The organism is Humiphilus diazotrophicus (genome assembly GCF_059726315.1).
On sequence record NZ_AP040870.1, the window covers coordinates 561,374 to 676,716 of the forward strand.

Annotated in this window: 71 protein-coding genes and 1 pseudogene (1 of these 72 cut by a window edge); 30 read left to right on the forward strand and 42 right to left on the reverse strand. The window is 49.9% G+C overall.

All coding sequences use genetic code 11. The annotated features are described in order from the left end of the window. The first annotated feature begins 547 nt into the window (after nucleotides 1-547). Both AC6I7T_RS04045 and AC6I7T_RS04050 read left to right on the forward strand, forming a co-directional pair. Entirely contained in the window at nucleotides 548-3,952 is a 3,405-nt protein-coding gene (locus AC6I7T_RS04045; RefSeq protein WP_497792025.1) for an outer membrane beta-barrel protein, read from the forward strand. A 174-nt stretch (nucleotides 3,953-4,126) separates the two neighbouring features. After that, entirely contained in the window at nucleotides 4,127-7,465 is a 3,339-nt protein-coding gene (locus AC6I7T_RS04050; RefSeq protein ID WP_497792026.1) for a family 78 glycoside hydrolase catalytic domain, read from the forward strand. A 210-nt stretch (nucleotides 7,466-7,675) separates the two neighbouring features. Here the strand turns inward: AC6I7T_RS04050 and AC6I7T_RS04055 are convergent, their stop codons facing one another. Continuing rightward, nucleotides 7,676-8,056: a DinB family protein gene (locus AC6I7T_RS04055; RefSeq protein WP_497792027.1), complete on the reverse strand. Its 381-nt coding sequence runs from the start codon at nucleotides 8,054-8,056 to the stop codon at nucleotides 7,676-7,678. 54 nt (nucleotides 8,057-8,110) lie between these two features. After that, nucleotides 8,111-8,407 carry a hypothetical protein gene (locus tag AC6I7T_RS04060; RefSeq protein ID WP_497792028.1) on the reverse strand — a complete coding sequence of 99 codons (297 nt, stop codon included), beginning with the start codon at nucleotides 8,405-8,407 and terminating at the stop codon, nucleotides 8,111-8,113. Nucleotides 8,408-8,742: 335 nt separating this feature from the next. Between AC6I7T_RS04060 and AC6I7T_RS04065 the strand changes: the two genes are divergently transcribed. From AC6I7T_RS04065 to recR, 5 genes are all read left to right on the forward strand, one after another. Continuing rightward, the gene (locus AC6I7T_RS04065) at nucleotides 8,743-8,988 is read left to right on the forward strand and encodes a FeoA family protein (RefSeq protein ID WP_497792029.1); all 246 of its coding nucleotides are present in this window, start codon (nucleotides 8,743-8,745) and stop codon (nucleotides 8,986-8,988) included. A 3-nt stretch (nucleotides 8,989-8,991) separates the two neighbouring features. Next, nucleotides 8,992-10,884, forward strand: a complete 1,893-nt coding sequence (gene feoB, locus AC6I7T_RS04070; protein WP_497792030.1) for a ferrous iron transport protein B — start codon at nucleotides 8,992-8,994, stop codon at nucleotides 10,882-10,884. Between the two features lie 168 nt (nucleotides 10,885-11,052). Then, the gene (gene dnaX, locus AC6I7T_RS04075) at nucleotides 11,053-13,131 is read left to right on the forward strand and encodes a DNA polymerase III subunit gamma/tau (RefSeq protein ID WP_497792031.1); all 2,079 of its coding nucleotides are present in this window, start codon (nucleotides 11,053-11,055) and stop codon (nucleotides 13,129-13,131) included. A gap of 27 nt (nucleotides 13,132-13,158) precedes the next feature. Beyond that, nucleotides 13,159-13,485: a YbaB/EbfC family nucleoid-associated protein gene (locus AC6I7T_RS04080; RefSeq protein WP_497792032.1), complete on the forward strand. Its 327-nt coding sequence runs from the start codon at nucleotides 13,159-13,161 to the stop codon at nucleotides 13,483-13,485. Nucleotides 13,486-13,516: 31 nt separating this feature from the next. Then, nucleotides 13,517-14,116 (forward strand): recombination mediator RecR, encoded by a 600-nt coding sequence (gene recR, locus AC6I7T_RS04085; RefSeq protein WP_497792033.1) that lies wholly within the window; start codon nucleotides 13,517-13,519, stop codon nucleotides 14,114-14,116. Nucleotides 14,117-14,233: 117 nt separating this feature from the next. On the opposite strand, the gene pdxR is transcribed toward recR, so the two are convergent. Continuing rightward, nucleotides 14,234-15,673: a MocR-like pyridoxine biosynthesis transcription factor PdxR gene (gene pdxR, locus AC6I7T_RS04090; RefSeq protein WP_497792034.1), complete on the reverse strand. Its 1,440-nt coding sequence runs from the start codon at nucleotides 15,671-15,673 to the stop codon at nucleotides 14,234-14,236. A 65-nt stretch (nucleotides 15,674-15,738) separates the two neighbouring features. Here pdxR and AC6I7T_RS04095 point away from each other — a divergent pair, with 65 nt between their 5' ends. Further along, complete coding sequence (locus AC6I7T_RS04095) at nucleotides 15,739-16,377, forward strand: pyridoxamine 5'-phosphate oxidase family protein (protein ID WP_497792035.1); 639 nt, start codon at nucleotides 15,739-15,741, stop codon at nucleotides 16,375-16,377. Between the two features lie 27 nt (nucleotides 16,378-16,404). After that, entirely contained in the window at nucleotides 16,405-17,262 is an 858-nt protein-coding gene (locus AC6I7T_RS04100) for a hypothetical protein (protein WP_497792036.1), read from the forward strand. Nucleotides 17,263-17,274: 12 nt separating this feature from the next. Here AC6I7T_RS04100 and AC6I7T_RS04105 read toward each other — a convergent pair whose 3' ends face one another. The 5 genes and pseudogenes from AC6I7T_RS04105 to AC6I7T_RS04125 form a co-directional block, all read right to left on the reverse strand. After that, the gene (locus AC6I7T_RS04105; protein WP_497792037.1) at nucleotides 17,275-19,731 is read right to left on the reverse strand and encodes a TonB-dependent receptor; all 2,457 of its coding nucleotides are present in this window, start codon (nucleotides 19,729-19,731) and stop codon (nucleotides 17,275-17,277) included. 118 nt (nucleotides 19,732-19,849) lie between these two features. Continuing rightward, nucleotides 19,850-20,176 carry a hypothetical protein gene (locus AC6I7T_RS04110; protein WP_497792038.1) on the reverse strand — a complete coding sequence of 109 codons (327 nt, stop codon included), beginning with the start codon at nucleotides 20,174-20,176 and terminating at the stop codon, nucleotides 19,850-19,852. A 14-nt stretch (nucleotides 20,177-20,190) separates the two neighbouring features. Then, nucleotides 20,191-21,573 (reverse strand): annotated as a pseudogene (locus AC6I7T_RS04115) (efflux RND transporter permease subunit); the annotation flags it as partial. Between the two features lie 11 nt (nucleotides 21,574-21,584). Continuing rightward, nucleotides 21,585-22,463, reverse strand: a complete 879-nt coding sequence (locus AC6I7T_RS04120) for a TolC family protein (protein ID WP_497792039.1) — start codon at nucleotides 22,461-22,463, stop codon at nucleotides 21,585-21,587. 95 nt (nucleotides 22,464-22,558) lie between these two features. Beyond that, nucleotides 22,559-22,972, reverse strand: coding sequence for a hypothetical protein (locus AC6I7T_RS04125; RefSeq protein WP_497792040.1), 414 nt, complete (start codon nucleotides 22,970-22,972; stop codon nucleotides 22,559-22,561). A 266-nt stretch (nucleotides 22,973-23,238) separates the two neighbouring features. Between AC6I7T_RS04125 and AC6I7T_RS04130 the strand changes: the two genes are divergently transcribed. Next, complete coding sequence (locus AC6I7T_RS04130; protein WP_497792041.1) at nucleotides 23,239-23,808, forward strand: hypothetical protein; 570 nt, start codon at nucleotides 23,239-23,241, stop codon at nucleotides 23,806-23,808. Here the strand turns inward: AC6I7T_RS04130 and AC6I7T_RS04135 are convergent. From AC6I7T_RS04135 to tssG, 5 genes are all read right to left on the reverse strand, one after another. After that, nucleotides 23,768-24,286, reverse strand: coding sequence for an SPOR domain-containing protein (locus AC6I7T_RS04135; protein WP_497792042.1), 519 nt, complete (start codon nucleotides 24,284-24,286; stop codon nucleotides 23,768-23,770). The two genes, AC6I7T_RS04130 and AC6I7T_RS04135, sit on opposite strands and share 41 nt — an antisense overlap. A 117-nt stretch (nucleotides 24,287-24,403) precedes the next feature. Next, nucleotides 24,404-24,793 (reverse strand): DUF4280 domain-containing protein, encoded by a 390-nt coding sequence (locus tag AC6I7T_RS04140; RefSeq protein ID WP_497792043.1) that lies wholly within the window; start codon nucleotides 24,791-24,793, stop codon nucleotides 24,404-24,406. Then, nucleotides 24,790-25,362 carry a toxin-antitoxin system YwqK family antitoxin gene (locus tag AC6I7T_RS04145; RefSeq protein WP_497792044.1) on the reverse strand — a complete coding sequence of 191 codons (573 nt, stop codon included), beginning with the start codon at nucleotides 25,360-25,362 and terminating at the stop codon, nucleotides 24,790-24,792. Before AC6I7T_RS04145 ends, AC6I7T_RS04140 begins: the two co-directional genes overlap by 4 nt. Nucleotides 25,363-25,380: 18 nt before the next feature. Next, the gene (locus AC6I7T_RS04150) at nucleotides 25,381-27,198 is read right to left on the reverse strand and encodes a type VI secretion system Vgr family protein (RefSeq protein ID WP_497792045.1); all 1,818 of its coding nucleotides are present in this window, start codon (nucleotides 27,196-27,198) and stop codon (nucleotides 25,381-25,383) included. Between the two features lie 107 nt (nucleotides 27,199-27,305). Further along, nucleotides 27,306-28,358, reverse strand: a complete 1,053-nt coding sequence (tssG, locus tag AC6I7T_RS04155) for a type VI secretion system baseplate subunit TssG (protein ID WP_497792046.1) — start codon at nucleotides 28,356-28,358, stop codon at nucleotides 27,306-27,308. Nucleotides 28,359-28,490: 132 nt separating this feature from the next. Between tssG and AC6I7T_RS04160 the strand changes: the two genes are divergently transcribed. Then, a complete protein-coding gene (locus AC6I7T_RS04160; protein WP_497792047.1) occupies nucleotides 28,491-29,027 on the forward strand; it encodes an eCIS core domain-containing protein in 537 nt (178 codons plus the stop codon). A 4-nt stretch (nucleotides 29,028-29,031) separates the two neighbouring features. Here AC6I7T_RS04160 and AC6I7T_RS04165 read toward each other — a convergent pair whose 3' ends face one another. From AC6I7T_RS04165 to AC6I7T_RS04230, 14 genes are all read right to left on the reverse strand, one after another. Continuing rightward, on the reverse strand, nucleotides 29,032-29,562 hold the full coding sequence (locus AC6I7T_RS04165; protein WP_497792048.1) for a hypothetical protein: 531 nt from the start codon (nucleotides 29,560-29,562) through the stop codon (nucleotides 29,032-29,034). Nucleotides 29,563-29,610: 48 nt separating this feature from the next. After that, nucleotides 29,611-31,416, reverse strand: a complete 1,806-nt coding sequence (gene tssF, locus AC6I7T_RS04170; protein ID WP_497792049.1) for a type VI secretion system baseplate subunit TssF — start codon at nucleotides 31,414-31,416, stop codon at nucleotides 29,611-29,613. A gap of 3 nt (nucleotides 31,417-31,419) precedes the next feature. Next, nucleotides 31,420-31,911, reverse strand: coding sequence for a type VI secretion system baseplate subunit TssE (gene tssE / locus AC6I7T_RS04175; protein ID WP_497792050.1), 492 nt, complete (start codon nucleotides 31,909-31,911; stop codon nucleotides 31,420-31,422). 2 nt (nucleotides 31,912-31,913) lie between these two features. Next, a complete protein-coding gene (locus AC6I7T_RS04180; RefSeq protein ID WP_497792051.1) occupies nucleotides 31,914-32,399 on the reverse strand; it encodes an Hcp family type VI secretion system effector in 486 nt (161 codons plus the stop codon). A gap of 44 nt (nucleotides 32,400-32,443) precedes the next feature. Beyond that, on the reverse strand, nucleotides 32,444-33,952 hold the full coding sequence (gene tssC, locus AC6I7T_RS04185; protein WP_497792052.1) for a type VI secretion system contractile sheath large subunit: 1,509 nt from the start codon (nucleotides 33,950-33,952) through the stop codon (nucleotides 32,444-32,446). Continuing rightward, a complete protein-coding gene (tssB, locus tag AC6I7T_RS04190; protein ID WP_497792054.1) occupies nucleotides 33,945-34,460 on the reverse strand; it encodes a type VI secretion system contractile sheath small subunit in 516 nt (171 codons plus the stop codon). Before tssB ends, tssC begins: the two co-directional genes overlap by 8 nt. A gap of 30 nt (nucleotides 34,461-34,490) precedes the next feature. Next, nucleotides 34,491-35,564, reverse strand: coding sequence for a type VI secretion system protein TssA (gene tssA / locus AC6I7T_RS04195; protein ID WP_497792055.1), 1,074 nt, complete (start codon nucleotides 35,562-35,564; stop codon nucleotides 34,491-34,493). Further along, entirely contained in the window at nucleotides 35,561-39,655 is a 4,095-nt protein-coding gene (locus AC6I7T_RS04200; RefSeq protein WP_497792057.1) for a type VI secretion protein IcmF/TssM N-terminal domain-containing protein, read from the reverse strand. Before AC6I7T_RS04200 ends, tssA begins: the two co-directional genes overlap by 4 nt. Beyond that, entirely contained in the window at nucleotides 39,652-40,464 is an 813-nt protein-coding gene (locus AC6I7T_RS04205) for a DotU family type IV/VI secretion system protein (protein ID WP_497792058.1), read from the reverse strand. Before AC6I7T_RS04205 ends, AC6I7T_RS04200 begins: the two co-directional genes overlap by 4 nt. A 78-nt stretch (nucleotides 40,465-40,542) precedes the next feature. Then, on the reverse strand, nucleotides 40,543-41,874 hold the full coding sequence (gene tssK / locus AC6I7T_RS04210) for a type VI secretion system baseplate subunit TssK (protein ID WP_497792059.1): 1,332 nt from the start codon (nucleotides 41,872-41,874) through the stop codon (nucleotides 40,543-40,545). A gap of 26 nt (nucleotides 41,875-41,900) precedes the next feature. Then, the gene (locus AC6I7T_RS04215) at nucleotides 41,901-42,257 is read right to left on the reverse strand and encodes a hypothetical protein (RefSeq protein ID WP_497792060.1); all 357 of its coding nucleotides are present in this window, start codon (nucleotides 42,255-42,257) and stop codon (nucleotides 41,901-41,903) included. 508 nt (nucleotides 42,258-42,765) lie between these two features. Then, nucleotides 42,766-46,287, reverse strand: coding sequence for a carboxypeptidase-like regulatory domain-containing protein (locus tag AC6I7T_RS04220; RefSeq protein WP_497792061.1), 3,522 nt, complete (start codon nucleotides 46,285-46,287; stop codon nucleotides 42,766-42,768). A gap of 239 nt (nucleotides 46,288-46,526) precedes the next feature. After that, nucleotides 46,527-47,837, reverse strand: a complete 1,311-nt coding sequence (locus AC6I7T_RS04225; RefSeq protein WP_497792062.1) for an anti-sigma factor — start codon at nucleotides 47,835-47,837, stop codon at nucleotides 46,527-46,529. Then, nucleotides 47,830-48,465 carry an RNA polymerase sigma factor gene (locus AC6I7T_RS04230; protein WP_497792063.1) on the reverse strand — a complete coding sequence of 212 codons (636 nt, stop codon included), beginning with the start codon at nucleotides 48,463-48,465 and terminating at the stop codon, nucleotides 47,830-47,832. Before AC6I7T_RS04230 ends, AC6I7T_RS04225 begins: the two co-directional genes overlap by 8 nt. A 368-nt stretch (nucleotides 48,466-48,833) precedes the next feature. On the opposite strand from AC6I7T_RS04230, the gene AC6I7T_RS04235 reads away from it, so the two are divergent. From AC6I7T_RS04235 to AC6I7T_RS04260, 6 genes are all read left to right on the forward strand, one after another. After that, nucleotides 48,834-52,394: a carboxypeptidase-like regulatory domain-containing protein gene (locus tag AC6I7T_RS04235; protein WP_497792064.1), complete on the forward strand. Its 3,561-nt coding sequence runs from the start codon at nucleotides 48,834-48,836 to the stop codon at nucleotides 52,392-52,394. A gap of 111 nt (nucleotides 52,395-52,505) precedes the next feature. After that, the gene (locus AC6I7T_RS04240; protein WP_497794555.1) at nucleotides 52,506-53,243 is read left to right on the forward strand and encodes an ABC transporter ATP-binding protein; all 738 of its coding nucleotides are present in this window, start codon (nucleotides 52,506-52,508) and stop codon (nucleotides 53,241-53,243) included. Between the two features lies 1 nt (nucleotide 53,244). Beyond that, nucleotides 53,245-55,761, forward strand: a complete 2,517-nt coding sequence (locus AC6I7T_RS04245) for an ABC transporter permease (protein ID WP_497792065.1) — start codon at nucleotides 53,245-53,247, stop codon at nucleotides 55,759-55,761. Next, nucleotides 55,751-56,842 (forward strand): lipocalin-like domain-containing protein, encoded by a 1,092-nt coding sequence (locus AC6I7T_RS04250; protein ID WP_497792066.1) that lies wholly within the window; start codon nucleotides 55,751-55,753, stop codon nucleotides 56,840-56,842. Before AC6I7T_RS04245 ends, AC6I7T_RS04250 begins: the two co-directional genes overlap by 11 nt. Nucleotides 56,843-57,274: 432 nt before the next feature. Further along, nucleotides 57,275-60,721 carry a carboxypeptidase-like regulatory domain-containing protein gene (locus AC6I7T_RS04255; RefSeq protein WP_497792067.1) on the forward strand — a complete coding sequence of 1,149 codons (3,447 nt, stop codon included), beginning with the start codon at nucleotides 57,275-57,277 and terminating at the stop codon, nucleotides 60,719-60,721. 75 nt (nucleotides 60,722-60,796) lie between these two features. Beyond that, entirely contained in the window at nucleotides 60,797-64,405 is a 3,609-nt protein-coding gene (locus AC6I7T_RS04260) for an alpha-mannosidase (RefSeq protein ID WP_497792068.1), read from the forward strand. Nucleotides 64,406-64,626: 221 nt separating this feature from the next. Here AC6I7T_RS04260 and AC6I7T_RS04265 read toward each other — a convergent pair whose 3' ends face one another. From AC6I7T_RS04265 to AC6I7T_RS04280, 4 genes are all read right to left on the reverse strand, one after another. After that, nucleotides 64,627-65,610 (reverse strand): hypothetical protein, encoded by a 984-nt coding sequence (locus AC6I7T_RS04265; protein ID WP_497792069.1) that lies wholly within the window; start codon nucleotides 65,608-65,610, stop codon nucleotides 64,627-64,629. Next, complete coding sequence (locus AC6I7T_RS04270) at nucleotides 65,607-66,269, reverse strand: hypothetical protein (RefSeq protein ID WP_497792070.1); 663 nt, start codon at nucleotides 66,267-66,269, stop codon at nucleotides 65,607-65,609. The genes AC6I7T_RS04265 and AC6I7T_RS04270 overlap by 4 nt, the downstream gene beginning before the upstream one ends. 20 nt (nucleotides 66,270-66,289) lie before the next feature. Further along, nucleotides 66,290-66,949 carry an RNA polymerase sigma factor gene (locus AC6I7T_RS04275; RefSeq protein WP_497792071.1) on the reverse strand — a complete coding sequence of 220 codons (660 nt, stop codon included), beginning with the start codon at nucleotides 66,947-66,949 and terminating at the stop codon, nucleotides 66,290-66,292. Nucleotides 66,950-67,349: 400 nt separating this feature from the next. Continuing rightward, entirely contained in the window at nucleotides 67,350-68,594 is a 1,245-nt protein-coding gene (locus tag AC6I7T_RS04280; RefSeq protein WP_497792072.1) for an exo-beta-N-acetylmuramidase NamZ family protein, read from the reverse strand. Nucleotides 68,595-69,176: 582 nt separating this feature from the next. On the opposite strand from AC6I7T_RS04280, the gene AC6I7T_RS04285 reads away from it, so the two are divergent. Beyond that, entirely contained in the window at nucleotides 69,177-69,911 is a 735-nt protein-coding gene (locus AC6I7T_RS04285; RefSeq protein WP_497792074.1) for a GntR family transcriptional regulator, read from the forward strand. A gap of 17 nt (nucleotides 69,912-69,928) precedes the next feature. Next, entirely contained in the window at nucleotides 69,929-71,446 is a 1,518-nt protein-coding gene (locus AC6I7T_RS04290; RefSeq protein ID WP_497792075.1) for a sodium:solute symporter, read from the forward strand. A 543-nt stretch (nucleotides 71,447-71,989) separates the two neighbouring features. Here AC6I7T_RS04290 and AC6I7T_RS04295 read toward each other — a convergent pair. After that, a complete protein-coding gene (locus AC6I7T_RS04295; RefSeq protein WP_497792076.1) occupies nucleotides 71,990-75,391 on the reverse strand; it encodes a TonB-dependent receptor in 3,402 nt (1,133 codons plus the stop codon). Between the two features lie 574 nt (nucleotides 75,392-75,965). On the opposite strand from AC6I7T_RS04295, the gene AC6I7T_RS04300 reads away from it, so the two are divergent. Beyond that, nucleotides 75,966-77,141: an exo-beta-N-acetylmuramidase NamZ family protein gene (locus tag AC6I7T_RS04300; RefSeq protein WP_497792077.1), complete on the forward strand. Its 1,176-nt coding sequence runs from the start codon at nucleotides 75,966-75,968 to the stop codon at nucleotides 77,139-77,141. A gap of 63 nt (nucleotides 77,142-77,204) precedes the next feature. Here AC6I7T_RS04300 and AC6I7T_RS04305 read toward each other — a convergent pair whose 3' ends face one another. Both AC6I7T_RS04305 and AC6I7T_RS04310 read right to left on the reverse strand, forming a co-directional pair. Continuing rightward, nucleotides 77,205-80,213: a diguanylate cyclase gene (locus AC6I7T_RS04305; RefSeq protein WP_497792078.1), complete on the reverse strand. Its 3,009-nt coding sequence runs from the start codon at nucleotides 80,211-80,213 to the stop codon at nucleotides 77,205-77,207. 514 nt (nucleotides 80,214-80,727) lie between these two features. Next, nucleotides 80,728-81,522, reverse strand: coding sequence for a PhzF family phenazine biosynthesis protein (locus tag AC6I7T_RS04310; RefSeq protein WP_497792079.1), 795 nt, complete (start codon nucleotides 81,520-81,522; stop codon nucleotides 80,728-80,730). 439 nt (nucleotides 81,523-81,961) lie between these two features. On the opposite strand from AC6I7T_RS04310, the gene AC6I7T_RS04315 reads away from it, so the two are divergent. Continuing rightward, a complete protein-coding gene (locus AC6I7T_RS04315; RefSeq protein ID WP_497792080.1) occupies nucleotides 81,962-84,946 on the forward strand; it encodes a BamA/OMP85 family outer membrane protein in 2,985 nt (994 codons plus the stop codon). 115 nt (nucleotides 84,947-85,061) lie between these two features. Further along, on the forward strand, nucleotides 85,062-89,114 hold the full coding sequence (locus AC6I7T_RS04320; protein ID WP_497792081.1) for a translocation/assembly module TamB domain-containing protein: 4,053 nt from the start codon (nucleotides 85,062-85,064) through the stop codon (nucleotides 89,112-89,114). A gap of 73 nt (nucleotides 89,115-89,187) precedes the next feature. Here the strand turns inward: AC6I7T_RS04320 and AC6I7T_RS04325 are convergent, their stop codons facing one another. Together AC6I7T_RS04325 and AC6I7T_RS04330 are read right to left on the reverse strand one after the other, a co-directional pair. Further along, on the reverse strand, nucleotides 89,188-90,552 hold the full coding sequence (locus AC6I7T_RS04325) for a glycoside hydrolase family 28 protein (RefSeq protein ID WP_497792082.1): 1,365 nt from the start codon (nucleotides 90,550-90,552) through the stop codon (nucleotides 89,188-89,190). A gap of 156 nt (nucleotides 90,553-90,708) precedes the next feature. After that, nucleotides 90,709-91,590, reverse strand: coding sequence for a phosphodiester glycosidase family protein (locus AC6I7T_RS04330; protein ID WP_497792083.1), 882 nt, complete (start codon nucleotides 91,588-91,590; stop codon nucleotides 90,709-90,711). 297 nt (nucleotides 91,591-91,887) lie between these two features. Here AC6I7T_RS04330 and AC6I7T_RS04335 point away from each other — a divergent pair, with 297 nt between their 5' ends. Genes AC6I7T_RS04335 through AC6I7T_RS04345 form a run of 3 tightly spaced genes read left to right on the forward strand, consistent with a single transcriptional unit; the run spans nucleotide 91,888 to nucleotide 94,374 of the window. Continuing rightward, nucleotides 91,888-93,168: an MFS transporter gene (locus AC6I7T_RS04335; RefSeq protein WP_497792084.1), complete on the forward strand. Its 1,281-nt coding sequence runs from the start codon at nucleotides 91,888-91,890 to the stop codon at nucleotides 93,166-93,168. A gap of 34 nt (nucleotides 93,169-93,202) precedes the next feature. Next, nucleotides 93,203-93,769, forward strand: coding sequence for a carboxymuconolactone decarboxylase family protein (locus AC6I7T_RS04340; protein WP_497792086.1), 567 nt, complete (start codon nucleotides 93,203-93,205; stop codon nucleotides 93,767-93,769). A gap of 32 nt (nucleotides 93,770-93,801) precedes the next feature. Then, nucleotides 93,802-94,374 (forward strand): carboxymuconolactone decarboxylase family protein, encoded by a 573-nt coding sequence (locus AC6I7T_RS04345; RefSeq protein WP_497792087.1) that lies wholly within the window; start codon nucleotides 93,802-93,804, stop codon nucleotides 94,372-94,374. Between the two features lie 60 nt (nucleotides 94,375-94,434). Here the strand turns inward: AC6I7T_RS04345 and AC6I7T_RS04350 are convergent, their stop codons facing one another. Beyond that, entirely contained in the window at nucleotides 94,435-95,220 is a 786-nt protein-coding gene (locus tag AC6I7T_RS04350; protein ID WP_497792088.1) for a GntR family transcriptional regulator, read from the reverse strand. 278 nt (nucleotides 95,221-95,498) lie between these two features. Between AC6I7T_RS04350 and AC6I7T_RS04355 the strand changes: the two genes are divergently transcribed. The 4 genes from AC6I7T_RS04355 to AC6I7T_RS04370 all read left to right on the forward strand — a co-directional run bounded on the left by AC6I7T_RS04355 (nucleotide 95,499) and on the right by AC6I7T_RS04370 (nucleotide 103,951). Continuing rightward, nucleotides 95,499-98,891 carry a TonB-dependent receptor gene (locus AC6I7T_RS04355; RefSeq protein ID WP_497792089.1) on the forward strand — a complete coding sequence of 1,131 codons (3,393 nt, stop codon included), beginning with the start codon at nucleotides 95,499-95,501 and terminating at the stop codon, nucleotides 98,889-98,891. A gap of 18 nt (nucleotides 98,892-98,909) precedes the next feature. Continuing rightward, nucleotides 98,910-100,640 carry a DUF4434 domain-containing protein gene (locus AC6I7T_RS04360; protein WP_497792090.1) on the forward strand — a complete coding sequence of 577 codons (1,731 nt, stop codon included), beginning with the start codon at nucleotides 98,910-98,912 and terminating at the stop codon, nucleotides 100,638-100,640. A gap of 166 nt (nucleotides 100,641-100,806) precedes the next feature. Next, a complete protein-coding gene (locus AC6I7T_RS04365) occupies nucleotides 100,807-102,429 on the forward strand; it encodes a rhamnogalacturonidase (RefSeq protein WP_497794556.1) in 1,623 nt (540 codons plus the stop codon). A gap of 463 nt (nucleotides 102,430-102,892) precedes the next feature. After that, on the forward strand, nucleotides 102,893-103,951 hold the full coding sequence (locus tag AC6I7T_RS04370) for a C45 family autoproteolytic acyltransferase/hydrolase (protein ID WP_497792092.1): 1,059 nt from the start codon (nucleotides 102,893-102,895) through the stop codon (nucleotides 103,949-103,951). A 78-nt stretch (nucleotides 103,952-104,029) separates the two neighbouring features. Here AC6I7T_RS04370 and AC6I7T_RS04375 read toward each other — a convergent pair whose 3' ends face one another. The 5 genes from AC6I7T_RS04375 to AC6I7T_RS04395 all read right to left on the reverse strand — a co-directional run bounded on the left by AC6I7T_RS04375 (nucleotide 104,030) and on the right by AC6I7T_RS04395 (nucleotide 114,900). Next, nucleotides 104,030-106,258, reverse strand: a complete 2,229-nt coding sequence (locus AC6I7T_RS04375) for a glycosyl hydrolase (RefSeq protein WP_497792093.1) — start codon at nucleotides 106,256-106,258, stop codon at nucleotides 104,030-104,032. Between the two features lie 20 nt (nucleotides 106,259-106,278). Then, entirely contained in the window at nucleotides 106,279-109,941 is a 3,663-nt protein-coding gene (locus AC6I7T_RS04380) for a DUF4450 domain-containing protein (protein WP_497792094.1), read from the reverse strand. Between the two features lie 310 nt (nucleotides 109,942-110,251). Beyond that, nucleotides 110,252-112,024, reverse strand: a complete 1,773-nt coding sequence (locus tag AC6I7T_RS04385; protein ID WP_497792095.1) for an L-fucose isomerase — start codon at nucleotides 112,022-112,024, stop codon at nucleotides 110,252-110,254. Nucleotides 112,025-112,134: 110 nt separating this feature from the next. Then, nucleotides 112,135-113,457, reverse strand: coding sequence for an L-fucose:H+ symporter permease (fucP, locus tag AC6I7T_RS04390; protein ID WP_497792096.1), 1,323 nt, complete (start codon nucleotides 113,455-113,457; stop codon nucleotides 112,135-112,137). A gap of 405 nt (nucleotides 113,458-113,862) precedes the next feature. Further along, the gene (locus AC6I7T_RS04395; RefSeq protein ID WP_497792097.1) at nucleotides 113,863-114,900 is read right to left on the reverse strand and encodes a LacI family DNA-binding transcriptional regulator; all 1,038 of its coding nucleotides are present in this window, start codon (nucleotides 114,898-114,900) and stop codon (nucleotides 113,863-113,865) included. Nucleotides 114,901-115,302: 402 nt separating this feature from the next. Here AC6I7T_RS04395 and AC6I7T_RS04400 point away from each other — a divergent pair, with 402 nt between their 5' ends. After that, on the forward strand, nucleotides 115,303-115,343 hold the 5' portion of the coding sequence (locus AC6I7T_RS04400; RefSeq protein WP_497792098.1) for an aldo/keto reductase. 1,003 nt of this gene lie beyond the right edge of the window; 41 of the gene's 1,044 nt are visible here — the first part of the coding sequence; its start codon is at nucleotides 115,303-115,305; its stop codon lies beyond the right edge, outside the window.

A 115,343-nucleotide genomic window follows, 5' to 3' on the forward strand; every position in this document is an offset into this window, starting at 1 on the left:
TCTGGATCTCTGGAAGTATATCCTGGTTGTTTATTGCATTCGGTGGTAGCACCAATCTGTGCTCTACATCGATATTACTTGAACCAGATTCGCCTCCCTCTATTCGTAAAGTTATCTTTTGAAAATATTTCTTGACAACAAGATTTCAAGCCGGGAATAATCCCATCCGTTGTGGGATCGTTATCAACAAAACTATTCCGATAGAGAAATCAAATAAGGAGTTCGATTCTTCACAATGCCACTGAATGCCGCATTTACAAACCGTGGCTTTGATTATGCAAAGAGGAGAACCCTCAAACATTTCCGCATAGATGTGGACTCGACAACGATACAGAAGTGCAGCGCCCCCCGGAGGAAAGCTGGGTAAGCTTCTGTACCTGCAGCAATACACGCTTATGGCAATGCATCTGATTTTGCTGATCGAGCCATAAAAAACAGAAAACGTTCCAAACCGCTGCTCATTCACAGGGCCACGCAACGACATTCTTGTCTCAACAGGACAACGTTGTCACAGATCCATCTATTCACAAGGGAGGGATTTTCGAATATGAAAATCACAGGACTTGTACGACATTATTTCCTGATGGCCACCCTATTAGCTCTTGCAAGCATAGGACTGGCGCAGAGTGCCGATACCGGAGCGATCTTCGGAACCATCTCCGATAAAAGTAGTGCAACTCTACCCAACACGAAAGTAGTTATTACCAATGACAGGACCTCTGTCAACAAAATTGTAATCACTAACTCATCCGGATTCTACTCAGTCGAGGCGTTGCAGAGCGGCGACTATTCCGTTTCCTTACAGCGAGAAGGTTTTCAATCCGCTACGGTACAGCACTTGCATCTTGAACCTGGCCAAAGAAGAGAAGTATCGATCCAACTGGCCGTCGGTAGTGTAAATACTTCAGTAACAGTCGAAGCGAGCGCACTTCAGGTCAAAACCGAAACATCTGAGAATTCATCAACCATTGACTCGAAAGAGATCTCAACTCTTTTGGTCAATGGACGTAACTTTGCGTCCTTAGCAACCCTGGTACCAGGAGTTAACAATACAAATGGGAACAATCAGTATCAAGGAGGAGGCCTGACTTCCACCACGACCTTAGCTATCGGAGGCTCAGGAAACGACAACACGACTTATGCCGTCGATGGTGTCTACAATATGAACACCGGGAATTATAACAATCTGAACATCACTCCCTCGATGGACGTGATTTCAGAGTTCTCCGTCCTCAAATCCAATTACAGTGCTCGTTACGGTACAGCCTCTTCCAGCATCATTCTTGTCGATACAAAGAGCGGAACCTCTTCCTACCATGGCACAGCCTGGGACTACCTGCGAAACGACGCGCTCGATGCCAGCAACTATTACAGTCAGGGCAAAAAGAACAAATTGCGCCAGAACATCTATGGATTTAGCCTTGGCGGTCCGTTACAAATCCCTCGTCTCTACAACTGGGATCGGAAAAAGCAGACCTTCTTTTTTGCTTCCGATGAGTGGTGGTCCAAAACAGTGGGGAGTACGCGCACAACGAATGTCCTCACGAAGCAAATGCGCAGCGGGAATCTCTCTGGAAGCCGGGGATTGCCATCCACAGGGCTTAGCCTGACTCCCGAGGGGCAAAGCCTGTTGTCGGCACAGGGAAAAGCGAATTGCATCTCTTCCCCAACGACTTTGAATGCAGCCTGCCTCGATGCCGGAGCACTCGCCATCCTCAATCAGTATCAGCCGACGGAAAATGCTTCGAACAGTAACTTCAACTACATTAACAATGAACCGGATACCTTTTCACAGATCGACCACGATTACCGCATCGATCACAACTTTGGACCGAAGCATACATTGACCGGAAGAATGATGTATGAGGAGGCTAACGACTTCTCCTCTGCTTCGACCTGGGGCGGCGGCAGCGTTCCTAACATTACAACGTCTATTTACACTTCGGGGCTGAATGCATTGCTTCGCCTCACCTCGGCTTTTACGCCCAATGTCGTAAACACAGTATCGATTGCGGAAACCTACGATAAGCCGCGGCTTCATAGCAGTAAAGCCGCTCTTCCCGGTGATGTAAACATCTCCTATTACTACCCAACCGCAAATCCAACGCGGCAAATACCAAACATCTATATCTCCAGCTACGACACGATGGGAGGGGGAGTACTCCCCATCAATGCCAGCGATGGAGAAGGAATCATTAACGATGACATCAGTGTGATTCGTGGAAGACACACGCTGCAGGCCGGTGGATTTTACATCTTTGGAATCAAGAACCAGATCACGGGCAATACTCCATGGGGGTCTTTGAGCTTCGACGGGACTTATACCGGTAGCGGAGCAGCCGACTACTTGTTGGGATTACATCATGGCTACAGCCAGGACAGTGCCAAGCCCCACTTCTCAGCCCACTATCGTTCAACCGAGTTCTATATACAGGATGACTGGAAGGCTACCTCCCGTTTAGCCATCAACGCAGGAATCAGATTCTTCTACTTCTCTTCTGATTGGCTCACCGGACCTGACCGGCTAACCTCCAACTTCGATATCTCTCGATATAACTCCGCAGCGGCTCCAGTCGTTTTGCCTGACGGGAGCTTTAGGACAAATGCAGCAGGAAATCCGGTAACAGCTTCCGGCACTCTGGCAAATCTCCAGAACGGATTGGTATTTAACACCAGCCCGGGAATACCCAGGGGGTTCTACAACAGCACACCTCCTTACGCGGCACCCCGTATTGGTTTCGCTTATGCCCTCACGAGCGACGGTCGCACTTCGTTGCACGGAGGCTATGGCATAGGCTATACACGCGTTCCTTTCCGCATCACAGATGCCTTTGGTTCCAACCCTCCAGGAGTACAGAACACTTCCTTCGTGTCGGGAACTCTTGAAAATCCGACAGCAGGAACACAACAGATCGATATACCACGCCCACAGGGGCTAAGCCTCGTTAATACAGATTTCAAACCGTCTCAGATTCAAAGTTTCAGCCTGATTGTGGAACGGGAGGTCATCCCCAATGGCATCTTTCAGGTCGGATATGCAGGCTCCCTCGGACGCTCTCTGCGCGTCGGTATTGATGCCAATCAACCTGCACCGACAACGACTCCCTACTCGACAAGTTGCCTGAAGACAGGACAAGCACTATCTTCGCGCTACGATTTCGATCCTTGCCTGAATACCGGAACCATCTCAACCGATTACGTAAGACCTTATACGGGATATAGAGATATGGGCGCGTGGGCTTATACAGGGAGTTCGAACTACAATTCTCTCCAATCTCAATTCCGGCTACGAAAGGGGAACCTGCAGACAACTCTGAACTATACCTACAGCAAGGCAATGGGGAACGCCACCAACCACGGCTTCGACTTTCGCACTTCCTATAGCGACACACAAAACAGCTACAACATACCGGCAGAATATGGCACATTGAACTTTGACAGGACTCACATTTTCACGGGCAATGTTATCTATACGCTGCCATTCTTCGCCCACAGTTCAAGCCGCCTCGCGAGCAGCATTTTGGGTGGATGGTCTGTTTCCGGTATCGCACTTTCACAGAGCGGTTTTGCACTCACACCTGGTTTGGCATCTCCCAATACCGGCTTAGCTAGCAGGCCCAATATGGTTGGCCCCCTCCATATCAGCAATGATCGCAATCACCGTTTCAATGCGGATGCCTTTCAGGTCCCGGTATATGGATTCTTCGGGAATGCACGTTCTGGTTCCATCCGTGGACCGAGAGAGGTTGCATTCAACACCGCACTGTACAAAACCTTCTCCTTTACGGAAAGAATGAACTTCCAGTTTCGAGCGGAAGCCTTCAATATAGCGAATCATCCAAGCTTCACGAATGTGAATACGGGAATTGGCCCAAATGAACCCAATCCCGGATTAGTGAATTCGCCCCGCGATCCCCGCATCCTCGAACTGGTAGGAAGATTCACCTTCTAGAAATTATTAATCTGCCGCAGCCAAGCCACGCCAAGGGGCTGCGGCATTTTCATACACTACTCAGCCATATAGCACAGTGCGTGAAATAATGATTCCGCTTTCAGAGCGGGAATGTAGTTCGTCTCAAAAAACCGGCAGGAGATTCGTCGGGGTACTTTCTGGAGATTCGTTCGAATGAAAAGAAACTCAATTCTCGGTCAACAAATACTATGGTCGTGTATCGCAATCGTTATGGCTATTCAATCACCTACGACACTCAATGCCGCACAAACTGCCTTGTCCAAGCCGATAGCACTACAGTGCAACTCTCTCACCACGCCTCTTGGAATTGACGAAGAGCACCCTGCCCTCTCCTGGAAGTTGCAAGACAACAGAATTGGGGCCCGGCAGATCGCGTATCAAATACTCGTCGCCAGCAAACCCAGTCTTGTCAAAGCTGGTATGGCAGACGTATGGGACAGTGGACGAATCGAATCCAATCGTTCGGTCCATGTCCCATACAACGGCCCGGCCATCAGCGCGGAGAAACGCTACTATTGGGCAGTACAGCTCTGGGACAAGGACGGACAACCCTATCCCCTAAGCGACACCAGCTGGTGGGAAACAGGACTGCTGACAACAAAGAACTGGCGGGGCAAGTGGATCGGTTACGAAGATGTGGAACATAGCGCCCTAAGAGCAGCCGAGGCTAGCTGGATTACCAATCCCGTCATCCCCGATTACAAAGCAGAAGGTAATACCAGACACGATTTTCGCCTGGGATTCGAACTTCCTAAAGAACTCAAAAGAGCAACTCTCTATGTGACAGGACAAGATACCGCAGCAGCATGGATAAACGGGAAGCAGGTGCTTGAAGCAAAGCCTCTTCCTCCGTGGGGGCGCCATCCTTGGAAAACCTATACGAAGAAGGATGTGACTACCGAGTTGCATGCGGGGAAAAACCTGCTTGCTGTTGAAGTCACCCTTTATGGGAAACACAACACCAGCCAGGCGCCGATGAACTCAATCCTGTATATCGAACTGATGGACGGAAGCCAAAAGGTTCTAAAAACAGGAATGCCGGAATGGAGAACAGCCTTCAATACTTCCGGCAACTGGAACGCCCCTGAATATGACGATTCATCGTGGGCTGCAGCTGTCCCCTATGCATCACAGAAGGATGCTTTCGGTGCAGCAGACCAGATGGGCAATCCTCTTCCTACGGATCCAGTGATAGCCTTGCGCCACAACTTCCAGATCTCGAAGCCGATCGCCAGCGCAAGACTTTACGCAACCGCATTAGGGATATATAGATTCAGCCTGAATGGCCATACGGTGGGAGATCAGGTCCTGTCTCCCGGCTGGACGGACTATCGCCAGCGCGTAACTTACCAGACATACGATGTAACACCCTTATTGAAAAGTGGCACCAATGCCATTGGCGCATATCTGGCTCCAGGCTGGTATTCCACACCTCTGGAGTGGGTTGGCCAGGGCAATAATTATGGCAACACACCTAATGCCTTGCGTTCGCAATTGCGAATCGAACATACCGACGGCTCTGTAGAGTGGGTCTTGAGTGATGAATCATGGAAGGCAGACCTGGCGCCAATTACCTTTGCAGAGATCTACGACGGAGAAACTTACGATGCCCGACGACTCCAGCAGGGTTGGGATACGGCATCTTTCTCTGACGCAAAGTGGCACCCGATCACGGTTATACATCCGCAGGAACCGGAGATCATTTGGCAATCCTTTCAACCAATCCGCGCAACTCATGTGCTCCCAGCGAAATCTATCAACCAGCCAAAACCAGGTATTAGCATTTACGACTTCGGACAGGAGATAGCCGGTGTCGTTAAAATTCGCATGCACGGGCAGGCTGGATCACACGTAACCCTTCGGTTCTCGGAAGTCCTCAATCCCGATGGAACACTCTACGTTGAGAACCTCAGAAATGCTAAAGCAACAGATCACTATATTCTGGCAGGCAAGGGAATCGAGGAGTATCAACCGTCCTTTACCTTTCATGGCTTCCGCTATCTTGAGGTCTCCGGACTCTCTACTCCTCCGAACCTAACGGAAGTAAAAGCAATTGCGTTGAATACAGATGCGCCAGTAACCGCTGAGTTAGAGACGGGTAGTTCCATGATCAATCAGCTGTGGAGCAATATTCTCTGGGGGCAACGATCTAACTTCCTTAGCGTACCGACAGATTGCCCACAACGGGATGAACGACTCGGATGGTCTGCCGATGCCCAGGTCTTCTGGCGTGCCGCCAGCTTCAACATGGATCTGGCAGCCTTTTCCCGGAAATACGCGACCGATCTGCGCGGGACTCAAACAGAAACTCCGATGTATGGCATCTACGCTCCAGGAACGGGGAAAGCGAATCCGGGCTATGGTACAGGCTGGAGCGATGCAGGAGTTATTGTTCCCTGGACCTCATGGATACAAAGCGGAGATACCAGCATTCTCGATCAGAACTGGGAGGCAATGGAAAAGTATCTCAGGGCTATACAGGAAGCGAACCCGGACTATCTCTGGAAACATGATTCCGGAATTGCCTTTGGAGATTGGCTCTCCCCTGAAGGAACTACGCCTCAGGATCTCATATCGACAGCATACTGGGCATACGACGTCACGCTCATGAAGCAGATGGCACATGCACTCGGGAAAAATGAAGATGAGCAGAAGTATGCGGATCTCTTCGAGAAGATCAAGATGGCATTCATTCGGAGCTATGTACATCCGAATGGATTAGTGGGTGCAATTCCCTCTTCCACTCGACCTGAAGGAAGCACCCAAGCAAAGCCCAGTACCGAGCCCATCGAAACACAAACAGGATACGTGCTTGCTTTACATATGGGCTTACTCCCGGAAGACTTGCGACCAGTGGCAGCAAAACGCCTCGTCGACAGGATTGCGGCAAACGGGTGGAAGCTGGGCACAGGTTTCCTGGGAACTCCGTACCTCCTGGAGGTATTAACCGATACTGGTCATGCTGACGTTGCCTATCGGCTCTTGCTAAACACCGAATATCCATCTTGGGGATACATGGTTGAGCATGGAGCCACTACCATGTGGGAACGCTGGAATGGAGACCAGATGCGCCATGATCCGGGAATGAACTCCTACAATCACTATGCGTATGGAGCCGTCGCAGAGTGGATCTATCGGTATGCAGCAGGAGTCGATGCTATTGCAACCGATGCTGGCTTTCACACCATCGCCTTACATCCGAACTTTGATTCCCGTTTGGAACATCTGCATTTCGCTTATGAATCTCCCTATGGAAAAGTTAAGTCGGAATGGGCAACAACTGCTGAAACCGTGACCTGGAATATTACAATTCCACCGAACACGCGCGCGCAACTACCATTGATCGCCGCACAGGCCGCGAACACATCGATCAACGGCGAGGCTCTTTCACAGAGTTCGCTGGTGAAGGTAACGGACCATCAGCAGAATCAAGATATCTATGAATTGCAGGCAGGAACTTATGCTTTCAAGATAAAGATGAATCAACAATAGCGTTACTCGGGCACAGAGCGATTTACGTAAAAGTTGCTCTGTGCCTCAGCAGTTAAGAACTGTGTCCGGAACATTTCAGGACACCTAAATAGGCGTTCCAAGGACCAACCTCTTCCCGGTACTGATAGGCCATGATCCTTGAAATCTGATGTAGATGGGTGAGATCGTGAACAGCCCAGGTCGCCAACAACTCGGTAAGCGTGACTGATCCTAGGGCAGGATGCCTTCCTCTTCGACAAAATCTTCTTCGGCTAAGGGGATGGACCGCAATTCCTTCAAACTCTCCGCTCGTAGATGCGCAAACTCATCCAACAGCTCCTTCAGCGATTTATTCGCGCCTTCCCGCATCTGAGCTAAACGGTCGAAGGGAGGGAAGGTCTGGTCTTCACCAAATTGAAGAATAATTTTCAATCTAGGAATCCAATCCGCACGTTCGCCATGAATCAAATGGCCAATAACATCAAAGACACTCCAGGTGCCTTCGCCCTCACCCCGCAATACCCACGCATCCGGCAAATCACGTAAAAGCGAATTCAGCGAGGATGGTGTCCGGGCAAGCAAGGAAATCGTCTGCGACAGATTATGTGTCATAGAACCTCTGCAATCTCAAATCCAAACGAAAGATTAAGGAGGGGCCGGGATCCGTCAGCTCTTTATCCCCAACAAGGCCTGAAGAATTGCCTGGCGCTCCTGATCGAAGGGCAATTGGCTAAAGGGTTTACCTGCGCGCCCGTACCAGTAAGAGGCATTCCACTCCACCCCCTCCTTGCGATGAAGGTAGGCATGTACCCACATTGATTCCGGATCTTCCTTATCGTCGACCTGAGAATGGGCGCGCTTCCAATCGTGTTTGCAATCCCACCAGAGAGCAGCCACCGCAGCACTTGCATCCTCTGGAGGACAATCTCCACCTAAAGAATTTTGAAATTCTTCCGAAGTCATTCTTAAAGCCCCATCTGAGTTTTCTGTTCCTAGCGCCTTAACCGAATCTGCTGACGTGAGCAAGGTCACAGTATTTCGGTTAAAGTCCTGTTATGAAAGTAGACAACAGAAAAGTAGTCAAAGGAACACAGAGGGAAGCCAGGACAAGAGAAAAATAGGCCTCCAGGGAAAGTTCTGCGACTAAAATAGCTGTATATTCTAGTTGCAACTGAGATGCAGCTTGAAACAAAGACCAATTTGGTCGTAGACTCAAACTACGACCATAAAAGTCGGAGTTTAAATCTACTGCTTTTCTGGAATGGCAATTTTAGAGAATGCGGGGAGCACGAAAGATCTTGAGCCCATTAAGCGAGTTGGCAACCGGAGAAAGCGGCATCCTGGAAGCACTTAACCTGCCTGAGTCCACACAGACTCACCTGATGCACATGGGATTTGTTCCTGAAGCAACGGTAAGGGCCGTACGTCGTGCCCCGGCGGGTGATCCTACGGTTTATGCGGTAGACGGCCTGGAAATCGCCCTACGGAAGGAAACTGCGGAACAGATCCTGGTACGTGCCAGCAAAAACCGGAGAGGACGTTAATTCATGAGCAGTTGCTGCAGCCCGGAGACGGTTGAGCTTCCAAAGGGTCCGCGTGCGCCGGGAAAGTTGCACACTGTAGCACTCATCGGTCCTCCGAATTGTGGTAAGTCCACTCTTTTCAATCGCCTTACGGGCCTGCGACAGAAGGTCGCCAACTACCCTGGCGTTACGGTCGAACAACGCATTGGACGGATGAGCGGAGTCGGACGCGACGATCTCACGCTAATCGACCTTCCTGGAATCTACAGTTTTAACTCTTATTCGGAAGATGCTCGTGTTGCTGTGGATGTGGTTCAGGGCAAGATGCCTGGAACCCCGGCCCCCGATGCCATTCTCCTGGTCCTCGATTCCCTGCACCTGACCAGACAGCTTATGCTGGCTGCCCCGATTCTGGCTCTGGGACTACCTACCCTCGTCCTGCTCAATATGAGCGATCTGATGGAATTACGTGGCGGCAAGGTAGACATCCTGAAGATGGCCGAGGAGTTGGGAACTCCGGTTGCCCAAATCAGCGCAATCAAAGGAACCGGACTGGACGCCATTTCGCTCTTCCTTAATCAGCACGATCTCCACGAAGCTACCCCCCTGCAATTACCCGTGATTGGCAATGCCGCCAGTGCCCGTCAATGGGCAGTTCAAATCAGCTCCAAAACCGGGTATAAGGCACCGCTTTCGGCCGAATCCAGCCGGAAGCTGGATAGGATTCTGCTGCACCGCGTCTGGGGTCCTCTACTATTCCTGATCGTCGTCATCGCAGTATTTCAGTCCGTCTTTTCGCTAGGGCAACCGCTCAGCGATGCGATGCAAACTTTGCTGACACACGGTGGAGAGTCGCTGCGCCCGTTACTCAAAGCAGAATGGTTGCAGTCTTTACTGTTGGACGGAATCTGGAAGGGCGTTACCTCAGTTCTAATCTTCTTACCTCAGATCCTGCTTTTATTCCTCTTTATCGGAGTCCTGGAAGACTCGGGCTATCTGGCCAGAGCGGCCCTTATCGCAGACCGGGTCATGCGAACAATCGGTCTCAATGGCAAGGCCTTCATCCCCTTACTTTCCGCCTATGCCTGCGCCGTTCCCGCGATCATGGCCACGCGCACAATTGAGAACAAGAGGGACCGGATTGCCACAATTCTCGTAGCACCATTCATGACCTGTTCGGCACGGTTGCCGATCTACATGCTCATCATTGCGGCCTTCATTCCTAACCGTCCGGTTCTGGGAAATTTCTTCGGACTGCAAGCCTGCGTGATGCTAGGCCTTTATCTGTTGGGATTCATCGCCGCCATGACCACAGCCAGGCTCCTGAAATCCTCCATACTGAAGACCTCTTCTGCCCCCTTCATTCTGGAAATGCCGCAGTATCGCTGGCCGAGTCTCCGATCCCTGGCACTTCGTTTGCTTGATCGGTCCAAAGTCTTCCTGCGGACAGCTGGGACCATCATTGTCTCGGTAACAATGGTTCTTTGGGTGCTTGCACACCTGCCATTTCACGGTGGCCATGCCCCGCAACTGGCTGAAAGCATCATCGGGAAGATGGGGCAGTTTATTGAACCTTTTATTCAACCTCTTGGCTTTAACTGGAAGATTGGTATTGGTTTGCTCTCCAGCGTGATGGCACGCGAGGTCATCGTGGGGACACTGGGCACCCTGTATGGTGCCGATCCCGATACCCAGGCCTATAGCCTCCAGACCGCCCTCAGGCACGATCTGCATCTTGGCGGGGCAATGGCTTTGATCGTTTTCTTTGCCTTTGCGATGCAATGCACCTCGACTCTCGCCGTTGTCCGCAGAGAGACCAACAGCTGGAAGTGGCCTGCTCTCCAATTTGCTTACATGTTTGTGCTGGCCTATTCAGCCGCTTTTTTCACCAACCAGATCGTTACCCGATTCTTCTAGACCAGTTTTTTCCAGATTCAAGGAAAACCGCCCTCTGACGGACGTGAACGGCTTGCTTCGGCGAAGCCGTTTCACGTCGAATTGTCCCTCTTCCCGAGAAGATTACTTTCGTCTTACCAATTGAGGAAAAAACTCCCCCCCGGAAGGCGATACAATCGCGATTAGTCAATGGGATATCAGGTTCTAGCACGCAAATATCGTCCTCAGAGTTTCGCTGACGTCGCCGGACAGGATCATGTAACCCGTACTCTGCTGAATGCATTAGCCCAAGGGCGCATTGCCCATGGATACATCTTCAGCGGACATCGGGGTATCGGTAAGACAACGATCGCCCGAATTGTGGCCATGGCCCTCAATTGTCGTACGGCGATCGGTTCGGAAAGTCGTCCAACACCGGAGCCATGTGGCACCTGCGAGTCCTGTACAGAGATTCGCGGCGGCAACGCTGTTGACGTAATCGAGATCGACGCCGCCACCAACCGCGGTATCGATGAGATCCGTGAACTGCGTGATGCAGCCCGCTACAGTCCGGCTCGCGACCGCTACAAGATCTACATCCTCGACGAGGCACACCAGATCACCGATGCAGCCTTCAATGCGTTGCTGAAAACGCTGGAAGAGCCGCCGGATCACGTCATCTTCATGATGGCAACGACAGAGCCGGAGAACATTCCGCAGACGATTCGCTCTCGCTGCCAGCATTTCAGCTTTCACGCCATCAAGTTCGATGACATCCTCACCCAGTTGCGTACCATCGCGCAGCAGGAAGACATTGTTGCCGATGACACCGCGCTGGCTTTGCTGGCCGAAGCTGGCGACGGATCGATGCGTGATGCACTCTCCATCATGGATCAGGCCATTGCCAGTGCTCCTTTGGAGAACGGGAAACCCAACCTTACAGCAGAGCAGATTCGTGAATTGATGGGGACGGTTCCCAATACCGTCTTTGAACATTTGCTGGAAGCGGTTGGCGAAAACAAAAGCGCTGCAGTTATCGAAGAGATCAATCATCTTCTGAATGCAGGGCATAGCCCGGTTTCTTTAGCACGCCAGATGGTTCGCTACCTTCGCAACGCCTTGATGGCCAAATTGGGTGGCGAACAGACAGAGTTGTTGCAGATCTCTACCGACGAACGCGCACGTGCCACGCGCACAGCCATACTCTTCACCGAAGAAGATCTGACTCGTTTCCTGCAGATCATGCTGCGCACCTTCGATGATCTGAACTATCGCCAGGAGCAGCGTTTTCACTTGGAACTCGGTCTGCTGAAACTGGTGCATGCTCAGCGTCTGTTACCACTTGAGCAGTTCCTGAGCCAGATCCCGACAACTACCGGCGCCTCCGGCTCAAGCGGCTCAGGCAGTTCCAATCGCGGTGGAGGCGGAATCGCTGCACGTCCGGCTCCGAGTTCAGCGCCGGGTAATCATACGCCGTCACCCTCGCGGCCAGCTGCACAACCGGCACCCGCTGCGCCGACTACCACGCATACGCAGCCGGCTTTCTCGCCTTTTGAAGCTGATCGGATGAGAAAGCAAAACGAGCGGATGGAAAACGCCACTCCCGCCGTAGAGCTAAAGCATTCTGCGTCGGCGGCACAAGCCGTTGCCATATCCGATACACCGCCACCGGCTCCAACTCCCGCACCTCGCGCGATAACTCCTGTTGAAGTTGTTGCCTCCGATACGGTACCGACACCTTTTCGGCCTTCTTCTACTCTGACTACCAGTGCAGTAGCGATGGAAACGACTGAAGGCTCTCTGGCGGTAGCTGTAGAACCCGTCGTAGCCGTTGAAACCGTGGTCAAAACCACGATGGAAGCTACTGTTGTCACCGCCGCTGTCTCGAATCCCGATCCCGATATCGACAGGTTGCGCGAAGCAGTCGTAGGAGCATTGGAAGAAGCTGGTCACAATACAGCAGCTGCGCTCCTGGGAGATGGGAAGTGGCACCTTGAAGGTTCGAGTATCAAGGTCGAAGTTGCCGCAAAGAAAACCATGCTTTCTCTGACCATGAATGCAGAGGCAGAGAAAATTGCTCGTGAGGCCTTACGTAAGGCCGGTTCAACCAATAAATTAGTAGTGATTCCTGGAGAAGGTTTATCCGCACCAGCGGGTGGAGCTCCAGCAAGACCGCGCATACCCTTAGGAAGTATTCAAACGAAAGCGCTCGAACATCCCCTGGTAAAACAGGCGCAGGAACTATTTCGGGCTGAAGTTCGTAGTGTCCTGGATCTGCGCAAAGAATAAATTGGGAAATCGACAGAGAGGTCTCGAGTGAATCCTTTAAAGATGCACGAAATGCTGCAGCAAGCGAAGCAAATGCAGGAACAGATGCAGCAAAAGCTAAGCCAGACGGTAGTAGAAGCTTCTTCCGGTGGTGGAGCTGTTGCAGTAAAGATGAACGGGCAAAAGCAACTTCTAAAATTAAAGATCGATCCGGCAGCAGTTATGGGCTTGAGTAGTGGAAATCAAGTGGATGTCGAGATGCTTGAGGATCTGATCATGGCCGCTGTTAACGAAGGTGGTCGGCGTGCAGAAGAGGCAATGAAGACCAGCGTCAACGGAATGTTGAGCGGTTTGAACATTCCCGGTCTGGAATAATTACCCCTCCCTACAGGTAAGGACGAACCCTTTGTCACGATTTGCGGAGCCAATGTCCCGGCTCATCGACGAACTTAAAAAATTGCCAGGAATTGGGACCAAGAGTGCACAACGCTTGGCCTTTCATATCCTGCGCGCTAGTGAAGCCGACGCCAATGCCCTCTCCGAAGCCGTGAGGGAGTTGAAGGCTAAACTGCGTCTCTGCTCTATCTGTAACAACATTACAGATGTGGATCCCTGTCTCTATTGTGCTAGCCCTACACGCAATCAACGTTTGGTCTGCGTAATTGAAGAACCAACGAATATCGCCACAATTGAGAAAACACGTAGCTATAACGGCGTCTACCATGTTCTTCACGGCACTCTTTCCCCTCTTCACGGTGTTGGACCCGAACAGCTCAGAACGGGCAACCTGCTTTCGCGCGTAGAGAAGGGGGATATTGACGAGATCATCCTTGCCTTGAGCCCCACCATCGAGGGCGAAGCAACAGCAATGCATTTAGCGGAGATGTTCTCAGGGAAAAATCTCCGCCTAACGCGAATTGCCACAGGAGTCCCAGCCGGTAGCGATATCGAATACGCCGATGAAGTAACCATGATGCGGGCGATAGAAGGACGAAGAGAGCTCTAGAACAGAGTCGATTTACGACTTAGGGTGGAATCCCTTTGATCCGCAACTTCCTGTGGGATGGGAGCCACCTTGAATTTCTTCTTTAGTAACAACGCAGAGACAAGGCAGCCACAGGTCTTAACTCAAAAGAACTCTCGATAGTCGCCGGATTCCCTCTTTAATTTCTGCTTCATTCATCCGGGAGTATCCCAGCATCAGTCCGGTCCGTGATGTTGGTTTTAGAAAGCTATGCGATACTCCACGAATAGCAATGCTGTGCTCCGCTGCTTGACGGATAAAATCTTCCTCTGAGGCCTTCTTCTTTGGCCAAAGGACAACATGAGCTCCCGCATCAGCACCGGTAACCTCCACCTGATCGCCTAAATATCTCTCAATCGCTTCCAGCAGAGCCTTACGCCGACTCGTATTCCTCCGGCGCACTCGACGTAGATGCCGTTCATAAGCACCCGAGGATAAGAATTGAGCCAGGGTCTCTTGTTCCAGTGTCGGAGTATGTCGATCGCAGAGCCATTTCGCTGAAGTCAAGGCAGGAACCAGAGATTTAGGTGCGACCAGATATCCAATTCGTAAAGCTGGAAAGATCGTGCGGGAAAACGTACCGATGTAGAGGACTCTTCCCTCGGAGTCCAAGCCTTGAAGTGATTCCACCGGCTGTCCTTCGTAGTGGAACTCTCCATCGTAATCATCCTCAATCACCATTGCATTCACACGCTTAGCCCATTCAAGCAGTTTCAACCGTCTGGAGAGAGGAAGAATCGCTCCCGTAGGAAACTGATGCGAAGGAGTAACGAATGCAAGTGTTGCTTTATCAGGTAGACGATCAGTCTGCATTCCATCCCGATCGACAGGAACCAAGTGCAGTCGCGCCCCGCAGGCGCGAAAAACATCTCGCGCTCCTAGATAATGTGGCTCCTCAATGACTACCTTGTCTCCACGTTCAAGTAAGACTCGTGCAGCTAAATCCAATGCCTGCTGAGATCCATTCACCACCAGAACCTGCGAAGCATCGCAAATCACTGCGCGAGAACGCCGCAGATGATCGGCAATTGCCTCTCGCAACGCTGGACTCCCAGGCGTAGGACCATAATCCAGCTCACTTATTGGTGCCTCGCGTGCGTGACGCATCAGCATCCGTCTCCACGTCTCTAGAGGAAAGTTCTCAAGCGCTGCCCTGCCCAGCAAAAAGTTATAGCGAGCCGGTGTAGATTGCCGTCGATAGAAATTCTGTTTCGGAGCAGCATCTTCGGCAACAAGGCCAAAGCGTGACAATCGTGGTTTCGCTGACTGGCCCGTCGTCTTTCTTGGAGTACGGCCCAAAGCTTTGGAAACATATGTACCCGAACCATGCTTCCCTTCGACAAAGCCCTCGCCAAGCAACTGGTCATACGCAAGCAACACAACGGTGCGGGAAACCTGAAGTTGTTCCGCAAGATCTCTGGTTGCAGGCAGACGATCGCCAGGCTGAAGAGTTCCGGAGAGAATAGCCTGCCGTAACCACAGATATATCTGGCGGAAACGAGGTCCGGAGTTTTTCGAAAGTGGTATTGCGAATTGCATGGAAAGTGGAACTTTGAAAATACCACAATCCAACGCATGCTGGTAGAGGAGGAAGAGGAGTTCGAATGGAACTAACCGAGAGAAGCAAACTACGCAGGAAACCGGATCGCGGCAGCCATGAAGAAGAGACAATCTACCGGATTCTCGATGCGGCATTTCTGGCACACGTAGGATTTAGTGTTCACGGACAGCCTTTTGTCATCCCAACCTTGTTTGGCCGCCATGAAGACACGCTCTATATTCATGGATCTGCTGCAAGCCGTATGCTGCGCGAATTGGAAACCGGAGTCGACGCTTGTGTAACCGTCACGATTGTGGATGGGCTGGTCTTGGCACGTTCCGCCATGCATCACTCGATGAATTACCGTTCGGTAGTAGCTTTTGGACATGCTTGTAGGATTGAAAGTCCAGAGCGGAAGTCGGAGGCATTGCGCAGAATCTCCGATCATTTGATTCAAGGTCGCTGGAACGAAGTCCGCGAACCCGATGAGAAGGAGCTAAAAGCGACGACAGTCCTCGAATTCAAGATTGAGGAAGCTTCGGCCAAGATCCGCACCGGGGGTGTAGTCGATGATGAAAAGGACTACGACCTTTCCGTATGGGCGGGCGTTCTTCCGCTCACACAGACAACAGGAAATCCGATTCCCGATGAGAGATTATCGCCGAATATTCCGATTCCTGATTACATCCGCAACCATTCATAATGAGCCTGGTCTCGTTGAGGAGCAGAGATGAAACAAGCATCTTCCCTTCGGAGTGACATGGAAGTTTCTCCATTCCTGGCTCCGTGCTTATCTCTGATAAAGCCACAAATGCGAAATAATGCCGCGTCTTTCAATAACCACTCCACCCAATCCTTTTTTGCCACTAGTGAATTCCAAGTAATCGAATTTCGCCGCTACGCCATCAAACCAGGAGAAAGTGTTAACTTCGCTCGCTATTTTGAAAGCTACTTCCCCGAAGCTTTTCAACAATTAGGCGCCATTGCCTTCGGTCAATTTCTGGAACGTCAACCCATCGCGGGATTCACCTGGATACGTGGCTTTAGGGATCTCGATGCTAGAGCTGTACTGAACGGAGCCTTTTATTACGGTCCTCTATGGAAGGAGCATGGTGCCAAGATGAACGAACTCATGACGGATTCCGACAATGTTTTACTGCTTCAGCCTCTCAGACCGGGACGAGGGATTCCAGTGCTTCCCGCTGTAGATCCCATAAAGGAGAAGGATGGGGCACAAGGCATTGTAGTGGCACACCTCTTCCCGGTCAGAGATAACTGTATTGAGGACTTCGCCGAGAAAGCAGAAGCTATCTTTGCGAAATACCGTGCAGCCGGAGCACGAGAAGCCGGCATATTAGTAACACTGGATGTGCCCAATAATTTCCCCAGGCTTCCCTTTCGAAACGATGGTCCATATCTGGTGTGGCTAGGAGTGCTAAAGGATGACAAGGCTTTACAAACCTGTATTCAGCCAATCGCGAAAAACTCTCTAGACCTACTCATGGCAACGGGCCTGCTTCGCGGAGCTCCGGAGTTTATCACGCTGGACCCAACGCCACGTTCCCGGCTGCGCTGGGTATCGGAATAGGGCTTCGAGAATTTACTTTGTACTGATCAAGCGGATTCGGGCCGTAAGCGACTTACCTCCAAACTCACTAAACGTCCCATATGAGGGAGAATCGATGACATTGTTCACAACGGAAGGATTCCTGCTGCCTGTCGCATTCTCCAGCACTCCGCGCAATCCGAAGTACGAGCCGAGAAGATGAAATCTCCACTCCAATCCGGGACTAAACGAGACATACGCAGGAAATCTCTGGGCCCCGGGCTTTCCTATCACCTGCTGATTCGCATTGATCGCGGTATAGGGAAATCCGGAATGCCGATCAAAGGTATAAACAAAATCCCAGCTCTTCTTAAGCTTTGGCAACGGGATTGGCAACCATCCCCAGGAGATCACTCGGTCTGGAGTATCCCAGCTTGCCGGCCCGCTTTGCTGTGCACCTAATATCGACAGGGTAGGGCTGTAGTCAAGGGTGGCATTAGTATGTGCCGACGAATGTGTATAAGAAACGAAAAGATTGTATCCATGAGAGAAGGAGCGCCGAGCGTCGAACTCAATCGAGTTGTACCTATCTTCTCTGGCATTCGTGAGCAGATAGTTCCCATACAGAGCGCCTGGACCCATCTGGTTTTGATACGTAAATCCATTCTCAATTCGTTTCTGCAGAAAGTTGACATTTGCCCAAACAGAACCGGGAAGCCTCTGCTCAAGGCCGATACTCCAGTTAATAGCTCGCATCTCTCGCAGCAAATCCTTATTCGCTGTAAAAATAGTTGGAAGCGGCCCGCGTATGGGTGTGACTCCATCTGCAGCATAATAGGTATCGTAGCGGAAACCTACCAGCGGACGTTGTAGATACTCCAGCTGAGTATGCTCATAATAGAGTCCTGCGCCAGCAGAAATCTTAGTAAACGCCTTCATCCCCTGCGGAGAATAGGTAAAGGCAAGCCGCGGAGAAAAGAGTGGGCGTTGAATGACACCATCCCAGTCAAAACGCACTCCCGATTCTGCTAACAGCCCTTTCTCCATTGCCCAACGATCCTGAACATAAGTTCCGACTTCAGCCATATGACGGCCCACAATAGGAACCGATGGAGAGAAGGTGCTACGGCGCAAGAGGGTTCCGTTCTCTCGGAGATAGTTAATGGCGGATCGGGAAGCATTCTGGCTAAAGCTGAAGCGATCGATTTCAACTCCGAACTTCAGGTCATGACGACCGGCCAGGTACCTTGGGGGGAGATACAAAGAGGTCATCGTCTGGATACGTTGCGATCTTCCGGTAAGATTCTCAAAATATCCACCCCTGGTCGTCTCGGGGGTAATCCGGAATGAACTACTCCCTTGAGGCTCATAACCATCACGAAAGCGAGTCACACCAACACCTGACTCCAACAAAGCGCCATTGCCAAAGCTATGTTGATTCCGAATATAAGGTAGCCACGCCGTGGTATTACGCTTTGTTGTACTCTCCTGCGGATTCAGGGAAGAAAGGCCGTCATAGGGAGAATGATAAGAATTAACGAGAAGGCCGCCTGACAGAACATTCGACGGAGTCACGTTCACCTGAAACCTAATTAGGTTACTTCCTCGTATCAGGTTGTTTGTATTGGCATTCGCAGGCAGTTCCTTGATATAGATACTGTCATATTCCATCTCCAGCCCATCGAAGAACCAAGCTCGATCTTTCACTAAGGGACCAGAGAAGGAGACCCTCGGAACAAATTTATCGAAACGTATTCCGTCAGCATCATGAAAAGAAGGAACGAAGTTTGTCGCATTCAAACGGAACTTGTTATCTCCCATTCCAGAATAGAAAGCGACGATACCTCCAGTGCTTTTTCCATATTCCGCCGGATACCGTGTCGTTTGAATATCGATTGTTCGGATAGCATCGGGACTTACCCGCATTGCCAGCATACCGCTAACAGGGGAGCGGATATCGAATCCATCAAACAGATCCAATGTCGCATAGGTGTCCGAGCCAGCCAGATGCACTTGACCGCTCGCATCCGGCACCACACCTGGAATAAAGGGCAATAAATTGCGAATATCCCGGGAGGTCGGATAAGGAATGTTCACGATCTCCGAGGTTGCCATAGTAGTTTTATTAGAAACTTGTTGAAGATCGATTCCGGGACTTGAAGCCTCCACGTTCACTTCTTCACGAACCATCTGTTCATGAACCAATGTGATCCGGATATTCTTCTGCCGCAAATTAAGCGGATCTAGCCGAGCTTGATAAAACCCCAGCTTCTCGACTCTCAAACGATAAGAAGAAATGGAAGGTAAGGAAACGGTACACCGGCCGGCATAATCTGTCGTCAGCCTTAGGAGAGAGTCATCTGTCTTCTCGATAGAGATCTGAGCATCGGCTACAGTGAGGCCATCCTCATCCACAACCGTAATGACGAGGGGCTCTCCAGATGCGCTTCCCTGCCCGCGCACCTCAATTGCTCCGCAGATAAACATCAGACAGAGCATGGTTGCACGCAAACAACTCCGAGACAGCATGTAGTCAAGTGTAGCGGAGATAAGCCGCAGCCAGGAATTTGATTTCCTCTTGGAGATCTCGGAATCCACTTAATTAAGTAGATTCCGAGCATCCCTGAAACTACGATTTCGCAGGAGCAATGGAGGTCACGGTAACGGTCGCACCAGAAACAGCGCCCTTCACAGTAACCTTCTGGCCTGCATATTTATCAAACTGAGTCTTATCTCCTTTTAGCGTATAGACTTTACCGCCGCTGACCAGAGAAAAGTCGGAACCATGTTTCACACATTCACGTGTACACTGAGCTGCTGTAGCATTCGGCATCATGTGCTTAGCACCACACATCGCATCGGTGACAGTTCCGGTCATAGTCTGCGCGGATTGGGCAAGAAGACTCAGGGTTCCCAGGGTGAGAGTGGCCATTACTGTCAAAATTTTAGTCTGCATAGTTCTCCCTTTTTCTAGCTCAATAGATGAGCATTGTCGTTAACTGAAGTTGAAACTTCCTCCGGATTACGCGAAACAAGAGTTCCTCGCTTCAACGCATGCTCCTTCATCATTACGAAGAAGACCGGAACGAGAATAAGAACGTGAATGGTTGAGGTGATCATGCCGCCGACAATAGGAGCGGCGATAGGCTTCATCACATCCGATCCAATGCCGGATTCCCAGAGAATAGGAACCAGACTGGCGAGCACGGCACTAACAGTCATGAGCTTTGGACGAAGGCGCTGAACGGCCCCCTCCATTGCAGCTTCTTCGATATCGGCATTTGTCAGAGGATGACCTGTCGAAAGCTTGTGTTCCAGCGATTCATGCAGATAAATCACCATAACGACACCAGTCTCAACAGCGATTCCGAAGAGCGCAATATACCCGACTGCCACGGCGACGCTGAAGTTATAGTGAAGTATCCATTGAAGTAATAGTCCGCCACTCATCGCGTAGATGGTGGGAAAGATTAGGACCAATGCCTCTGCCACGGAATGAAACACCAGATACAGCAACAGGAAGATCACAAAGAAGACGACAGGAAGGATGAGTCTTAAGCGCTCTTTAGCTCTCAACTCAAGCTCATACTCTCCCGACCACTGGAAGGAATAAGTAGCAGGCAGAGTAAGCTTGTCGTGCAACAGCTTATTTGCTTTGTCTACAAAGCCTCCGTAATCGGTGTTGTTCAGATCGATATAGATGTAGCCGGTAAGAGCACCATCTTCATCGCGAATCATCGCCGGACCATGAGTAAACGAAATCTTCGCTACTTGTCCTAATGGGATCTGGGAGCCAGAGGGAGTACCGATCAGCACTCCACGCATCTTATCCACATTGTCACGGAAATCTCTCTGATAGCGTACATTTATCGGATAACGCTCACGTCCTTCGATGTTCTCCGCCACACTTTCGCCACCGATCCCTGATGCCACAGCTGTTTGGACATCCGCAATCGTGAGACCATAACGGGCAGCTTCCGCCCGATTCACCTCCACATTGACGTAAAAGCCTTGAGCCACCCTCTCTGAAAACACAGAACGAACCTGCGAAAGTCCAGAGAGAGCATTCTGAATCTGGGTGGCAAGATGCTGAATACCGTCTACATCCGGCCCCTGCACCTTCAGGCCTAACGGAGTTTTGATACCGGTTAATTCCATATCGAGACGGTTTTCAACCGGCATCGTCCAGGTATTGCTTAACCCTGGAAACTGAAGTTTGGCATCCATTTCCTGAATCAGCTTTTCGTATGTCATACCCGGTCGCCACTGTTCACGCGGCTTCAACATGACAGTGGTGTCATACATATCCAGAGGAGCATTATCCGTAGCACTATCGGAACGCCCCACCGCACCAAAGACACTCGCTAGTAATCGCGATAACGTCTATCCGTATTCTGATAAACATAGCTCAGTCCAAAATCCGGCTTGCCCTCACGTTTGGCTGATGTAAGTTGCGCATCCTGCTTACGGATGGAATTGGCATCCAGCTGAATCTGTGGGTTATTCTCACGCACCCTCTGGAGAAGTTCGGAAGCGGTGAGACGCATCGGAGACTCGGACAAATCTTCGGTCACAATATCCGGGGAATCCTGATCGCGATGCAGCAACCCCTTGAGATGAGCCTCGATCTCGGCAACCTGCTGGTGATGCATGGTGATATCACGAATTACCTTCGTTCGCTCCACCTGCGCATCGAGGATGTCCTGCTGAAGTCCCTGTCCGACACGATAATGAGCAGTAGCATCCTGAATAAGCTGATCGAAAATCGTTACGGTCTCATTCAGGATGTCCATTGTCTTCTGCAGATAGGCAAGCTGCAGATAATCAGCCTTCACCGCATCCACAATTCCTGCTTTTGTCAGTTCGGTTTCAGAAGCCTTGACGTCCACGCCACGCTTCGCCACCTCACCACGCAGGCGCAATTTCCCCGGATAGGGCAGTTCCTGCGAAGCGCCAATCGCAATATAAGCAAAATCGCTATTCGTATACCCGGCAAAAGGCTTCGGACTTCCCACGCTTAGCTGTTGATAGCTGAATTTCGGATCGGGCAAAGTCGTCACTTGCGGGATCTTTGTCTTTGCTACTCGTGTATCGGCATCAGAGGCCGAAATCTCCGAGTTATTTTCCTGAGCTTCAACTAGCAACTTCGATAAAGGGGTAGGCGTACTCGTCATCTGCTGCCCGAAGGCCGCTAGAGGAGTCACGAGTACAAGCGTGGTAGCCCAAAATGAGACCACGTTCATACAAAATCTCCAATCTCAAACACAGTTCAATGACAGTTGCCGCACGCAACGCTAACTTACACGCACGGCAAAAGAAAGTGTGAGAAATGGAGAAGCTAGATTCTGAGAATGCTGGAAGCCGCAGCTGGAAGCAGTGGCGGCGAAGTATCGAAGGAATGGCTGAGCATAGAAGATTGCACGAGCATCAGGGAGTCCAACCCGAGAAGCTCGGATACAGCCATAGCCGGAGGAGGAATAATTGCGATGTCTTTATACACCGCTGCGGTCTGATTCGACTGCAGATCTTTATTGCAACATGCATGTGAAGCTGGCATCTGCATCTGCCCACAAGACATCTTCATCTGGTGGCAGCAGATATGTTCTGCTGCTGTCATCTGGGCAGTAGCCGGCTGTACGCAGACCACCATGGGAACAAATGCCCACAAGAACAGAAACAAAATCGCCGAGATTTGCCGAAGACGCTTCATCTTTGCAATCACTAGCATACCCGAAGTCGTTAAATCTGACACCCTCCTTCAGATACCACACAGAAATTGATGTTCCAGAAAGGAGTTCGGATGTTATCTTTGTTGCGTTCCTTTGATTTAGGTCAGGTTTCAAGTAATTCTGGAACTTGATTCCTCGCCCCTGGCCAAGAATTCTTCCCATCTACGGGGATAGAAGAAAAAGGGAAACCGCCTTGCTTTCGTCAGTACTGCTCTCCATCTGCTCGGCTTGCCTGCTATTTGCGTTGTTAGCTGTTCTGTTGCTAATTTCCAGGAGATTGCTGCATACATTGCAACAGACTTCAGCTCAAGTACAACTTTTGGGTCAAGCGTATAGAGAAAGAACCGAGTCGGAACAACAGAATCTCGTCTGGATGCAAAACCAACTGATTTTGCAGGAACAGGTCCTTTTCGTACTGCAGGATCAGTTGAAGTTGATGCAACAATCGACCATCCAAGCAGCTCGACCGCTCCTTTCTGCCGCACTGGAAAAGATCGAACGACAACGCTATACCCTTCGAATCCGCAATGAAGGACTCGGCCCGGCACTCGCCATCAGCTACAACATTAAGGACAAGAACTTGAGGACCTTCGAGACAGGCCCCAATCTTGATCGCGAATTCCTCGGTCCAGGCGCAACGGGACTCCTGCAGGTCAATATGCTAGGTCTTCCACTCCCCAATGAGTTTCTGGTCTTGCGCTATAAGTCAATGACTGGCGAAGAATGCGAAACCCATCTATCTTGGAAGAAAGGCATTCTTAGAAGTGATTATCGGATTTTAGGCAAAGGAGAAGATGTAGCAGCTGGCAATATCCCGGTCAGAGAGAATCCACAGGCCGAACAAGAACTGGCTGGTTGAGCCTGCTTCTTACACCTTCGGCAGCAACAGATGCTTCCTCCAGGGTATCGTAGCTCCCCGTTCGTACGACAAACCAACTCTGTTGGTATTGATCCTGCCGGGTCTCCTCATTCGCAGTAATCTGCTTAGCAGCCAGATCCTTAACTCGTTGATCGGCCACTGTCTTGTCTTGATAACTTCCAAACTGCAAACAGTAATGCCGGACACCTCGACCAACAGGCTCGTCGCGCCTTGGCTGCTCAGCCAACGTCGGCGCTGAAACCACGGACTTAGCTGGAGAGTGAGAATTATCCAAGGGTCGAGATGCCTCTCCAGCCACAGTCCTGGGAATCTTTGCCTGAGCAGCTTTTGATTCCGACGGAAGGCTATGCAATCTGGCTACTGCAAATCCTGCGAAAAATGTCACAGCAAGCAATCCCGCCAGACAAGTTAGCAAAGCAATCAAAGCCTTTGTACTGAATGAAAAATCGTGGCTCATACTAGAGTTCTGGGAAAATAGAGTATTTTGACCCCTGGGATAGTTCTCGAAAACCAAGACCGTTCTTCGAGTACCACCCTTTCAGGCCCGGTAAAATTTCATCGGCCACACACTACACTATGGAATAGTTGTTGTTGCCTGTCCTGCAAAATTGATCTGAATTACCCCACCCCAAGCACACATTAACTTCGATTGATCATCCAACGCCGGGAAATTGGACAGCAACACAATCGGCGCACCGGGAACCCAGGGCGCAGGGGTCACGGGCACACAAGGCATAGGAGTCAACACTCCCAGAGCAGCAGCTGTAGCAGCCGCCACCGTGGGATTTGCCATGGAGGAACACATCCCGAATGGGGGAATATTCACAATTGGAGCATGATCCATAATATTCGCTGCAGGTACTCCTCCCGTCATGACTCGATTTGTCGGCAAAACGACAAGACTGCTAGGGGCAGCGCCAAAACTACACTGCAGACTGGCGCCCATGCAAACGAAATTGCTCACGCCGTCCTCCTCATGTCTGTTACATCGATAGGCTTCCCGGCATGATATCTGGTCCGTTCAATCTCCGAGCCATCCGAAGCATACTGCACTACCTCGCCTTCAATCAGGTCACGTTCATATGGAAAGATAGATTGCACTTTTCCATTGGGGAAATAGGTAATGACCTCTCCGTGCAATCGTCCCTGATCGTATTGGGCCTTTCTCGCGACAGCGCCAGAAGCCGTAAAGTCAAATGATTCTCCATGAGCTAAACCATCTACATAAGAAGTAGACGAAGTTAGCAATCCATCGTTCCCGAACAGCTGCGATGGACCATGTAGCTTTCCGTTCTGGAAATGATTAATGGCCCGTAGCTGCCCTTGCACATAGATCCTTTGCTCGCCATCGAGTTTTCCATTTGAGAATGAACTCTCCTGCGATATACGACCGTGCTCATCATAGAGAACAAAAGGTCCATCGAGTTGCTGATCGCGCATTGTAAATTCCTGGCGAAGTCTTCCCTGCTGGTCTCGTAGCTCACAGTTCTCGACAACTGGAGCAGGTTCGATTGGCTTCTCTTCCTTCTTCATCGATTCGCCTCTTATTTCTCAATTAATCTTTACCATTCCACCTTTGATCTCAACCATTCCAGAGCTCTGAACAGAATTGGAAGCATTGGCCTTGCTCTCCATAGTTGTCCCAGCTTCCGTTTGCATACTTGTACCGGCCTTGATACCAAGGCCCGTGCCGGAGCTTATAGACATATCTGTGCCAGATTGAACAGTCATTGAGGTACCCGACTTCATAGTCGAGGTCTTGCCCGACTCCATCGTCGAAGCATCGTCGGATTTTATCGTCATTGTTCCTGTCACGTTGATAGCGAGATTACCCTTAACGGTCAGCGTGTAATCTTTTGTAACAGTTTGTGTATAGTTATTCAGAACCTGTACATCCATATCCTTCTGCGCATGAATCTGTAACTGCTCCGCCCCCTGTTTGTCTTCAAATAGAATCTCGTTGAAACCATCCGCGTTTTTCGAGGAATGAGACTTCACCGTGCTCTTCGTCTGATCCGAAGGAAGCGCATAGGGAGTGACCTGCTCCGCATTATAGACAGATCCCACGACAACGGGCCGATCGGGATTCCCATCCAGGAAGGCAACCAATACCTCCTGTCCGATGCGAGGAAGGAACAAGCTTCCCCATTGTTTCCCCGCCCAGTTCTGAGCTACGCGAATCCAGCAGGAGCTATTCTCGTCGTTCTTTCCATATTGATCCCAATAAAACTGGACCTTGATACGGCCATACTCATCAGTCCAGATCTCTTCTCCAGACTTCCCTACAACCAGTGCCGATTGCAAGCCATAAACTGTTGGTCGCAATGTCCTTAAGCCAGGTCTATAAAGGGTTGCCGCTGGAATTGCTCTAAAAGAATTGGTGTATCCGCTCTCGGAACATTCGTGCTTGACAGAAAGAAGAGCATAGGAAACATTCGCATCCGAGCGATAATGCTCCTTCAACGTGAACTTGCAGCAGGCATGAAAAGCGCTGCACATGCTTTTCCCCTGAAGGATGCGGCGTTCAGTTTCCAAAGCCTCTAGGCGTAAGTGCACAAGGGTATCGCCCTGATCCTTCTTGGGATAATTTCCCGGATATTCATAGATGGAAAACTTTGGAGTATTGCCAGCAACCGAACTCAATAGATCGGTACTGGGCATCTCGAAATTGTAATCATCACTGCTATATTTTCCAGGAACGAGTTGTTCGAAGATCTCCCCTTCCAACAAGGCATCGATACTCTCCCACTGCCGTCCACTCTGACGAAAACGAATCTCGTCAATTCCAGGAAGAGCACCATAGCTATCAGTACTGTCGACCAATACAAGAGTATGAGCAGTGCTACTATGTTCAAAGAAGTAGAAGATCCCTTCACTCTCCATAAGTCGCGAAACAAAATCAAAACAACTCTCGCCATATTGGACGCAGTATTCTCTAGGCTGATATGTCCCCTGCAGACTGTTTTTGTAATCCGTCATTCCAGCATCGGAAAAGATCTTCGCTACGATGTCGGGCACAGTCATTTGCTGGAAGATCCTAAAGTCCGACTTCATCTTCAGCAACGCAAGCCAAGGTTCAACCCTCGCAAAATAGGTGGTTGTTCGCCCGGAACTCTCTGCCTGGGAGAACCCCGTCACAACACCGTTTAGATATTGTGTTTGCTGATTAGGTAGATGAATCGAAAGACAGATGTTTTGACCGAGAATACTTTGAAAAGAGAGATCATCGGAAGACGACGACATCTGCAGCTGAAATTGAAAGGGAGTCGAGATCTCTTCATGCCCATGGAAAGAGAGCAGAGATAAGGCTCCGTCTCCAAAGGGAGTAGTAAGAGTGAAATCATTCGTAACTACTGCCGAGGATGCCATGGTCTCTCCTTAGGACCGGTCGGATTGAGCTCAGTTCAAAATAGATTCAGAGAAAGTCGAGTATTCAGATTTCCGTCAATCGAAAGAGCCGCAAAACCCAAATTGCTTTAGCCTGGTTGAATCTGAATCATCTCGTCTCTATCGGATCCTTTGCTATGCAGCCAGCTTGTCCAACCTAGATGATTCTTGCCCAAGTGAAGCCCGGGAATCTCATGTGACTTTAGCTTCAACTTTAGGCAAAAGCTTAGTCCCTCCCCGGCATAGAAGCGGACCAGAGAACAGAGATCCGCAAAACGCCTCTCTCCGGGAAGAAATGCCTCAAATTTATCCAGAGACAAAGGACCAATCTCTATATCGAAACCGGATTGCATACTCCAAAAGCGCTTTCCTATGACAGTATTAATTCCCAGTTCCTGATTCTGAGCAGTCCTGCCAATGGCCGTTTGATCCTCCCGTTCGATAAACCTCCATCCACCACGAAGTTGGACGATTTTGACGGAAACGCCCAAATAACTGGAAAGGATCTGTTGCAACCCCACAGCCGACCGCGGCTGCTGCCAGAACAATCCTGCATAGGCCATGTAGGCCTGCTCAGGGAGAGCTACCTGTTTCCGAATCTCCGGGCGTCCAACTCCTGCGAATGAAAATAGATATCCCGCAAACTTCGAGCTTGGAGGATTTACAGCTCCCAACCAAAGCCGAGTTCTTTTCTGAGATTGATAAAGCAGCAGAAGGAATCGATGATGGAAGAGGTCGAGGAAATCGCTCAGTGCACTGTCGCGCTGCTTCAGCCTCTCCAAAACCAACTCAGAGAATGCGTCAGGAAGAGGCCCTTTCGCTCCTCCCAGACACATCAGAGGCGTAATCAACTCTGCTGCAAAGGGTTTGGCAGATGTCAATCTCACTGCACTTACTTCGCTTGCAGGAAAAGCAAAGCTGATCTGCGAACGCAAACGAATAAGACTAAAGGGATCTACGGTCCCTTGCAGAGTGGGGGGCGCGCTGCTCAACGCTCGTCCTCTGGAAAGATTATTTTGAATGACTTCCGTCGAAGCTATCTGTTCGAGCAGCCGTAGGGCCTGGAAAAACTCGAAGCGATATCCTTCAGCAAACAGCCACTCGCGAACTGAGTTCCTCTGCCGCCATCCGAACTTTTGCATCGCGCTTCGTTGCCATGTTACTAAAACCTATTTCAACGAGCTAGCTATTTCGTGCATAAATACTTGGTTTTGCTAAGAGAAACAGCTAAAGTAGTGTAGTTGTCTTATAGCTCCGCAAAGGAGGGCGATTGAATGTTTCCTTCTCCTAGCGTTAGTGGTCCAATAGTGACTTATCCTCGCGGAGGAGCAGTTGTTCAAGGCGTTCTCTTTCCTGGATTTCGGCCCAGACCTCTCACCGCAAACACAGTTCTACAGCGAAAACCGAATTTTGGTCCCGGTTTAGAAGCCTTTCCTGTCATGTTGCGCAAGAGAGTCGGAGGGATTCCTCTTCCCAATCACATCCGGCAAAAGATGGAGCACTCCTTCGGAGCTGATTTTTCCGATATTCGCATTCACGTGGGACAAGAAGCTCGCGATATTGGAGCAATTGCCTTTACCTGGGGATCGGACATCCATTTTGCACCTGGCTTCTACCATCCTGATACATTTCAGGGCCAACAGCTTCTAGGACATGAACTTACTCATGTTCTACAACAACGTTCAGGGCGGGTGCGGAATCCTTTTGGTTCAGGAACAGCAGTAGTGCAAGACGTAGCACTGGAGTCCGAAGCCGATCGGATGGGCTTGAAGGCTGCACTAACTATGATTCCCAGAAGCGCACGGAACTGAAGCATTATCGGAAGCTACTCTGCTGTTTGCCACGCAAGATTTCTTCATAGGTAAAGAATCGATCCATCGGCAGATTCGCCTGAACAGCATGATCCGGATCGGGACGGTAGTTCCCAGAACCGTTACTCCACCAATCGAGATTGCCATTTCTGAAGTATGCCTCGCCTGCATAGAGCACGGGCTTCCCCTCTGCAAGCACAGGGTGCCTGAACTGCGGATGCATTCGGATCTCCCCTGACGTCATTCGAACAAAGATGTACCTCGCATTTGGAACAAGCAGCCCATGCTGATCAGGGCGACGCAGCCGATAGGAATCCGAAAAATGTTCAAGTTTAACGATATTTGATCTGTCCACTGTTATCGCAGCAGAGGGATTCATATTGTAGTAAAACCTGGGTTGAACCTGAGGCACGAAAATCCGATTACCCTGACTCCCGCCTCCAATTCCTCCAATTACTCTACGTTGATTCATCGCAGCAGTAGCAGACTGCTGCACAATATTCAACGCAATTGGGTAGTGGCGATGCAATGGCATAATGACCCGTAACGGAATCCTTCAGCTATTGTAGGAGAATTCATCGATCTAGAGAATTGGTTTACTTCCTACGACAGGAGGAAATCGGATAGCCTCTCCATTCGCATGCACACGATTGATTACAAGCTGAGTAAAGCTATTGATAGCACTGTACAATCCCAGGAATCTACTGATTACCGCCGCAAACAGGTACAAGCTGCTTCCCGAATAGCATTGCTCATCGAAAGACAATGCAACCTCCACGCCAGCACAAAAGCTCTTCCAGCCTCCCGAACCTAAACGTCTTGTAACAGAACGGCACTCAATTTCACGTATCCCTTCAACCTGCTGCAGAATCGCGGGGGTTGGTGAAAGACTGTACAGAAGAAGAATTTGCTTGAATGCTTGAAGAGAATCGGCCGAATTGCTGATCGACATATAGCTCAACGACAGGTTCGATATCAGCGCCCAGCGGCTTGTGCCTCCCAGAGGAGGATAAGCAGTAGCTGTTGGCTTACGCAGACAACGAATACCTGCAATCGGGCCCCTCTCTTCTGTCTGCAAAGCTGCATTCTCCGGAAGCTGTAACGCAAGATTCCGGTTTGTACATAGAAGCTGGGCAAATACAGTTTGATCCGGAGGTTGTGCAGGATGAAAAGCTGGATCGACAAAAGAGAGATACACCTCAGTACCGGACAAATCAGCCCGCGCCGTAGGCTCCCTCCTCGCAAACCAATAGGCTTGATCTCCCGAATTACCGCTAGACGCTGTGGCGGAGTAAATCGGCTGGTAAATGCGATCTGCTCTCGTAGGGTCGGAAGTCGCACGCACGGAAAGAACAGAATGAACCTCTGTCGTACGCTCCCTGCGAGCATCGGCAACAACCCGATACTCCGAAGAGGTGTGATCGAGACGAATAGGTTCGCTGGTTCGACGGAATAGGTTAATAATTGGGGTGCAACCGAGGAGAAAATTGGCTCTACTGATCTGCATATAAGGACGAGGCGCGGTTTCCATCAGGAAGAGAACATCTATCGCTGTAGATGAGGGATTCTTCGCTAAGTGGTGCAGATCGAAGAACAAGAATTTGTCCGGAAGAGCGAAGTACTCCTGTAGCAGTCGATATCCAGGATGGGAGGAATTGCCGTAGGGGATGAGATCTTCTTCCTCGCCAAATCCCACCGGTTCTACTGCATTCTGAGGAAGCCATACTTCCTTTTGCTCCTCCTCTTTATAGAGAACCACGCCTATACAGCTGGCAAAAAGCATCTCATAGAGGCTTCCTGTAATATCCGAATCCCCATAAAGATAAAAACGTAAGGCCTCTAGAGAAAGATCAGCAAGTTTTGCCTTCTCTGCTTCAACCCGCAAACGAAGAACGGAGGCAACTTTTCTCTGGCTACTAAGAAAATCGAAATTCGTTTTGGGTTCGAAATGTGCATCAGTAACCTGTAATGGCCATAATGTCACTGGATACGCAGTCTGGAAGCGGCAATCCAACGCGTCCGCTGTCTGAGCAAAGAGTGCGGTGTACCGGGGAATTACATATCCGGAATCGAGCTTCCCTCTCGCGGAATCGGGCAAAAATTGTGCGATAGATAAAGGGGGTATCGGATTAGCCAGATGAGGAAAGAGCGTCCCCAGAAGAGACGAGGTGACCTCTGGAAATTCGTCATCCAGTCTCCGCTGAACCCTTGCTGTAAGAAAAGCAAAAGATTCGATCAGCCGCTCCACATGAGGATCGGCTGAACCATCGGCAGAAAGCTCAAGACGCTCGGCAAGTTTGGGATACTTTCGAGCAAAGCCTTGCCCTGCCTGCCGTAGCTGAGCAAGTTCCGTACGATAGTAGGAAAGAAGTTCCTCTTGATCTTTCATACGTCAGCTTTCTGGAATGCTTGGCGGAAGAATCTCCGCTTCTCCGGTAGACGCCTGTAGCAAAAGCGGAAATGACACAGGCTCCATCAGATGGCCCAGTAGCATCTTCGCTTGAATCGTCGCCTCAAGTCTCTGCTGCCGACCGGAGCTTGCCTCACTCCAAACTATCGAAACCTCCTTCAAACGCGGCTCGAATGCTTCAATTGCTGCCTCAATCTCTCTCGCCAGAGAATCACGATCGGTTGGACTCACCGAGGCGAGAGAAGAAAAATCTCTCAACCCATAATTAAGAACGGTCCGTTCCTCACCCGGATCGCTTCTCTGCAGGGGGCAACGCGTATTCAGCAAACATGAAATCTCCCGAACAAGAGAGTTCACCAGTTGCTCACGACTATAGAGACGAAAAGGATACGGCTCTTTAGGCTGTCCCGGGTCCTCATCAATGAGACGATCAAAGAGGAGGACCCGCGAGGCGGCTATTTTGTGGGGCTGCATAATCACTCAGCCTTATTCGTTTCCAGGCTCCACTTAGCAGAGTTGGTGCCGGCATCGGATACATTACCAATCTGTTGCTTGTAAGCCCAGTCGATTTTTGTATAGTTAAAAGTTACCGTCTCTTGTGGCTTACCGCCTCCACCCCCGCCGACAGAAACAGAGGAAATTAGTGCATTTGTCAGTTGATAAATCATGAACGGGATAACCGTTCCCGTTTCATTCTGCCCAACAGTGACCTTCACGGTTGGAATCACCTTCGCCTGATTGCAAAAGTCAATCAAACCACAGCTGGCCAAATCTACATACTTTGTAACCGTAAAATCCTGATGATTCGGTTTTCCAGAGGTGCGTTTCTGGTTACTCTGATCGCCGGTAATCTGCTGAGCAACACCGTGGCTATAGGACAGAATTTCAATTTTGTTCGCGTAGTCAGTCAGTTTGCACTCGCCCTTTATTGTGTCGCCACAATCGAGAATCAATATATCCATTGAAAATCTCCTTTCCAGCCGGAACTGGAATCTACAAGTTATGTCTATGCAGCAGCAGGTGCAGGCAGATCGGCAACCAGTCGGATTGATACACTCAGTTCATCCAATTGGAAGTGCGGTTTCAGGAAAACCACGGAGCGGTAGCTGCCCGGCTTACCAGGAACGTCGAAAACATCTACCCTCGCCGAACGCAAAGGATATTCGGCCTTAACCGACTGAGGGGCATCATCGTTCAACAGCACATAATCGGCGATCCAGCGGTTCAGGTAGGTACTGACATTTTCCTTAGTCATAAAGCTACCGATTTTGTCGCGCATTATGACCTTGATGTAATGTGCAAAGCGCGATGCAGCTAACACATAAGGCAACATCGCCGAGATGCGCGCATTCGCATTCGCTTCATTGGTATTGTAGAGTTTAGGCTTATTCGTCGTCTGACCCCCGAAGAATGCAGCTTGATCGCTGTTTTTCTTATGGCAGAGAGCAATAAAGCCGAGATTGTTCAGCTCGTTTTCACGACGATCCGTAATAGACACTTCCGACGGACATTGCATGGCAATATCTCCCTGCTCTGTGCGGAAGGTATGAACTGGCAACCCTTCGACTAAACCTCCTCCTTCAACACCACGTATAGCCGCACACCACTTGTAGAGGGCAAAGGCATTTGTAATCCGTTGTGCCATGGCATAGGCAGAATTGCCCCATAGATACTTGCTATGGTCTTTTCCATCCACATCTTCGACAAACAAAAACTCATCAACGGGAACGGTATCCGGACCATAAGGCAGACGCATCAGAACATGGGGCAAAGTAAGAGCGACATAACGAGAATCCTCGGTTTCGCGGAAGGCTCTCCATTTTATGAGTTCTGTCGATTCGAAGCCTTTGGAAAGATCCCGCGGAATATTCATCTCGGTGAAGCTATCCCAGTCGAAGAGCTTCGGGCTGGCCGCTGAGACAAAGGGTGCATGAGCCGCTGCAGCAACATTGGAGAGTTTCTCAAGCATTTCGATATCTTGAGGATGACGACCGAATTCATAATCGCCGACCAGCATGCTGTACGGATTCCCACCAAAGGTTCCGTACTCCTGCTCATAGACAAGCTTAAACAAAGTGCTCTGATCGAATTCCGTAGCCTTCTCCAGATCGGCAAGAAGTTCTTTCTTACCAACGTTCAGGAGACGCAGCTTTAGCATCGTTCCCGTCTCCGTATTCATCACCAGATAGTGAAGCCCGCGCCATGATGCTTCCATGGCTTGAAATTCGGGAGAATGCATGATGGCATTCAGCTGTGCACTGATCATTTCATCAATCTGTGCAATGCGCTGCTTGATACCGGCCACAACGCTATCGGCACCGACCGTCATGCCCTCGTCCATAATCTGTACGGCATATTCAGACAAAAGGCTCAGAGCGTAGGTGCGTTGCGACTCATCACGCGCAATCTTTCCCTTCTGCAGAATCTGATCGACGACTGCAGGAGGTGCTGATGTAGCCGGGGTAGTAGTTTTTGGAGCTTCTTTCGGCGTGTCTTTAGGAGTATCTTCAGGCATTGGTCGTCCCTCCGTTGCTTCCGTTTGAAGCCTTCAACTGTTTGAGTGCATCCTGATTCCCGCCTACCTGCTGCAACATGCCATCCAGAGTGTCATTGCCATCCAGCTTGGCCAATAAGTCATTTAACTTCTGGCGGGACTCAAAAAGCTTGCGCAGACCCTCTACCTGAAGAACAAGCTTTGATGGGGTAAAGTCGTCCATATTTCTGAAGAGCAACTCTACACTGGTTTGCCCACCGTCTTTGCTCAAGTGGTTGTCGACACTAGTGACAACCCGTGGCTGTATCGAAGCGAGGACATCGTTAAAGTTATCTCTGTCAATCTCAACAAACTTGCGTTCTTTGAGGGGTGGAAGTGGGTTCTCTTGCTTTCCGGAAAGATCGGCGAGAATACCGACCACAAACGGAAGTTCCTTCTTCTGAATTGCGCCGCCGGTCTCCACGTCATAGGTAATCTGCACACGGGGAGGCCGAACTCGGTCAAGCTTATGTTGTATGCTTTCTGCCATCTCACGTCTCCTTCGTTGGTAACAGCAAGATCATTTCTTCTGCGGATGAAGCTGCAGAAGATTACTAACGTCCCGTAGAACTCCTTCGTTGGACAACAACTCAGGAAGGAGCTCGGCCAGTTCCATACTTCCCCAGGCAATTGCCCTCCTGATCAGATATGGAACTGGACTGTGCGGCTCTGTTCGAGATAAAAACTCAGCGGCTTCAGCCAGACAACGATAGGCATCGTTTCTCGACTGAATAGAATTTCGTTGCGCGGATATTCCCGAAACCTGTGTCTGAGCAGGTCCATCGGAAATTGAAACCACACTAACGATCTCAGGATGGTTCGGCGCTAAGGCATCACTTGTAAAGGGCGCCACAACAGACGCGATCGCCTCAAGCATGTTCAGCAATCTTGTTAATCCGGGATTTTGCTCTCCATAACACCGCTCCAGAATCTGCTCCAGACCTTTGGCTGCCGTTGCACAATCCCGCAACTGCCCCCACAACAATTGAAAAAACTCCGGAGGACTGCAGTTGAGACTTTGCTGACATTGAGCAAGCTGGATCCGGTCCGATGCAGATGCATCCTTCAGGCGATGTGCATTCTGCTCTGCATACTGTGCTGCTTCCCAATCGGCATAAGTAATAATTGGAAATACTGCATTGTCAACAGGTGCAGAAATTGGAATAAAGGAAAATCTTGCAGGAAGTTTTTCGTTTAGCCATTCAATTTGCGCGATTCGGTAATCCAGATTGTCCACCAACGGAAACATGGTGTTCCAAAATCTCTCATGTAATCCTTCGATGAGATTCAGACCCAAAGTTGCTCCGGCAAAGCCATCGAGTTGAACCCAAGCCTCCATTAGCCACAGGGCAAGTTGCAGGTCTTTGGATTTTCCTTTCAGCGCAGCCGAACAGAGTTCTTCTACCTTTGTCCAATCTGCGCGCTTGGGTTCTCTTTGCCAAACTCCCTGTGAAAGTTCCGGTTCTTCCCGTCGAGCCTCTTTAATCTGGTCATAGGTTCCTTCGTAGCGCAGTAATTCTCCAGCAGGAGCGGTAGAAGAAATTGGCTGAAGAAACGCATCAAGACCTGAGAACATCTGAGCGGCGGTTGTCATTGTCCACCTGCCTTCACAGCATTACCTGCCCAAACTGGAAGATCACCTGCCTCTGTTGGAAAAATCGCCTCCTGCATAGGCTGTTTCCCTCCTGAAGGAAATACATTTATCTGCATGAAAACAGTAGCTACCATCGGATCGGAAATACCGGCAGCCGCGCTATGAGGCCCTGGCGCAGTTTCATAGGCCTGAAAACGAAGGACGAATGGAGATGTATCTTTTGCAAATGAAATCTGTGACGCAGGTGCAGCATGATGTACCAAGAAATTGAGAAAGGCCCAGCTATCCTTGAACTGAAAGAGAATGGACGGACCATCCACTATTGCATCACCGCTGGGAGATCCCTTCAACGGTAGTGATGGAGCATCTTTCGCCCACCGCAATGCCAAAGTCACGGGTTGACCGTATGTCCAATGACCGACACGCGGAGGCTCTCCCGAACGAAAGACGTCTGAACCAACGGTGAGTGTCCATGTAAGAATCTGGTCTCCGTCAACTTCCCTGGATTGATTCACACGAAAGTTTGGCTGGAAATCCAGAGAGGGCAAATCTGTATCAGCTGCAGCAAAAAATCCGCGAGCCCTCTCCATCTGTTTCAGAAACATCAGCACATCCCCATAAGCACCACTCCCAGAATCCGTCTGGCGGATGGCACGCTCAATCAAAGACGATTTAGCATCGAATTTCTGATAAAAAGCTGCAATTGCATGAGGATCGGCATCCATTGCATTTGGAATGGATGTGACAGACGCAAACGGGAAATGCCCTGCGAGTTGATTATTAAAGGCTGTCTGCAGATCTCGATAATCCCTGATCAAATTAAAGTTCGCGATTGCCCTGCAACGGACGTAGATGTCTCTACGCATATTTGCTTGAGCTCTAACAAAATAGTCCCCAGGAGTCGCAGAAGCACGTACCGGGAGGATCGGACACATTTGGGCAGGAACAATCTTGTCGATGTCTGTCGACACAAAGGACTCCAGTGCCGTCACCGAATTTGCTGGACTCTTTTTGTCATATTGAGATAGCGCTACTGCAACCCCTTTCCACTTATTTACCAATGCAGTAGTTGTTCCGGGATAGCTGCGTGCTCCTTGTTGCGCAAAAAAACGGAGGAGAGGAGCCGATGCCTGACTATAAGCACGAATTTGGTCGCGTTGTTCTGCCAGATATGCCATTACATCTTCCGGCGAATGAGCATTCAAAATGGCCTCAGTTACGCCAGTGGAACCTACCCATTGATCCATCGCAGCACTGGGGATGTCATATACGTTATCCGCTACGAAAGCGCGGTCCAACTCGGCTAGCAGAGCACCGGCTTGAGCGTTGGTAAGGCTTGACAGCTTGGAGTAAAGATCGTTCAGTCCCTGATCTCTGAGTACCGTCAGTAGAGAAGTTAAAGTATCAGCAGAAGCCGCAAAATTTTGAATCTGTGGCTGAATATCTTGCTGAAAATCGGCCCCCGGAGATCGTGGAGACAACATCTCGGCTTGAGCAATCTCCGTTTCGAGGGCCTGCCGCAAGCGAGCTTTTGCAATCTTCTGAAAAAAACTTCGCGCTCTCGGAGAACTATCATGCAGATCGCTGTCAATGAAGTCCTGGTAAGCTTGCGGTTGTTGAGCAGCGTTCTGTAATAACGCGTTATTCCAGGCGATGCGAGTCCCCGAAGGACTGACAGATACCACCTCTCGCGAAGAGCTTCCGGGTAGGAATGGTAAAGACATCAGGTTTTCAAGAGACAAACGAACATTATCCGCCGAATCTGAAAAAACAAACTTCCCTTCCTCGCTGACTTCTACCAATGCTCCGGTAACACCTGCACGTTCACCAGCAATAACATCCTGCAATTCACCAAATCGATGCTCTGCATCGTAGTTCACCCAATTTGCCAAATCTGAGTTCAGATATATGGACCGTTGCAATGGAGTAATTGTCAGGCTATAGAGCTGGGCAGGCATTTCGAAGTTATCTCTTGCAACCCACTGCAAAGATGGGCTGTCAAAATTGCCCTGCACAAGTCGAAAACTCTGCCTTAATTGCTGCAGATCTTCATAATTTACGGATGAAGAGGTGTCTGCCTTATCCAGTTGAGAGCTGAGATTATCGAGACTGCGTCGCACAGGGTTGTTCCCAATCCAAGCCGCAAAGAGCGCGGATGTCAAATTGGTCATCTTCAAAGATGCGTTATCCCGATCCGCTTGAGACACGACAAAAGGCTTAAAGTTCGCCTTTGCAAGAGCCTCTTCAAAATAGGGATTCTCCGCATCGGAGATCCCTAGAGCATCGCTCTGGTTATACAAATACCGTTCGATCGAGAAAACCGTTGGGGCACTTGCTACTCCTCCTCTAACTGAGAGCTGTTGGTAAAGTGCAACGTTCTTTTCCAGCCGCTGCAATTGCTCAACAAATGTCTTCAGCTGAATGTACTCGGGAGTCACGGTCACATCGCTGATTCCGATATAAATAGAATTGCTATTCGCGGGAACAGCACCCAACGGGATAGTGTTGAGCGCTGTAATCTGGCGAGCCTTTTCCGCTAGTCCATCGTAAAAATGTTCGAGTACAAGAATTCGAAAAGTAGGAACCAGCGCTGCACGGATCTGCCGGTCCAGAGGGCCGGACCAAGATGATGGAAGAAAGAGAAAACGGAATCCGGAAGCCTGGAAACCGGCCAGCCGGATCAGGAAATCTTCAGTACCGTCGTAACGAGTTGCCCCATCCGCTGCAGGTCTCAGATCCGCTTCAATTTGGCTCAGAATCGGACTCAAAGCCAAGGCATTCTGTCGAAGCCGATTAAGACTAATGACGGTGCCAATCAGGAGCAAGAAAAAGATACAGACTGTGCTGACCTGCAATACGACTCCGGCGCGATTTCTGGCATAAAAGAAGCGCCGAACTGGTTGTGCCAAATTGCATTCCGGAAAGATCTTTTTTACAAACAGGTCATAGACGAATGCAACCTGGCTTGAGCCCTCATGACGAAGATTTTCTAGAAGTGACGGCAGAATAGAAAGCTCAGGATGATGATTCGTGACGAGGGCCTTCTCCCTATGCAAAGGAAGAGCAGTAGTTGCGGTGGATTTCTGAACCTCATACTCGCCAGCGAGATAAATACCGCGCAGGACATATAGACCATCCATTCCGGATCGCTGGAATATTTTCGAGAGAAAGGGAGTAAGCAGCCTCGGCATTACCCGGAGATAATCCGGCAAAATGAACATGCTCTGCCTGTCTTCGGAATATCCGCTATGCATGTAGATCTGGTCCTGCAGTTCCTCCACTGTCTGCCTAATATTGACAAAAGCCTCTTCAACCCAAGAGTCCTCAAAAAGTGCATCCAGGCTGTAGGGATTCGACCACCCGAACATTTCACTCTGACGCTCTGCCTCCAGCTCCCGTGCAAACGAGACGAATCCAGGAATTTGGTCACATTTAGTCAGGAGAAAATACACGGGAAATCGAAACCCCAAAATATTCTGAGCTTCCTGCAGACGCTGTTGTATTGCAATGGCACGCCGGGAAAGAGCATTCCTGTCCAAAGCAGTTGAGCCGAAAAGATCTGCAGCAGACATCGCTACAATAATGCCTTCCATCGGACGCTCTGGTCGGTACTGATTCAACAGTCGCATCAGCCGTTTCCAATACGGTGAAGGCTTGCCATTTGCAGGAAGCGTCCACTCTCCCCCTGTATCAAGCACCATGCCGGAACCATAAAACTTCCACCCTACAGAAGTTTCTCCCGGTAGCGACTCTCCGTCCTCCTCCAATAGGGCATTCAGTCCAGACTGGGTGAGGAGTGTCGTTTTACCCGATCCCTGCGCCCCCAACATGACGTACCATGGGACCTGATATCGGTACTCTGTTCCTGTAACTTTTTCTCGCAGTACAGACAAAGCACCGACAAATGTTGAAGGAAGCTTCTGCTCCGCTTGCCTGCTTTCCTCCTCCTGCTTTGCCGCTTCCTCTCGTGGCTCTTTTTTCGCAGCGCGCCGTGCTCTGACTAGAATCAAGATGGCACAAGCGGCAAAGAGAACCAGCAACAAGAGAATGATCAGCAAAAGATATAAAGAAGTTGAGTGAAGGGTATTCATCGACTTGCCCCTCCATCACCTGACAGAGGCTGCTTTACGCGATCCAGCTTATTAATGTTGTGCTGAATCTTATGGATCTCTGTCAGCACCGGTACCGTCGCCTCACGCCACAGCGCATCGGACACGGCTATCCACAGGACAAGAACAGTTACGAGACAAAGCAGCCAGAGACGAGTACCGGGCATTCGCCTGACCGGTCGATCTGCCAAGGTAAAGTCGTACGATTGGTAGAAGAGTTGCTCCCGCTGAACTGTAAATAGATCCTGAACAGGACTTTGGTAGATACGCACGAACAGTTTTTTGCGATATTGAGCGAGTTTGCCATGATCATCCCGATCACGATACTTCCCGCAGAAACCTAAAGACAGCGCATAAAAGTAGATATGCTCCAAATCTGTATAGGTATTCACAGGATGGCTCAAGATTTCATCCAAACGATTGAAGAACACCTCTCCCGAAGCATGAGTCTGGAATAGCCGAGTTTCCATCAAAGCCCATGTGGACTTCTCTTTCCAATTGCTCCGGAGAATTAATTCATCAGCCAGCACGGCCATGACGTATTGCATCTCACGATACAAGTCATATTGAGTTGCAACATGTTTCTGACCGGCATCGAGCACCTGCACATTCATTAGAGACAAGAGCCGTTGCGCTACTTCTTCGGAAGACATCGAATCTGCAGACAGTTCACCAGTCCTGTTAGCAGACAAACTTGCATCATTCAAGCGTGCAAGTATCTGTAACAGTTCCCGATGGAACTGGCGGAAGTGAAGGATCAGCAGCGAATTCGTGTCTGCAGGGGATTGCATCACTAGTGCTCGATCTGGTTATGTACTTCTTGTTTGATTTATGGATTTGAGCTATCCCAACATTTACCGCGTTGGACTTTAGCCTGTTTTGATATATAAAACGATTTCCGAAGGTCTGACCCCTTTTTGCGAAGGTACGCCCAGGATCTGCAGCGATTCATTAAGGTGAATATACTCAGGGTCGTAGCTTAGCTGAAACAGGACGCTATCGGCACCTGGTACAAGTCCTTCCTCATTTTGAAGATAATGTCTTGGAGCACCCAACACACGCCGCTCCCTCATTCCCTTTTGCAGATCCTCAGCGCCTATGAGACTCTGCTCGCCCCAGGAAATAGCATCTAGCTGAGCCGTCCCCGACGGAAACCGCAAAGACAGAATCAGCCGTCGAGCAGCCCATTCCGATTCAAAGACAAGTGAAAATACTCCTTCGTGATAGAGAAACGGAACCGGCATGTAATTCTCCGGAATACCTTCACGAAGAACCGCATTCAGGTAGAGATCCACGGAACGAAAGCTTTCGAGAATCTCTAGGTGCCGATAAGGAGGAAACACTGGAGGTACCAGGTTCTCAGAGAGAACAGACAGGTGCCCGGCCAAGCCACAATATGCTGTATACAGCGCAAACGGATTAGCACAACCAGTGAACAATAGAGCTTCTATTCCGGGAAGAGCTGCAACCATACTCCGCACACGTACACGTTGCGTTTCCCCAAATTGTTTACGACCGCTGGCAGAGAAGGTATGAATTTGCTGAGAAAGATAAACGGCGCGCTCACGGATGCGGCGTACAGTGTTCGAGCAAAGGATACCAACCGGAGAGTCAGCGGCAACCTCTGAGCATGGAGGCATATAGTCAGCGAGAGCATACACCTCATTCCGATACTCTAACTTGGCCAGAGGCAAACTGACATATTTTGCCGAAATTGTATCTCCGCCTGCAACAATCTGTAAGCGAGGACGGAGACGAGGAATACTTTCGTCTGCATCGCGAATCGTATCACCCAATCCCTCATCACAGGAAACAAAACGCGATAAATCCTTTCCAGCACGAATGCTTGAGGACGCGGGAACAAGCAGATGGACTGTCGTACCTTCTAGCCGGGCCGTCTCTGCCAATGAGGCAAGATCGCAGGTTAGCTCGACTTCAGTCTTTGTCGCATCGAAAGATACACCTAGTCCATCGGGCATTACAGCCTCTAGCTCCACAACACAAAACTGACCTCTGAGGAGTTTGGCCGGATCGATCCGTAATTTACGTACCCCCCAACTGAATGACGATGACTGCAAGATTCCGTATTGCAGCAAATCTTCGTAACGCTGCGTGAGCTGTTCAAAATGGCGAGGGGTAAGTAGCATTCCCTCATGCCAATCAATGAGATCAGGCACTTGATGAAGACTGGGCTTCAACACCCTCTTCCTCCGTGATCAATGACGCCCTAATTAGCCGTCGACAGTGCAAAATCCTTCTCCAGGAACTTCACAGATACGGTTCCATGCCCAGGCAGGACGGCCCGATGTTCTCCCGGTGTCACATAGGAGGCGAACAGGATAACAGCTTTAGCCGATCTGGAATTCCTAATTCTTACTGGCATAACAACTTGTCCGGGGACCCATTCCCAGGAACTCACACTAAGTTCTTTCGGATAGGTCCTTTGTAAATCCAATTTTTTCCTGAACCAGTCTGAAGAGGACATGGTCAAAAGGTTCTCTTCAGCCTTCTTGTTTCCGACGTTTACAACATCCACGGCAATAGCACTGTTCTGATTCGCTATGGCATCAACAGAAATATCCATCACAAGATCAGATTTCAGACCAACGGCTCTCCTTGCGGAGCGAAGTGTACCTCCACATCCGAGAAGAGAAAAGATGCTTGCAATCAATGTGCTAGCAACTAACGCTTTATGGAAACTGCCCCTAAACATGAGGCACGGCATCCCTGTATGCGTATTATTCAAACCTGTCGATTTATGATAATTTCAGTTACCAAAGCTCAACATCTTTAGTAATAGCTATTTTCTATGACTGCCGAGATCCGGGGGTGAAGGAAAGCAAGTGATAGGAAATCACGAAATCGTCTGATTGTAAAGCGACTACTCTCCAACCCCGAATTGGGATAGTCGCGACCTTCAAGAAGAGGATTTTTGGAAGGGATTCATCATGACGATCCGTTGTTAATCCAGTGCGGATTACCAATGTAGACAAAAACTTTCGATCGGAATTAGAAGCAATTGCTCTCAATTCAATAAAAAAGGGAGAGTGCGCGAAAGGCGCCACTCCCCCTTCGTCTTACCAGGCCATAGTCTAGAAGAGGAATTTTGCGGCAAATTGTACCAGCCGTGGATTGTTAACCTGGCTCGTAATCTGCCCAAAGTTCGAAGAGCCATAGCTGTTTCCTGGAGGCCCGAACTGCGGATGGTTGAAGAGGTTAAAGAATTCAGCTCTGAACTGAATTCCTAGCTTTTCAGAGGGACCAAAGTTTGTGTTTTTGAAAGCAGCGAAGTCAAAGTTGCTGATCCCCTGAGCCCGCAATGTTGGATCTACACGTGATTCATTCCCAAAGGTCCAGGCGGCAGGCTGCGAAAAGCATGTCGCGTTGATCCATCCGGAGCCACCATTGAGCCCATTCCGAACGCGGGAATCAGCACTTCCTGAGGTCGCTTTTCGGCAGCCATTTATCACATTGGGGCGTAATCCTGCACCATAAGCCCCAACATAGGGATTCTGCGCGGCATTGATATTAACGGGAAAACCACTCTGGAAAGTAGTAACGCCGTCAATGCCCCAACCTCCAATCACCTTATTGGCCAAAGAGGGAAGGCTGGAAAGATATGCTCTTCCCCTGCCAAGAGGAATATCCAATACGTAACTGACAATCAGACGTTGCGGAACATCCTGGGAAGACAAGGACTTTTCACCTCTGAGATTGTTCCAGTCCTGAATGGCACCAGTACCGCCCCCTTCTAGCCAGGACGTGATCGTATCTGTATTGCTAATGAGCTTTGCCCAGGTATACGCGGCCAAAATGGTGCCGCCTCGATTGAAACGCTTCTGGACAGAAGCTTGCAGGGAGTGATAGCTGCTATCGAAACTCCCCTGTCCTGCCAACTGAAGACTTGCATATTGAGGGAAAGGACGGATCAGTTGACCGGCTGAGGTGGTAATAGAAGATAGCGGACTACCTGGACTCGCTACCCTATAAAAAGGATTTGGCACCTGCTGAGCAATGGTAACGGTCTGCCCTGCAGCAGCTTGCGCAGCAGCCTGAGCAAAGTAATTATCCCCGAGCTGATTAACCTGCTGAGAATACTGCGGCAGATGTGTTCCCTTTGACCCAGCGTATGCCAGATCGGCAAAGAGGCCGCCAACAAGAGTCCTTTGAATATCCAGGTTCCACTGTTGCATATATCCATATTTGTACTGAGGAATATCCACGGCCTGCACTCCCTGCCCGAGGAGATCCGCCGCATAGCTAGGATCTCGTCCCGGAGGCAAGATAAAATTTGGCCATGGCGTGGTGATGGTATTGGTAGGAGTATTGGAGTTTCCGTTGTTACCTTTATATTGCGTCTGGATTGAATTCACTGGATCGTTGAGCGGATTTGTTGCCCAGCTTGTATCAAGAGGAATCCAGAAGATCCCATAGCCACTGCGCACAACAGTTTTGGGATCCAGGCTATAGGCGAAACCAATGCGCGGAGACATCGCCATCCAGTTTTGATCGAGGTTGTACCTGCTACTCCGAACACCAGGAGTCTTCACAAGGAAGATATCGCCCAGCACAGTACTTCCCGTAGCGCTGGTCGCCAAGGTATTTACAGCCGTGGGATTCCAGAACGATTGGCGGTCATGCCTCTCTGACCAGGGGGATTGATACTCGTACCGCAGCCCCAGATTCAGAGTGAGCTTACCGGTTGCATGATACGTGTCGTTCACATAGCCAGCCCAGTACTTCTGCTTCGCTGCAACGAAATTGGGTATTTGTGCAGCGCCGAAAAAGTGATTGGAAACGTTAGACGGATTGTTTGCCCATCCCAACAAAAAATCGGCAAATGCTAATCCGGTATAGTTTCCCGTAAAGGCAAAAGCTCCACTGGCTACGTTGGTCTGAGTATAGTTGTCTAAGCTGATTTCAAATTGGGCTCCCAATTGGAAAGTATGGCGGCCTTTCACCAGTGTGAGATATGGCGAGAAATAGTACTGCGTGTCCTTATCAACGATAAAGCTCTGCCCTTGTGAGCATGTAATGGAGTCGGCCATCCCTGTTACACAAGGCGTAGGAGGTGTTCGTAAAGAACTTCCTAATTGCGAGTTAAAAGCGGAAGGCCAGCCGATCGTCGCGAAATCAAACCCGGCGTTCTTAGGAGTTCGAGTATAGCCAAAACGACTCACGGAGATATTGAGATTTCCAATCACATTTGGATTGAAGACATAGTTATAGCCAATAGCAACCGCTTTAGAGGTGTAATTCTCGGTGCAACGGTCCTGACATAATCCGGTTCCTAAAGGATCGAGGGCCAGATTCAGATTGTTCCAAAGGCTATAGCGGACGAAAACATGCTGCGCATCATTGATCTTCTGATCGACGCGTCCAACGTACTGATTCTGATTACCACCCGTACTTGCATTGGTCGAATAGTTATTCAGCACACCGCCACTATTGGGACTCGGCCAGAGAGAGAGCAATGCCGTCGCAGTCGGATTGATTCGCCCAGAGGGAATCACATTGCCGGAAAAGTTGACCGGCGTGCGGTTTATGCACGTGGCACTTCCAGCACATGGGTCGACTATCTGCCCTACACCTGACGCAGCGGCCAAGGCGCTGAGATCGCCTCTACGTTCTACAGCGGTGGGAACAGTAGTAGTAAAAGTTTGCCCTTGACGTAACCTGAAGCCTTCATAACTGAAGAAGAAAAATGTTCTATCGGCAATTACTCGTCCCCCAAAGTTCCCACCGAACTGATTTTGGGTAAATGCGGGACGTTTTAAGTTTCTGTAATTCCCAAACCACGTATTGGCATTTAGGACCTTATTGCGGATATACTCGTAAGCTTCTCCATGCCATGCATTTGACCCGCTCTTTGAGCTCAGGTTCAAGACTCCGCCAGCAAGCTTCCCCCATTCGGGACCAAGATCGTGCGTTTGAACTTTGAACTCCTGAACCGAATCCTGAGTAGGAATCAATATGGGAAGGTTGATATAGCCAATATTCAGCGGTTGTCCATCAAGATATTCAGCGCTCTGATTGGCAAAGGCGCCGCCAATCTGAAAGTTTCCCCATGAGAAGGGATTTTGCCCCGTGGCCGTTCCTCCGGCTCCTCCCTGCATAACGACAGAAGGTGCTACTTCAACCAGGTTGAAAACGTTACGGCCATTCAGGGGAAGTTCATTAGCATTACGTTGTTCAACAACCTGCCCAAGTGAGGATGTTTCGGGCTGCAGTAATGGAGTCTCACCTGTAACTATTACGGTTTCACTTACTTCTCCAACCGGGAGCACGAGATCTACGCGCGTAGATTGCTGAACCTGAATTACGATATTCTCTCGACTAACCCTCTTAAACCCTGTCTTTTCGACAACGATTCGATACTGACCAGGAATAAGGTTTACGAAAGAATACAAACCAGTCTCGCCGGTGGTTTGTGTTTGCTTTTCTGAGGTAGCCGTATTTGTCAGCTTAACAGTCGCACCTGCCTCTGGAGCACCTGCTGAATCGGTCACCGTTCCACCTAACGAACCGTAGGTGGTCTGAGCATCGAGAAGGTAGGAACAGAATAACAGGCAAATAGCGACAATAAAGCCTCGCATCCAGATTCGACGTAACATTGTGCCTCCGCAACATCGTCATGCTGTAGTGGGGAAACTACTCATTCACAATTACGTGGAGGTGAAGGAATTTGTACCAGAAAGATAGAAGATATTTAGTAAGAAAGAGGAAAGTAACAATCACAATCGTATGTAGAGCACCCAGATTAGACAGGGTAACAGCAGAAGAGGACATACCTTACGGCCATGTTCTCTTCTTTTTCTATTATCTACAACTGCAGTATTAGCTGGACTTCCAACTAGGGATGATTAGCTTCCTTCCGAAGCAGAGCATACAAGAAAGGTTTTCCGGTTGGCTTTTGGCTACCTCCGCGAGGTTCTACGGTGACAAAAACAGCGTCAATTTCTGCTAACTGCTTCGGATCGTCATAGCGAAGCACCCATCGCCGATTCATCTCGCTATCCATATATAAGATACCGAGGTTCATCGGATGAGCTTCCGCCCTAGATTCGGAGTCCCGCTGTCCCCATACCTGGAAGGTACTCGCGTTCTTGACTCCCGGCTGACGGTCGAGATCAAAGGCATAAAAGATCAATGACTTGTTCTGGGTATAGAAGACTCTACCGAAGGGCTTGCGAGGACGGCTGCCACTATCCACATCAAAGACATCGGCAATATAAAGCTTGCGTGCTCCCATGAGCTCTCGAATATCGCGATCTGACGTCAGGTATTGAGCATCATCTTTAAGTTTCCGATCCTGTTCCCTCGTGGTGGAGACCAGCTCTTCAACTCTGGATTCCAGCGAAGCCGTGCGAAAGAGGGCTTGGTCGTGATCCGAGCGTAGCTTAATAAACTGAGCCTGTAAATTTTGGTATGTAGTCTGAGATTCCTTGAGCTGCACAGCCATTCTGTCCCGCTCCATAATGAGTTGCTGAAGTTCCGCGTTCTTTTGACTGTATGCATCAGCTATCTGAGTAGCATGCTGCTCTCCGGAAGTAGAAACCAGACGAAGTCGAGCTATTTCTTTCTCGCGCTCCGTAATTCGAGCCTCAAGCTCGGAAATCCTGGTATTTTGCGCAGCAAATAATTCACTCGAAATACCAGACGGCGGTGACGTCTGATGCTCGTTGATCAGTGAAGTGGAAGTACTTGCCGGTAAAACCTTCGGCTGCCGTTCGATCGCTCGTTGTTGGCCCCCATAATAGGCACCTGTGAGCGCAGCCGCCATAAGACAAGCAGCAAATGCTGTTTTCAATCCAAAGCCGGAAAACAATTGAGGGAATAACCTTCGCGTCGAGGCGGATGATTTCGGGGTGAAGGTCAGAACCTTATCCGGGTCACTTCCTCGAATAGCATCGAAGACTCTCCACCGAACCCGCTGATCATCCCAGGGAATACCCGCATCCGAAGGAACCTCCGTTGTAGCTAAGAAAGCCATTCCGTCTTTGCTAATAAGCGAGTACTCTTCATAAATCTCACGGCAGGAATCGCAGATCCGCAAATGACTTTCCAATTCGAGCTGCTCGCTTGGCCCCAGCAAATCTGTCTGGGCCAGAGCACAGAGCTCTTTGTATTTCTCGTGATCGTCTTCTCTCTCTGTTTTATACATGCTGATTTCTCCGCAGCCGCTCGATCACGGAGCTTTTACGCAGCCGTTCGAGGCCTCGGTAGAAGTGGTGGCGCACATTGCTGAGAGGCTCATGCAGCTTTTCGCTAATCTCTCTTAGCCCCAATCCCTCAAAATAGAAGAGCTTAAGCGTGTCTCGCTGAATCTGGCTGAGATCCTTAAATGCCCCCTGCAGACGAGAAAAATCAAGCCTCATCCGAATATCTCGTTCCAGATCCGCATGTCCCGCCAAAGTATCGTCGAGTCCGAGGGATTCAATATCCGTACGCATATAAAAACCACGGCGAGACAAATGTGCCTTTCTATCTCGAGCACGACTGTATGCAATCTGAACGATCCATACTTTAGCGCTTCCCTTTGAAGATTCAAAGAGCATCGCTTTCTGATAGATATAGAGGAAAGCTTCCTGAACAACATCCTCAGCCTCTCCCGCATCATGCAGAATCCGAAGAGCGATGCTGAAGACCAGCCGGGAATACCGATTGAACAGCATTTCCAACGCTTTAAAATCATTATCCTGCAAGCATGCCATGAGCTCTTCATCGCTTAGGCGCGAGTCCTCAATAGCTTCTGGAGTAACATCGAAGTTTTTTTGAAGTGCGCTCTGCATTCTTGGTCCTTGGTTTCTCCGAGCCCCCGAGGGGAATGTCGCGACAAAGAGGTGGAAGGCTCTCCAAGTGTGCTACAGCTCTTGGCCATCACATAAACAGGCGAAATATACGCTATTGAATGCACGATTTTCCAGTCCAAATTACATGACGAACCAGTAAGAAAAATTATGAAAAATATTGGTACACATTTATCTGTCTGTTCGTATATATCTGTGCTGGTCAAACAAAGAAAGGTATGTGTCGCCCTGGAGACCATGCGTCGATGCTAATACGAGCAGCAGAGATGCATCCATAAACGAAGTTATTTGCCCTCAGAGTACCGTGGACCAACGGTACTCCGGGAATACCAGCAACCTCAGTACGCCCCATGTATAGATTCCTTCAAGCTCTTCTACTTCTATGGCTGCTCCCCTGTCTGGCTCAAGGTCAGTCCCCTACAGCATCCCTGACCGGAAGAATTACTGACCCAGATAGAAACGTTATTATTGGGGCCACGATCAAAGTTATTAATACAGGCACAGGCATTCACTACACCGGTATCACGAATGAAGCAGGTACCTATTACGTGTCCGACCTGCCACCGGGCAGATATCGAATTGAAGTTGAAAAGCTAGGGTTCAAAGCCGTCATCGAATCAGGTGTAATCCTTCATATACAGGATGTGCTAGAAGTCAATTTCGAAATGGTGCTTGGCTCTTCTTCTGAGAGTGTCACGGTCGAAGGACGTTCCCCTCTTGATGCGGAATCTTCCAGTGTTGGAACAGTAATCGAACACCGGAAGGCTAATGAGCTTCCTCTCAACGGACGCAATGTCTTTAATCTGATTGGCCTTTCGCCCTCTGTCATTCCCCAAGGAAGCTCTACGGGCACGCCCGTGGGTGTCAACCCTTTTGGTTGGGCTAATTACCAGGTGAGTGGTACATTTGGAAATCAGAGCATTGAGTACCTAGACGGACAGCCTCTCAACATCAGTTATATCAACCTTCCAATCCTGGTCCCGACACAGGACTCCATCCAAGAATTCAAGGTCCAGACGAGCAACTTACCTGCTGAATGGGGACGTTTTGCCGGAGGGGTAACCAATCTCAGTACAAGAGGCGGAACCCAATTCCTGCACGGGCAACTCTACGACTATCTCCGTAACCGCATTTTCAACGCAAACGATTACTTCTTAAATGCTGCTGGCAAACCACGTCCCCCATGGATTCAGAATCAGTTCGGAGCCGAAGCTGGTGGACCATTATCCCTTTTACATTGCTGCCACGATAATCGCACCTTCTGGTTTGCCAGTTGGGAAGGTTTTCGTCTGCGCACTGGTCAACCCTTCACCGCTACAGTGCCAACAGAGGCAGAGAGGCGAGGAGATTTCTCAGCTCTAGGGATTCCAATCATGGATCCCTGTGCCGCTAAAGAACTAAATGCTCAGGGTGCCTGCCCATCGAGCAAAGCACAACCCATTCCATTCAGTGGAAATATCATCCCTCCGAATAGAATTAATTCCACATCGAAAGCTTTGCTCTATCTTTGGCCCAGAGCAAATTCCGAAGGCACGCTTACCCCTTCAGGCACTATCAATAACTTCAACACGGTAGCGCGAACAGGAGGAAACCAGAATCAGGTGGTTATGAGATTCGACCAGGATCTCACGGCCAGACAGAAGCTCTTCGTTCGAACTACCTATTGGACCGTTCTAGATCTGCCGGTTGATCCTCTTGGAAACGGATTATGTGAAGATCGCTGCTGGGAAAACTACAGAACAAATGCTTTGGCAATCGGTTACAACTACAGCCTTAGTCCCCTAACGATTTTCGATTTCAATGCAAGCGTCAGCTACTTCAAGTATGGACGCACGCCAAGGAACACTGGTTTCAATCTCGCATCCATAGGATGGCCTATGAGCTATAACACAGCTATCCCAGCAGCAATGAGGACCCCACCGACACCTTGCGTTGCAAATTTTGCCGACAGCATCATGTGCACGCAGGGCCAGAGTTACATTCAAGATCGGGACACACAATACAATCTTTCTCCACGCGTGACTCTGGTACGAGGCCACCATCTTTATCGTTTTGGGGTGCAGCTTGAAATAAGTTACGACAACTTTGCGCAAACAAACGTAGCCAGCGGAGCTTTCGACTTCTGCCGGGTGAGTAAGCCCTGTTTTACCGGTTCTGGATTTGCGGATTTTTTATTAGGCTACGCAGACAATTTCAGCAACGTCGAGAATCACTTTTCCGCTCAGGCTGTCGTGCCTGCACTCACCGCGGGGAAACAGGTTTATCGGGCTCTCTATTTCAATGACACATGGCACGCCACGAACAAGCTTGCTCTCAATCTCGGGCTTCGCTACGAGCTACAAGGCCCCTGGTCGGAGCGCTTTAACCGGCTGTCCTATTTCGACTCCCGGGCGGAAAGCTACCTCAACCGGTATCTACCGGCGGGATCGCCCGCCATTCGAGGAGATGTCTTTCTCGTCTCCGCCGAGGACAGGAATAATCTTCCCCTGGATAAGGATCATTTTGCCCCCAGATTCGGTCTAGCCTACAGCCTTACGTCCAATACGATCTTGCGCACTGGCTATGGAATTTTTTGGATACCGAATTACGTGGCCTTCTCTCTAAATCCCATCAACGACATGGTGAACGCAGCGAGTACGACATACACGGGAACCATCGATGGAGTTCACCCTTACAATTCCATCTCCTTGCCCTTTCCGAATGGTATCTCGCCTCCTCCAGGTAGAAATCTTGGAACAGAAGGAACACAACGCTTTCTCACTCAAGTGGTACAGTCAATCACAGAGGTAAACCGGAGTCGGCATCGCGACGGCTATGTTCAGCAATGGAGCCTCAGTCTTGAACAACAGTTACCGGCAGGCATTTCGATAGCTGCAGCCTACATCGGTTCCAGAGGAACGCATCTGGACCAGTATTCTCAACAAGTCAATCAAATCTCTGGAACTTTACTCTCACAAGCTGCTCAACAATACAGCTCTGGCGGCCGATCTGCTGTAGAACTATTGCGCTCTGTCCCAAATCCCTTCTTTGTTAATGGGCAAGCCCTGGCACTGGCAGCCACTACTACCACCGCCGGGCAGCTTTTACGTCCATACCCTCAATACAACAGTGTTGAGCTTGCAGGACAGGGATCTTTCGACAGCATCTATCATTCACTGCAAATCACGATGCAAAAACGCTTCGCGGGGGCTGGCTCGATTTTGCTTGCCTATACCAACTCCAAATTGATAAGCAACACCGATACTCTCACCTCATGGCTAGAGACTCATGTAGGAGCAATCCAGGACAACAATAATCTGCGTGCAGAGCGTTCTCTATCATCGCAGGATGCACCTCAACGTTTGGTCATTAGTTATGCATTGGACCTTCCCTTTGGGCAAGGCCGGAGATACCTCTCTAATATCGGAACCGGCTGGAATAAGGCTATAGGCGGTTGGGGCATTGACGGCGTCTCCACATTCCAGCGAGGATTTCCTCTCGTGATTAGCAATGGGCAGACCAATGATGTGACACTCTTCGGCGCCGGATCCCGTCCGAATGTGGATCCACAATGCCGGAAATCATCTCCGGGAAACAGCCGGAACCGGATCAGTCATTGGTTCAATACAGGGTGTTTTTCAGCTCCAGCAGATTTTACTTTCGGCAACGAACCTCGCGTTGATTCCAGTCTTCGCGCAGACGGAATCAGCAACTTCGATTTCGCCATCTTCAAGAAGCTCTTCTTGGGCCATCAGGACCGTGCAGGATTGGAATTCCGTGTCGAGCTCTTCAATTTGATGAACAGGACACAATTCGCCCCTCCAAACACTACTTGCTGCACCGTCAATAACGCCAACTTCGGAGTGGTCACGAGTACGGCCGCCGGCACAAGTCCCAGGCTGATTCAATTTGCCTCGAAATTCTTCTTTTAGCTCGCCCAGGACACATCTCCCACTCTAGGTGTATCTTCTTGCGAAAGAGAAACTTGCTCCTTCTTGCCCAACTACACCATCCAAGCAAAGGAACGCTCTTTCATATTGACCATGCCCTCGACTGGACCAGAGAAAGAATCACCACGAATTGCGGCAGCAGAAACAGCCAGCAAAACCGTCCTACAACTCGACCATGTGACACGAAACTACATAGCTGATGGAGAGACAGTCCACGCACTCCGGGGTGTTTCTCTCGATCTGAAGTCTGGAGAATTTCTCGCCCTCGTAGGCCGTAGTGGTTGCGGCAAATCGACGCTGTTAAATTTGGCTGGAGCCATGGATTTCCCTTCATCAGGGCATGTATGGCTGGATGGGGTCGAAACCAGTGCTTTGGACGATAATGGTCTCACACGAGTGAGAAGAGAAAAAGTTGGTTTCATCTTTCAGTCTTTCCAACTCCTGAACACCTTAACAGTTCTTGAAAACGTGGAACTGCCACTCTTGCTTGCCGGAGAATCGAACACCAGACGCAGAGCCATGGAAAAACTCGAGAAGGTAGAACTCGCAGAATTGGCTCAGCGTCAGGCTCACCAGCTCTCAGGTGGTCAGATGCAACGTGTTGCTATCGCTCGAGCCCTCGTACACGACCCTCCATTACTACTAGCAGATGAGCCAACCGGGAATCTGGATACGACTACCGGCAATATTATTCTTCAACTCTTGCGCCAAATTGCGGACGATCATCAGACAACCATTTTGATGGCAACCCATAGCGGGGAATCCTGCAACTTTGCTGATAGCGTGATCAAGATGCGTGACGGACAAATTGACGAGTACGGGCGGAACTGAGATGTCGAAGCTGCGTCTCTTTCATTTGCTCATACTCCGTCCTCTTTATCGTGAGCCGTTGCGTACCGCACTTCTTTTGCTATCCGTAACTCTCGGTGTATCTGTTGTACTGGCCATCGAGCTTGCAGGAAATGCGGCAACAGGTTCCTTCCAGTCGTCTATTACATCATTAACGGGAGATTACGATTTACAAGTAACAGGAGCAGGAGGCGTCCCTGATAATGTTGCCGGAGTATTGGCGACACTTCCCTACAATCTAGTTTCGCTTCCACGAATTGAGGATTATGCAGTATTGGCAGATTCAGGGGAAACAGTTCCGCTTATAGGTCTCGATCTTCTCAACGATCATCCCACGAAAATAGCGCTGCCAGAGAACTTCGATCTCAAGCGATTGAGAGAAGATGGAGTTTGGATCTCAAGCCATTTAGCAGCCAAGGCAGGTACAAACATCCGCCTTCAACTCAACGATGTTGCACACACCTTTCCAGTTCTAGGAACATTCGATAACAATCAAAGCCATGGGGACCTGATCGTTATGGATATCGCCACGGCACAACATGAACTCGCACGAGGGGATCGCGTCGATCGAATTTTTATAAAGCTTCCTAAGTCTGCTCCCTTGGAAACATGGGAGCAGAGGTTAAAGGCAGCATTGCCAGCTGGCGTCGATCTTCAAAGCACAGGGGCCCAAACCAATGAAAACCGGCGGATGCTAGCCGCCTTCCGCTGGAATCTGCGCATCCTCAGTTATATTGCTTTGGTCGTTGGAGCCTTTCTTATCTACAACACGATTTCCGTCTCCGTGGTGAGGAGGAGACCAGAGATTGGCATTGTCCGAGCCCTAGGGGCCAGCCAGTCGCTAGTGCTGGCATTCGTCCTTATGGAAGCTGCCTGTTTCGGGCTCCTCGGCGGAATAGCCGGAGTGCTATTAGGAAGACTACTCGCAATCGGGGCTGTTAAGCCCGTTGCGGCAACCGTCGAATCCCTTTATGTCACAAGCCAGCCTGCACCAATCGCGCTTTCAACCAGCACCGTGCTCTTAGGATTATTCGTAGGAATTTTAGTCTCACTGGTATCGGCAGCAGCTCCAGCGCATGAAGCGTCGCATATTTCGCCCACAGAAGCAATGGCCCGAGGCAGTCGTGAACACCTCGCGAACACGCGCAAAACAAGAGATCTGTGGTTCGCCTTGGCATTTGCACTTGCTGGCGGAACAGCATCCTTCGCGCCCCCGATAGGAGACAAGCCAATCGCGGGCTATCTTGCAGCGCTCCTCTTTATTGCCGCTACAAACTTTGCTATTCCTGCGCTCGTCTCAGCCATAAGCACCTTATCAAATGGCATCTTTAGACATCTGCTTGGGATAGAAGTCTTGCTGGCGGCACGAAGCCTCACCTCCTCCCTTCGGCGAACTGCCGTACTGGTCGGAGCTCTGGCCACAGCTATTGCCATGATCACTTCTGTTGGCATCATGGTTGGAAGCTTTCGACAGACAGTTCAGGTATGGATTGACGATCAACTGAATGCAGATCTCTTCTTGAGACCAGCTGGAAGCGCGGGAGCAGACAGACATCCCACCATGGACCCTACATTGGTAGAAAAGATCGCCGCATTGCCCCTCGTCACGGGAGTAGATCAATTTCGCGGTTATGAAATCAGTTATCAAGGACTCCCCGCAACTCTCGGATCGATAGACAGTACGGTGCTCGATAAAAACGCGAGGATTCACTACCTATCGGGTAAGTCACCATCAGAAGTCGATAGTGAACTCCGGCAGGGAAACAACGTAATCATCAGCGAACCTTTTGCGAACAAGCATCATTTGCGTGCAGGAGACGATATCGAGCTACCTCTAGGAGACACTCGCGTGCGCTTTCATATCGTCGATGTCTACTATGACTATGCAAACGAAAAAGGTTACATTATCGCCCATCGCTCCATACTGTCGCGCTATCTTTCAAACATTGCTCCATCCAATATAGGCGTATACATAAAACAGGGAATCAATCTCGACGATGCAGAGAAAGCAATACAGAGGATCATTCCTGGACAACATGTAGTTATCTTTTCCAACAGGACACTCAGAGAAGAGGCGTTACGAATCTTCGATCGTACCTTCGTCATCACCTATGCCCTGGAGATCGTTGCAATTCTGGTTGCAGTCATGGGCGTAGCAGGATCACTGCTCGCTCTCGTTATTGATCGCCGCCGTGAATTTGGAATTTTACGTTTTCTCGGCGCAACAGTCGGACAGATCCGTAAGCTTGTATTGATCGAAGCCGGGCTGCTTGGCATTTTTGCAAACATTGCAGGGGTGGGGCTAGGCATCACCTTGTCATTGCTACTGGTCTTTGTAATAAACAAACAATCTTTCGGATGGACGATCCAATTCCACTGGCCGGTTACAATGCTCCTCGGCACATTGAGTGGAGTTTATCTGGCGACCATACTAGCGGGAGTTTATCCGGCACGACTGGCAATGAGACTTAACCCAATCGAGGTGGTCCATGAAGAATAAACGAATTTGGCCACTATTTCTGCTATTGTTAAGTTCTCTTTCATTGTTTGCCCAATACAAGATGGCGCTGCCGGGCTACCGTTATGCGTTTCCTCACGATAACTTCAATCACCCAGATTATGCGACTGAATGGTGGTACTACACCGGCAATCTTAGGGCAAGTGATGGACACCGATTCGGATTTGAGTTAACTTTCTTCCGGCAGGCTCTAGATAGAAGTACTACCATCCGATCAACATGGGCAGTACAGGATCTATACCTTGCTCACCTAGCTCTGAGTGATCTTGACTCAGGCAAGTTCTACTACACAGAGCGGATCAACCGTGCGGGTCCCGGTTTGGCAGGCGTCAGCGAGCAACAGGGAAAGATCTGGAATGGCAACTGGCGGGTTGACTGGAAGGGATCGCAACTGAAGATTTTTGCCATCGATAACAATTTCACAATCAATCTTGAGCTGAATGAAGAAAAGCCAGCAGTGATTCATGGAGAAAATGGAGTCAGTCAAAAAAGCGCTGGAGCAGGCCACGCTTCTCACTACATTTCCTATACCAGGTTGAGAACCGATGGCGCACTTCAGTTGAACGGGAGAGATTATATCGTCGAAGGCTCTTCCTGGATGGACCACGAATTTTTTAGTGAACCACTCAGTGAGAACCAGGCAGGGTGGGATTGGATAAGTCTACAACTCGAAAACAATACAGAGATCATGCTATATCGACTGCGCCGGAAAGATGGCACTGTCGATCCTTTCTCTTCTGGAACCTATATCGACGCTCAAGGAAAAACGAAATATTTGAACGCTCACGCATTCAAAATGGAACCACAAGGGAAAATCTGGACAAGTACCACCACGCATTCACAGTACCCGATCGCATGGCATATCTCACTCACCGATCCTGCCATCAACCTTCAGATAGATACGCCTCTGCCCTCGCAAGAGTTGGCCAGCAGAAACATGGCTGTTCCAAGCTATTGGGAGGGCGCCATAACAGCACTGGGGACATACAACGGGTCTCCCATACGTGGAATCGGATATCTGGAGATGACTGGTTATGCTCAGGCGATAAATACTGCTCCCTAGACAAGCATGCCAATAAGCATCCGCTTATTCGGGAACGTCTGAATACAGAAGATCTTCTAAATCTGGCACAGCAATAAACTTGTAACAGATCCTGTTCGCAATGAATCCATTCCACAATTCAGAAACTCTGATCTCAGGGAAATAACTCTAGATGAAGGCCCTCCAACCCCAGGTTACTTTTCTGAATAGATCTTTAAATATTCGAAAATCAAACTTTTATAGAAAAATGGCAATTACCTCTTGACAATGGTTAATCGGATGCTGCAATGTTTGTGCGTCTATGGGAACGATCCCAAATCGTATAGCGGCTTTGCTCCATCATCGTGGGCTACGGATCTGGGCTCAGTAGTATTATCAACGTTCCCAGAACATCGTTAATTTCCTCTTGCGCAGTTCAACCGCCGTCACAGCATTGTGTAAAAGGAGGCTCATGTGTTGACACATTGGAAGACCTTGCTTCGTCTCTCCCTACTCATCCTTGCGGCAATAGCCTTTGTTTTGGCTCCTCAAATGCAAGGACAATCTGACAATGCGGCTATCTCGGGAAATATTACTGATACTTCGGGCGCGGTGATTCCTCACGCCAAAGTGACAATCCGGAACGACGCAACAGCAGCAGAACGGTCTGTAACTTCAAATGAATCAGGATATTACACAGTTACAAATCTGCCACCAGGCAATTATAAAATACGGGTGGAATCAGAAGGATTCCAAACCTTCGTACAATCCGATACACACCTGGATCCCAGCATTGGCCTCCGGGTGGATGCGGTTTTGCAGGTAGGAAGTTCCGCAACCACCATCAATGTCACGGCAAATGCAAATCAAATCCAAACAGAGACCGCTGCAGTCGGGCAGTTGGTCACGCAACAGCAGGTCCAAGCCATACAGCTAAATGGTCGTAACCCAATGTACCTGGCTCAACTTGAACCTGGAGTCCGGCGCAGTAATTCTATCGCCGCATTTGGATTTGGATTGGACAACGGGCTGTATATCAATGGAGCGAGCAACAGAGAAAGCGGAATTCTGTGGGATGGAGCTCCAATGGTCCGCAGCCGAGGAAATGGAACAAGTGTTGGCGTTGCAGACGTAGATGCTACCTCGGAAATGCAAGTCCTCACAGCCTCTTATCCAGCAGAGTATGGCCGTGCTTCGGGAGGATTGCTTCGAATCGTACCTAAGAGCGGCACAAATCAATTTCATGGATCGGCTTTCGAATACCTGCGCAATTCTTACTTCAATGCCAATACCTGGCAGCGTAAATCTACGACCAATTCCAGTATTGCCCGACACCCACCAGCTTTCCGGTTTAATCAATTTGGATATAACCTAAACGGTCCGGTTTATGTCCCAGGCTTGGCCTTCAACGAAGATCGAAGAAAACTTTTCTTCCTTGTGGGAGAAGAGTGGATTCGCTATCGACACATGGATACAGTCGCTCCACGCAAGGTACCCACTCTACTTATGAGGCAAGGTGACTTTAGCGAACTGCTGAACCCAAACAACATCTTCTACGGAAAACAGGTCCAGATCTACGACCCGGCCACACAAACGCCATATCCTGGGAATATCATTCCTCCGGGAAGCCGAAGCGCAAGCGGGCTTGGACTGCTAAATGCTTATCCCACACCGAACGCAACAAACCCGAGCTACAATTGGCAGGACGCTGCAATTTACCCAGAAAATCAGCGCAAAGACACGCTTATTGTCGACTACCTGCCTAAGGATAACCACCGGATACGCTTTTCTTTACTAAATTACAATTACAACAGTCTTTCTCCTCATTACGGCAACTTCAACAGAACCCCGCAGAAATGGGACCGACCGAATCAAGTTGCTGTCCTGCACCATACGTGGACCATTAATCCGACAACAGTCAATGAAGCTTTTGCCTCCGTAAGCGCAGATCACGTAAAAATTGGATACGATCTCTCCAGCGGACTCTACGATAGAACGAAATATGGCATCAACTATCCTTATCTCTACCCCGCAGGAGACAAGGAAATCCCGAACAAAATACCTACGATCACGATTGCCAATTTCGACACTCTGGACGGAGGACCATATCCTTCCCATTCCGGCGGTGTCGTGTGGGACTTCTCCGATAATCTGACCAAGATTGTCGGCAAGCATACCTTTAAATTTGGTTTTCTCTTTGAGCGGGAGAGTCAGAACGACTTTGACCAAATCAATGTCAGCTCAACGACTCCAGGTGCAACCAACAATCAAAACGGACTTTTCACCTTTACCGATTCGCGTAGCCGGAGACCAACAACCAATGCGGCTGTTGCCAACGCAGCATTGGGACTATTCGATACCTATGGTGAGATCGGCTTGCGCTCCTACACTGTTTTCCTAAGCAATATGTATGAGTACTTTGTTCAAGATCAATGGCGCGCAACGCCGAAACTGGTAATCGAATATGGCATCCGGCACAGCATGATGCTGCCCTATTACGCAAAGTGGGGAAATCAATCCGTCTTCGCACCACAGGAATACGACCCGGCAACGGCACCAACGGTCAACCCCGTTACAGGATTCGTCTCTGGCCCAAACCTGTACAACGGGATTGTGATTCCAGGAAAGGGATTCCCAAGCTCCGCGAAAGGTCATCTCCCGGCAAGTATTCTGAATGGCCAATACAATAGCCTCTTCCGTGGTTACAGTAATGGCTATAACCCTACCGTCTGGACAAACATACAACCTCGCATCGGTATAGCCTATTCCATCAATGGCAGAACCGTTATCCGCGCTGGCGCGGGCCGCTATTTTGAACGTTTGGGAATCAGCGACTCTGTCCATCTTGGCGGCAATCCGCCCTTTCAACCTTCAGGGACAGTGAGTTACGGGAGCGTGGACAATCCCGGAGGTGTGGGAACGAACAGCTATCCCATTAACATGACATCGTATTCCTATCACTTCCCCTCCCCAGAAGCATGGTCCTGGACAGTCACGACAGAGCGGGAGGTTGGGAATTTCGGAATCTTCACAATTGGCTACGTCGGAAGACGCGGACTTCACCTTCAGCATCTGGAAAATATCAACCAATTACTTCCCGGCTCAACGCTTTCCAGTACCGGAATCAACACGGATGCACTGCGCCCCTATAAAGGCTTCTCTGTAATTCAGCAACAAACCGACACCGGAATCTCTGCGTATCATGCTCTTCAGGCGAACCTTCGACGCAGAGTTAGTAGAGGCTTAATGATGGGAGTTGCGTATACATGGTCTAAAAGCATGGATACGGCTTCCGACCCCGGAACTAATATCCCAAACCACTACGATCCCAAAGAGTTCTATGGGCCAAGTGACTTCGATACTCGCCATATGCTCGTAGTCAATTATGTCTGGGACGTTCCTTTCAATCATAGCGGGAATTGGGCTACGAGAAACTTTTTCGGGAATTGGCAATTGTCCGGAACATCACAATTCCAAAGCGGATATCCTCTTTCAGTTTCGACGGGAGATGATTTCGCAGGCGTCGGCCCAGGATCGGGAAATCAGCTTTGGAGAATTACAGCTCCACTAAAGATGTATAAGCAGAGCTCTCCAAACAACACGAAGAATGCCTACTGGTTTGATCCTACGGTCTTCGCTCGTCCTACAGCCGGAACTTTCGCACCCCGAGAAACACGTAATCAGGTTTACGGTCCGGGACTGCAAAGCTGGAATATCGCGATGCAGAAGTCATTTCCGCTCTCGTCGGGAGAAAACCAGCGGATCAACTTCAAGGCAGAGGCTTTCAATTTTATCAATCACCCAAATCTCGATAATCCAAACACCACGCCAACAAGCAATATCTTTGGAAAGGTAACCAACAAGGGAACGACGTACGCCTCAGACCGTCAGTTCCAATTCAGCTTGCGCTATCAATTCTGATCGGCAGAATTATCAGCATTGGTGTTTGCAAGCGTAGTTTGACGACTCTGATTCAAAGGATAGCGGAGATTTACGATGCCACCTTTTGCGAAGAGCCTGTCTGTCATGATAACCGGGGCTGTTGTTGTGCTGGCAGCCCCGGCACAAACCATGAAGGCACCGGATATCACCAAACAACCCACACTCTACGTAGTTCCCTATGCACACCTCGACACGCAATGGAGATGGGACTTCCAACAAGTCATCAGTGAATATCTGCTGAAGACAATGCGCGTCAATTTCGATTACTTTGAAAAGTATCCGCATTACGTCTTCAATTGGACAGGGGCAAACCGCTATCGGCTCATGAAGGAGTACTACCCGAAAGACTACGAGAAGATGAAGAAGTACGTAGCTGAGGGCAAATGGTATCCTGCGGGATCTTCAATTGAAGAAGGCGACGTAAACCTTCCCAGTGCAGAATCAATTCTTCGTCAGGTACTATACGGCAATAATTACTTCAGGAAAGATTTTGGCAAAGCTAGTGCCGAGTACATGTTGCCTGATTGCTTTGGCTTCCCTGCTTCGCTACCAACACTTCTCGCTCATGCCGGAGTAAAGGGATTCTCAACTCAGAAGCTTAACTCAGTCTGGCAGCCATCCCCCCAAGTTGGAGGCCCAGGCTCGCCGGAAGAGACACCAGAAGGCATTCCCTTCAATGTCGGGGTTTGGGAAGGGCCGGATGGGGAGACCGTACTTGCCGCACTCAATCCCGGCAGTTATACAAGCCGAATTCGTACGGACCTAAGCAAAACTCCGTTGCCTGAATCTCAAGTCTCGACCACTCAACCTGGACAGGGCTCTCGATCTCGGATGCCAGAGCAAGACTGGGTAAAACGTATCAACATCGATGGTAAGGCTACAGGCGTTTATGCAGACTATCACTACGTAGGAACCGGAGATATTGGCGGCGCCGTTGACGAAGAGTCAGCAAAACTTCTGGAAGCAATGGTTACAGAGGGAGAAGCTACTCTTCCGCCTGCAAACAATGGTACTGAAGGACTACAAAGGACTGCGGCATCGACAGCTACGGAATCAGGACCTCAAGTCAAGATAGGAAATGGACCTCTTCACGTTATCTCTAGTACCGCGGATCAAATGTTTCTAGATATCCGGCCCGACATGGCTTCCAAGATGCCACGCTATAAAGGAGATCTGGAACTCATCAACCATTCAGCCGGATCCTTGACCTCTCAGGCTTATCACAAGCGGTGGAATCGCAAGAATGAGATCCTGGCCGATGCCGCAGAGAAGGCTTCCGTCGCTGCAGCATGGATCGGCGGTCGAACCTATCCTCAGTCCCGGCTCAATGATGCATGGATGCTTCTGCTCGCAGGACAATTCCACGATACAGGCGCAGGAACAGCAACACCTCGCTCCTACGAGTTCGCACAAAATGACGATGTCATTGCACTCAACCAGTTTGCCGGGGTTTTAACCAGCGCAACCCAAATCATTGCCGCTACACTGGACACTCAGCTGAAGGGGATTCCCATCATCGTCTATAACTCTTTGAACATTCCACGAGAGGATATCGTCGAAGCTGCAGTTACCTTTCCCAGCGGAACACCAAAAGCCGTTCGAGTCATAGGCCCTGAAGGAAAGGAGATGCCTGCGCAGATCGAAAACGGAAGGGTAGTATTTCTTGCCAAAGCACCCTCCGTAGGTTATGCCGTCTACGAAGTGTTATCTGCAGAAACAGCACAATCAAGCTCCGATCTTAAGATTACAAAATCGTCTTTAGAGAATTCTCGTTATCGGATCGAGATCAACTCGACTGGGGATGTAAGCAAAATTTTCGACAAGAAGTTACAAAAGGATTTACTTGCTGCTTCAATACAGCTAGCCATTTCCAATGATGCGCCTCGCGAATATCCAGCATGGAATATGGATTTCGATCAGGAGCAGGCCGAACCTCGCAGCTATGTGCATGGTCCCGCAACTATCCGTATCATTGAAAACGGCCCTGCACGCATCGCCCTGGAGATTTCAAGAGAAGCAGAGGGATCTAAATTCGTCCAAACGGTTCGTCTCTCTACAGGAGACACAGGTAACCGCATAGAATTCTCCGATTCCATCGACTGGAAAACACTCTCAGGAAACCTGAAGGTGGTCTTCCCTCTTTCTGCAAACAACAAAATAGCTACGTACAACTGGGAGGTGGGAACCATTGAACGGCCCACAGCATATGACCGCCAGTTCGAAGTAGCATCCCACCATTGGATCGACCTGACAGATGGGAGCGGCTCTTACGGAGCTACCATCTTGACGGATGTAAAGAATGGCTCCGACAAACGTGACGACCATACCATCCGGTTAACGTTGCTGCGCACTCCTGGTCCACCTCCGCAATCGTCAGATCCCAATCTCCCCGAGTTCAGAAGACGCCCTTACCCCGACCAGATGAATCAGGACTGGGGTCACCATGAGATTCTCTATGGACTTACCGGGCACACGAGAGACTGGCGGCAAGATCAAACGGACTGGCAGGGCTATCGCTTGAGCACTCCCTTGATAGCCTTCGAGACAGCGAAACATCCTGGTCCTCTAGGCAGAGGCTTTTCGCTCGTGACAATAGACAATCCAAGAATTCGCGTCTTGGCACTCAAGAAAGCAGAGTCAAGCGACGAAATCATTCTTCGTATGGTTGAACTCGATGGCAAACCAGCTCCGCATGTACAGATAAAGTTTGCAGGACCAATAAACCAAGCTCGAGAAGTAAACGCTCAGGAGATGCCACTCCACGATGCTAACGCAACGAATGGAATATTGGAGACATCCTTTGCCGCATATCAGCCGCGTACCTTTGCATTGAAATTAGGACATCCGCCAACGCAGGTCACCTATCCACAATCAAAGCCTGTGATATTACAGTATGAAGTGGCTACAGCAAGCAATGACGACACAAAGGCCCAGAACGGATTTGATGGAAAAGGCAATGCGCTGCCCGCAGAGATGCTTCCCTCTCGACTACCATTCGGTGACGTCGAGTTTCAATTAGCTACTGCTGAAACGAATAAAGCAAATGCCCTGATCGCCAAAGGTCAAACGCTCCAGCTTCCTCCTGGGAATTTCAATAAGATCTATATCCTTGGTGCTTCAGCAGATGGAGATCAAAAGGCCACATTCAAAGTTGGAGAAAAGCCTGTAGAAATAACCGTACAGAATTGGGCAGGATTTATTGGTCAGTGGGATACACGTCTTTGGAAACCAGAGCCGGATACAACGATGCTCCGAAGACCAGGAGGTGCAACACCACAGGAAGTAAAGCTACGCAAGAACTGGGCTGTATCCGCTAATCATGCCACCTGGGACTTGCAGGACCGTGGTTCGCCCAATTGGTCACCGCGCTATCCAGAGGACTACGAAGGACTGCGCCCAGGCTATATCAAGCGGGCTGATCTTGCCTGGTATGCCTCGCATCACCACACTCCCGAGGGACTCAATGAACCGTATGAGTATAGTTATCTATTTGCCTACGGTCTACAGATTCCATCTCATGCCACTACACTTACGCTTCCATCCAACGACAAAATCCGGATCCTGGCCATATCTGTTGTAGAAGAAGAGCCGGTGGTAATTCCGGCTCAACCACTCTACGACACATTGGAAAGAAACGAAGCTACACTCAACGCCTCACGCTAAAGATCGGATAATCTAGAGCGGAACCAGCGTTACTATGTCCTATCCAAATTCGGCGATGTGCAGGTTTTCTTGAAGGAAAACCTGCGTCGGGAGTTGTGGTTCGGGATACACCTACGCTGGTTTTGCCCTGTCCGCTGCAAGGGACGGCACCACAACGGCCACATCCTAGAGGGAAACTAAATGTATAGATACTCTTTCCTTTATAGCTAAAGGCCCATCTCCTACCTGGATTCCGTTGTTATATGGATGGGCATCTTCTCGATCTTATAGCCCGATGGAATCTGAAACATAGACGCATCCGGCTCATCGCGCCGAACATTCGTTAAAGAATAAGTCGTGCGACCGAAACGCGGATCGTCCTGAATACTCAAGACAACGAGTTTCAAGTCTGGTGAATACCATGTCTCGTGGACGATAGATAAATCTTTATCGTTCCCTATCTTTCCTGCAGGAATCGTAACAGTAGTGCGCGTCCCTGTTACAGAAAGCCCTTCAACCGTCTTGGCTCCAAGAGATTCCGTCTTACTGTTTGCTCCAGTGTTTACGGGACCCGCAGAATTAAAACTTTGTACAAACACACCTTCCGCAGGAAGAGCAGTAGCATCGTCTGATGCTACAGATGCTACAACTCCGGACATTACCCGCCCAGATCCAATAGTGCGGGCCGGAGGCAAAGGCGGCATAGACAGCTGATGAGCAGTTTTGGAATCCGAGCTGTAATCGATATGCGTCTTTGTAACGGAATCGAAGATCGTCGTCAGTGTTGGAAGATTTCCCTGAGAAGATGAGGAAGTCCATGGACCTATCTCTCCTAACTTCTGGACTCTAACGGTCCGCCCCTCACTATCTCTAGCCACTGTAGCAGTATTTGTCTGCACAATATGCGAACCGTCGCCAAGCGTTTGCTTAATCTCGGTAACAGCCTGAGCTGAATACGGCTGTCCCTTAATCACGTCTGCCTGGTCGCGTGAAAAGACATAATCGGCACTTGTCGTCAGCACCCCTATTTGCGCGTGAGTGGATAAGGGTATTGTTTGTGCAGCGATTGCTATTTGAGGTCTTTGGCAAGGATTGGCATCAGACGAATTTTCTGGACAATCAACATGGGTTTCTACGTTCGTCATCATAGTCTGACCATTGGCAATCGCACCGGATAACAGGGCAACGATGCAACAAACTAACTTTGGAGGTAATACTCTCTTCATTTCATCTCCTTGATTACTTCAAGTGGCAAAGGCAAACTGATTGCTCTCGGCAGGCCATCTCCCCCCAGCATCAATTCGGCAACTACACGATGGTCCTGCAAGGTTGCATTGACAGGAAATCCTAATGAGAGCAATTCAGATTGAGTCATAGCGACACGAATTGTGGTGGCTGTTCCGGTCTCTACCGCACTGTTTGAATAGGGAAGATGAATCGTCAGCCTTGGTGAATCCCCAACCGAAGATTTGCCCGGGGGGGCAGTCGAAACTTTGGGCAACCGAACTCTTGCCCTCTTTGCTCTTGGCGTCATAACAGCTTGGCCGGAAGAAACCTCCTGAGGCCTACGGATGTCAGGTTGAATCGCAACAGGCCGACGATCTTGCTTCTCAGGCCAGAAGACAGCTATGGAAACAGCAGCGATGAGGACTAGACCAGCCGTTACCAATGCCACCCGAAACCAATTCAGTCGACCGGGATTGGAATTAACCAAAATCTGAGAATCATCACTTCCTAAGCGTTCTCTTCCCAAACGGTTGAGACGATCCCTCAATTCCGGAGGTGGATCTGGTGAAGGTAATTCTCTAAAAAGGCCTAACAAATCTTCCAAACGCGAGTTCTCAGCTAGCTCTTTCGTTCTCCGATCTATCCCTGGTTTCGACATAAAGCTCTCCCCTCTCTGGCCTAGCTCGCCGATGCATTTACGGCGCCTGAAGCCGATTGGCGCAACCTCGTGACCAGTAATGTCTTGGCGCGATTCATTCTCGAGGCAACGGTACCTTCCGAACAGCCCAGGAGGAGAGCCGCCTGCTGATAGCTGCGCTCCTGGAGACTGCATAGGACGATCACAGCTCGATAGTGCTCAGGCAATTCAAGGATTGCCTCATATAAGCCCTTCATTTCCGAACGGACGGCTAAGAGCTTCGGGACATCCCAGGCACGATCCCGGCAGAGGTTATCAAACAGCAAGTTCCATTCCGGAGTCTCCAAAACGCTTTCAAGCGAGAGCAAGCGATTTGTCCGACGTCTCTCCTGCCTCGCCAGATTCCGGGCAATCCCTAAAAGATATCCTTCAAGGGCGCCTCGCTCCGGATTGAATTGGCTGATTGCCCCAGTACATATCGAGTCCAAAATTGCGACAAAAACCTCCTGGGTAAGCTCCTCAGCTAAAGTAAGCGAGCCTGTCATGTGCACCAGGAACCGATAAATCGAGCGCCCATGATGATCGTAAAGGTGTAGAAAGGCCTTTTCCTCACGATGCTTAAGTCCCTCGAGAAGCCGGGCATCAGAATCATAGGTCTCTACCGAATTTTCTAGATGCTTACCGCTACGCCACCACAGCAAGGAATGCTCTCCGTCTTGTATTGCTTGTTCGACGGAGAAACTTCCCGATCGCGCAATTTTTTTTGTTAACGGAACGAAAAGATGGAGAAGTACTGACAGGCCGAAAGGATATGCAATTTGGCCTAGGCAAGAAATTGAAGGTTTACGAAGGGTTACCGAAAGCTCGAATCTGTCGAACGTATACGAATATTGCACCATCCAGAGCGAACTAGATGCCCAGGTATCGGTCGGTTACCGATATAGAAGCATCTGCTGCCCCTACCTGAGTTCGCTGTGTTTTCACCTTGCGGCGAAAGCCGGGACCCCAGAACACGCGGTTTCGTATCCTGGGGGAAATGCTCCCGGTTTCATCTCTACTGAAAACTATCGACGTAGCGAATTTTTAGCTTGGCTCAAAATCCTATTGATAGAGCAGATACTTTGTCCGCTGATTCGCAAACTCGGTAAGGCTCTTTTGCCATCCTGTCATGATGATCCGGGGATCGGCTGATGCTTTGATCTGGTTTAACACGTTTTCATTGAGCAACAGCTTGTCCACCTTGGCGACCTGAAAATCATTTGGATACAACTTCCAAAGTGCAACGGCCACTTCAACCCCTAGCTCAGGGCCATCAATTACATGACGATCATTCACTACAATCTCAATACCTTCGCATCTCTTGCCGTAATGGGGATACTGCGGATCTCCCCCTGGAGTAAAGAAGACGGGAATAAAGCTTACTCCAGGAATTTTTCTATTCGTCAAATAGGCGGCCAACTCTGTCGAACGAATCCAGGGAGCACCTAATCGGACAAAGGGGGTGTCCGTACCGCGGCCAACACTGACGTTGCTACCCTCCAGCAAACCCGTTCCAGGATACAGAATTGCTTGAGTCAGGCTCCGAAGGTTAGGCGAGGGATTCACCCACAATAACCCGGTCTCATCGAACCACATCGATCGCCGCCACCCCTCCATCTTTATGACTGTAAGCTGTGCTCCTAGATGTTTCTCGCCATTGATGAAACTTGCTAACTCTCCAATTGTCATGCCATGACGCACCGGTTCGGCGTAATAGCTGATATAGTTTTCCCTGCCTGCAGTTGTCAGTGGCCCCTGAACAGCCAGTCCTGCAATGGGATTGGGACGGTCAAAAATCAATAACTCTTTGTGATTGGCCGCCGCGGCTTCCACAAAATATCCAACAACTGTTTCGTAGGTGTAATACCGAACGCCCACATCCTGAAGATCGATGGCAACAGCATCAACGCTTTCAAGCTTCTTGCTGCTCGGCCTGCGTTCAGAATCGGTAGAGCCATAGAGACTGATAATCGGTAATCCCGTTGCAGAATCGGAGCTATTCCCGATGTTCTCTGTATCCAGCGCACCATTGAGGCCATGCTCCGGGCTAAATAGTGTAACCAACTTCAGACCTGGAACCGCTTGCTGTGCGTCCTTATAGAGAACGTCTACCGTGCGTCGCTGATGAAAATCGAGCCCCGTATGATTTGTCATCAAACCGAGTCTGAGATGACCTCCGTGCCGTTCCACCATCTGCTTGAGTTCGGCAAAATGATGCTGCTCCAGAACATCTATTCCAGAAGAAACCTGAGCCCCCAAGGGCAAAGAGAATAACGCAGCAGACAGAATTATTGAGAGAAATCTCATTTCAACCCCTTTCCTAAACTGCGAAACACAACTTTTGCAACTCTCTTCTGGAAACTCCTGTAGCCCAGCAGATCCTCACGCGGAGTTTCCAGAGGTAAAGCAACACAAACCGAGACCGAAGAATGCGTATTTGCTATATGAAGAGTGCCTACATGTCTTATCCTTAAGAGGATGAGACCATAGAGATAGCCGTCGAATTCAGATATCGGTCTCGTTACCGGGAGAAGCAGGTAGAGAAGCGACACAAATTCGAAGTAAACAGCAAAAACGAAGAGCGAAGCCATTCCGAGCTTCTTATGACAGCCTCGCGCTCTCCGCAACAAAAAACGCACTCAATGCGTTTAGCGCTATATAGCACCACAAAAAGACCAGGGTCAAGCAAAAAGCACTATTTTCAGAAGTTCTCCTCTTTTATCCCCTCAAGAAGCCGATATTTCCAGAAAGAACGACTTTCTGTCGAAAATGCTTGCGTTTCCATGCGCTATATAGCACCATACGTAAGCACAAAGACGGACAGGATTCCGAAGAAGATAAATAAATCGGCGCAAACCGGGTTTCAGTACGATTGATTAGGAATGTCACATGGCGCAACCCCGTCAGGATAGTGAAAAGAAACCTGCCTATAAAAAGATCCAGGAGCTGATCGTCGAACGTATTCGAGCCGGAAAGCTGAAATGCGGCGATCCGGTCGAGTCGGAAAGAGTACTGGCCAAGCTCCACGGCGTAAGTCTCATGACAGCTCGCCAAGCTCTTTCAGCGTTAGAACGCGAAGGTGTCGTTGAAAGGCGTAGCGGAATAGGGACCTTCGTTGCTCCCCCCAAGGTTCACTTTAACAAGCTCAACAGCTTTAGTGAGCAAATGGCCGAGCGGGGCCTCTCCGTAAAGTCGCGGGTACTTTCCATTGTGACAATTGACGGGGATAAAGAGATTGCCGCCCGCCTGCGCCTTCCAGCGGCAGCACCTCTCCTAAAGATTGATCGTTTGCGTATTGGAGCCGATGAGCCCTTCACAATCCAAACGACATATCTTCCGGCCGAAGAGTTTGCAGGCTTGAAGAAGAAGAAAAAAGAACTGGAACGCGGCTCTCTCTTTCGCATTCTGGAACAGGATTTTGATGTACAGATCGCATATGCAGATGGCGAGGTGGATGCCACCGCCGCCGATGAACAGACAGCACAGCTCTTGGGCGTCGAGGTCGGGCAACCGGTTTTGAGAATCCGTCAGATCTCGTATTCAGTCCAGGGTCGACCTATTGCTTATGGTTTCGGTTTATACCGGGCCGAGCGTCACGTATTACATCTTCGCAGGTTCCGCTAGAGGGAGGAGTTACCGGGATGGGGTTGAACGCAGTTGATTTCGTGATTATCGCAATATATCTAGTCGGCATCACGTTATTCGGTCTGCATTTTCGCCAGAAAGAGCGCTCTCTCAAGGACTACTTCCTGGCCGACAAGACCATCCCCTGGTGGGCAATCTCTCTATCGATTCTCGCAGCAGAAACCAGTACACTCACGATCATCAGCATCCCCGGTGTGGCCTATGACAAAGACTTTGGATTTCTACAGCTTGTCTTTGGATATCTGATAGGCCGTGTCGTCATTAGCTTTATTCTCCTCCCCCATTACTTCCGCGGCGATCTGTTTACCGCGTATCAGCTGATTGAACGCCGCTTCGGCCCCAGACTGCGCTCCTTGACTGCCGGGCTGTTTCTCGTTACACGCGCGGCAGCCGAGGGCGTTCGTATATTTGCTGTTGCTATTGTCGTAGGGATAGCACTCTCAGGCATGCTTTCTGGCCTAAGCGATTTTGCACGCGACCTCACGGCTATTGCAATTGTCGTATTCCTGACTCTCATCTACACCTTCGAGGGAGGAATGGCCGCGGTGATCTGGACCGATGTGGTGCAGACCTTTATCTACATCGCCGGAACACTCGTTGGCTTCTTCACTATCCTGCACCTGGTTCCCGGAGGGTGGCCGACCGTACACTCAATCGCCAGCAATGCAGGCAAGTTCCACCTCTTTGACTTTTCCTGGAACTTTTATAAAACCTATACCTTCTGGTCCGGACTGATTGGCGGCACCTTCCTGACAACAGCCAGTCACGGCACAGATCAGCTGATTGTGCAGCGTCTGTTGGCAGCGAAAAATCTGCGCCAATCGAAACTAGCGCTGCTTTGCAGCGGAGTGGCAGTCCTTTTCCAGTTTGCATTGTTTCTGATGGCGGGGGCCATGATCTTCGCCTTCTACAAACTATTCCCTCCTACTACACCTTTTGTTCGCACCGATACCATCTTTCCCACCTTCGTGGTCACGTGTATGCCGCACGGAGTAAGCGGTATCCTAATTGCGGCGATTCTTGCCGCAGCTATGTCAAACCTGAGTGCTGCGCTTAACTCCCTATCCTCGACATCGATTCTGGACTTTTATGCCAAAATGCGCCCCAACTCGACTGAGCGGCACAAAGTCTTCCTATCACGGATCGCAACGCTCGTGTGGGGTCTCGTGTTGTTCGCCTTGGCCATTCTGTCGCGCAGAGGAGGAAAGGTGGTTGAGATGGGACTCTCGATCAGTTCTGTCGCTTATGGAGCACTGCTCGGCGCATTCCTTCTCGGAGTATTAACGAAACGCGCTACCGAACGGGGAGCAATGCTTGGAATGCTTTGCGGATTCACGGGAAACGTCATTATCTGGCAATGGACAAAAATACCTTTCACCTGGTATGTCGTTCTTGGATCTATACTCACGTTCGTTGTTGGGTATCTCAGCAGCTTTTTGCTTCCTGATAGCAAGAACGCCGTAGCGGGAAAAGATATAGATGCACCGTTGTCCGCTGCTGTTTCCGACAAATAACCCGAGCAAAGATAGCCCGCAGTAGAAAAGAATTCGGATGCCCCCTCTTCGCCGCAAAGAGAGACTGAGCAAGCAAAGGGGGGGGACAAGAAGATGCTTTCCCATCCGTAGTTGTGCTATTGCATTAAAGTGCAGGCTGTGGTACCGGCATCGAAACTTCCGTATATCACCCCATGCATTTCAAGAGAGAATCTTAACTCTAACTCGCTTCCCTCCTGAAGGTCGGGTTCCCCTTCTCTCTGTAAAGTCAATCCCTTCGGCTGCAGATACTGCAATATCTCCGACAATTTCAAGCTTTCGATATTTCATCATTTTTGGCATGCCCATATGGATCTTATTTCGGCATCCCTGCTATATCCCTTACATCTATCATCTCTTCGCTCGAAAATTCATCAAGAATCCTGCCAGCGAGTTTCTTATGACCTCTACATATGAAATCTCCAGAGCCCCCGCTTTCGCATCCACCGAATCATCGTAAGCCCCTTAAAAAAAGTGGGCATGCCGAAGCATGCCCAGATGGATAGCTACCGCAACATCATCTCGTTAGAACTGATACTGCACAGCTCCTTGAAGGAACCGGGCACCACCAAAACCATCGGTAAAGTACCCGCGATTATCGCGTTGTGCACTGATACGCCCGAAATCAGCGGATGTAGCTGAGCGATTTGGGAGATCGAATTGAGGATGATTCAACAGGTTATAGATGTCCAAGCGCATGCTCATCGCATGGCCCTCATGAACCCGTACCTTTTTTACGATGGACCAGTCAAAGCTGCTGCGACCTGCCGAGCGGAAAGCATTACGGTACTGATTGCCACGGTTGGTAATGCCAGGCTTAAATGCAGCAACCATATTAGGATCTGAAAGGGTTAGGCTATTGTTTGGGAAAAGTGCGGCACTATTTACCTGAAACATCGAATAAGTGTAATTTGTCCCTGGCTTATAGTGACCATTATCAATAGCCTTGCCGTAAATAGATGGATCGACAACATTCGCCAAGTCATTGTTCACACCATCTGCGTTTAGATCATAACCGGCAGTAATCGAAAAAGGACTGCCCGTCCCCCACAGAGTTGTACCAGATAACGACCATCCACCAAGGAGTCGGCCTACAACTCCTTGCTGACGAGCAAAAAATGGTAACTCATATCCGTAGTAAATGGTGAAACGATGACGGGCATCAAACAACGAGTACCCTCTCATAACACGTGCATTATCGCCCTGAACATAGGGTACGTTGGTATCGTTACCTGTAGTAGTTAATTCCGATCCGGTATCCAGCGCCTTAGAGAGAGTATAGGATGCCTGGAAATTAACTCCATGTGTGGGCTTCTTTGTCAACATGACCTGAGCTGAATGGAAGTACGACCAGGAAGCATTTCGTATCTCATTAACAGCACCATATTTGGCAATCGGACGCCTGTAGTTTGTATATGGTTGATTAATCGATATGCACTGATGTCCATTCTTGACAATAGGTGAACTGCTAGCAAGGTTGGGGTCTACACAATCAAACGTCACACCTTGCCACTTTGCAGCCGTACCGTTTGCCTTATCTGCAGTAGACCATTCGGCATATGGAGGAGCAGTAAATGGGAACTGAGCACGATTGGTAATATCATAGAAGGGCAAACCAATGCCACGATTTCCAACATAGGCAACGCTTAAGCCCATATTAGAAGGCAGTTGCCGTTCTATCGTCAGGTTCCACTGTTCACTATAAGGAAGAGTCAGATTGGGATCGACCTTAACCACGCTCACACGAGCAGGGGCTTCTCCTGGCGTAAATACATATCCGCCGGTTGGATCAGCGATGCTCGTTGAATCAGCCATGGTAAACCCGATATAGCCTGCATTGGGCGGGTTGAAACGAATGCTGGCGCCTCCCTGAGAGAAAGCAGACTGGAACCAACGTCCAGCGAAGAGACCGAAACCGCCACGCACAACCGAATGGCCAGGACCTCCAGACAATTTAGAAAGAAAGCCTTTATCCCATTGAGGACTGTAAGCAAATCCGATCCTTGGATTAAAGTCGTTGGTATCGCCATAACCATAATCGATTAGGTGATTGACTTCGCGTGGAGAGCGAACATACTCGTCACGCAAACCAACATTGAGGGTCATACTCGGAGACAGCTTGTAATCAGCCTGGAAATAGAAGTTATATTCCTTGATACGATTGCCGAGGCGAGCCGGGCCATATCCTTTCGAAAATGAGCCGCCTGTCATGATTCCACGTAGAAAGTTATAGTAACCATCGTGGTATTCAAAATTGTCTCCGGCAGCCGTTTGCACCCAACCAGTGCTTCCCATCGACCAGTATCCACGAGTGTAGTTGTCGGAGAAATCATTCAGTTGTGAGGGCCGAATATCCGTACCCATCCGCAGTGTTAGTTTATTGGTGATTCCATAGCGGTGGTTATAAACAAATTGCCAATCCGTTTGATAACGAAGAATCGGATAATTTCCGGCATTCCCTATGATGGACCCATACGAGCCGCCAAAGCGGAATATCGGGGTACTATTTCCAGCAAGAATGTTCGCCTGTGTTTCTCGGCGGCCGATTGCTAAACGCGCTTCACCCACCTGAACATCACTATAGATATGGGTGAGCGTTATTCCCAAATTCTGCTGTATATTGTTGTAGCCGACAGCTTGACCTTTAATCCAGTCACTTCCCGGATTTGTTTCCTGTTTACTCCATTGATAACGTGAGGTGAGAGTATTCTTCGTACTCGCGTTCCAATCGATTCGAGCACTCACATCTTCACTGGGATAGCTGTATTTGATCGGCATCGTGTATACACGACAGGGCGCCGTTTTTGAATATGTCTTCTTGTCGATTGGCCCAACAATGCTGGTGGCAGTCGGGCACAGATTTGGAGTGTTGGGCGTTACCCCGGGAAACCGACTAATAATGCTTTTGATGAAATCCTGATCTGCTGCATTCGTAACAGTACTATTTGGCGTACGTTCACTTGGCAACAGTACAGAGTAGGTACTGGAGCGGGCGCCACCATTACGGACACCTTCATAGCTGCCGAAGAAGAACAGCTTATCCGTTTTGATTGGACCACCAACTGTACCGCCAAAATCGTGTCTTCTCCAGCTAGAGAGCTTAGTGCCTGCATGATTGCCATAGTAGCTATTGGCGAATCCCCAGGGGCTGTTGATCTCGTAACCAAAAATACTACCGTGATACTTATTGGTTCCTTGTTTCGTCTGGACCAGCATTACCGCGCCATAACCACGACCGAATTCGGCCGAAAAGTTATTGGTCAAGACTTGAACTTCTGCAATTGTGTTGATGTTTACGTTCTGACGATTCTGGTTTTCCGAATAGTCGTCGTTGTTTACGCCGTCAATCTGGAAGGTCGTTCCACGGGTGCCAACACCATTGAAGTTCGCAGAACTACCGGATGAAAGGGTGGGGTTATTCTGACCGGAAACCGCGTTGTCCTGGTATCCAGGTACGGTCTCGGCGAGGGTCAGGATGTTACGGGTAGGAAGTGGCCGCTCTTCAATCGCGAGCGTACCCAGTGTAGTTTTTATTTCCCCACTGGTGGTATCCACCTGGGGAGTTTCCGCAGTTACGGAAATCACCTCTGCAACAGTCGCAGGTTCGAGCTTCATGTCGATAACGGTGGTGTTGTTCAAGGTAACAACAACCCCCGTTTGCTTCATGACTTTGAATCCCTGTTGAGAAGAAGTGAGTTCATACGTACCGATGGGGATAAATGGTAGCGTGTAGTATCCCTCGGCATTCGTCTTTGTTTCGCGTACAAGGCCGGTGTCCAAGTTCCGGGCCGAAATTACCGCATTCGTGATAACCGCACCACTTGAATCGGTAACGCGCCCCCCTAAAGTACCAGTCACTGTTTGCGCGAGACTCAAAACGCTACCAAGCAGAAGAACTACGACTACCGCAGTTCGACAGAGTTTCATCCGCTGTACCCTCCCAATCAGACCATCAAAGTGAACCCCCGCAAAACTGGATTCGGCTCCCGAAGTACATCGTGATAAGACCTCTTGAACTGCATCACTTCTGAAGCCCACCACCTGGAATTGCGGTTTGAACATCAGCTTTGATCGCCTTTCGTCAGTTCCGATTGCCGGTCTATAGAGCCTAATGCTGTTACTTTTATCTACAAGCAATCGTTAGCGCTATATAGCACTTAAAAAATGTGAAGGTCAAGTTAAAAAATCAGATCACGATTTCCTGTGATAAATTGGCTGCAAAATAATGGATATTTTCAATCAAAAAATATTGGTATTCATATCCGCTCTATAGCGGATATGCAAATTTCGCTCAAAATTGGCCATCGGGAAATGGTCACAAAAATGCACACGCGAAACCAAGATCCTCTCAGATTTTTTTCTTAAGATACGACGGCAAAAGACGATTGGTTCCGTAGGCTGGTACAAAGCAGAGTACAAATTAGATCGAAAAACAGTACATGTATATACAACTTCTGCAAGTAGATGAATTAGTATTCATGCCAGAAGGAGATAGGGGCTAGTGCAAGGGATAAAGCTCGGCGTTGACTGCTTTCTCAGGTCCGGAGGAACTTACAGGGACAGACGTCTCGCACTTGTCACCAATCATGCTTCGCTAACCTCGGGTTATGATCCGACCAGAGTGGCATTGCTCAGAACCGGCTACAAACTGATTCGATTGTTCTCACCGGAACACGGGGTACTCTCCAATGGTGCCGATGGCTGTGAAATGAAAGATCAGCTTGATCCACTGACAAACCTACCCGTGATCAGCCTCTACGGAGCGAGGCTCAAACCAGATCCTCATCAGCTTGCAGATATCGAAGCCCTTCTTTTTGACCTTCCGGATATCGGATGTCGCTTCTACACCTACCTATGGACACTCACATATGTCATGGAGGCATGTCAGGAATCAGGCAAGGAGCTGCTAGTTCTTGATCGCCCTAACCCCATTTCCGGAGACCTAGACTTGGCTGAGGGGCCCCTTTTGGACGAGACACGATGCTCTTCCTTTATCGGAAGATGGAGCATCCCTCTCCGGCACTCCTGCACCATCGGAGAATTGGCAACATTCTGGCAACAAACCCGATTCCCTGATCTTCAACTGAAAGTCATTCCCGTCGAAGGCTGGCAACGATCTGTTTACCATTCAGACTGGGCAGCCTCTTTTGTTCCTACATCACCGGCCATGGTCGATGCAGAAGCAGCGCTGCTCTATCCTGGACTCGGACTGATGGAAGCAACAAACCTCAGCGAAGGACGAAGTACAGCGACTCCGTTTCGCATCGCTGGAGCTCCATGGATAGATGCACTGAATCTAACAAAGGCCTGTAACGACCTCGACATCCCGGGTGTCCGATTCCGGGCAGTAGACTTTACGCCTGCAAGCGGCCCATACCGGCAACAGCAATGTCATGGCATTATGGCCCACGTTACTGACCGGGAGAAATTTCATCCTGTATATAGCGCACTACTTACGATTCGTCGCGTAAAAGATCTATATCCTAAATACTTCCGATGGTCGCGATATATCACACATGTGAATCCCTCTGGAGAGGGGCACCTGGACAAACTATTAGGTATCCCGAAGGCAGAAGAGCTCTTTCAGCTTTCCCTTGAAGAATTACGCAATAACCTTCCGCAGTTGTTGGATTGTTCCGATTGGATTAAGTCAATTCGTCCATATCTTCTCTACTGAAAACGGGTCTGGAAGATCCTATTAGCTACCCGTATTCCATACTATTCAGGCTTGAGAAACCGGCTATAGCTCCACAGGGGAGACATGTTCTGAAACTCGTGCGGTAACGACCCGATTCCTGCCTTCGTTCTTGGCCTGATAAAGAGCCTCATCTGCACGCTGCAAGGTCCGATTAATCTCCTCGCTACCGTCATTCTCAGCTGCTCCAATGCTAACCGTCACGTGAAGCTGTCGATTCTGAAATGGGATTGAGTGATCGGCAACTGTTTTGCAGAGTCTCTCCGCCAAGACGGTTCCATCTTGCAGACGTGTTTCAGTCAACAGCACAACAAACTCTTCACCGCCATAACGTGCAACAAAATCGGTAGCTCTCGAGTGATCCTTCAATAGCTGCGCAAGCGAGCACAGAACAATATCGCCAGCTGCGTGTCCATAAGTATCGTTGATACTCTTGAAGCGGTCCACATCGATCAGTAGAACGGTAAATCGCGAGGAGAAGCGTCTGATCCTTGTTATTTCCTCCTCGGCTCGCTCCATAAAGCATCGGCGATTCAGAATTCCGGTCAATGCATCCTGGGTAGCCAGAATGGAGAGCTGCTCATTTGCCCGAAGCAGTTCTCCCGTGCGGAGAGCGACCTCTTCTTCCAGCTTCGCTTCCCTCTTGCGTAGGACTGCAGTCCGTACTCGCACAATCATCAGAACAGATACGACGCCAGCCAAAGCGATAAACGAGAAGAACCAATATGTCTCATACCAGGCTTCCGGAACTGTGAGGGGAAGGCTCATTTTGACCGGCAACATATTCCCGCTCCGGCTCTGAGCTTCGACGTACAAAACGTATCTCCCTGGACGTAAATTGGTATAGGTGGCCGAATGCTTTTCAACACCGAGCGTGGACCAGTCTTTATCGAAGCCTTCCAGACGATATCGATAGCGGGTCAATTCAGAGGCGCCATAATCGAGCAGGGAGAATCCAGCTTCGAAGGCTCTCTTCCCTGGATACAGAGTCAATCCTCCACGTAAGGATCGGTATGCGTTCGCAACAGGCGATAGCGAGCTACCGGGAACAGCTATTTCCGTCAGCACCAAAGGAGCCGAGGGGGCATTTTTCTTCAGCAACTCAGGACGAACAATCATCAATCCTTCATCCCCCGGAAAGAGAATCGTTCCGTCCCGCAAGGTTGCCGAACTAAAAAGATTCTGAGCTGTTGTCCGCACTCCATCGGCAGCAGTGAAGGTCTGAAAGCTAAGATTTTCGGGATTAATAACAGCTAGGCCGCTCGGAGTATTGCTCCAGATGCGTCCGTCAGCCCCCTTCATCGTAGTTAAGACGATGTCATCGGGAAATCCGCCTTGTCGACTCAAAGTTCGGAAGCTTGGCTTCCCATCCTTACGCCAGGACCACAACACTGTAAGCCCGTTTCCAATTGTCCCGATCCAAAGATGCCCTTTTGCGTCTTCCACAATCGGCTGGATATTATCGTTCGGAATTGATTCAGGATCCTTTTCGTCGTGAACCACATGCCCAAACTTACCGGTCGCCGGATTAAACCAATCGAGCCCGAGGCGAGTAGTGATCCAGAGACGGCCATCGGAAGCTTTGAGCAAATCGCGGACATAATTGTCAGCCAAGCTGGCGGGATCATTTACATCGTGAGCAAAAAGGCGTGCCTGGTGAGATACACGGTTGTAGCAAATCAAGCCGTTATAGGTGGCCGCCCATATATCGTCTCCATCTACAAGGAGCGCATTGATAACCTGCTTCTGCAAAAGAGCATTCGGTACAGGACGATACGTCAATCGCCTTGTATCAATCCGATATAGGCCCACGCCTCCGGCATAGACTTCATCTTTACCCGCTGCCTTAATTGCAAGAACCTCACGTTGCGATAGCTGTTCTTTCCCTAGCCCGGGAGAGGGTTCGATCTTACGAGTCTGACCATCTTTCTCTATGACGCCAAACTCTCCCTTGTCGAAACCAACCCAAATGCGATCGTCATAGGACGTGACACTTCTTACCTCGCTGCCAAAGAGCCCCGAGGCACGAAGAGGCGAGGTATGAATGCTAAGCAAACCCTCCGCCTTGGCATTGATACGAGAGAGTCCACGGTCTGTTCCAAGCCAAACCAGGCCCTGGTGGTCCATATAGATTCCGCGGATGAAGTTGTTGCTGAGCGGTGCAGCTGAGGTCAAATCGCGAAGATGCCGTGTACTCTCACCAGTGTTTGCGTCGAAGGTAACAAGACCATTTCCATAGGTAGCAATCCAGAACTTGCCAGGTTTAACCTCAACAATGCCTCTGACTGTGTGTTCTCCGATCAAAGAGTCGGGACCAGCCAAACCTGGAACACCCTCAACACGATGGGTCACAGGATTGAACAATCCCAGACCCGATGTATCCGTGCCAACCCAAATGCGATGTTCTCTATCTTCAAAAACGGTCCAAACCGGAGGGGCTTCTCCGATCTGATTTGCCCCATTGAGGCCCAGGACTGGTTGAAAGTTCTTTTGGTTTGCCTGACGAACCAGCAGACCTCTGTCCCCTCCCACCCAGAGACTCCCCTTACTATCGATGAATACGGAAAAGACGCTCCCCAAGTTAAAGTCGGCGGGATTTGCATGCCCAGCTGCTTTCCCGAATATCTGGTATTGCTGTTTTCGAGGGTCGTAGTGTACTAGGCCCAATGGAGAACCGAACCAGATTCCATCGCCGCCATCACTCGTCATACAGAAGACATGGCTGCGGCGCAAAGATGCCGGAAGCTTGGGCAAAGGATGAAAGCTGTCCGTCTCCGAATCATAAGAGATGACGCCAGCATTCCCTGTGGCAATCCATAGTCCACCATCGGTCTTCGGCATCAATAGCCGGATATTATTGTCAGGTAAGGAGTTCGGATCCTTGGGGTTATGCAGATAGGTCTGCAGCTGGTAACCATCAAAACGAGATAAGCCACCAAAAGTGCCGATCCAAAGGAAGCCCTCCCGATCCTGAGCAACTCCATAGACGGAATCATGGGGAAGCCCCTGCTTCACGCCCATGATGTCAAAGTTAAAATCAGCGAGCTTGGCCAACAAATCTCCAGGCTGCGTTGAAGAATGTAGCTTCGATGGATTTCCAGATCTCACGCTGTCTGGCAGAGGAGAGTAGCTACGCGAGAATCCCGCCGCGCAGGCCGACAGAAGAATTGCAGAAAAGGCGACTTTCCGTACTAACACAACTTCCTTGCTGAGAAAGAGAGCCAAGTTCGTGCTTGGACCTCGTAATGCCCAATAAATCGACGATCCGGGGGACTCTGTCCAAACAGGTTCAGGGCAGGCGTTCATAGCCGTGAACCTATCGGCAACCGGAGCAGGCAGGAGTATGACTGCTCCAGTCCCGCTCTGATCTTTGAATACCAGAATACCGTTGTAGAACGATAAATCTACGTCGCTTATGCCGAAATTTTAGGAATTGAGGTTAAGCCCATCTTGAAAGTAGCTGTGTGAACATAGAGCGCCAACTGAAGCAGAATTCAGCTTTGTACTCAGGGCCAGCCTCCAGAAAATGATCGCCTCCGGCGAAACCCGGCACTCCAGGCTGAAAGCGTCAGCAGATACAGATTTCTCCACGCATAGTTGTCACAGCCTGACCGCGAAGCAATACCCTGTCACCTACCTGCCGGATACGAAGCCATCCGCCCCGTCGCGATGCTTGGTAGGCCAGCAGTTCGCGATCTCCTAATTTCGCATTCCAATATGGAGCCAGACCGCAGTGAGACGAACCTGTCACTGGATCCTCATTGACATTCAGACGAGGAAAGAAACAGCGGGAAACAATATCTGCAGGGTCCTTCCCTTTTGCAGTAATAATAAGACCGCGAGACTGCAACTTTGCTATTTGCAGAAAATCAGGTTGCATGCCACGCACCTCATCTTCGGACGGCAGCTCTACCAAATAATCCAGACGATTCTTTCCTACAAACAGAGGTCGAACGCCTAGTATCCGCTCAAACTCTTCCGCGTCCTCTACGGGAACCACAGGTTCAGCCGGGAAATTGAGCTCTATCCATTCACCATCAAGTTCCGCAGTTAACAGGCCACTCAACGTATAGAACCTTGCTTTTGTATTTTTGGGTAGCCGGCCCAACGCCCAAAGATAATGCGCACTGGCCAAGGTTGCATGGCCACAAAGATCTACCTCCCCACCTGGGGTGAACCAACGCAGGCGGAATCCATCTTCTTCAGGCACCAGAAACGCGGTTTCAGCCTGATTCATTTCAATAGCAACCGACTGCATCCATTTTTCTTCTGGGAAGGATTCCATCAGACAAACTCCAGCAGGATTACCTGAAAATGGAGCAGCAGCAAAGGCATCAACAAGAACAATCGACTGAGCTGTCATAGGATCTATCCTAATGCAGCGTTGATGTAATTCTCGCCTCTGTAACAATATCCGCTTCGCACATTTATCCAGAGTTCCTGGGTTGTGCTCTAATGCTCTCGGGATGAAAGCTTCATTCCGGACATTACGTACCGGAGCCGGAGTTCCTGTTAAGCACTGTCAGCACTGAAAAATCTCCCGCAAAACCAGTTGCACTTCCCTGCCTCACCTGCAAGCGGAGATTTGGTTGCCTACGGTATACCCACCAGGGCAATTTAATTGCAGATCAACTAGAACACCTGGAACCACGCCAAAGACTTCGAAGGCATGATTTTTGACTATGACGCGCAAGCTTCAGCATCTTACGGCATCAAACTATCTTCAAAGGACAATGAAAGCATTGCGGTACGGGCCATTCATCCTCAGTTTATTCAGAACGAAGGCAATTCCCAGAGAGTCGATGAAAAATCGAGCAGCACTTGCGTTGTACCTCGTCTTTGTAGCAGTCGTCCCTAACCTGTATTCACAGAACCCTGCACCGAAGAGTGACCAGCCAGCAAAAACAGCACCACAGACACAGCAGGTGATGGCAACCTATGAGGGACAAAACGTCGTTTCAATCGAGCTTGCTGGAAGGCCCGATCTCCAGTCCTCGCAATACGCACCTCTCTTTGTTCAAAAACCAGGAACTCCCTTCTCCAAAGAGAAAGTGGATCAAACGGTAGAAGCGCTCAAGAACACAGGAAAGTTCAAAGAGATACAATTAGAGATACAACCCGATGCCAATGGCGTTCGGGTGCTGCTTGTTTTACAGCCAGCCGTTTATTTTGGAATCTTCGAGTTCCCCGGCGCTGGGCAGTATCCGTATTCTCGCCTGGTACAGGTTACAAACTACCCACCCGAGGCCCCTTTCAACGAAGGTGAGCTTCAGCGCGATTGCGATAGCCTGGCCAATTTTTTACGTCAGCAGGGCTATTTCCAAGTACAAGTCAGCCCTGAAGTAAAACTCGATACCGCACATGGCGTCGCAAATGTGCTGTTTCACGTAACGCTGAATAAACGTGCAAAATTCGGCCAAGTCCAGATCGCCGGCACAACATCGAAAGAGACGCAGGAGCTGTCCGATAGTCTCCACGGATTGATGGCGCGTGCTCGAGGCGCCGCTATTCGTCCGGGAAAAACTTATCGTCACAAGACAATTAATAATGCCAACAGGTACCTGCAACGGAAGCTTGAAAAAGAAGGTAAGCTTGCAGCCCAAGTAAAACCTTCCGGGGCCGAGTACAACGCCGACACCAACCGTGCTGACATCCATTTCGATGTACATACCGGTCCGACCATTCACGTCAAGGTAACAGGGGCTCATCTTTGGAGCTGGACTCGGAAGTCTCTCTTGCCTGTCTATCAGGGGGTTGGTGTAGATCCTGAGATTGTGCAGGAGGGGCGCGAAGCTTTGGTGTCTTATTTCCAGGCAAAAGGCTACTTCGATGTAAAGGTTGATTCACAATTTCAAAAACAAGGTTCAGTCGACACCATCCTCTATCAAATTGCTAAAGGAAAAAAACACAAGGTTACAGACGTAGGTGTCAGCGGAAACACGCATATCAAGAGCGATGATCTGATGTCACACGTAGCGGTACAAAAAGGTCACCTCTTCTCGCCGGGAAAGTTCAGTAACGAGTTTGTCAGAACAAGCACCAAAAACCTTACAGCTCTTTATGAAAGCGAAGGTTATAGCAGTGCGAAAGTAACTCCTTCGGTTACAAACAATGGCGGAAATATTCAAGTGACGTTCAAAGTCGATGAAGGGCCACGAGATATTGTCCACTCACTCAGGATCGAGGGTGCAAACACCTTCCCTCAAGCGCGATTTGCGCCTCAAGGGCTTAAGCTGATCGAAGGTCACGGATATTCTCAAAAGCTTGTTGAGAACGATCGAGCCAACATCATTGCTCGCTATCTGCAAGCCGGATACCTTACCGCAAGCTTCCGAGAAACGGCAAAGGCCGCTTCCAAAGAAGATCCGCACATGGTTGACGTGGTGTATCACATTTACGAAGGACCTCAGGTAAACACCAAGGACATAGTAACCCTGGGACGCGACACCACTCAGCAGAGGCTTATCAATGAGGACATCGCAACAATCCAGCCCCGGAAACCTCTTACAGAAACGGAGCTCTTGGCCTCAGAAAGCAGGCTGTACGATCACACAGGAGTCTTCGATTGGGCCGAAGTCGACCCCAAGAGACAGATCACAACTCAAAATAATGAAGACGTTCTCGTAAAGGTTCATGAGGGCAAAAAGAACCAGATCACCTATGGCTTCGGCTTCGAAATAATTAATCGTGGTGGCAGCATTCCAAGCGGTACGATAGCACTCCCCAACCTTCCACCAGTCGGTCTCCCCTCCAGCTTCAAAACCAGTCAGAAGACTTTCTATGGACCGAGAGGAACCTTCCAATACACACGAAATAATGTTCGGGGAAAAGGAGAGACCATCTCCTTCACGGGATTTGCCGGACGCCTTGACCAACGCGTTGCGGCCTACTATATCGATCCCACCTTCCGCTGGACCAAATGGTCATCCACAACAGCAGCCTCCTGGGAAAGCAATGAAGAGAATCCAATCTTCTCCTCGCGGATAGCGCTTGGCAGTTACCAATTGCAACGCTTCGTTAACCAATCGAAGACGAATATCTTCTTTCTTCGTTACAGCTATAGCAAAACAGATCTATCCCGAGTAGAAATCGAATCCCTGGTGCTTCCGGAAGATCGTCACGTCCGACTCTCTACAGTTGCCGCAAACTTCACACGAGACACTCGTGATAATGCCCTGGATGCTCATAAAGGAATACTGGAGAGTGCAGAACTTGATATCTCGTCCTCGAAGTTGGGAGGTAGCGCTGATTTTGCCAAGCTCAATTTACAAACGGCCTATTACAAGAAGATCTTCCATGACACGGTCTGGGCCAATAGTGTTCGCATTGGCCTGGCACAACCATTAGGTGGAGACAGGGTTCCGCTTAGCGAAAGGTTCTTTACCGGGGGAGGCAATACACTTAGAGGATTTCCCCTCGATGGAGCCGGGCCGCAAAGACGAGTGTCGATTTGCAATAATGGAGCGTCCTCAGGATGCTCGGCCTCGAATGCCACTACGATTAATGTCCCAAGCGGTGGCAATGAAATGTTGATCATCAATTCTGAATTTCGCATTCCATTGCCATTGAAAAAAGGACTCGGTCTAGTAGCCTTTTACGATGGCGGTAACGTATTCTCCCGAATCGGATTTCACGATTTTACTTCTCTTTACAGCAATAACGTGGGCATAGGACTCCGCTATGTCACGCCTGTCGGCCCAATCAGAATCGATCTTGGCCGCAACCTGAATCCGGTTACCGGAGTCAAAGCAACCCAGTACTTCCTGAGCATCGGTCAAGCATTCTAGGACACTCCGCTCCTACGGTTCCAGACCGAAGCCAGAAAAGACCTTATACGAAAAGCTGCTGATTATCGATGAACGGTACACAACAAAACGAGAACGATCTCTCAATGAGGATACCGTGAATAGCGCCGCACCACTTCCTGAGCCCAATAAACCTTCGAGAGTAACGATGTTCCCTAATCGTAACCGCCCCAAGCGCAATTTGCTCTGGTTACGAATTGCAGGATGGATCGCAGGGGGCCTGGCTACCTTTGTCCTCCTGATTATCATCGCGTTGGCAATTACGCTGAATAGCGCATGGTTTCATCGCTATGCACTAGATAAGGCTCAGAAGCAGGCAAGTGAACGCTTAGGAACTCAAGTTCAACTCCAAAACTTCGCCTTGCATCTATCGACTCTCAGCTTGGATATTTATGGTCTTACCATTCATGGGGCAACTCCCTACCCCGATCCTCCATTACTACAACTCCAGCATGCGACTGTAGGTGTCCGCATCATCTCCGTACTGAGCCGGAAGTGGTATCTCAGTAATGTTGAGATTGATCATCCAACCGTTAACATCTTCACGGACGCACAGGGCAACTCCAATATTCCAAAGATCAAGAGTAGCGGAGAAGGCGGCAAGAATACGACGCTCTTCGATCTGGGAATTCGCCATGCAGCCTTAACAAATGGAGAGATCAGCTACAACGACCAACGGACTCCATTGAATGCAGATCTCCACGATGTTGAACTTCGAGCATCCTACGACGTCCCCACAGAAAAGTATTCAGGAAGGCTCAGCTATTCAGACGGAAGGTTAACAGCTAACTTGTATCAGACAATCCAGCATGGTCTTGAAGCAAACTTCGAGGCCACGCCCTCAACCTTTCATCTTTCCCAAGCCAGACTTACAACAGGCCACTCCCAACTGACCATAGCTGCCGATTTAACAAACTATAACGATCCCACCCTGCAAGCCCAGTTCGACTCAACAGTGGATGGAGCCGATCTACGGAATATTCTTGGGAACAAATCCATTCCCACGGGATTGCTTCGGATCGTAGGTTCCGCACATTACCACGCAATCGCGAACCATCCGGCGCTGGATGGCGTCACCTTGAATGGAACACTAATAAGCAAAAAGCTGGACCTTCGGACTCCATCGTTACAAGCCCAGATTAGCGACATTTCGGCACAATATTCTCTACTCAACGGAGATGCATCCATTCAATCGCTCAAAGCAAAACTCCTGGGAGGAGAATTCACAGCCACAGCAAGGATGAATGCACTCGCAGGTGATTCACATTCGGAGGTCAACGCTTCTCTATCGGGAGTGTCGTTAGCTGCGGTTCGAGGGATGCTGTATAGAGCATCGCTTCCCCCAAATGTTTCTCTCTCGGGAGGACTCAATCTTCAGGTAAACGCAAAGTGGGGAAAAACACTGAAAGACATGATTGCCCGCACAGACGCTACCATAGGCGGTCAATTCTCAGGTCCGGCGAAGGACGGAGCGGGATTTACGACGATTCCACTCGATAGTGCAGTTCATGGTGAATACTCGGCTAAATCGCAGCAATTTGCGCTAAACCAGAGCTACCTGCGCATGCCGCAATCCAATCTCACGATGAACGGAGTAATGAGCAAGCACTCTAATCTCAGCCTGCATTTCCACACCAATGACCTCCATGAAATGGAGATCATTGCAAATCTCTTCCGTACGCAAGACTCGAACAAGCCCGGACAGCCGCTTAATCTTGCAGGTACAGCCTCTTTCAATGGAAATCTCAGCGGTTCGACGTCAGCCCCACATCTAGCAGGGCAACTTGTTGCGACGAATCTTCACGTACGCGGAACAGACTGGCGGACACTGCAAACAGACATCGAGCTTAGCCCTTCTTTGGCCAGTGTGCGGAATGGCCGCCTTCAACCCGCAGACCAAGGCAACATCAACTTTAGTGGAAGTGCAGGTCTTCAAAAGTGGACCCTCACGAATTCCACTCCTATCCAAGTCGATTTGAATGCCTCTCAATTGAATGTTGCAGATCTGGCAAAGATCGCGGGACTACAGGCTCCGATAGCCGGAACACTTTCCGCTAACGTCAAGATGCATGGCACCGAATTACACCCAATTGGACAAGGAAATCTCACCGTCACTCGAGCCAGCATCTACGAAGAGCCCATTCAAGCAATTCAGGTAAATTTCTCCGGGACTGGCGATGAGGTGCACGGAACTTTCTCAGCGTCTTTGCCCGCTGGAAGCTTGCAGAGCAACGTAAGTGTGCGCCCTCAGGAAAAAACCTATGTGGCGCAGGTAGCAGCAAACAACTTCCGAATCGAAAAACTCCAGTCAATAAAAGCAAAGAACTTGAATGTAAGTGGAGGATTGAATCTCCAGGCAACAGGTCAAGGTACATTTCAGAATCCGCAGCTCAGTGCCTCACTGCAGAGTTCCCAGCTCGAAGTGCAAAAGCAGACAATCGCAGGCCTCAATCTACAGTTGAATGTAGCCAACCATGTAGCATTGGCCAACCTGACGTCTCAAGCCGTAAACACATCCATTCGAGCAAATGCCAAGGTAAATCTCACAGGAGATTATCCAACAGAAGCTGTTCTCGATACACAGGCAATCCCCCTACAACCTTTAGCCGCCGTCTATATTCCGACAGAGGCCTCAAGCATTACAGGGCAGACAGAAATACATGCTACTCTGAATGGCCCCTTAAAGAACAAGAAGCTATTGGAAGCGCACATTCGCATTCCAGTGCTAAAGATGGCCTATGGCAGTGATGTGCAGTTGGCTTCCGTAAATCCCATACAAGCGGATTACAAAGACGGCGTCATCAACATACAACGTGGAACCATCCGCGGAACAGATACCGACCTTCAATTCCAGGGATCGATTCCCGCCGGCAGCAATGCTTCCATGTCGTTGCTGCTGCTCGGAACTGTGAATTTGCATCTTGCACAGCTGTTCAACCCCGACATAAGAAGCTCAGGGCAATTGCGCTTCAACATCAATTCTTATGGAGCCTCTGCAGATCCTAATATTGAAGGCCAGATTCAGATCGTAGACGCAAGCTTCGCAAACGGAGATCTACCGGTAGGACTGCAGCACGCCAACGGCGTCCTGACGTTGACAAAGGACCGGCTAAATATCAGCAAATTTCAAGGTATTGCTGGTGGAGGTGATGTTACAGCACACGGTGCTGTTATCTATCGCCCCAGCATGCAGTTCGACCTCGGCATGTCTGCTAAAGGGATACGCATGCTGTACCCGCAGGGTATGCGCGAAACCCTTAACGCAGATCTCAGGTTCACAGGAAATACCGAGAATGCTGTCCTGGGTGGAATGGTCAATCTTGCCGATGTTTCCTTTACACAGGCCTTCGATCTATCCAGCTTCATCAATCAGTTCACCGGAGGAGTAGCTTCCCCGCCTTCCCAGGGATTCGCGCAGAACGTCCAGCTCAATGTAGCAGTGAACTCCTCCAATAACATCAATCTTGTGAGTCGTACCCTGAGCATTAATGGCACGGCGAATTTGCAGGTTCGCGGAACTGCCGCTCAGCCAGTAATTTTAGGAAGAGTGAGCCTCAACAATGGGGATCTTATCTTCCACGGTGACCGATTCGTGCTCAATGGAGGAACCATTCAATTCGTTAATCCGGCACGAACACAACCTGTCGTTAATCTGGCGCTGAATACCAATATCCAGCAATACAATATCTATCTACGCTTCAATGGCCCGATTGACCAGCTGCGCACAAACTACTCGTCGGATCCATCCCTGCCCGCAGCAGATATCATCAATTTGCTAGCCTTCGGCCAAACCACCGAGGCAAGCAGCGCAAATCCATCTACACCGGCAAACCAGGCAGCACAATCGCTAGTAGCATCGCAGGTGAGCAGCCAGATTACCAGCCGCGTTTCCAAGATTGCAGGTATTTCACAACTATCGATCAATCCAATTCTTGCTAGCGGAACACAGCAAGGACCTCCGGGAGCGAACGTCACTATTCAGCAGCGTGTCACCGGCAATCTCTTTGTTACATTTTCTTCGAATATGGCTTCCACGCAAAACCAAATCATCTCAGGTCAGTACCAAGTGACACCGCGCGTCTCCGTTAGCGCAACGCGCGATCAAAATGGAGGTTTCGCCGTGGATACTCAGATCAAGAAAACCTGGTAGAAAGGAACGCAAACATTAAGGCCTCTACATTCAGAGTAGAGGCCCTAATGCAATGACACCACAGCCGCTGACTCTATCTTGGAAATGGAACAAACTTGTCCGCGCAGGAATCAAGAGTGCCTTTCCCCGCAGATCCCGTCAGTGTTGTATCTTCCCCATCGAGTTTCAGATTCATCGGTCCGGGCCCCTGGCGAAAATCCGAATGCTTAATACGATAGGAATATTTCGCGTCGTCGGTCAGCATAACTCCGTCAAGATTTACACCTATGCGATGATCCTTTGAAAAACCATCGAAAGAGATCTTGCCACCACCGGATACCCGCACATTATGCAGAGTAATGTCAACGAAGCTGGGATAGAGATTGCCTTCCAGACTGCCAGCTGCACTATAGGCAGTATCGAGCATGATGGGATTCGGCGAATTCCGGATGCAGACATCGTCGTAACGGACATCATGAACCAGTCCACCGCGAGAGGCATTTGACTTGATACGAATGCCATTGTCGGCGCCGTCAATCGAGAGATCAAAGATGCGAATCTTGCTTACGCCACCGTTGGTCTCACTGCCGATAGACATGCCATGTCCTCGATAGAAGTGGTTATGGCTCACAGTCATCTGCGTTACACCGCCCGGGCCACCTTTGATAGCAATGTCGTCGTCCCCAGTGCTGATGTAGGTATGCGTAATCGTGATGTTCTTCGCTCCTGCTCCCGGATCGATTGCATCCGTATTCCGTGCCAATTTCCCAGGAGTATCAATCTTTACTCCCCATACCGTAAAACCATCGCCTCCGTTATAGACCACATGGAAATTCTGCGAGTTCTTCAACGTAATCCGGTACAAGGTAAAGTTGTTTGCGTGATTCGCAACAATCAGCCTGCTGACCTTCTGTCCACCTCCAGATCGAGCCTGCTCAGCGAGGTCCCATGCACTGACGTCCTTTCCAAGAAGCTTTACTCCACCCCGGCCATCAATGACACCATCCCCCATAACCCCTGCTCCCGAAACATCGTCAACAGATATCAGAGGTTTGCATCCACGTCCTGGAGTGTTGCTTACAATCCCGCAGCTTCCGGGCGTTACTTCCAAAACCTTTGGATCAATCGATTCATAAAGCGTCACGCCCTTATCGACTACCAGGGTGACACCTTCTCTTAATATGAGAGGACCACTAAGAAACGCGTTCGAGCTTCCCTGCGTCTGGAGTGCCACAGCATGGCCTTTGCCACAATGGTCAATAGCCGCCTGAATTCGTTCTGTATCCAGTTTCGACTCATCTTCCGGAGCCAAGGTATTTCCCTGTGACTGAAGCCGGGCAGCCAACGATGTGCAGAACGGAGGTATTTTTGGTTCAGCAACTGTCCGGCTATCTTGAGCCATCAATTGGGACGAAAGAGAAAGTGCAAAACAAAGAGGTACGAGAAAAACCTTCCTCATGAAAAAGGCTCCTTAAGTCAGCAGGGGAAATTTCTAAATAAGGATATAAGGAAGCAAGACACTTCTCTCCAAGAATCGACTCCCGTACCGGATTGTGTGCCGTTGGCGTATTCCACCTTTTCCTCGTGGCCGGACTATACCAATATGTCTACCTCTCTATTTCCGCCATGGCCAAAAATGATGAGCGGAGGAACGCAGAGGAAGAGCTCGGATGCCTAGCTGATTTGCAAGATATCGCTCTGTTCCTCCGCTGGGACGGTTCAGAATCGTAGCACCACCATGTCCGTCGTCTTTCACCAACTCGGTAGAGCCTCCACCATCAAGATTAACTGCCTGATAACAACCAAAGGCAATCATGATCTCTGCTGTTTCGGCATGAGTCGTTCCGACGCTGTACTCCGGATGCCTGCCATCGATAACGACAAGATAAAGATATTGACCATCCTTTGACAGGCCAACTGCCGTTCGAGGATTCGGACGAGCACCATCTCCATAGGGAGTCTGATTTCCAACATTCAAGCCATCACGCACGATGACCCCCGATCCAGTAACGGCGTTGAAGACATCCGACAGATCGGTATTGGGAGAGGTCTCTGAAATCTTCGCCTGGTTCTTCCTGTTAATCAGCAGCGAAATATTCTGCCCCAGGGTATTCACCGGAGGCGCTACAAGATTGCCATCCGACACACTTAGCCCCAAGACTGTCTTTCGTTCTGGCACGGCAAAACAACAAGGAGAGAAGAAGTTGGCATTGATCGCCACCTGCAATCCATACTTCAGCAGGAATTGGGTTGTGGTCATAGAGACGGTGTTCAACTGTCCCTGATGAGGAGTGGTATAAAAGCTGACTCCAGGAGCGCGAAGATTGACCCGCATCGCATATGCGATACTCCGCCCCTGCCCGTCTATAGCTCCCGAAGACTGATCGATGCCCTGAAAAACCGGCTGCCATCTTCCAACATGAACAGTACTTGCAACCGCAACCGACCAGGTAACCAGGACAAGGAAAACGGCAAACGAAAGGCTAGATTTCTTCATTACTTACATCCTCCAGCAGCACTGCTCTTGCTCCGGCATGATGAAGGAGCTCACAAATTTCCAAAGAGTATTGCAGACACGATAGCAAATCCGGGTGCCCAATCTCTTCAAGAAACTCCATCTATAGGTTGACATAAAACTCAGCCTGCAGATGCAAGACAAATTCACTTTCTGCCAATACTGTTTCCTCTACAGTCATGCCAACGGACCCAGGACGATGAAAACGTCCTCCCGATGAAAAATGCAATCGAATCAGACTCAATTTCCCCTGAGGCCAATCTGATGAGAACTGTCAGGATGACTACTGACTCAGAATCCTGCATCTCCTATCCTGGCTGGAAGGTTGTTCTGGCCGGCTTCTTCGGTGTAATGGTTAGCTTTGCAGCTGTCGTCCCATACACCTTTGGTTTATTCCTCAAACCACTTTCGCTCACCTTTGGATGGCATAGAGAAGCCATCTCCGCCGGATTCAGCATTGCCGCGTTGACGATAGCTGCAGCATCGCCCGGATTAGGCTGGCTTCTAGACAGATTCGGGCCGCGCAAGATTATCCTGCCTTGTATTGCTGTCTTCTCCTGTACCTATGCCTCTCTGGCTTGGCTGACACCGAATCTGCTTCATTTTTACTTAAGTTTCTTCCTGATCGGACTCGTCGGTAATGGAACAGCCTATCTTGGCTACTCCCGTGCCATATCCACATGGTTCAGCCGTCGCAGAGGCCTGGCTCTCTCCGTAATGCTCGGCGGAGGTGGTTGTGGAGCAATGCTGCTCCCGGTAATCGCACAATCAACCATCAATCACTATGGTTGGCGCTCTGCTTATATTGTCCTGGGAATTCTTGCACTGATAGTTGGATTTCCACTCACGGCGCTATTTGTCCGCGAAAAAGCTGTGGCCCCAGGGCAGAGCGACGATCAAATAGCTAGCACTGGAGAATCTGTAGGACGGGCCCTCTCCCAAAGCAGTTTTTGGATCATCGCCATTACGGTCAGCCTCTATGCAATTAGCGTAAATGGAGCTATTGCACACCTCTCTGCGTTGCTGACAGACAGAGGCGTCTCCTCCCAGGGAGCGGCATATTCGGTAGCCATTATCGGAGCTACTGGACTGTTTGGACGATTGATGACAGGGCTCTTCCTCGACCGTTTCTTCGGGCCACGTGTGTCACAGCTAATGTTGCTGATTACGGTTATAGGAATTGTTCTGCTTTCTGTAGCAAATACCCTTACAGCCGGCTTGGTTGCAGCATCCTTGATCGGATTCAGCATGGGCAGCGAAGGAGATATCACCCCCTACCTGCTTAGCCGCTACTTCGGACTCAAGCGGCTCGCAACCCTCTATGCTCTTACCTGGACAGCCTATGCAGTCGGCGGAGCTACAGGCCCACTCATCGTCGGACGCATATTCGACACTCTTGGTTCCTATCGTCCTTTAACCATTCAACTGCTGGCCTTGCCTTCCCTAATCCCCTGCATTCTAATGTTCTTCCTTCCCAGATATGCCGTCCAGGAGGGATCACAGGATACAGGCTATATCAAAACATTCACGGAGGCCCCGGCCTCGGAGATCGCACCGTAGTCGCACTCATTCTTTTCACAAGGAGACACGATTCATGGCACACATTTCTCTCCCAGAAGGACTGCCCGGCATTACCGGACCAATGACCTTTCGTCCGGAAACAGCACAGCCTTTGCGTGCACTTGCCGAAGTTCTTTTGCGTGGCACTAATTCCCTCACCAGTGCGGAGCGGGAACTTATTGCAACCTACACCTCCAGCCAAAATGACTGCCTCTTCTGCCAATCCAGTCACGGTGCTGCCGCAGCGCACCACCTTGGTGGCGATATGGATCTGGTGGCGCAAGTAAAAAGGGACTTTGAATCGGCTCCAATCTCGGAAAAGCTCAAGTCACTACTCGCCATTGCCGGGCATGTTCAGCAGAGCGGGAAACGAGTCACAGATGAAGACATAAAACGTGCTCGTAGCGCCGGTGCCACTGATATAGAGATCCACGACACGGTGCTGATTGCTGCTGCATTCTGCATGTACAACCGATACGTTGACGGCCTGGGAACATGGGCACCGCAAGAACCGGAAGCGTATGTCGAAATGGGAGCCAAGTTGGCGAAGGAGGGATACCTCGCTCCATCCAAGCCAGTTCAACTCGAAGCAATCGCCTAGATTTTTAATTTGAAGGAAGGATAGAGATCATCATGCCACACATTGCGTTACCTGAAGGACTACCCGGAATTAGAGCCGCAATGGCATTTCGTCCGGAAACAGCCAAACCCCTGAACGAACTCGTAGAATTGCTGCTCCACAAACCTCATTCGCTCTCCGCCGGAGAACGAGAGCTGATCGCCACCTACGTCTCTTACCTCAACGACTGCTACTACTGCCAAACAATTCATGGAGCCATTGCCGCGGCGTGCCTGGACGACAATGAAGAGCTGGTAAAGAAGGTTAAAGCTGACTTTCAGCACGCAGATATCTCTACAAAGCTGAAAGCTCTGCTAGTCATTGCAGCCAAGGTTCAGAAAGGCGGCAAACACGTTACGTCAGACGATGTGGAGAATGCACGCAGCGTGGGTGCAACAGATCTTGAAATTCATGACACGGTGCTAATCGCCGCTGCATTCTGCATGTTCAATCGATATGTTGACGGGCTGGCGACAACGCAACCTCGCGACGAAGAAGGTTATCGTCAACGCGGCAAGCAAGTAGCACAGAACGGATATATTGCCGTGAGCAAGACCTACCTCCCACAAGAAGCTCTGGCCAGTTAAGGCCTGGATTTCAAGTGGTGCTCCAATCCGGGCACCACTTGTTCTCAAAACATTGAGTGCTTACCCCTTTCGAATCGCAATAAGACGGGCCGTGTAGCGGTCGCCACGCAATAAAGAAACAGAGAATTCAATCGCCTTCTTGGTTACGTCATAGGTGGTCTCTCTGATATGCAAGAGTGATGTCCCGACGGCTGTCTGCAGTAGTTCGGACTCTTCTCCTCCCGCCATCACTGCACCGATCACTTCTTCCGCCCAGTGAAGCTTTCGACGATAAACCGACTCCATCACGTAGTAGAGCGACTGGCTTTCAAGGTTGTACCTCTCAATACCCGAGAAGATTCTTGCCGGGAGATGACTTGTCACAACAGCTACAGGTTCTCCATTAACTAGCCGCAAACGCTTAATCTGATAGATCTTCTCCCCTGGTAGCAATCGCAAGGCCTTAAAGACCTCCTGATGCGGCTCCAGTAACTCACAAGACAGGAGCTTCGCCGAAGGATCCAGACCTCGGCGCCGCATCTCCTCACTAAATCCCCTCAACTGCTGAAAGTTCCAGGGAACAAGGCCGGAACCCACAACAGGTCTCCTACCCCTGGAGATCAGCAGTAAACCTTCAGAGCGAAGCTTTTGAAAAGCATGGCGAACAGGCATCTTACTGATGCCGAGCGCGCGTGCAATCTCGCCTTCGGAGCAGAATACCTGTCCCTCCCGAAGCCTGTTCTCTTTGATGAGAGTTCGTATCCGATCCACAATCTGCTCGTAAAAAGGAACAAAACTGGTGTTGTCGAGGAAGAGATCAAGATCGTTTACCTGGACTACATTCGAACACGGAACGGCATCTGGCATGACTTCCATTCCCTCCCAAACGTAAAGACAAATAAACATAACATAATATGTTTCAATGTATGCAAGAAATAAGGAAACGAACCCGCGCCAGAACAGATGCAATATTCATTACTTTATTATTTATTTTCAATTATTTAGCAGGAATAATTAACGTCATCTCTTCTATGCGGCCAGAAATTTATTCTTGACAACATATAAGCATGTCATGTTGTTATGCCACAAACCTTAGGAGTACTCAGAAGCAGAAAAGAAATCAATGAGGTTTGCGGAGGGACGTTATGAATAAGGCCTGTGCATGGTTGAAAACATGCTTTGTCCTGGTTGGCACAGCGTTGTTTTTGATCGGCCCAGCAGTCTCGTCAGTATTCGCTCAAGTGGAATCCGGCAGCATTGTGGGTACGGTGAGAGACGCTTCCGGAGCCGTCATCGAAGGCGCCACAGTAACGGTGACAAATGTAGAGACGAATATTTCCAAGAGCATTACCACCAATTCCGCAGGTGAGTACATTGCCATCCAGTTAAAGCCAGGTCGCTACGGTTTGACGGTTGAACAGAAGGGCTTCAAAAAAGCTGTACAGCCCTCATTCAAACTCGATGTCAATCAAGTCGCTCGCGTTGACGTAGCACTCATCCCAGGCATGGTGAATGAAGAGGTCAAGGTTGAATCGGCCGAGCCGCAACTCGAGTCAGAGACCTCTTCCCTGGGACAAGTCATCGAGCAGACAAGAGTCAACGATCTGCCTCTCAACGGCAGAAATTTTCTGCAACTCGCCTACCTGAGTCCGGGTGTCAACTCCGGGCCAAGTGGAATTGTGCAACAGGGAGGAGTTCCGGAAAATGAACGCGGGAGTGGAGCCATTCAGGTCAATGGACTGATGGCCACTACGAATAATTTCCTGCTTGATGGCTTCGACAACAACGAACAGCAGATTGGGTTTGAAGTCATTCAGCCGGCGGTCGATGCTATCCAGGAATTCAAGGTCCAGACAAGCGGCTTTGGCGCCGATATTGGTAAAGGGGGAGCGGTCGTCAACGTCGTCCTTAAGTCCGGCACGAACGATTTCCATGGCAGCATGTACGAGTTCATCAGGAACTCCGCACTGGACGCTAAAAACTACTTTGACAGTGCGACGAGCAAGATCCCACCTTTCAAACAAAATCAATTCGGCTTTACCTTTGGTGGCCCCATCAGAAAAAACAGGACATTCTTCTTTGGAGACTATCAAGGAACCCGAATTCGACAAGCATGGACAGCCATCTCCGTTGTTCCCTCTATGACAGAGAGAACAGGGGACTTCTCCGATCTGCTTTATACGGATGAGAACGGAGCCCAGCAGGGACAGATCTACGACCCGACAACAACCGATCCGAACACCGGAGAGCGTCAAGCTTTTGCGGGAAACATTATTCCGAAAGAGAAGCTCGACCCAGCCGCACTGAATGTAGTCAACAAACTTTATCCAGCACCCAATCTCCCAGGAAACCAATACCGTTACAATCCGGTTGCCAAGAACGACCAGGATTCTTTCGATATTCGCATTGACCACCAGATTGCATCCAACAACAGCCTTTATGGAACCTTCAGCCTGAATAACGTAAACGCTTATCACCCGGATCCACTTCCAGGGAAAGCAGGTGGTGGCTCATTTTCCGGCACCATTGACGATACAGCACGGGCACTTGGCATCACCGATGTCCACACGTTCTCGCCAAGCAAGATCAACGAATTCAAACTTGGTTATATGCGATACGTCGTCAATGCAAAGCAAAACTTTGCCAATGAAGCCGTATCGACAGAGATAGGCATCCCGGGAATCAACGACCCAAACAACCTGGTTGCAACCGGCGGGTTAACAAACATCAACATCAGTGGCCTGACATCGTTAGGAAACATCTGCTGCTTCCCGGAGGTCTTGCGGGAGAACAATTATCAGGTAATCGATGCTTTCACCTACCTGCGTGGACACCACACCATCAAAACCGGCGTAGACCTGCGGCTGAGGAGACATGGATTTTTGCAGGCATTGAATCCTACCGGAGTAGTTAATTTTGACTCGGGCTTCACAGCGCTTTCAGGTTCGGGCGGCAGTGCACTAGCGAGTTTTCTCTTGGGGTATCCTTCCTACTTCTCTCGTGACGGGCAGAAAAATCCTTATGGCATGAGTTGGTGGGAGTTCAGCGCCTATGGCATGGATGACTACCACATGTCCCCCAAGTTGACCTTAAATCTAGGGCTTCGCTATGACATCTTCACGCCCATGGTGGAAGATCACGATCGCCTGGCGAACTTCGATTTCAAAACCGGAACGTTTATTGCACCTGGAATGGTAGGTGTAAGCCGCTCCGGAAATGTAAAGAAGGATCTAAACAACTTTGCCCCGCGTCTTGGATTTGCCTACACTCCGTCGAGCGATAACAAAACAATTATTCGGGGCGCTTTTGGGCTCTTCTACTCACTACAGGCTAATCAAAATGACGCCGAATTAGCGTATAACCCAACAGGACTCTTCTTCAGCCAGTCGATGACGATTCCACCGACCACCCCGACAATCCGACTCTCTACAGGCTTCCCTACTCCTACATATCCGAGCATCAGCAACCCATCGGGGAGAACAAGCGCCGCATACTTCAACAACCGGACTACGTATATCGAAGAATGGAACCTCAATGTGGAGCGGCAGCTCTTCCGCGACACTCTTCTGCAGGTAGCGTACGTAGGCACACATGCATTGAAACTCTCGTTTCTAATGAATTTGAATCAGCCGACTCAGCCACTTGATAGCAACTTCTCAGACAGTACTGGCAATATGGGGAGGCCATACTTCAGTACCGTCCCCAATGTCGGTCCGATTCGCACAGAGACCCGCCTTTATGGCTCCTTATCTCATGCGCTACAGATGCGGTTTGAAAAGCGCCTATCAGCAGGATGGACAATGCTAAACAGCTATACGTGGCAACATACGATCGGTCAAGGCGAGGAAGACGAATGGACCGAGCCCATGAACACTCACGACTTGAGTGCCGAACGCGGTGACAACTCCCCCGACTTCCGTCATCAATTCACATCAGCATGGTCCTATGAATTGCCGTTTGGGCCTAATAAGCGCTTTCTTAATAGCACAGGCCCAATGAAGTGGTTCGTCGGAGGATGGCAAGCAAACGGAATCTTCGGAGCAAACACAGGTGAGGCAATTACACCGATGCTCCCCTATGACACAACCAACACGGGATCCGGAGCACCCCGGCCTTATGTTGTCGGAGATCCGAACAAGCCAGGACCAGTAATGGCAAACTCGGATTCGAGCTGCCATTTGACTATTTCTCAAGGAGGGAAAGCGCCAGAGAAAATCGGAACCTTGGCACACTGGTTCAATCCCTGTGCGTATGACTGGCCGCCACTAGCGCCCGGACAAACTTTTTCTCGCCAATTCGGCAATGCACGCCGTGGCAGCTTGCGCGGTCCAGGCGCCTACAATCTCGATTTCTCCGCATTCAAAGACTTCCAGCTTCGGGACAAGATGCTTCTCCAGTTCCGAGCAGAGTTCTTTAACTTCCTCAATCACGCAAATTTCGGAAATCCTCAGACCTCGGTAAAAACCGATATCACAGGAGAGATTCTCGGAGCAGGAACATCGCGCGAGATTCAATTTGCATTGAAGCTGAATTTCTAGTACAGAAAGGGAAAGACTATGCGTCCTTTACGCATCATAACGATGTCGTTATTGCTCCTCGTCGGCAATTCGCTGGGCGGATTCGCGGAATCCCATCGGCCGGCGCTTCATGGCTCCTTTCTAGGCCCAGATCTCGGAGACCAGTGGACCGAGGTACAGTGGAAACAAGAGTTTGGCTATATGCACAAGGCTGGACTCAAGCAGGTCGTTCTGCAGTGGACGGCGGATAGCCTGAATAAAACCACGGCATACCCAACCAGTCTTCCCGGCTACACGCAAAACACTACCAATGACTTCCTAGAAAACGCTCTGAGTGCAGCAGACAAAAAAGGATTGAAGGTCTACGTAGGACTGCAGTCAAACGATGACTGGTGGAACAATTATGCTGAAAACAGCTCCTGGCTACGGAGTGAAGCTGTAACCGCTAATCTGATAGCAGATGAGCTGTGGCAAAAATATGGAAGCCATCCATCCTTTGCCGGATGGTATCTATGGTTCGAAGTCGATAATGTAAATGAGCCCACCGCAACACAGTGGGAGCGTCTGGTTGACTTCTATCAGACCATCGGCAATCACCTAAAGGGCCTGACCCCAGATAAGCCGATCATAACCTCTCCCTTCTTCAACGCCAGCGAAGGCCTGACGCCCACACAATGGCAACAGATGTGGGCCTATATCATGGCTCGCAGCCCTCTTGACATCGTGGCATTACAAGATGGAGTGGGAGTGGGTCACGCTACTGCCGCGCAGCTTCCTGCATGGTTCAAGGCAACAGCCAAGGGAATTCATAAAGGATCTCCGAAAGCTCAGTTCTGGGCAGATACAGAAACCTTTAATCTCGATAGCCAGCCTATGTCGATCCGCTCCATTGTGACGGATATACGTGCGGTCCAGAAGTATGTCAGTAATTATTTGAGCTATAGCTTTAACTACTATCAGAGCCCTCAGCAAGTAAACCCTGCATATTACAAGACGTATAGAGACTATCTGAAGGACGGAACAGTAGAGACGGAAGAACCCACCACACCCGGAGGACTCGCTGGAAAGGCAATCGACGATGGAATGATCCAGTTGAACTGGACGGCCTCAACAGACAACTTTGGGGTGGTTGGCTACAAAATCATCCGCAACGGCGCTGTGGTTGCCACCTCGTATGAAACCGCTCCGACCTTTATCGACACACAGCTCAGTCCTGGCACCACCTATACCTATCAGGTAACAGCCTTCGATGCTGCAGGCAGCGAATCGAGCCTGAGTACAGCTACACAGGTCACAACCTTGGCCAGCGATCCCTATATTACAAACCTCGCACTCGGGAAAGCTTACGTTACCAGCCTTCCGGCTGATGCTAACTATCCGGATCGCAACGGCACTTCGCTTACAGATGGAGTCTACGGAGCAGCAGACTATACCGACCCCGCATGGCAAGGAAGAGCCACCTCCCAGAGCTACTTGTTTACGATCGATCTAGGGTCGGAACAGGCGATCAAAGAATTCCGCAGCCGCTGGTTGCAGTATGAAGGAGCTGGCATCATGCTGCCGCAACAGGTGGTTTACTCCGTATCAAAGGATGGCGTGAACTTCACCGTAGCGGGAACGGTAACCAAACCCGATATCGGGGGAGGAAACCTGGCAATCTGGTATACCCTGACTAATCTTGCGAATTTAGCGGGCCGCTACGTCAAGATTCAGGTAACACCCTCCGATGTCGTCTGGACGTTTATTGACGAAATCGAAGTACGTCAATAAGCCGCTTTGATCACGCTTTGAAGTCCAGGTAGATCGCGCCGCCTTCAAAGCCACAACCACTATCGAAGCCGCTCGGCAGAAGCATGCTGAGCGGCTTTACCACTATAGGGAACAATTTCAATAGATATAGCAAATCGTGCGGCCCTTCTGTTACTATCGCCGCGTCATGGAAATAAAGAATACCCGCCGAGACCTTCTCAAGCTTTCCAGCATAGGCTTTGTAGCCGCTGCTGCGGCCGCACCAGCTCTTGCAACCCCAACGGCGAAAGGCTCAACCAAAGCAATCTTCAATGTTCGCGACTATGGTGCGGTAGGAGACGGCAAAACACTGGACACCGCTGCCATTAACCGCACCATTGACGCTGCGGCGGCTGTAGGAGGAGGACAGGTCTTCTTTCCGTCGGGTGTTTACAACACTTTTTCAATCCGTCTGAGGAGTTTTGTCGATCTCTATCTTTCTCAAGGGGCCACTATTCTTGCCGCAGCATCTCCGCTTCCCGGACAAACTACGGGTGAAGGCGGCGGGACCTATGATGCTGCTGAACCCAATACCCCATGGGAGGCATATCAGGACTACGGCCATAATCACTGGCATAATTCCCTGATCTGGGGCGATAACATCCATGACATCAGCATCACAGGACCGGGACTTATCTGGGGAAAGGGGCTTTCCCATGGTCGCAACAGGAATACTCTAGGAATCGAATTCCTGGCAGAACAAGCGGGAGTGGGCAACAAGGCCATTGCACTCAAGAATTGCCGTAATGTTCTTCTCCGCGATTTCTCAGTGTTAAAAGGTGGACACTTCGCGCTACTGCTTACCGGAGTCGATAATCTCACTATCGATAACCTCAAGATCGATACCGATCGCGATGGAATGGATATCGACTGCTGTCAGAATGTTCGCGTATCAAACTGCACGGTGAATTCCCCTTGGGACGATGGCATCTGCCCGAAATCGAGTTTTGCGCTCGGTTATGCGCGTCCAACTCGTAATGTCACCATCACCAATTGCTGGGTGACCGGATGCTATGAGTTAGGCTCTGTTCTCGATGGAACCTTCAAGAAGTTCCCGGCGGGAGGACGCAGCAACTTTACCGGACGAATCAAGTGTGGAACAGAATCCAACGGCGGTTTCATCAATATCACCATTTCGAATTGCGTTTTTGAAGGCTGCCAGGGATTAGCTCTGGAAACGGTTGATGGCGCTCTGCTCGAAGATATTGTGGTAACCAACATCACCATGCGTGACGTCACGACAACTCCGCTCTTCTTGCGTCTGGGTGCTCGTTTGCGTGGGCCTAAGGAATCGACAAAGGTTGGAACACTCCGACGCATCCTTATCTCGAACCTGACCAGTTACAACTCAGCATCGAGGATCTGCTCTGAGTTATGCGGTATTCCGAGCTATGCGATTGAAGATGTAAAGATCGCCGATGTCTACATGCAACATCAAGGTGGAGGCACAGCGGAGACGGCCGCACTGAATCCTCCTGAACAAGAGGACAAGTATCCGGAGCCAGGAATGTTCGGCCCCATGCCCGCACATGGCTTCTATATCCGTCACCTCAAGCACCTGGAAATGAGCCACGTCGAGATTCATCCAATGGCACCAGATGCACGCCCGGCAATCATACTCAGCGATGTTGAGAGAGCTGACTTCTTTGCTATAACCGCCCCAACCAGCACATCTGCATTCTCCGTGCAGAACAGTAAAGATGTACGAGTCATGATGAGCCGTGCCGCAGCAGACACCAAGATTGACGAAGCTGAAAAGAAAACCTTCTAAGCATCAGGGGCTATTTCACCCTCACGTGGTGAAATAGCCTCATTCCTTGAGATATCCGCTCCCCTACATTTAGCCGAAATCCTGTCCTTCAAAGCAAATCCATCACAGAAAAAGATCCGTATGATTGCTGGCCGCATCGTGTGCGTAGAGCAAACCAGCGTAGATGTATCCCAAGCCACAAATCCTTATGAAGGTTTTCCGTTACGAAAACCTGCCCCTCACCGTATTCGGACAGGACACAGTAACGCTGGTTCTGCTCTAAATCACATATGCACGTGATACAGAAGAAGCAACTGCATCAGAAGAAATTTCCATGGCATCAAGAACAGAGAAGGAGAAGGTACGTCATTGAAGCATTTCGTTCATTGGTCTAGATCCGCCAGCAATGAGATATGTTCTCTTGCTGAAATGCTCCAGCAACGCTCTCTCCATCGATTTAGGAATGAAAGGCAATCCCCCCGAGATGAAGAAAGCTAGCGAATTCAGATTAATTGAGTGCGGAGGCACTCCTTATGAAATAGGACTGCAGTGGGGACAAGGCTGCAAAGATAATATTGTAGCTACCTCCAGAAACAGCCTGGAAAACATGGCATTTTTCTTAAAGCTTTCAAAGGAACAGATCATAACCATGGCCATGGAACATCTTCCGGCCATACAAGAATTTGATCCATATCTGATCGAAATCATGAGAGGCCAAGCTGATGGAACGGGGCTTTCCTTCGAAGAGATCGTCACCCAGAAGTGCATGAATGACTTTGCAGCCAAGGCCATGACGGGAGTATGCACCCTGTGTACGGCCCTCATGGCAACAGGTAAAGCCACCAAAGGAGGTAAAACTATCCTGGCGCAAAACATCGATTTTGTCCCGGATGCTACGATAGATTTGCTGAAGATCCATCATAGCGATGGACTGGTGCAATATGTTCTGAGCTTTAATAACTGGACAGAGTATACCTTCTCCAGCGCAGGACTCAGTATCTCCATAACGGCTACCTTCGCGAGGGATCACGAATTCACTCTTCCTGTTTCCGGTTACCTTCCCCGAATAATGCGGCAAACGAGTATCGATGACGCCTTAACGCTTCTGAAACGGGTTGCTCGTGGAGTGGCCTGCTATTACCTGGTGGACAACAACGGGAAGATGTATGGGGTCGAGAGCGCTCATGACGATTTTCAGGTTATAGAACCGCAGCGAGATATCATGCTGCACTCAAACCACTACCTCACAGAACGCTTCAAAACACGTGATACGGCACCGGGTATCCAACCGGACAGCTATGACCGCGCAGCCACAATCGACAGCTTTGTCGCTCAGCATTATGGCCAGATAACCCCTGAAATTGCCATGGAAGTTCTGGCGGACCACGATCATTATCCCAACTCCATATGCCGCCACATCAATGAGAATGTGCCGATATCTTCAAAAACCCTGGCATCGTTTGTAATGGTGCCCGAAGAAAAAGCAGTTTATATCGCTAAAGGAAATCCCTGCGAAAACGGCTTCGTCCGTTATCAGCTTTAGCTGTGTATCAAAGTAAAAGCGGGAAGAGCAATATTCTGCTCTTCCCGCAACTTTATTATCCGGACTGACGTCCGATGTTCAGTGTCTAACGACAATAACTCTCGTCTCGTATCCCTTCATCTGAAGATCTACCGTCACACTACCTTTTTCGGCTTTACATTGAAGAGCTGATTGTTTCCCTGTTTGAGGATCCCATACTTCCGCCTTCGTCCCGCCTGTAAATTTCACGCGATGCACACTCTCTTTTGCCCCCTCGTTAAAGAAGAGATATACACTGGCATCCTTCCATTGGCGTTTCATTACCTTGAGTGCCGTATCAGATGAGTCTAGCTTGAGATCACTAGTTATAGCGCCTTCGATGGTCTCGAGCATTCCGGGAGGAACGATCATCGCTGGCGGAGCAGATGCAGGCGGAAATTGAGGAGGAGTTGGGGTTTCCGGCAAAGTCCCCTTTGCGACTGAAGCCCAGCTGAAATCTGCAGCAGTTACAGAATGGGCATCTTTAAAGCTCTTCCCGAAAACCAACTCTGGAGTCCGTTCTAGAAAGACAACCTTCCCGCCATTTTGCGCAAAGGTTTTAAGCCGTTGCAGAGCAACATCGCTTAAGGCAGAAGGAGCCGGCAGGATCACTGTCCGATATGAACTCCCACTGCGAGTAACGAATGCGCCTTTTGCGGCCTCAAGATCGTATGCAAGCGCATCTTCACTCACAATATCAAAATCGATCTGGTGTTCACTCAAGAGCCGTTCGGTCGAAACAAAAGCCTTGTCTGCAGCTTCATCGCCATACCAAAGAGAGCTAGAGGGCAAGAATAACGCAACGGAGGCATCCGGTCTTCCAACGGACAGTAGATAGCTCATCCTTCTTACATAGGCCAGCAGGTCAGGAAAATCTGGCGATGCCATGTAGGAATGCAGTGGCCTGGGGCCTTCGCTCGTCGCTGGATAGTACATCGTCTCGATCAGATTTATCCCGCGAACAAATTGTTCATTCAGAATATAACGAGCCATCTGTCCGTCCGGCTCCGGCCTGTAGGCAGCAAAGCTTTCGGTAAAGGATTGTGGCCGACCATAAACATGAGCAACAGAACTGGCTAGCCGGGGAAAGTCTGATACCGTATCCGTCCAAATCTGGTGCCAGATAGCATCGACACCTGGAGATTGCACATCCTTCATCGCGCGAAAGAATTCTCCCTCGCTCCTAACCAGTGCCATCTCCATTTCTTCGTGATTCAAGTGAACCTGATACTCAAGTCCATTTACAGCGCACCAATCGGCTTGAGGCTTGAAAAATCCTGCCGCGAACATTTGAGAGAAGACGTCGTAATAGTCGGCCCTCACGCGTTTCTGCTCTTCAGTCATCCGGATTGGGAACAACATATGATCGTGGATAGGGAGTGCAGCAAGAATAGCTCCGACATAGGGCCGAACATCGTAACCCTTGATCTTTTGAAAACGCTCGAAGAAATCATTCGTCCAGGGCAAGCCTCCGATGGAATAGTCGGGCTCATCTCCACGAAAACCGAGAATAGTCTTTCCGAACTCTTCCCCGAGATAGCGTTTGTACTGCTCGTGAGTAAATTCCAGATATTTCTTCGTTGCAACAGAATTCAGGTAGTCTTCAAGAGACTGGGAACCGTCCTTAACATTCTTCGGGTTTGTATCCGATCTCGTTGGCGAGGTACGGAACTGATGTTCTACAACGAGTAAGGTCCACTTCCCTTCAGGAGCCTTCCATTCGAGATGTCTACCTTGAAGAGGAACATCGAACGTCTTCGTACCATTCTCGTTCACGGCCATGACACTAACAACTTCCGGACTGAAATTCCGCTGGACACTCTCGCCTGCCGAAACCGGAATCTTTTCGCCCAAGACCAGGGCTTGCATTCGTAAGGAAGGAGCTAGGGCTGTAAATTTGCCTCCGGCGAATCCACTAGGATAACCAGCATCATCGACAATCCAGACCTTCATGTCGCGTTTCTTTGCTTCGGCGACGAACTGCTTCATAAAGGCAAAGTATTCCGGAGAGAGATAGCTAAAGGGTGTTCCGCGACCGGCTTGAACTGTCACGGCACGATAGCCAAGCTGATGCAACGTATCCAGATCACGACGGACAACTTCCAGCGTGACAGGTCCACTGAGCCCGTAATATGGCTCGGGCCCGTACACAGAGGCTGGAGAATTCCATGTTGCGGCTACCTGAGCTGCAGTCGGCATTGAGATCTTTTGCCAATCCGTCTGCGCGATAGCACTACACATCGGGAGCGCTATTGCGGTCAAACCGAGCATCATTCGATTCAGCTTCATATTGCTAATCTCTTTCCTTGCTATTCGTTCTTTCCGGACGGTCGTACAAGAGTTGCAGCCATCAGTCCGATAATGGGCTCATAGGCCTGAGCCTCAACCACGAGTGAAGCCAATGTTTTTCTCGAATCCAGAGCCATATCCAAAAGTGTCGCAGAGCCACCTTCGATAGGACCTCCAGTTCCCTTGAAGCTTGCCATATCAAGCAAGCGAAATTTTCCGGTCTTCAGATCGAGCCTTGGAGGAAGTGCTTCAGGGCGATAGAACTGGTAATCATCAATCAAGTAATCCTGCTCGATGGGCCACCAGTTCTCGGGATTTATCAGATCAAGCTGCTCCTTGCTTCCGTCTGCATAGCGCACAATCACTCTCCCGCTCACCATGCGGCTCGTCTGAGGAGATGTAGAACCAGCCATCAACAGATAAATATGACAGGCCTTTCCCTGCAGCGGGACCGTCACGCTGCAGGGATCGACACTCCATTGAGAAACGAAGGAAATGTTGTTTTGCCGACGAGGATCAATATGCAGAGGAATCCCCTGCGGAGTCAGCACCACTCCATTCCCTCGATCGGCCATAACCATCAATCCCGAATCATCAATCTTCGGCTTTAATCGAAATGCAGCCCAACCGCCTGATGCCTGTGTCGGAATCGATAGAGAACAGGAGGGAGAACGCGGTGCAAGATATTCTCGCTTAAAGATGCGATTTACCCTCTCACGCAGTATGCTGCTGAGATCGACAGCTTCACATCGTTGACCATCGATTTTCGTCGACCAATCGGTATATGTCTTCTTGACAAGAATCTTACCCGCTCTTTCAATCTCCACGCGATTGGTGCCCGGCAATAAACTCGTAAACGGCACCTTTGCCGCTGCCGATGAGGTCAGAACAATTGCAGTACTGTAGTTGTGCAGACGAAGAAGAGCCCGCTCCTTCAAGGCAGCAGAACCATGATTCTGAATAGCAACGCCGAGAGCGGAACCAGAGGATTGAATATCCACTTGCAGCGCTTCCTCTCCTTCATAACGTAAAGGCATCCACCACTGCATTTGTCCCTGCTGGACCTGAGCCAATAAGGTAAATCGTCCAATCCGGCGACAGATTCCCTTCTCTAGTGCCGATTGTGGATCTCTGGTTTGCAGTAGACGTGCTCGTTGCAACAGTGGCCTCACCTGCTCATCTACAAAGACCTTTTGAAGCTTCGTAATTTTCTCCGGAGCTTCCCCCCGCCAACGAACAACAATCCTCATTTCGGCCAAGAGCGGAGATTCTATTTCAATCTTCGGATGCAGCACTGCAGCCGGAACGAACTTCCACTGAACTTTCTGTCCATTTACGGTTACATATTCCACTTCGACAGCGCGGGCAGGCAAAATCAAACGGAGCTGTTTTCCCTTGGCCATCTTCGATTGAATTTCGTAAATAGCCTCCTTCCCATTGAGCTTGTATCGGAAGATCAAATCCCGGTGTTCAATGGAGGCATGCTCCCACTCCAGCAGGAAACGAGGCTCAAGACTCAAAGTCCCGTCGAGCATATTCGGCTGAATCCCAAAGAGGCCTTCAACCAGGGCTCGAGAGGTCGTTCCGATTGCGTCGCCGAAATCTCGCTGGGCTTCCTGACGGTGCACACTCAATCCGGAAGTCATATGGAGATTCCCCGGACACAGGCCTAGATACATGCTGTCCAGCAGAGCACCCATGAAGAGGTTATAGGCTTCGTCGTTATGACCTCCCTGCCATAGGGCATGAGCAGCATGAGCATTTTCCGCATGAACCAGCAGATTTAGCGACCACACATAGGGCATCCAGTCGGAGCACGAGAGCAGGAACCAATCGCCCGAAGGCACATCGGGACCCGCAACCGGGACTCGATGTAACATATTCAGAAGCTGTTCGCCCGCCAAATACGCTTGCTCCGGACCGGGCACCTCACAGTCAACCATGTGATAGTAGGTCCACAAAGCCGGATGCGGATGGACATCCTGCTTTCCTAGCAAATCCTTCGATTCCGCATAGCAGCCACTGTCCGACAACCAAAGCAGCTGTTGAGCACCTTTCGCGATCACTTCAGCTTCAGCAAGATAAGGAGAAGGGTCTTGCCCAATGAGTTTGGCGATCTGTGCTGCTTGGCGATTCTGGAAGTAGTTATAAGCTGTCGAATGCGCAGTTCCTCCGCCGTTGTATTGCAGATTGTCGCTCGCCCAAATGCATGCATAGCCCTCATAAAGCGGCAACTCTTCTTTACCGAAGGTACGACGGAAGAGCCGGCGCTCCCAAGCCAGATGCCGCTCGATAACCGGCCACATCTCTCGAGCAAAATCGATGTCGCCCGTCCAAAGAAGATGCCGCATTAACGCATCGATGTAGACCAGATTCATGTCGTAGTGGTTGTGCGAAACATCCCCGCGACTATGAAGCAATTTTTCCTTTGTCCCGCCGTTCTTTCCAGGATCGGCCTCGCCAGTACGAGGTTCGTAATCGGTGACATCTTGACGTGCAGCCCAACGACGGAGATGCGCACGTAAGCGATCATGCCAGCCCAGATCGTCCATCGCATAGGGACCGCGCCATCCGGCTAAGGGAACGCGCCAGGCTACACCTCCATGCATGACAGCCTGCTGGCTGGTGTCCCAGATTCCATCTGCTGCAGTAACAAGAGCCGGAACCGCAGCGTTCAGGAATGCATTCGGTGTATCGATCTTCAATAATTGCTGGAACCCGGTTACCCTCTCCTGAGCATGCCGGTAAAGCTCCGGCAACTGGTCCACAGCGTAAGCGGGAGGCAAAGCTATCGTGGGGTTTTGTATCCGTTGAAGTGCTAAATAAAAAGTGTTCCCTGACTGGATCTCCACTTGGCCGAAAAGGACGGCACGTTGTGGAGCCTTCTCCGAAGCCGACTGCGCCAAAACTGTAGGGTCATTCCACTTTCCCGCATCTGCAAGGCCCAGCTGAGCTCCGTTTGGAGCAAGGAAGAATAGTTCTGCAACCTTTGAAGTAATTCGAGCTGTATTGCCCTGGAGTTGGAAGCTATTGCCTTCACAATACCGTGGCTGAAGTTGAAAGAACTCACTTACTGGAACATCTTCACATCCGATATCGCCACTGCGTTTACCCTTTTGCCCATTCATGCCGCCATAGGCCCATATCAAATGAGATCCGGTTGGAATTCCCTCTGCCTGCACTACACATACGTAGCCCTGTGTCTCCGCAAAAGGAAGAACCGTCAGCCGGAATATGCCGCCGCCGAGTAGTGCGTCCTTTATCTCGTACAGCATGCTCCCAGCACGATAGCGAGCAACGATATGGTCTGCATTCACCAGCCATTTGACGCCGCGGGCGTTGCGAATCCCCAAACGCAGATTTCCCCCGCGTCCCGGAAGATAGAGTGAAAACTCAGGCCGGTCTCCAGCATCGATGCGAAAGGAAGTATTGAAGCAATAGAGCGGACGATTAAAGAACTCCGGGCCATTCTCAATGACAAAATCCGGACCTTCAGGACGGTACCGCAAGGGGCGTTCCGCTTGCCCGTGAAAAAGAGGCTTTGTGCCTCTGCTGATCTCTTCCGGCGAATTCTCCGCCGAGGGTATCACCTGTTGTGCCGACAGCCATTGGTGCTCAGACAAAGCCATCAATGTGGCAGAAGCCTGAAGGAACCTTCTTCTCGTCCAGTGAAACGGAGTCAATGCAGCCTCACTACAATTCTGCTTAAAATCATCCCCCAACGAAAGCAACAGATATTCAACAGAATCTTAGGGTGACAATCCACCGCTTTCGATCCTCAAAGTCTTGCAACAGTCTGCCCCAGAATGACCACGATGCGAGACTTCTCATCTCCGGATTCGCCAATAGGGAAACTGTATTCTAATGGAAAAACTTATATGGATGCGTGATAGGGACTGTCAAGAACAAAAGCACCAACAAGAAAGCGTCCCAAAAGGAAATGGGCGGAAATGCCATTGCATTTCCGCCCTGTAGCAAACCACTAGATTTGCCCTAACGGGAATAAAGAGGGCCATAGGTCGTGCAAGCCCGGTAATCCTGACCTTCGACATCCATGCCAAAGGCAGCCCACGAACTGGGACGATAGATACGGCTCTCCTCCACGTTGTGCATACAGACAGGAATACGCAACATCGAGGCAAGAGTAATCAGCTCGTGTCCGACATGACCGATGGTCAATACACCGTGGTTTGCACCCCAATTGGCCATGACGGAATAGACATCGCGGAAAGGTCCTTTTCCAGTCAGACGAGGAGCGAACCAAGTCGTTGGCCAGCTGGGATCGGTGCGCTGATTCAAGGTCTCGTAAACTTCCTTGGGAAGCTCGACGCTCCAACCTTCTGCCAACTGCAACACCGGCCCGAGTCCCTTCACAATGTTCAAACGAGACATCGTGAAAGGAACACCTCCCTTAGTCAGGAACTGGCTGGAATAGCCGCTACCGCGGAAGTACTCATCGATGCCAGGATGCCATTCCGTTGCTGCAAGACATGCTTCAGCATCGGCTGGAGTCACATCCCAATGCGGCTTCATTGTTGGCTTGCCATCCTTGCCCACCTGCTGGCAGCTGCCATCGAGAGCAGCTGCACCGGAATTAATCAAGTGCAGGAAACCGTCAGCAGCATGGCCTTCGACGGTATATCCCGTAACCCGTTTGACCGCTTCTGGGGACCAGTAGGTACGAACATCAGCGAAGATTTGAGCAGTTCCGGTCAGGCAGTGACCGAAGAGCATGCAGACACCGTTTAGGCTGTCGTTCTCGGTAGCAACAACATTCGACTCACGAACACCGTTCCAATCGAAGGAGCTGTTCAGAATAGCCTCGGCAACATCACCATTGGGATACTGATCGGTCCAGTGACGCTGTCCCTGGAAACCGGCAGCAATAGCGTTGTAGCCCTTGGCTTCTTCGGCATAACCAAGCTTCACGAGAGCTTCATTTCCGTGCATCATATCGCGAATACAGATAGCCATAATCAGGCTCTCGCGCAGAATACGACGGAGGTCTTCCGGGGTACGCGGATTCTTGTTGTAATCCTTGCCAAACTTAAAGTACTTGTCGGCCCACTTTACAGCCAGCTCCAACTCGGCCTTATCGTAGATCTCTTTATCGATACGGCGGCGCAGCTCCGTCATGTCCACGGCCTGAATCTTCATTCCCAACCAGGACTCGAAGAAGTTGTGATCGACAATCGACCCTGCGATACCCATAGAGACGTTGCCCAAAGAGAGATAGCTCTTCCCCCGAATGGTAGCGACCGTTAAACCGGCGCGAGCAAAGCGCAACAGCTTGTCTTTTACATCTTCGGGAATCGTGGTATCTGTTGAGTCCTTAACGTCGTGTCCGTAGATAGAGAAGGTGGGAAGGCCCTTCTGCGTGTGAGCTGCCAGGGCAGCCGCCAAATAAACGGCACCCGGACGTTCCGTTCCATTGAAACCCCAAATAGCCTTGGGACGCAGCGGATCCATGTCAATGGTCTCAGATCCGTAGCACCAGCAAGGAGTGACACTGATTGTCAGCCCTATATTTTCTTTGCTGAACTTCTCCTCGCACTCTGCAGCTTCTGCAATGCCGCCAATACAAGTATCGGCAATTACACACTCAACAAATTCTCCGCTCGGATGGCGGACGTTTTTGGAGAGCAACTCTGCAGTGGCCTTTGCCATGTTCATTGTCTGCTCTTCGAGCGACTCACGAACACCCTTCCGGCGACCGTCAATAATAGGACGAATTCCAATTTTTGGTTTACTGCCAAGTAAGCTCACGCATTCCTCTCTTTCATTTACTGCAAGCACCTGTTCCGATGTCGCATTGTGATAATTTTCTTTTTACTTAACAACAAACTGCATACGTCATTCCCACATGCGGGAACAGCCTATATTTCTTGCTCTGCTGTATTTTGCTTCAAGCTTATCCATCCATACAAGGCAACGCAGAGGTAGCAGAAGAAAGGCACCATATACGCAATTGCTACTCCGTGACTCTTTTCGGAAAGAAATCCCATCAAAGGAGTCAGCACCGCACCGCCAACAATCGACATGACCAGCAAAGAACCACCCAGCTTCGTCGCCGATCCCAGCCCCTTAATCCCCACAGCGAAGATCGTCGGATACATCACAGACATAAAGAAGCTCGTTGCGAAGATGCACCATACGCCTATCTTGCTGGGATGAAGTACCGCAATGCAGATCAACCCCATATTCACGGCACTGTAAATTGTCATCAAAAGGCCTGGACGAACATAGCGCATCAGGAATGCCGATCCAGAACGTCCGACAAGAAACGCTCCTAAAGTTCCGCTCAGATAATAGCCGGCAAGCTTCTCAGGAAAATGCGCATACTCCTGAATGTATTGGATGAAGTAACTCCAGGTACCAACCTGTGCGCCTACATACAAGAACTGTGCAAGAATAGCCAGCAAGAATTGCGGTTTGCGACTCAGAGTCCGAAATTGATCGCCAAGAGTATCGGAGTCTTCTTCTGCTTCACCTGCCAGCACAGGAAACTTCGCGAAAGCCAGAAGAATCGCCCAGAGGAAAGCAATCGCCGCCAGAACCAAATAAGGATTTACAACCCGGATAGTCTCACTCTTCAGAAACGACTGATATGTTCCAGCAGCCTTCATCACTGCAATCTGTGCCGACGATGGTTCGATTCCGGAGAAGACAAAGATCGTTCCACAGATTACGCCGGAGATTGCGCCCAGGGGATTGAAGGCTTGAGAGAGATTCAGCCGTTGTTCGGAGCGCGCCGGGTCACCCAATTGCGCAATAAAGGGATTGGCCGCAGTTTCCAGAAACGAGAGGCCGCTGGCAATCACAAACAACGCGAACAGAAAGAAACCATAGCGATTCATGTATGCGGCGGGAAGAAACAAAGCTGAGCCTGTTCCGAATAGCAGCAGACCTATGATCATTCCAGCTTTGTATCCAGCCTTACGCATCACCAGGGCAGCGGGAATAGCGATCGTGAAATATCCAAGGTAGAAAGCCGACTGCACCAGTCCTGCCTGCATTCGCCCTAGAGCGAAGGACTTCATAAACTGGCGAATGAGCACATCGTTCAGGTTGTTGGGAATACCCCACAAAAAGAAAAGAGCAGTTACCAAAAGAAAGGGGACCAGAGCTCCGGGTTGGAGAAATGGTCCGGCAGCCTTATCAGCTGTCTTGGTCCCGGATGAAGAAATGTAGGTCTGCATAAGGTCCGATCGCTATGACTGAATTTGTAATTGTCTCTGTAGGTATTGACGGCACATTAAGGAATTTGTCTTCGGCCATCTGGCTCTGAATTGGCAGCTGGGAAGATAATCCCGTGTCTCTACTCTTCGCGTCGACCTAACAACTGCAATTTGTTTTGGGAAATAGGAACACAACTCAGGCCAGGACCTGACATCTGCAGAGCCGTTATTGAACGGTTGCGAAAAGACGGAAGATGAAATACGTTCCGTCATCCTCTGGCTATCAACACGTGTGCCCTTCCCCATCCCAATCTCAGGGTCGTAAAGTAAACGCTAACTATCGACGGTACAGCCTACTTTTTCGATAAGGACACTGTCAACAGTTCTCGCAATCTTCTCGATTTTGCGAGGGATTTCGAACTCGATTCAGCCTTTTTTCTCAGAGACTTTGTGGCGCAAGCTAGATGCACGTGCCACAAGTTGAGGGCTGATCTGCTCATTCCTCGGACGAACCTCGCCCTTAGCCATAGCCAAAGAGAGTGCAAGTTTCGCCGCCCGGTCGCCGATCAATTCACTGTTCTGATCAATCGTCGAAAGTGGAATTCGCAGGAAATCGGAGTAGAGGAGATTACCGCAGCCAACTACGGCAATGTCTTCCGGAATTCGCAAGCCGGAGTCAAGAATTGCACGCATGGTGCCGAGCGCGATGGGATCGTTAAAGCAAAAGATGCCGTCAGGACGATTCTTCCCTTCCAGTAGCTTCATGGTGGAATCGTAGCCGGCCTTATCGCCACGATCGTCTCCCGATTTTCCAGCAGAAACGATGTAACCAGGAATAGCCTTCATCTGGTGATCGGCAAGGGCCTGCTTGTATCCGTCAATACGGCCGAGAGCGGTACTGACCTTTGGACCACAGATATGTGCAATCCGCTTGCATCCCTGTTCGATCAGATGCGTGGTTGCAAGATGCCCGACAGCCTTGTCATCGACTCCGACAAAATTGGCGTCCAAGCCCTCGAAACGGCGGTCCAGGAGTATATAAGGAACCTCGCGCTCTTCAATCATTTCGAAGCTTTCGACACCCGCCTGCGAGGAGGCAATCAGCATGACGTCGACCTGTCGGGCAAGCAACTGCTCGATTTCCTGCTTCTCCAGTTCCGGATCTTCTTCCGAAGAAGCAAGAATCAAGCTATATCCCTGCTTGCGAATTCCCGCCGAGAGAGCCTTTGCCACCAAAGCAAAGAAGGGATGTAGCAGGTCGGGGACAACAAGGCCGATCGTCCAGGTGCGCCCTGTAATCAGCGTTCGAGCTGCAAAATTTGGCTGATACTTCAGCTCCTTCATCCTTTTCAGTACGCGCTTGCGCGTTTCTTCACTGATATCGGGATGATTACGGAGGACCTTCGAAATTGTAACGACGGACAACCCAAGATCCTGGGCGATATCCTTCATGCGGGCAGCCATGCTTTTCGCATCTCCTCGAACGTGACTTTCAACATCTTCGTCTCTAAAAATTCAGCAGCAGCCGTCTTCTTACCGAAAGAATCCACTTCCATCTTTACGATGAAAGAGGAGCTTGGCATGCCAACGACGTTCGCAGACTTACCATAAGCCATCGGGGAAACGGCCGCTATCAAGGAGACAATCACGCATTAATTACACAACATCGTAGCACCCCAATTCCCTTCAGGAGCCCTATTCAGTTCTTGCGCCGCCAAAATCGGCTCAACTTAGATACCTTCAGACCTCTCCCCCTCCTCCTGAAATGGAAAATCGATGCAGAGAGTTGTTGACAGTGCTGCTTCTCAAAAGTACGCTATACCTTCTCTAAGTAATCGATAACTTTAAGAAGTTCTAAGGTGGTGTATGGAAAAACAACCAGTGCGCTGGCAGCCAGCTGAGGACGG

Coding starts and splice junctions, on each gene's coding strand:
- AC6I7T_RS04045 (WP_497792025.1), top strand. CDS start 548: ATGAAAATCACAGGACTTGTACGACATTATTTCCTGATGGCCACCCTA.
- AC6I7T_RS04050 (WP_497792026.1), top strand. CDS start 4,127: ATGAAAAGAAACTCAATTCTCGGTCAACAAATACTATGGTCGTGTATC.
- AC6I7T_RS04055 (WP_497792027.1), bottom strand. CDS start 8,056: ATGACACATAATCTGTCGCAGACGATTTCCTTGCTTGCCCGGACACCA.
- AC6I7T_RS04060 (WP_497792028.1), bottom strand. CDS start 8,407: ATGACTTCGGAAGAATTTCAAAATTCTTTAGGTGGAGATTGTCCTCCA.
- feoB (WP_497792030.1), top strand. CDS start 8,992: ATGAGCAGTTGCTGCAGCCCGGAGACGGTTGAGCTTCCAAAGGGTCCG.
- dnaX (WP_497792031.1), top strand. CDS start 11,053: ATGGGATATCAGGTTCTAGCACGCAAATATCGTCCTCAGAGTTTCGCT.
- pdxR (WP_497792034.1), bottom strand. CDS start 15,673: ATGCAATTCGCAATACCACTTTCGAAAAACTCCGGACCTCGTTTCCGC.
- AC6I7T_RS04095 (WP_497792035.1), top strand. CDS start 15,739: ATGGAACTAACCGAGAGAAGCAAACTACGCAGGAAACCGGATCGCGGC.
- AC6I7T_RS04100 (WP_497792036.1), top strand. CDS start 16,405: ATGAAACAAGCATCTTCCCTTCGGAGTGACATGGAAGTTTCTCCATTC.
- AC6I7T_RS04110 (WP_497792038.1), bottom strand. CDS start 20,176: ATGCAGACTAAAATTTTGACAGTAATGGCCACTCTCACCCTGGGAACC.
- AC6I7T_RS04120 (WP_497792039.1), bottom strand. CDS start 22,463: ATGAACGTGGTCTCATTTTGGGCTACCACGCTTGTACTCGTGACTCCT.
- AC6I7T_RS04135 (WP_497792042.1), bottom strand. CDS start 24,286: ATGAGCCACGATTTTTCATTCAGTACAAAGGCTTTGATTGCTTTGCTA.
- AC6I7T_RS04145 (WP_497792044.1), bottom strand. CDS start 25,362: ATGAAGAAGGAAGAGAAGCCAATCGAACCTGCTCCAGTTGTCGAGAAC.
- AC6I7T_RS04150 (WP_497792045.1), bottom strand. CDS start 27,198: ATGGCATCCTCGGCAGTAGTTACGAATGATTTCACTCTTACTACTCCC.
- tssG (WP_497792046.1), bottom strand. CDS start 28,358: ATGCAAAAGTTCGGATGGCGGCAGAGGAACTCAGTTCGCGAGTGGCTG.
- AC6I7T_RS04160 (WP_497792047.1), top strand. CDS start 28,491: ATGTTTCCTTCTCCTAGCGTTAGTGGTCCAATAGTGACTTATCCTCGC.
- AC6I7T_RS04165 (WP_497792048.1), bottom strand. CDS start 29,562: ATGCCATTGCATCGCCACTACCCAATTGCGTTGAATATTGTGCAGCAG.
- tssF (WP_497792049.1), bottom strand. CDS start 31,416: ATGAAAGATCAAGAGGAACTTCTTTCCTACTATCGTACGGAACTTGCT.
- tssE (WP_497792050.1), bottom strand. CDS start 31,911: ATGCAGCCCCACAAAATAGCCGCCTCGCGGGTCCTCCTCTTTGATCGT.
- AC6I7T_RS04180 (WP_497792051.1), bottom strand. CDS start 32,399: ATGGATATATTGATTCTCGATTGTGGCGACACAATAAAGGGCGAGTGC.
- tssC (WP_497792052.1), bottom strand. CDS start 33,952: ATGCCTGAAGATACTCCTAAAGACACGCCGAAAGAAGCTCCAAAAACT.
- tssB (WP_497792054.1), bottom strand. CDS start 34,460: ATGGCAGAAAGCATACAACATAAGCTTGACCGAGTTCGGCCTCCCCGT.
- tssA (WP_497792055.1), bottom strand. CDS start 35,564: ATGACAACCGCCGCTCAGATGTTCTCAGGTCTTGATGCGTTTCTTCAG.
- AC6I7T_RS04200 (WP_497792057.1), bottom strand. CDS start 39,655: ATGAATACCCTTCACTCAACTTCTTTATATCTTTTGCTGATCATTCTC.
- AC6I7T_RS04205 (WP_497792058.1), bottom strand. CDS start 40,464: ATGCAATCCCCTGCAGACACGAATTCGCTGCTGATCCTTCACTTCCGC.
- AC6I7T_RS04215 (WP_497792060.1), bottom strand. CDS start 42,257: ATGGATATTTCTGTTGATGCCATAGCGAATCAGAACAGTGCTATTGCC.
- AC6I7T_RS04220 (WP_497792061.1), bottom strand. CDS start 46,287: ATGTTACGTCGAATCTGGATGCGAGGCTTTATTGTCGCTATTTGCCTG.
- AC6I7T_RS04225 (WP_497792062.1), bottom strand. CDS start 47,837: ATGTATAAAACAGAGAGAGAAGACGATCACGAGAAATACAAAGAGCTC.
- AC6I7T_RS04230 (WP_497792063.1), bottom strand. CDS start 48,465: ATGCAGAGCGCACTTCAAAAAAACTTCGATGTTACTCCAGAAGCTATT.
- AC6I7T_RS04235 (WP_497792064.1), top strand. CDS start 48,834: ATGTATAGATTCCTTCAAGCTCTTCTACTTCTATGGCTGCTCCCCTGT.
- AC6I7T_RS04240 (WP_497794555.1), top strand. CDS start 52,506: ATGCCCTCGACTGGACCAGAGAAAGAATCACCACGAATTGCGGCAGCA.
- AC6I7T_RS04245 (WP_497792065.1), top strand. CDS start 53,245: ATGTCGAAGCTGCGTCTCTTTCATTTGCTCATACTCCGTCCTCTTTAT.
- AC6I7T_RS04250 (WP_497792066.1), top strand. CDS start 55,751: ATGAAGAATAAACGAATTTGGCCACTATTTCTGCTATTGTTAAGTTCT.
- AC6I7T_RS04260 (WP_497792068.1), top strand. CDS start 60,797: ATGCCACCTTTTGCGAAGAGCCTGTCTGTCATGATAACCGGGGCTGTT.
- AC6I7T_RS04265 (WP_497792069.1), bottom strand. CDS start 65,610: ATGAAGAGAGTATTACCTCCAAAGTTAGTTTGTTGCATCGTTGCCCTG.
- AC6I7T_RS04270 (WP_497792070.1), bottom strand. CDS start 66,269: ATGTCGAAACCAGGGATAGATCGGAGAACGAAAGAGCTAGCTGAGAAC.
- AC6I7T_RS04280 (WP_497792072.1), bottom strand. CDS start 68,594: ATGAGATTTCTCTCAATAATTCTGTCTGCTGCGTTATTCTCTTTGCCC.
- AC6I7T_RS04285 (WP_497792074.1), top strand. CDS start 69,177: ATGGCGCAACCCCGTCAGGATAGTGAAAAGAAACCTGCCTATAAAAAG.
- AC6I7T_RS04290 (WP_497792075.1), top strand. CDS start 69,929: ATGGGGTTGAACGCAGTTGATTTCGTGATTATCGCAATATATCTAGTC.
- AC6I7T_RS04295 (WP_497792076.1), bottom strand. CDS start 75,391: ATGAAACTCTGTCGAACTGCGGTAGTCGTAGTTCTTCTGCTTGGTAGC.
- AC6I7T_RS04310 (WP_497792079.1), bottom strand. CDS start 81,522: ATGACAGCTCAGTCGATTGTTCTTGTTGATGCCTTTGCTGCTGCTCCA.
- AC6I7T_RS04315 (WP_497792080.1), top strand. CDS start 81,962: ATGAAAAATCGAGCAGCACTTGCGTTGTACCTCGTCTTTGTAGCAGTC.
- AC6I7T_RS04325 (WP_497792082.1), bottom strand. CDS start 90,552: ATGAGGAAGGTTTTTCTCGTACCTCTTTGTTTTGCACTTTCTCTTTCG.
- AC6I7T_RS04330 (WP_497792083.1), bottom strand. CDS start 91,590: ATGAAGAAATCTAGCCTTTCGTTTGCCGTTTTCCTTGTCCTGGTTACC.
- AC6I7T_RS04335 (WP_497792084.1), top strand. CDS start 91,888: ATGACTACTGACTCAGAATCCTGCATCTCCTATCCTGGCTGGAAGGTT.
- AC6I7T_RS04340 (WP_497792086.1), top strand. CDS start 93,203: ATGGCACACATTTCTCTCCCAGAAGGACTGCCCGGCATTACCGGACCA.
- AC6I7T_RS04345 (WP_497792087.1), top strand. CDS start 93,802: ATGCCACACATTGCGTTACCTGAAGGACTACCCGGAATTAGAGCCGCA.
- AC6I7T_RS04350 (WP_497792088.1), bottom strand. CDS start 95,220: ATGCCAGATGCCGTTCCGTGTTCGAATGTAGTCCAGGTAAACGATCTT.
- AC6I7T_RS04355 (WP_497792089.1), top strand. CDS start 95,499: ATGAATAAGGCCTGTGCATGGTTGAAAACATGCTTTGTCCTGGTTGGC.
- AC6I7T_RS04360 (WP_497792090.1), top strand. CDS start 98,910: ATGCGTCCTTTACGCATCATAACGATGTCGTTATTGCTCCTCGTCGGC.
- AC6I7T_RS04365 (WP_497794556.1), top strand. CDS start 100,807: ATGGAAATAAAGAATACCCGCCGAGACCTTCTCAAGCTTTCCAGCATA.
- AC6I7T_RS04370 (WP_497792092.1), top strand. CDS start 102,893: ATGAAGAAAGCTAGCGAATTCAGATTAATTGAGTGCGGAGGCACTCCT.
- AC6I7T_RS04375 (WP_497792093.1), bottom strand. CDS start 106,258: ATGAAGCTGAATCGAATGATGCTCGGTTTGACCGCAATAGCGCTCCCG.
- fucP (WP_497792096.1), bottom strand. CDS start 113,457: ATGCAGACCTACATTTCTTCATCCGGGACCAAGACAGCTGATAAGGCT.
- AC6I7T_RS04395 (WP_497792097.1), bottom strand. CDS start 114,900: ATGGCTGCCCGCATGAAGGATATCGCCCAGGATCTTGGGTTGTCCGTC.